This window comes from Microbacterium sp. GXS0129, from assembly GCF_044769785.1.
Taxonomy (GTDB): Bacteria; Actinomycetota; Actinomycetes; order Actinomycetales; family Microbacteriaceae; genus Microbacterium; species Microbacterium nymphoidis.
Window position 1 is genome coordinate 1 of sequence record NZ_JBIZVZ010000002.1, and the last position, 112,860, is coordinate 112,860.

The 112,860-nt window shown below is 68.4% G+C and carries 105 protein-coding genes, 2 tRNA genes and 2 pseudogenes (1 of these 109 only partly in view); 73 read left to right on the forward strand and 36 right to left on the reverse strand.

Annotated features, from left to right (window positions below):
• Positions 1–768: 768 nt before the first annotated feature.
• A complete protein-coding gene (locus ACIQJ5_RS06365) occupies positions 769–1,938 on the reverse strand; it encodes a DUF4349 domain-containing protein (protein WP_402842095.1) in 1,170 nt (389 codons plus the stop codon).
• The gene (locus ACIQJ5_RS06370) at positions 1,938–2,492 is read right to left on the reverse strand and encodes an RNA polymerase sigma factor (protein ID WP_231089841.1); all 555 of its coding nucleotides are present in this window, start codon (positions 2,490–2,492) and stop codon (positions 1,938–1,940) included. Before ACIQJ5_RS06370 ends, ACIQJ5_RS06365 begins: the two co-directional genes overlap by 1 nt.
• A gap of 243 nt (positions 2,493–2,735) precedes the next feature.
• Here ACIQJ5_RS06370 and ACIQJ5_RS06375 point away from each other — a divergent pair, with 243 nt between their 5' ends.
• The 5 genes from ACIQJ5_RS06375 (at position 2,736) to ACIQJ5_RS06395 (ending at position 7,052) form a co-directional block, all read left to right on the forward strand.
• Positions 2,736–3,779, forward strand: coding sequence for a TerC family protein (locus ACIQJ5_RS06375; protein WP_231089842.1), 1,044 nt, complete (start codon positions 2,736–2,738; stop codon positions 3,777–3,779).
• A gap of 79 nt (positions 3,780–3,858) precedes the next feature.
• Positions 3,859–4,695 carry an ABC transporter ATP-binding protein gene (locus ACIQJ5_RS06380; RefSeq protein WP_231089843.1) on the forward strand — a complete coding sequence of 279 codons (837 nt, stop codon included), beginning with the start codon at positions 3,859–3,861 and terminating at the stop codon, positions 4,693–4,695.
• Entirely contained in the window at positions 4,692–5,366 is a 675-nt protein-coding gene (locus ACIQJ5_RS06385) for an ABC transporter permease (RefSeq protein ID WP_231089844.1), read from the forward strand. The genes ACIQJ5_RS06380 and ACIQJ5_RS06385 overlap by 4 nt, the downstream gene beginning before the upstream one ends.
• Positions 5,363–6,073, forward strand: coding sequence for an ABC transporter permease (locus tag ACIQJ5_RS06390; protein WP_269142871.1), 711 nt, complete (start codon positions 5,363–5,365; stop codon positions 6,071–6,073). Before ACIQJ5_RS06385 ends, ACIQJ5_RS06390 begins: the two co-directional genes overlap by 4 nt.
• 55 nt (positions 6,074–6,128) lie before the next feature.
• Positions 6,129–7,052, forward strand: a complete 924-nt coding sequence (locus ACIQJ5_RS06395; protein WP_402842100.1) for an ABC transporter substrate-binding protein — start codon at positions 6,129–6,131, stop codon at positions 7,050–7,052.
• A gap of 149 nt (positions 7,053–7,201) precedes the next feature.
• Here ACIQJ5_RS06395 and ACIQJ5_RS06400 read toward each other — a convergent pair whose 3' ends face one another.
• Positions 7,202–8,479, reverse strand: a complete 1,278-nt coding sequence (locus ACIQJ5_RS06400) for a PLP-dependent transferase (RefSeq protein WP_402842103.1) — start codon at positions 8,477–8,479, stop codon at positions 7,202–7,204.
• Positions 8,480–8,781: 302 nt separating this feature from the next.
• Between ACIQJ5_RS06400 and leuC the strand changes: the two genes are divergently transcribed.
• The 10 genes from leuC to ACIQJ5_RS06450 all read left to right on the forward strand — a co-directional run bounded on the left by leuC (position 8,782) and on the right by ACIQJ5_RS06450 (position 17,720).
• Positions 8,782–10,224 (forward strand): 3-isopropylmalate dehydratase large subunit, encoded by a 1,443-nt coding sequence (leuC, locus tag ACIQJ5_RS06405; protein WP_231089848.1) that lies wholly within the window; start codon positions 8,782–8,784, stop codon positions 10,222–10,224.
• Between the two features lies 1 nt (position 10,225).
• Complete coding sequence (gene leuD, locus ACIQJ5_RS06410; protein WP_231089849.1) at positions 10,226–10,837, forward strand: 3-isopropylmalate dehydratase small subunit; 612 nt, start codon at positions 10,226–10,228, stop codon at positions 10,835–10,837.
• Positions 10,838–10,846: 9 nt separating this feature from the next.
• Positions 10,847–12,217: a UDP-N-acetylglucosamine 1-carboxyvinyltransferase gene (gene murA, locus ACIQJ5_RS06415; protein WP_231089850.1), complete on the forward strand. Its 1,371-nt coding sequence runs from the start codon at positions 10,847–10,849 to the stop codon at positions 12,215–12,217.
• Between the two features lie 4 nt (positions 12,218–12,221).
• Positions 12,222–12,971, forward strand: a complete 750-nt coding sequence (locus tag ACIQJ5_RS06420; RefSeq protein WP_231089851.1) for a 1-acyl-sn-glycerol-3-phosphate acyltransferase — start codon at positions 12,222–12,224, stop codon at positions 12,969–12,971.
• Positions 12,961–14,091, forward strand: a complete 1,131-nt coding sequence (locus ACIQJ5_RS06425; protein ID WP_231089852.1) for an NAD(P)H-dependent glycerol-3-phosphate dehydrogenase — start codon at positions 12,961–12,963, stop codon at positions 14,089–14,091. The genes ACIQJ5_RS06420 and ACIQJ5_RS06425 overlap by 11 nt, the downstream gene beginning before the upstream one ends.
• Positions 13,997–15,082, forward strand: coding sequence for a D-alanine--D-alanine ligase family protein (locus ACIQJ5_RS06430; RefSeq protein ID WP_231089853.1), 1,086 nt, complete (start codon positions 13,997–13,999; stop codon positions 15,080–15,082). The genes ACIQJ5_RS06425 and ACIQJ5_RS06430 overlap by 95 nt, the downstream gene beginning before the upstream one ends.
• A gap of 95 nt (positions 15,083–15,177) precedes the next feature.
• A complete protein-coding gene (locus tag ACIQJ5_RS06435) occupies positions 15,178–15,456 on the forward strand; it encodes a DUF4190 domain-containing protein (protein ID WP_402842112.1) in 279 nt (92 codons plus the stop codon).
• A gap of 38 nt (positions 15,457–15,494) precedes the next feature.
• On the forward strand, positions 15,495–16,076 hold the full coding sequence (locus ACIQJ5_RS06440) for a hypothetical protein (RefSeq protein WP_402842115.1): 582 nt from the start codon (positions 15,495–15,497) through the stop codon (positions 16,074–16,076).
• A 46-nt stretch (positions 16,077–16,122) separates the two neighbouring features.
• Positions 16,123–16,833, forward strand: coding sequence for a response regulator transcription factor (locus ACIQJ5_RS06445; protein ID WP_231089856.1), 711 nt, complete (start codon positions 16,123–16,125; stop codon positions 16,831–16,833).
• A complete protein-coding gene (locus ACIQJ5_RS06450) occupies positions 16,830–17,720 on the forward strand; it encodes a sensor histidine kinase (RefSeq protein WP_402842118.1) in 891 nt (296 codons plus the stop codon). Before ACIQJ5_RS06445 ends, ACIQJ5_RS06450 begins: the two co-directional genes overlap by 4 nt.
• Positions 17,721–17,998: 278 nt before the next feature.
• Here ACIQJ5_RS06450 and ACIQJ5_RS06455 read toward each other — a convergent pair whose 3' ends face one another.
• Positions 17,999–18,499, reverse strand: a complete 501-nt coding sequence (locus ACIQJ5_RS06455) for a DUF3515 family protein (protein ID WP_402842121.1) — start codon at positions 18,497–18,499, stop codon at positions 17,999–18,001.
• A 70-nt stretch (positions 18,500–18,569) separates the two neighbouring features.
• On the opposite strand from ACIQJ5_RS06455, the gene thiL reads away from it, so the two are divergent.
• The gene (gene thiL / locus ACIQJ5_RS06460; protein ID WP_231089859.1) at positions 18,570–19,586 is read left to right on the forward strand and encodes a thiamine-phosphate kinase; all 1,017 of its coding nucleotides are present in this window, start codon (positions 18,570–18,572) and stop codon (positions 19,584–19,586) included.
• A 78-nt stretch (positions 19,587–19,664) separates the two neighbouring features.
• Here the strand turns inward: thiL and rsmD are convergent, their stop codons facing one another.
• On the reverse strand, positions 19,665–20,228 hold the full coding sequence (gene rsmD, locus ACIQJ5_RS06465; protein WP_402842125.1) for a 16S rRNA (guanine(966)-N(2))-methyltransferase RsmD: 564 nt from the start codon (positions 20,226–20,228) through the stop codon (positions 19,665–19,667).
• 70 nt (positions 20,229–20,298) lie between these two features.
• On the opposite strand from rsmD, the gene ACIQJ5_RS06470 reads away from it, so the two are divergent.
• From ACIQJ5_RS06470 to mutM, 6 genes are all read left to right on the forward strand, one after another.
• A complete protein-coding gene (locus ACIQJ5_RS06470; protein ID WP_402842128.1) occupies positions 20,299–22,443 on the forward strand; it encodes an ATP-dependent DNA helicase RecG in 2,145 nt (714 codons plus the stop codon).
• Between the two features lie 76 nt (positions 22,444–22,519).
• Positions 22,520–23,017, forward strand: coding sequence for a pantetheine-phosphate adenylyltransferase (gene coaD, locus ACIQJ5_RS06475; protein WP_231089862.1), 498 nt, complete (start codon positions 22,520–22,522; stop codon positions 23,015–23,017).
• A 95-nt stretch (positions 23,018–23,112) separates the two neighbouring features.
• On the forward strand, positions 23,113–23,610 hold the full coding sequence (locus ACIQJ5_RS06480; RefSeq protein WP_231089863.1) for a DUF177 domain-containing protein: 498 nt from the start codon (positions 23,113–23,115) through the stop codon (positions 23,608–23,610).
• Between the two features lie 2 nt (positions 23,611–23,612).
• Positions 23,613–23,822, forward strand: coding sequence for a 50S ribosomal protein L32 (gene rpmF, locus ACIQJ5_RS06485; protein WP_018188062.1), 210 nt, complete (start codon positions 23,613–23,615; stop codon positions 23,820–23,822).
• 44 nt (positions 23,823–23,866) lie between these two features.
• Positions 23,867–24,526: a ribonuclease III gene (rnc, locus tag ACIQJ5_RS06490; protein ID WP_231091352.1), complete on the forward strand. Its 660-nt coding sequence runs from the start codon at positions 23,867–23,869 to the stop codon at positions 24,524–24,526.
• Positions 24,519–25,409: a bifunctional DNA-formamidopyrimidine glycosylase/DNA-(apurinic or apyrimidinic site) lyase gene (mutM, locus tag ACIQJ5_RS06495; RefSeq protein ID WP_231089864.1), complete on the forward strand. Its 891-nt coding sequence runs from the start codon at positions 24,519–24,521 to the stop codon at positions 25,407–25,409. The genes rnc and mutM overlap by 8 nt, the downstream gene beginning before the upstream one ends.
• 65 nt (positions 25,410–25,474) lie before the next feature.
• Here the strand turns inward: mutM and ACIQJ5_RS06500 are convergent, their stop codons facing one another.
• The 4 genes from ACIQJ5_RS06500 to ACIQJ5_RS06515 all read right to left on the reverse strand — a co-directional run bounded on the left by ACIQJ5_RS06500 (position 25,475) and on the right by ACIQJ5_RS06515 (position 28,754).
• Positions 25,475–26,524 carry an NAD(P)-dependent alcohol dehydrogenase gene (locus tag ACIQJ5_RS06500; RefSeq protein ID WP_231089865.1) on the reverse strand — a complete coding sequence of 350 codons (1,050 nt, stop codon included), beginning with the start codon at positions 26,522–26,524 and terminating at the stop codon, positions 25,475–25,477.
• Between the two features lie 161 nt (positions 26,525–26,685).
• A complete protein-coding gene (locus ACIQJ5_RS06505) occupies positions 26,686–27,951 on the reverse strand; it encodes a hypothetical protein (RefSeq protein WP_402842135.1) in 1,266 nt (421 codons plus the stop codon).
• 19 nt (positions 27,952–27,970) lie between these two features.
• Positions 27,971–28,240 carry a hypothetical protein gene (locus tag ACIQJ5_RS06510; protein ID WP_231089867.1) on the reverse strand — a complete coding sequence of 90 codons (270 nt, stop codon included), beginning with the start codon at positions 28,238–28,240 and terminating at the stop codon, positions 27,971–27,973.
• Positions 28,241–28,292: 52 nt separating this feature from the next.
• Positions 28,293–28,754 (reverse strand): hypothetical protein, encoded by a 462-nt coding sequence (locus ACIQJ5_RS06515; RefSeq protein ID WP_231089868.1) that lies wholly within the window; start codon positions 28,752–28,754, stop codon positions 28,293–28,295.
• Positions 28,755–28,808: 54 nt separating this feature from the next.
• Between ACIQJ5_RS06515 and ACIQJ5_RS06520 the strand changes: the two genes are divergently transcribed.
• The gene (locus ACIQJ5_RS06520; RefSeq protein WP_402842139.1) at positions 28,809–29,972 is read left to right on the forward strand and encodes a hypothetical protein; all 1,164 of its coding nucleotides are present in this window, start codon (positions 28,809–28,811) and stop codon (positions 29,970–29,972) included.
• 118 nt (positions 29,973–30,090) lie between these two features.
• Here the strand turns inward: ACIQJ5_RS06520 and ACIQJ5_RS06525 are convergent, their stop codons facing one another.
• Genes ACIQJ5_RS06525 through ACIQJ5_RS06535 form a run of 3 tightly spaced genes read right to left on the reverse strand, consistent with a single transcriptional unit; the run spans position 30,091 to position 32,486 of the window.
• Positions 30,091–31,170, reverse strand: coding sequence for a GNAT family N-acetyltransferase (locus ACIQJ5_RS06525; protein WP_402842142.1), 1,080 nt, complete (start codon positions 31,168–31,170; stop codon positions 30,091–30,093).
• The gene (locus tag ACIQJ5_RS06530) at positions 31,167–32,234 is read right to left on the reverse strand and encodes a GNAT family N-acetyltransferase (protein WP_231089871.1); all 1,068 of its coding nucleotides are present in this window, start codon (positions 32,232–32,234) and stop codon (positions 31,167–31,169) included. Before ACIQJ5_RS06530 ends, ACIQJ5_RS06525 begins: the two co-directional genes overlap by 4 nt.
• Before the next feature lie 9 nt (positions 32,235–32,243).
• Complete coding sequence (locus tag ACIQJ5_RS06535; RefSeq protein WP_231089872.1) at positions 32,244–32,486, reverse strand: hypothetical protein; 243 nt, start codon at positions 32,484–32,486, stop codon at positions 32,244–32,246.
• Positions 32,487–32,956: 470 nt separating this feature from the next.
• Here ACIQJ5_RS06535 and smc point away from each other — a divergent pair, with 470 nt between their 5' ends.
• The 3 genes from smc to ACIQJ5_RS06550 all read left to right on the forward strand — a co-directional run bounded on the left by smc (position 32,957) and on the right by ACIQJ5_RS06550 (position 37,996).
• Complete coding sequence (gene smc, locus ACIQJ5_RS06540; protein ID WP_231089873.1) at positions 32,957–36,463, forward strand: chromosome segregation protein SMC; 3,507 nt, start codon at positions 32,957–32,959, stop codon at positions 36,461–36,463.
• Positions 36,464–36,500: 37 nt separating this feature from the next.
• Positions 36,501–37,370: a signal recognition particle-docking protein FtsY gene (gene ftsY / locus ACIQJ5_RS06545; protein ID WP_231089874.1), complete on the forward strand. Its 870-nt coding sequence runs from the start codon at positions 36,501–36,503 to the stop codon at positions 37,368–37,370.
• Between the two features lie 125 nt (positions 37,371–37,495).
• Positions 37,496–37,996: a DUF2004 domain-containing protein gene (locus tag ACIQJ5_RS06550; RefSeq protein ID WP_231089875.1), complete on the forward strand. Its 501-nt coding sequence runs from the start codon at positions 37,496–37,498 to the stop codon at positions 37,994–37,996.
• Between the two features lie 54 nt (positions 37,997–38,050).
• Here the strand turns inward: ACIQJ5_RS06550 and lipA are convergent, their stop codons facing one another.
• Both lipA and lipB read right to left on the reverse strand, forming a co-directional pair.
• Complete coding sequence (gene lipA, locus ACIQJ5_RS06555) at positions 38,051–39,037, reverse strand: lipoyl synthase (protein WP_402842149.1); 987 nt, start codon at positions 39,035–39,037, stop codon at positions 38,051–38,053.
• Positions 39,034–39,687 (reverse strand): lipoyl(octanoyl) transferase LipB, encoded by a 654-nt coding sequence (gene lipB / locus ACIQJ5_RS06560; protein ID WP_231089877.1) that lies wholly within the window; start codon positions 39,685–39,687, stop codon positions 39,034–39,036. The genes lipA and lipB overlap by 4 nt, the downstream gene beginning before the upstream one ends.
• 92 nt (positions 39,688–39,779) lie before the next feature.
• Here lipB and ACIQJ5_RS06565 point away from each other — a divergent pair, with 92 nt between their 5' ends.
• The 7 genes from ACIQJ5_RS06565 to trmD all read left to right on the forward strand — a co-directional run bounded on the left by ACIQJ5_RS06565 (position 39,780) and on the right by trmD (position 46,312).
• Complete coding sequence (locus ACIQJ5_RS06565) at positions 39,780–40,361, forward strand: TetR/AcrR family transcriptional regulator (RefSeq protein WP_402842153.1); 582 nt, start codon at positions 39,780–39,782, stop codon at positions 40,359–40,361.
• A 24-nt stretch (positions 40,362–40,385) separates the two neighbouring features.
• The gene (ffh, locus tag ACIQJ5_RS06570) at positions 40,386–41,942 is read left to right on the forward strand and encodes a signal recognition particle protein (RefSeq protein WP_402842156.1); all 1,557 of its coding nucleotides are present in this window, start codon (positions 40,386–40,388) and stop codon (positions 41,940–41,942) included.
• 13 nt (positions 41,943–41,955) lie between these two features.
• Positions 41,956–44,148 carry a hypothetical protein gene (locus tag ACIQJ5_RS06575; RefSeq protein ID WP_402842159.1) on the forward strand — a complete coding sequence of 731 codons (2,193 nt, stop codon included), beginning with the start codon at positions 41,956–41,958 and terminating at the stop codon, positions 44,146–44,148.
• A 196-nt stretch (positions 44,149–44,344) separates the two neighbouring features.
• Positions 44,345–44,782, forward strand: a complete 438-nt coding sequence (gene rpsP, locus ACIQJ5_RS06580) for a 30S ribosomal protein S16 (RefSeq protein WP_231089881.1) — start codon at positions 44,345–44,347, stop codon at positions 44,780–44,782.
• Between the two features lie 5 nt (positions 44,783–44,787).
• On the forward strand, positions 44,788–45,018 hold the full coding sequence (locus tag ACIQJ5_RS06585) for an RNA-binding protein (RefSeq protein WP_231089882.1): 231 nt from the start codon (positions 44,788–44,790) through the stop codon (positions 45,016–45,018).
• On the forward strand, positions 45,018–45,617 hold the full coding sequence (gene rimM, locus ACIQJ5_RS06590) for a ribosome maturation factor RimM (RefSeq protein WP_402842163.1): 600 nt from the start codon (positions 45,018–45,020) through the stop codon (positions 45,615–45,617). Before ACIQJ5_RS06585 ends, rimM begins: the two co-directional genes overlap by 1 nt.
• Before the next feature lie 2 nt (positions 45,618–45,619).
• Entirely contained in the window at positions 45,620–46,312 is a 693-nt protein-coding gene (gene trmD / locus ACIQJ5_RS06595; protein WP_231089884.1) for a tRNA (guanosine(37)-N1)-methyltransferase TrmD, read from the forward strand.
• A 25-nt stretch (positions 46,313–46,337) separates the two neighbouring features.
• Here the strand turns inward: trmD and ACIQJ5_RS06600 are convergent, their stop codons facing one another.
• Entirely contained in the window at positions 46,338–47,936 is a 1,599-nt protein-coding gene (locus ACIQJ5_RS06600; protein WP_402842166.1) for a hypothetical protein, read from the reverse strand.
• A gap of 16 nt (positions 47,937–47,952) precedes the next feature.
• Positions 47,953–48,735 carry a type I methionyl aminopeptidase gene (map, locus tag ACIQJ5_RS06605; protein WP_231089886.1) on the reverse strand — a complete coding sequence of 261 codons (783 nt, stop codon included), beginning with the start codon at positions 48,733–48,735 and terminating at the stop codon, positions 47,953–47,955.
• 108 nt (positions 48,736–48,843) lie between these two features.
• Here map and ACIQJ5_RS06610 point away from each other — a divergent pair, with 108 nt between their 5' ends.
• The 5 genes from ACIQJ5_RS06610 (at position 48,844) to ACIQJ5_RS06630 (ending at position 51,906) form a co-directional block, all read left to right on the forward strand.
• A complete protein-coding gene (locus ACIQJ5_RS06610) occupies positions 48,844–49,341 on the forward strand; it encodes an MFS transporter permease (RefSeq protein ID WP_231089887.1) in 498 nt (165 codons plus the stop codon).
• A 187-nt stretch (positions 49,342–49,528) separates the two neighbouring features.
• Positions 49,529–49,876, forward strand: a complete 348-nt coding sequence (gene rplS, locus ACIQJ5_RS06615; RefSeq protein ID WP_231089888.1) for a 50S ribosomal protein L19 — start codon at positions 49,529–49,531, stop codon at positions 49,874–49,876.
• 177 nt (positions 49,877–50,053) lie between these two features.
• Entirely contained in the window at positions 50,054–50,869 is an 816-nt protein-coding gene (gene lepB, locus ACIQJ5_RS06620; protein ID WP_402842170.1) for a signal peptidase I, read from the forward strand.
• A complete protein-coding gene (locus ACIQJ5_RS06625) occupies positions 50,866–51,522 on the forward strand; it encodes a ribonuclease HII (protein ID WP_231089890.1) in 657 nt (218 codons plus the stop codon). The genes lepB and ACIQJ5_RS06625 overlap by 4 nt, the downstream gene beginning before the upstream one ends.
• 54 nt (positions 51,523–51,576) lie before the next feature.
• Positions 51,577–51,906: a DUF2469 domain-containing protein gene (locus ACIQJ5_RS06630; RefSeq protein ID WP_231089891.1), complete on the forward strand. Its 330-nt coding sequence runs from the start codon at positions 51,577–51,579 to the stop codon at positions 51,904–51,906.
• 42 nt (positions 51,907–51,948) lie between these two features.
• On the opposite strand, the gene ACIQJ5_RS06635 is transcribed toward ACIQJ5_RS06630, so the two are convergent.
• A complete protein-coding gene (locus ACIQJ5_RS06635) occupies positions 51,949–52,554 on the reverse strand; it encodes a TetR/AcrR family transcriptional regulator (RefSeq protein WP_231089892.1) in 606 nt (201 codons plus the stop codon).
• Between the two features lie 129 nt (positions 52,555–52,683).
• Between ACIQJ5_RS06635 and ACIQJ5_RS06640 the strand changes: the two genes are divergently transcribed.
• The 7 genes from ACIQJ5_RS06640 to ACIQJ5_RS06670 all read left to right on the forward strand — a co-directional run bounded on the left by ACIQJ5_RS06640 (position 52,684) and on the right by ACIQJ5_RS06670 (position 64,327).
• A complete protein-coding gene (locus ACIQJ5_RS06640) occupies positions 52,684–54,114 on the forward strand; it encodes an MFS transporter (RefSeq protein WP_231089893.1) in 1,431 nt (476 codons plus the stop codon).
• Positions 54,111–55,055, forward strand: a complete 945-nt coding sequence (locus ACIQJ5_RS06645; protein ID WP_402842174.1) for an alpha/beta hydrolase — start codon at positions 54,111–54,113, stop codon at positions 55,053–55,055. The genes ACIQJ5_RS06640 and ACIQJ5_RS06645 overlap by 4 nt, the downstream gene beginning before the upstream one ends.
• A 259-nt stretch (positions 55,056–55,314) precedes the next feature.
• Positions 55,315–59,835, forward strand: a complete 4,521-nt coding sequence (locus tag ACIQJ5_RS06650) for a family 78 glycoside hydrolase catalytic domain (protein WP_402842177.1) — start codon at positions 55,315–55,317, stop codon at positions 59,833–59,835.
• Between the two features lie 266 nt (positions 59,836–60,101).
• Positions 60,102–60,464, forward strand: a complete 363-nt coding sequence (locus tag ACIQJ5_RS06655; protein ID WP_402842180.1) for a YraN family protein — start codon at positions 60,102–60,104, stop codon at positions 60,462–60,464.
• Positions 60,461–61,981 (forward strand): YifB family Mg chelatase-like AAA ATPase, encoded by a 1,521-nt coding sequence (locus tag ACIQJ5_RS06660; protein ID WP_402842183.1) that lies wholly within the window; start codon positions 60,461–60,463, stop codon positions 61,979–61,981. Before ACIQJ5_RS06655 ends, ACIQJ5_RS06660 begins: the two co-directional genes overlap by 4 nt.
• 44 nt (positions 61,982–62,025) lie before the next feature.
• Positions 62,026–63,216, forward strand: a complete 1,191-nt coding sequence (gene dprA, locus ACIQJ5_RS06665) for a DNA-processing protein DprA (RefSeq protein WP_402842186.1) — start codon at positions 62,026–62,028, stop codon at positions 63,214–63,216.
• Positions 63,217–63,427: 211 nt separating this feature from the next.
• On the forward strand, positions 63,428–64,327 hold the full coding sequence (locus ACIQJ5_RS06670; RefSeq protein ID WP_402842189.1) for a tyrosine recombinase: 900 nt from the start codon (positions 63,428–63,430) through the stop codon (positions 64,325–64,327).
• Between the two features lie 49 nt (positions 64,328–64,376).
• Here the strand turns inward: ACIQJ5_RS06670 and ACIQJ5_RS06675 are convergent, their stop codons facing one another.
• Complete coding sequence (locus ACIQJ5_RS06675) at positions 64,377–64,874, reverse strand: murein hydrolase activator EnvC (protein ID WP_231089900.1); 498 nt, start codon at positions 64,872–64,874, stop codon at positions 64,377–64,379.
• A 649-nt stretch (positions 64,875–65,523) separates the two neighbouring features.
• Here ACIQJ5_RS06675 and rpsB point away from each other — a divergent pair.
• The 9 genes from rpsB to ACIQJ5_RS06720 all read left to right on the forward strand — a co-directional run bounded on the left by rpsB (position 65,524) and on the right by ACIQJ5_RS06720 (position 72,140).
• Entirely contained in the window at positions 65,524–66,387 is an 864-nt protein-coding gene (gene rpsB / locus ACIQJ5_RS06680; protein ID WP_231089901.1) for a 30S ribosomal protein S2, read from the forward strand.
• A gap of 79 nt (positions 66,388–66,466) precedes the next feature.
• Positions 66,467–67,294 (forward strand): translation elongation factor Ts, encoded by an 828-nt coding sequence (tsf, locus tag ACIQJ5_RS06685; RefSeq protein ID WP_231089902.1) that lies wholly within the window; start codon positions 66,467–66,469, stop codon positions 67,292–67,294.
• A gap of 94 nt (positions 67,295–67,388) precedes the next feature.
• Positions 67,389–68,111, forward strand: coding sequence for a UMP kinase (pyrH, locus tag ACIQJ5_RS06690; protein ID WP_231089903.1), 723 nt, complete (start codon positions 67,389–67,391; stop codon positions 68,109–68,111).
• An 80-nt stretch (positions 68,112–68,191) separates the two neighbouring features.
• Positions 68,192–68,749, forward strand: coding sequence for a ribosome recycling factor (frr, locus tag ACIQJ5_RS06695; RefSeq protein WP_231089904.1), 558 nt, complete (start codon positions 68,192–68,194; stop codon positions 68,747–68,749).
• A 6-nt stretch (positions 68,750–68,755) separates the two neighbouring features.
• Entirely contained in the window at positions 68,756–69,802 is a 1,047-nt protein-coding gene (locus ACIQJ5_RS06700; protein WP_402842196.1) for a phosphatidate cytidylyltransferase, read from the forward strand.
• Positions 69,799–70,359 carry a DivIVA domain-containing protein gene (locus ACIQJ5_RS06705; RefSeq protein WP_231089906.1) on the forward strand — a complete coding sequence of 187 codons (561 nt, stop codon included), beginning with the start codon at positions 69,799–69,801 and terminating at the stop codon, positions 70,357–70,359. The genes ACIQJ5_RS06700 and ACIQJ5_RS06705 overlap by 4 nt, the downstream gene beginning before the upstream one ends.
• Positions 70,360–70,407: 48 nt before the next feature.
• The gene (locus ACIQJ5_RS06710) at positions 70,408–71,130 is read left to right on the forward strand and encodes a transglycosylase SLT domain-containing protein (RefSeq protein ID WP_231089907.1); all 723 of its coding nucleotides are present in this window, start codon (positions 70,408–70,410) and stop codon (positions 71,128–71,130) included.
• Between the two features lie 12 nt (positions 71,131–71,142).
• Complete coding sequence (locus ACIQJ5_RS06715) at positions 71,143–71,430, forward strand: hypothetical protein (RefSeq protein WP_231089908.1); 288 nt, start codon at positions 71,143–71,145, stop codon at positions 71,428–71,430.
• Positions 71,430–72,140 carry an alpha/beta hydrolase gene (locus ACIQJ5_RS06720; RefSeq protein ID WP_402842202.1) on the forward strand — a complete coding sequence of 237 codons (711 nt, stop codon included), beginning with the start codon at positions 71,430–71,432 and terminating at the stop codon, positions 72,138–72,140. The genes ACIQJ5_RS06715 and ACIQJ5_RS06720 overlap by 1 nt, the downstream gene beginning before the upstream one ends.
• 15 nt (positions 72,141–72,155) lie before the next feature.
• Here ACIQJ5_RS06720 and ACIQJ5_RS06725 read toward each other — a convergent pair whose 3' ends face one another.
• Positions 72,156–73,208: an AI-2E family transporter gene (locus ACIQJ5_RS06725; protein ID WP_231089910.1), complete on the reverse strand. Its 1,053-nt coding sequence runs from the start codon at positions 73,206–73,208 to the stop codon at positions 72,156–72,158.
• A gap of 163 nt (positions 73,209–73,371) precedes the next feature.
• Between ACIQJ5_RS06725 and ACIQJ5_RS06730 the strand changes: the two genes are divergently transcribed.
• A complete protein-coding gene (locus ACIQJ5_RS06730; RefSeq protein WP_402842206.1) occupies positions 73,372–75,222 on the forward strand; it encodes a glycosyl transferase in 1,851 nt (616 codons plus the stop codon).
• A complete protein-coding gene (locus tag ACIQJ5_RS06735) occupies positions 75,219–76,139 on the forward strand; it encodes a co-chaperone YbbN (protein WP_402842209.1) in 921 nt (306 codons plus the stop codon). The genes ACIQJ5_RS06730 and ACIQJ5_RS06735 overlap by 4 nt, the downstream gene beginning before the upstream one ends.
• Positions 76,140–76,196: 57 nt before the next feature.
• Here the strand turns inward: ACIQJ5_RS06735 and glgB are convergent, their stop codons facing one another.
• From glgB to glgX, 3 genes are read right to left on the reverse strand one after another with little or no spacing between them, the layout of a single operon-like run.
• The gene (glgB, locus tag ACIQJ5_RS06740; protein ID WP_402842212.1) at positions 76,197–78,332 is read right to left on the reverse strand and encodes a 1,4-alpha-glucan branching protein GlgB; all 2,136 of its coding nucleotides are present in this window, start codon (positions 78,330–78,332) and stop codon (positions 76,197–76,199) included.
• Position 78,333: 1 nt separating this feature from the next.
• A complete protein-coding gene (locus tag ACIQJ5_RS06745; RefSeq protein WP_402842215.1) occupies positions 78,334–80,415 on the reverse strand; it encodes an alpha-1,4-glucan--maltose-1-phosphate maltosyltransferase in 2,082 nt (693 codons plus the stop codon).
• Positions 80,416–80,450: 35 nt separating this feature from the next.
• Positions 80,451–82,655 carry a glycogen debranching protein GlgX gene (glgX, locus tag ACIQJ5_RS06750; protein ID WP_402842218.1) on the reverse strand — a complete coding sequence of 735 codons (2,205 nt, stop codon included), beginning with the start codon at positions 82,653–82,655 and terminating at the stop codon, positions 80,451–80,453.
• Between the two features lie 137 nt (positions 82,656–82,792).
• Between glgX and ACIQJ5_RS06755 the strand changes: the two genes are divergently transcribed.
• From ACIQJ5_RS06755 to ligA, 3 genes are read left to right on the forward strand one after another with little or no spacing between them, the layout of a single operon-like run.
• Positions 82,793–83,959 (forward strand): cysteine desulfurase family protein, encoded by a 1,167-nt coding sequence (locus tag ACIQJ5_RS06755; RefSeq protein WP_402842221.1) that lies wholly within the window; start codon positions 82,793–82,795, stop codon positions 83,957–83,959.
• Between the two features lie 9 nt (positions 83,960–83,968).
• Positions 83,969–85,063 (forward strand): tRNA 2-thiouridine(34) synthase MnmA, encoded by a 1,095-nt coding sequence (gene mnmA, locus ACIQJ5_RS06760; RefSeq protein WP_402842224.1) that lies wholly within the window; start codon positions 83,969–83,971, stop codon positions 85,061–85,063.
• A gap of 60 nt (positions 85,064–85,123) precedes the next feature.
• Entirely contained in the window at positions 85,124–87,478 is a 2,355-nt protein-coding gene (ligA, locus tag ACIQJ5_RS06765) for an NAD-dependent DNA ligase LigA (RefSeq protein WP_402842226.1), read from the forward strand.
• 70 nt (positions 87,479–87,548) lie between these two features.
• On the opposite strand, the gene ACIQJ5_RS06770 is transcribed toward ligA, so the two are convergent.
• A complete protein-coding gene (locus ACIQJ5_RS06770) occupies positions 87,549–89,249 on the reverse strand; it encodes a long-chain-fatty-acid--CoA ligase (RefSeq protein ID WP_402842229.1) in 1,701 nt (566 codons plus the stop codon).
• A gap of 149 nt (positions 89,250–89,398) precedes the next feature.
• Between ACIQJ5_RS06770 and gatC the strand changes: the two genes are divergently transcribed.
• The 6 genes from gatC to ACIQJ5_RS06800 all read left to right on the forward strand — a co-directional run bounded on the left by gatC (position 89,399) and on the right by ACIQJ5_RS06800 (position 95,052).
• A complete protein-coding gene (gene gatC / locus ACIQJ5_RS06775) occupies positions 89,399–89,698 on the forward strand; it encodes an Asp-tRNA(Asn)/Glu-tRNA(Gln) amidotransferase subunit GatC (RefSeq protein ID WP_231089919.1) in 300 nt (99 codons plus the stop codon).
• Positions 89,695–91,230 carry an Asp-tRNA(Asn)/Glu-tRNA(Gln) amidotransferase subunit GatA gene (gene gatA / locus ACIQJ5_RS06780; protein ID WP_231089920.1) on the forward strand — a complete coding sequence of 512 codons (1,536 nt, stop codon included), beginning with the start codon at positions 89,695–89,697 and terminating at the stop codon, positions 91,228–91,230. The genes gatC and gatA overlap by 4 nt, the downstream gene beginning before the upstream one ends.
• Positions 91,230–92,744, forward strand: a complete 1,515-nt coding sequence (gene gatB / locus ACIQJ5_RS06785) for an Asp-tRNA(Asn)/Glu-tRNA(Gln) amidotransferase subunit GatB (RefSeq protein WP_372459769.1) — start codon at positions 91,230–91,232, stop codon at positions 92,742–92,744. Before gatA ends, gatB begins: the two co-directional genes overlap by 1 nt.
• Positions 92,745–92,839: 95 nt before the next feature.
• Positions 92,840–94,093: a DNA polymerase IV gene (gene dinB / locus ACIQJ5_RS06790; RefSeq protein WP_231089921.1), complete on the forward strand. Its 1,254-nt coding sequence runs from the start codon at positions 92,840–92,842 to the stop codon at positions 94,091–94,093.
• A 64-nt stretch (positions 94,094–94,157) separates the two neighbouring features.
• On the forward strand, positions 94,158–94,478 hold the full coding sequence (locus ACIQJ5_RS06795) for a hypothetical protein (RefSeq protein ID WP_231089922.1): 321 nt from the start codon (positions 94,158–94,160) through the stop codon (positions 94,476–94,478).
• Between the two features lie 61 nt (positions 94,479–94,539).
• Positions 94,540–95,052 (forward strand): hypothetical protein, encoded by a 513-nt coding sequence (locus ACIQJ5_RS06800; protein WP_402842236.1) that lies wholly within the window; start codon positions 94,540–94,542, stop codon positions 95,050–95,052.
• A 35-nt stretch (positions 95,053–95,087) separates the two neighbouring features.
• On the opposite strand, the gene ACIQJ5_RS06805 is transcribed toward ACIQJ5_RS06800, so the two are convergent.
• Genes ACIQJ5_RS06805 through ACIQJ5_RS06815 form a run of 3 tightly spaced genes read right to left on the reverse strand, consistent with a single transcriptional unit; the run spans position 95,088 to position 96,216 of the window.
• Positions 95,088–95,567, reverse strand: coding sequence for a DUF2017 family protein (locus tag ACIQJ5_RS06805; protein ID WP_402842239.1), 480 nt, complete (start codon positions 95,565–95,567; stop codon positions 95,088–95,090).
• A complete protein-coding gene (clpS, locus tag ACIQJ5_RS06810) occupies positions 95,564–95,869 on the reverse strand; it encodes an ATP-dependent Clp protease adapter ClpS (protein ID WP_231089925.1) in 306 nt (101 codons plus the stop codon). The genes ACIQJ5_RS06805 and clpS overlap by 4 nt, the downstream gene beginning before the upstream one ends.
• Positions 95,866–96,216, reverse strand: a complete 351-nt coding sequence (locus ACIQJ5_RS06815; RefSeq protein WP_231089926.1) for a metallopeptidase family protein — start codon at positions 96,214–96,216, stop codon at positions 95,866–95,868. The genes clpS and ACIQJ5_RS06815 overlap by 4 nt, the downstream gene beginning before the upstream one ends.
• A gap of 89 nt (positions 96,217–96,305) precedes the next feature.
• On the opposite strand from ACIQJ5_RS06815, the pseudogene ACIQJ5_RS06820 reads away from it, so the two are divergent.
• Positions 96,306–97,880: pseudogene (locus ACIQJ5_RS06820) on the forward strand (SDR family oxidoreductase).
• 86 nt (positions 97,881–97,966) lie between these two features.
• Here ACIQJ5_RS06820 and ACIQJ5_RS06825 read toward each other — a convergent pair.
• The 4 genes from ACIQJ5_RS06825 to ACIQJ5_RS06840 all read right to left on the reverse strand — a co-directional run bounded on the left by ACIQJ5_RS06825 (position 97,967) and on the right by ACIQJ5_RS06840 (position 99,216).
• Positions 97,967–98,039, reverse strand: a tRNA-His gene (locus tag ACIQJ5_RS06825).
• A 37-nt stretch (positions 98,040–98,076) separates the two neighbouring features.
• Positions 98,077–98,703, reverse strand: a complete 627-nt coding sequence (gene orn, locus ACIQJ5_RS06830) for an oligoribonuclease (RefSeq protein WP_231089928.1) — start codon at positions 98,701–98,703, stop codon at positions 98,077–98,079.
• A gap of 73 nt (positions 98,704–98,776) precedes the next feature.
• A tRNA-Arg gene (locus ACIQJ5_RS06835) sits at positions 98,777–98,852 on the reverse strand.
• 106 nt (positions 98,853–98,958) lie between these two features.
• The gene (locus ACIQJ5_RS06840; RefSeq protein WP_231089929.1) at positions 98,959–99,216 is read right to left on the reverse strand and encodes a hypothetical protein; all 258 of its coding nucleotides are present in this window, start codon (positions 99,214–99,216) and stop codon (positions 98,959–98,961) included.
• Positions 99,217–99,438: 222 nt separating this feature from the next.
• Here ACIQJ5_RS06840 and ssb point away from each other — a divergent pair, with 222 nt between their 5' ends.
• From ssb to ACIQJ5_RS06860, 4 genes are all read left to right on the forward strand, one after another.
• A complete protein-coding gene (ssb, locus tag ACIQJ5_RS06845) occupies positions 99,439–99,948 on the forward strand; it encodes a single-stranded DNA-binding protein (protein WP_231089930.1) in 510 nt (169 codons plus the stop codon).
• A gap of 153 nt (positions 99,949–100,101) precedes the next feature.
• Positions 100,102–100,641: a DUF6993 domain-containing protein gene (locus ACIQJ5_RS06850; protein ID WP_231089931.1), complete on the forward strand. Its 540-nt coding sequence runs from the start codon at positions 100,102–100,104 to the stop codon at positions 100,639–100,641.
• A gap of 192 nt (positions 100,642–100,833) precedes the next feature.
• Entirely contained in the window at positions 100,834–102,513 is a 1,680-nt protein-coding gene (gene ettA, locus ACIQJ5_RS06855) for an energy-dependent translational throttle protein EttA (protein ID WP_231089932.1), read from the forward strand.
• Positions 102,506–102,988 carry an acyl-CoA thioesterase gene (locus ACIQJ5_RS06860; RefSeq protein WP_402842246.1) on the forward strand — a complete coding sequence of 161 codons (483 nt, stop codon included), beginning with the start codon at positions 102,506–102,508 and terminating at the stop codon, positions 102,986–102,988. Before ettA ends, ACIQJ5_RS06860 begins: the two co-directional genes overlap by 8 nt.
• A gap of 514 nt (positions 102,989–103,502) precedes the next feature.
• Here ACIQJ5_RS06860 and ACIQJ5_RS06865 read toward each other — a convergent pair.
• Positions 103,503–104,363 (reverse strand): acyl-CoA thioesterase, encoded by an 861-nt coding sequence (locus ACIQJ5_RS06865; protein ID WP_402843414.1) that lies wholly within the window; start codon positions 104,361–104,363, stop codon positions 103,503–103,505.
• Positions 104,364–104,447: 84 nt separating this feature from the next.
• Between ACIQJ5_RS06865 and ACIQJ5_RS06870 the strand changes: the two genes are divergently transcribed.
• Positions 104,448–105,131 carry a hypothetical protein gene (locus tag ACIQJ5_RS06870; RefSeq protein ID WP_231089934.1) on the forward strand — a complete coding sequence of 228 codons (684 nt, stop codon included), beginning with the start codon at positions 104,448–104,450 and terminating at the stop codon, positions 105,129–105,131.
• 383 nt (positions 105,132–105,514) lie between these two features.
• Here ACIQJ5_RS06870 and ACIQJ5_RS06875 read toward each other — a convergent pair.
• Positions 105,515–107,185, reverse strand: a pseudogene (locus tag ACIQJ5_RS06875) (FAD-binding dehydrogenase); the annotation flags it as partial.
• Positions 107,186–107,341: 156 nt separating this feature from the next.
• Between ACIQJ5_RS06875 and tdh the strand changes: the two are divergent.
• Complete coding sequence (tdh, locus tag ACIQJ5_RS06880; RefSeq protein WP_231089936.1) at positions 107,342–108,385, forward strand: L-threonine 3-dehydrogenase; 1,044 nt, start codon at positions 107,342–107,344, stop codon at positions 108,383–108,385.
• Position 108,386: 1 nt separating this feature from the next.
• Entirely contained in the window at positions 108,387–109,571 is a 1,185-nt protein-coding gene (locus tag ACIQJ5_RS06885; RefSeq protein ID WP_231089937.1) for a glycine C-acetyltransferase, read from the forward strand.
• 39 nt (positions 109,572–109,610) lie between these two features.
• Here the strand turns inward: ACIQJ5_RS06885 and ACIQJ5_RS06890 are convergent, their stop codons facing one another.
• The 4 genes from ACIQJ5_RS06890 to ACIQJ5_RS06905 all read right to left on the reverse strand — a co-directional run.
• Positions 109,611–110,051 carry a globin gene (locus ACIQJ5_RS06890; RefSeq protein WP_402842251.1) on the reverse strand — a complete coding sequence of 147 codons (441 nt, stop codon included), beginning with the start codon at positions 110,049–110,051 and terminating at the stop codon, positions 109,611–109,613.
• Positions 110,048–111,133, reverse strand: coding sequence for a mechanosensitive ion channel family protein (locus ACIQJ5_RS06895; RefSeq protein ID WP_402843417.1), 1,086 nt, complete (start codon positions 111,131–111,133; stop codon positions 110,048–110,050). The genes ACIQJ5_RS06890 and ACIQJ5_RS06895 overlap by 4 nt, the downstream gene beginning before the upstream one ends.
• A 94-nt stretch (positions 111,134–111,227) precedes the next feature.
• Positions 111,228–112,070 (reverse strand): ABC transporter permease, encoded by an 843-nt coding sequence (locus ACIQJ5_RS06900; protein WP_402842254.1) that lies wholly within the window; start codon positions 112,068–112,070, stop codon positions 111,228–111,230.
• A protein-coding gene (locus ACIQJ5_RS06905) for an ABC transporter ATP-binding protein (protein ID WP_231089940.1) crosses the window boundary here: on the reverse strand, positions 112,067–112,860 show its 3' portion. Its footprint extends 118 nt past the window's final position; 794 of the gene's 912 nt are visible here — the last part of the coding sequence; the start codon falls outside the window, past its right edge; it ends in the stop codon at positions 112,067–112,069. The genes ACIQJ5_RS06900 and ACIQJ5_RS06905 overlap by 4 nt, the downstream gene beginning before the upstream one ends.

Consider the following 112,860-nt stretch of genomic DNA (forward strand, 5'->3'; position numbering starts at 1 on the left):
TCGTAACTAGTGGTTCAAGGGGCTGGCGGTGTGACCGACAACCCCTGACCTGTCTGATTCGGGACTCGACATGCCCCCAACTCTACATGCCTTCAATGGTGAGCGGTCTGGACAGATGCTTCTTGAATCAGCACGGTGTCATTGCGCGCGGGGGCCAGAACAACGTCCCTGGACATCACATCTAGGACTGGGACTGGCTCTAGTCTGGCTAGTTGTAGTCGAGCTTCGTCACCGGTGCACCGCGCGATATCGTCGCCGACGTTGCAGCCGGGCTGGTCACCCGCTGCCGCTGTTTCTCGTGACACTCGCCAGGCGCTCGGAGACACGAGGAATACCCGCCTCCGTGGGGGCGTAAACGTGGCAACATCCTGGCAACAAACGCTGGCGACGAGACCTTCTGCGTCGCACTCCACGCACGCGGAACCCCTGTAAACACAGGCCAAAACGGGGTTGACTACGCCGTTCCGGGGAAGCCGATTCCCCTCTCACGGCGGTAACGCGGGTTCGAATCCCGCTGGGGTCACCGAGTGACGAAGCCCCCGGACAAACGTCCGGGGGCATCGTCGTTTTCCTGGTTATGCACGGCCCGGGTGGGCTCCGGACGGAAGATCCAGAATGCTCCCGACATCGAGTCCGGCGGTGCGTTTTCCCGCTCCCACCCCGGGTGAGAGCTCCCACCCCCGTCCTCGGCCGGCGGAACCCGGCCGGCGACAGACGTGATCCCGGCCGCCAGGAGGCGAACCGGGATCACCGGAGTGGTGATTGTCGTCAGCCCTTCAGCGCCTCGTCGAGGGCCGCGTCGTCGGCTTCCGCCTCTGCCTCACCGCTGGCCTCTCGTCGGGCACGGCGCCGGTTCTGCACCGCACGGATGATCGGCAGGACGATGAGCAGGACCACTCCGATCACCACGAGCCACGGAACCGCGAACCCGAGGGCGATCAACAGCGCGTTGCCTGCCGCGATGAGACCGTTCCAGCCGCTCCAGAAACCGTCCCCGAAGCCGGCGGGATCCGCCGCCACGGACGTGGACTTCAGGCTCAGGTTCACGGAGAGAGTGGACATCGCGACCTGATCCTGCAGGCTCGCGAGCTGCTGCTGCAGCGACTCGAGCTCCGCCTGACGCTCCGCCAGTGCGCTCTCCGCCGCGACCAGATCGGCGACCGATCCCGAGGCCTTCATCAGATCCTGTAGCCGTGCAACCGAGGTGGACAGCGAGTCCACGCGTGCTTGCAGATCCACGGACTGCGCCGTGACATCGGTGCGGTTGACCGATTGCGAGACGACAGTACCGAGATCGGCGAGATCCGCGATGGCTGCATCGATATCGGACTCCGGAATGCGCAGCGAGATGTATCCGTAGTCCACCCGCACGTCGGCCGCCAGGGGCTCGGTCATTCCGCCACCGCTGCCCACGCTCTGGGAGGCCACATAGCCGTCGTGATTCTGGGCGAAGATCGTGAGCTGCGCGGTGGCTGCGGTGATGTCCTCGACCTGCAGGCCCACGTCCGCCGTGGTGATGATCTGAGGTTCGACGGGAGTGACGGCGGCGTTCGCGCCCCCTGCGGCACTGGCGTCGCTGCGCAGCGAGGACGCCTCCGGCGCGCCCTCGAACGCCTTGCCCGCGTCGACCGCGGCGAGGTCCGGGACGGCGTTTCCGGCCGGCTCGCTCCACGCGGACGAGCCCGCCGAACTGTCCTGCGCCACCGTCGAGGCGATCAGTTGAGGACCGACGACAGCGCCGGCGGCGACAACCGCGACGGTGGCCGCGGCGGTCGTCCATCCTGCCGTCAGCCGACGGCGATGGCGACGTGCGGCGGCGGCGCGCTCCTTCTGCGTCTGCGTCGCGATGCGGGCGAAGACGGCGTCCTCCATCCGGTCGATGGTGGATGCGTCGAGCTCGGGAAGTTCGGGCTTCGCGAGCGGCGGTGTGGCCTTCATCAGCTCTCCGATTCGGTCAGGGTGGTCCGCAGGCGGGTGCGAATGCGGGAGAGACGGTTTCGGACGACGCCATGGCCGACCGACAGCGAGTCGGCCGCAGCCTGGTAGCCGTAGCCCTCGACGACGCAGAGGCGGAAGATCGCACGGTCGATCTCGCTCATCGAGGCGATCTCCTCGGTGATGCGCTCCGCCAGGTCGGCGCCGATCACCTGGTCCTCCACGTCCACGGTGTCGGGCACCGCCTCGTCGATCAGCTCGGAGCGGTTCGCGAGGTCCCGCCGACGGGAGCGGAGGCGGTTCGCGGACTGGAAGCGGCAGATGGTCGCCAGCCACGGCAGCAGGGACGAACCCTGCAGTTCCAGGCCGGCGAGCTTCCGCCACGCCACCACGAACGTCTCCTGGGTGACGTCTTCCGCGTCAGCCGCGTTGGACAGCAGCCCGTAGGCGATCCAGTAGACCGGCCTGACGTACTGCCGGTACAGCCGCTGAAAGGCGTGTTCGCTGCCTCCCGCGGCCGCAGCCACGAGGTCGGCATCGTCGAGTACTGCCTCCACGCGCCCTCCTTCTGTTGTCTCTCACCTGACAGTGTGCCGGTGGCAGATATCGTCTCAGACTCCGCTGTCCCGATCCGTGCACTGCGTCGCGGCGGCACGCGGATCACACGCTAGAATCGACGAAGCGAGGGGGAGTATCCCGTAAACGCGCCATCGTCATCACGAGCTCCGGCTCCGGTTGCGCACCGCTCATCGAGCGGGGGAGAGACTTTCGGTCATTTCGTCAACCTCCGAAAGGCCTCCGTGATCTCCACGACCTTCCTTCCCCTGCAGAATGTTCTGCTCGAACTGCCGCCGCTCTTCGAGATCGGATCACTCGTCGTCCTGGTGCTGATCCTCGTGGCGGATCTCCTGCTGGTCCTCAAGCGCCCGCACATCCCCTCGACGAAGGAGTCGACCCTGTGGGTCGTCTTCTATGTGACCTTGGCGCTGATCTTCGCGGTGCTGATCTGGATCTTCGCCGACGGCGAGCACGCGGGTCAGTTCATCGCCGGCTGGCTCACCGAGTACAGCCTCTCGATCGACAACCTCTTCGTCTTCGTGCTCATCATGACGCAGTTCAAGGTGCCGCGCCGCTATCAGCAGGAGGTGCTGATGGTGGGCATCATCATCGCGCTGATCCTGCGCGCAGCCTTCATCCTGCTCGGCTCCGCCGTGATCGAGCGCTGGTCGTGGATCTTCTACATCTTCGGCGCCTTCCTCCTCTACACGGCCATCAAGCAGGCGCTGGAGAACTCCTCCGACGACGAGGAGGAAAAGGAGAGCTTCGTGGTGCGCCTCGTGCGCCGGGTCATCCCCGTCACCGACGAGTTCGACGGTGCGAAGATCACCACCCGCATCGACGGCCGTCGGTACTTCACGCCGATGATCATCGTCTTCATCGCGATCGGCGTGACGGACCTGCTGTTCGCGATCGACTCCATCCCCGCGATCTTCGGTATCACCACGAGCCCGTTCATCGTCTTCACGGCCAACCTGTTCGCGCTCATGGGCCTGCGCCAGCTCTACTTCCTGCTGGGCGATCTCCTCGAGCGCCTGCGTTACCTGCACTACGGCATCGCGGCCATCCTGGCGTTCATCGGCGTGAAGCTCGTCTTCCACGCGATGCACGAGAACACGGTTCCGTTCCTCAATGGCGGACAGCCCTTCGAATGGGCGCCGGAGATCAGCACGTGGACGTCGCTCATCGTGATCGTCGCATCGATGGCCATCGCCACGATCGCCAGCCTGATCGCGTCGGGCCGTGAGCGTCGTGTCGCGGCGCGTAACGTCGAATCGCTGGACTGACCCGCGGTTCTTTCGCACCAGGGCACTCGCCGCGGCGAGTGCCCTGGTGCGTGTCGGTGGTCCGTGATTGGCTTTAGCGGTGATCGAATACCGCGCAGTCCACAAGGAGTATCCCGACGGCACCGTGGCAGTCGTCGACTTCTCTCTGGTGATCCCGGCACGTCGCACCACCGTCTTCGTGGGCTCGTCCGGGTGCGGCAAGACCACTCTGCTGCGCATGATCAACCGGATGGTGGATCCTGAATCGGGCACCATCCTCATCGACGGCGAGGACGTCCGGCAGACCGATCCGGTGCGCCTGCGCCGCAGCATCGGGTACGTCATGCAGAACGGCGGGCTGATGCCGCACCTCACCGTGCGAGACAACGTGGCCACCGTGCCGATCCTGAACGGGACGTCCCGCGCGCAGGCGCGGCTTCGGGCGGGCGAGCTGCTGGAACTGGTCGGGCTCGACCCGGATCTCGGTTCCCGTTACCCGGCCCAGCTCTCCGGAGGGCAGCAGCAGCGCGTCGGGGTGGCGCGCGCCCTGGCCTCGGATCCCAACATCCTGCTGATGGACGAGCCGTTCGCCGCCGTCGACCCGATCGTGCGCGCCGACCTGCAACGCGAGACCATGCGCCTGCAGCAGGAACTGGACAAGACCGTGGTGTTCGTCACTCATGACATCGACGAGGCGTTCCTCCTGGGTGACCAGGTCGTGATCCTGCGTCAGGGCGCCGACGTGGCACAGCTGGGGTCGCCGAGCGAGATCATCGAGGCGCCCGCCGATGACTTCGTCCGTCAGTTCGTCGGCCTCGACGGCGGACGCCGGAGCCTGCGCGCCAAACACACCCCCGACGGCACCGTGCTGGTGGATGAAGCGGGACGCGCTCACGCCCGCCTCATCGATGACGAGGCGGGCCGGGTGACACCATGACATGGGTTCTCGACAATCTCGGTCTCATCTGGTCTCTCACGCTCAAGCACGTTGCCCAGTGTGCGCCACCGATCATCCTGGGCTTCCTGCTCGCCCTTCCCGTTGGCTGGGTGGCGCACCGGTACACGCGAATCCGCGGCGTCGTGCTCAGCGTGGTCGGCGTCCTCTACGCGATCCCGTCCTTCGGGCTCTTCGCCGTTCTCGCCAGCCTGTTCGGGATCGAGTACCTGTCGCCCACCAACCTGGTGGTCGCGCTGACCATCTACGCCGTCGCGCTCATGACACGGTCGGTGGCCGACGCGTTCGACTCGGTCGACGATGACGCGCGCCAGGCGGCCACGGCCATCGGCTATAGCCGCGTTCGCCGCTTCTTCACCGTCGAGCTGCCACTGGCCGGCCCGGTCCTCCTCGCCGGGCTCCGCGTCGCCACGGTCTCCACCGTTGCCCTTGCCACCGTGGGGATCCTGATCGGCGTGGAGAATCTCGGGTATCTGTTCACCAACGGATCCCAGCGCCGCATCATCGCCGAAGTACTCGCCGGCGTGGTGGCGGTGGGGGTGATGGCCTGGGTGTTCGACCTCCTCCTCGTCGCCCTCGGCCGCCTCCTGCTGCCGTGGAACAGGCCCGCGCCACGGACGGCGCGTACCCGGCGGGTGGTGGCAGCGGCATGAACCTGTTCCTGGAGGCCTTCGCCTGGATCTTCTCGCCGGATCGCCTGGACGGCGGGGCGCTGTCGCTGCCCGCCAACATCGGGCTGCACCTCTGGTACACGCTGGTGAGCGTGGTGATCGCCGCGATCATCGCCGTCCCGCTGGGCTGGTGGATCGGCCATACCGGGCGTGGACGCAATGTCGCCGTCGTCATCTCGGGGATGGCGCGGGCGATCCCGTCCCTCGGACTGGTGATCCTGCTCGTCATGCTGATGGGTGTCGCACTGAAGGGGCCCGCCGCCATCGTCGCCTTCGTTGTTCTCGCGATACCGTCGATCCTGGCGGGCGCGTACTCCGGAATCGACGCGATCGACCGTCGCACCCTCGATGCGGCACGCGCCGTGGGAATGAACACCTGGCAGGTGCTGTTCCGAGTCGAAGTGCCCCTCAGCCTTCCCCTGTTGATCGGCGGCCTGCGCGCCGCTGCACTGCAGGTCGTCGCCACGGTCGCCATCGCCGCCTACGTGGGTCTCGGGGGCGTGGGCTTCTTCATCCTGCAGGGAATCCAGACCCGCCGGTTCGATCAGATCCTGGGTGCGTCCATCGTCGTGGTCGTGCTCGCCCTTGCCATCGACGCGCTGCTGGCCCTGCTGCAGCGTGTCGTCACCCCCGCGGGTGTTCGCATCCGCCTGACCCAGGCACGCGCCGCAGCCGTGGCCACCGCCTGACGCACGTCCCGTCCACCAGTAGTTTCGAGAAATCGTCCAACAGATCGGAGCGATCATGAACCTCACACGACGATTCGCCCTCGCCGCCCTCACCGCGGCAGCTCTCGCCCTCGCGGGCTGCGCCTCCTCAGACCCGCTCGGCGGGTCATCGTCCACGGCGGGAAGCGACCCCTCGGGTTCTGCCGCACCGTCCGGCGCGATCGTGGTCGGCTCGCAGGCCTACTATTCGAACGAGATCATCGCGGAGATCTACGCGCAGGCGCTGGAAGGCGCAGGCAATACCGTGGAGCGCAAGTTCAACATCGGCCAGCGCGACGCCTACATGCCGGCTCTGGAAAGCGGAGAGGTGACACTCTTCCCCGAGTACACCGGAAACCTGCTCCAGTGGCTCGACAAGGACACGACGGCCACCGGTGACGACGACGTGTATGCCGCTCTCCAGGCCGCCATGCCGGATTCGCTGACCGTGCTGGATCAGGCGCCGGCCACCGACCAGGACTCCTACACGGTGACGGCCGCGTTCGCTGCTGAGCACGGGCTCAGCAGCATCGAGGATCTCGCGAAGGTGCCGAACCTCACCCTCGGCGGCCCGCCGGAGCTGCAGGAGCGTCCTTACGGCCCGACCGGTCTCAAGTCGATCTACGGTGTGGACGTCACGTTCTCGCCGACCGCCGACACCACGGTCGACGAGCTCGTCGCCGGCGGTATCCAGGTGGGCAACGTCTACACCGCCGACCCGCGGATCGCGACCGACGACCTCGTGGTGCTGAAGGACACGAAGAACATCTTCCTCGCGTCTCATGTCGTTCCCGTCGTGAACAAGGACGTGGCTGACAAGGTCGCCGACACCATCAACGCCGTGAGCGCGAAGCTGACGGCGGACGCTCTGCGCGAGCTGAACAAGGAGAGCACGGTGGACCAGAAGTCCGCTCCGGACATCGCGAAGGCGTGGCTCACCGACCAGGGTCTCGCTGGCTGAGTTCGCGTGTGGGCTCAACGGCAGCACGGTGGACCTGATGTCTGCGGTCTGTCGTCGTCCCGGCATGGCTCGCCGCTGACGCCATGACCGATAACGAACCGCCCCGGTGCCTGGCACCGGGGCGGTTCGTGTTCTCTCGGTGCGAGAGGTCAGAGGCCGGCGAGCGCCTGCTCGAGGTCGGCGATGATGTCCCCGACCTCCTCGAGCCCGATCGAGAGGCGGAGGGTACCGTCGAACACGCCCACGGCCGCGCGTTCCTCGGCGGTGCTGTGCACGTGGCTGGTGGTCGCGGGGTGAAGCACGAGGGTCCGGACATCTCCGAGGTGGGTCATGTGCGTGATCACTCCGACGGAGTTGACGACGTGCTCTGCCGCTGAGCGACCGCCGTGCAGCGTGATCGTGAACACGGAACCGGCGCCACGGGGGAGGATGCGCTGTCCGAGTTCGTAGTCGGGGTGGGAGGGAAGGCCCACGTAGTCGACGCGCTCCACGGCGGGGTGGGCGTCGAGCCATGCGGCCACTTCTGCCGCCGCCGCACTGTGGGCGCGGACGCGCACCGAGAGCGTCTCGGCGCCCTGGCCGATGAGGAACGCGTTGAGGGGGGAGATCGTGGGGCCGAGTCGAGACGAGACGACCTCGCGGGCATACGTGATCCGGGCGCTGCCGCCGGCGCGCTCCGCGATGCTCGGCGCGCCATGACGGCCCGCGGCGACGAGGTGCGGGGAGCGTGCACCGTCGCGTGCGGCGTCGAAGTGCCCGCCATCGACCACCACGCCGCCGAGCACCGAGCCCTGTCCGGAGAGGAACTTGCTCGCGGAGTGGATCACGAGGTCGGCGCCTTCTTCCAGCGGCCGCGACAGGTACGGGGTGGAGAAGGTGCTGTCCACGATGAGAGCGATGCCGTATTCGCGGGCGACCGAGGAGACCAGTGGGACATCGAGCAGGAGGTTCGCCGCGTTGGAGATGCTCTCGCCGATGAACGCCACCGTGTTGGGCTGCACGGCATCGCGCCAGGTCTGTGCGTCACGGATGTCGGAGACGAACGTGGTGGAGATTCCGAGGCGGGCCAGGAAGTCGAGGAACAGGCCGCGCGATCCCTCGTAGATGTGATCCGAACAGACCACGTGATCGCCGGCGCCGGCCACCGAGAGCACCGCGGTGGACATCGCCGCCTGTCCGGAGGAGACCAGCAGCGCCTGGGTGCCCCCGTCGAGAGCGGCGAGCTTGCGTTCCACCGCGTCGATGGTCGGGTTGCCGATGCGCGTGTATCCGAACCCCGCGCCCGTGGAGAAGTGGTGCTCGGCCTGCGCGAAGGAGTCGAAGGGGAAGCCGGCGGTGAGATGGATCGGTACGGCGCGCGGCGTGGCCGTGGCGACGTCGGATCCGGCGTGTACCTGGCGGGTCGAGAACCCGTGCTGATCGCTCACTGGCGCTCCTTCTCATCGATCGTGTCTCATCGCACGCACGCCCAGGATTCCAGGTGGGACGCGCAAACCGATCATCGTGTGACAGCGCGTGACAGGAAGTGACGGCCAGACGTCATCTGGGCAGCCCGGTTCTGCGTTACGCACGGAGCACGGGCGCGGTCCGTGGTGCTTCACGGCGGTGGTAGCCTCAAAAGATGCGCGCGGGACTGCTTCTCCTTCTCCGCCGCGACGAGCCCTCGTTCTAGGCCTGCTCGTCGCGGAGCCGTTTCGTTGGGCCATCCGCCGATTCTGGAGAGACTGCAATGACCACCACTGACACCGCCCGTCCGCGGACCCTGGCCGAGAAGGTCTGGGACAACCACCTCGTCGTCGAGGGGGAGGGCGACGAGCCGGACCTCATCTACATCGACCTGCATCTGGTGCACGAGGTGACGAGCCCGCAGGCCTTCGACGGCCTCCGCTCGGAGGGCCGCCCGTTGCGCCGGCTGGATCTCACGATCGCGACCGAGGATCACAACACCCCGACGCTGGACATCGACAAGCCGATCGCCGACCTCACCAGCCGCACGCAGATCGAGACGCTGCGCCGCAACGCGGCCGAGTTCGGCGTTCGCATCCACTCGCTCGGAGACGCGGAGCAGGGCATCGTGCACGTCGTCGGCCCGCAGCTGGGCCTGACCATGCCCGGCATCACGGTGGTGTGCGGAGATTCCCACACCTCGACCCACGGTGCATTCGGCGCCATGGCCTTCGGCATCGGCACCAGCGAGGTCGAGCACGTCATGGCGACGCAGACGCTGCCGCTCAAGCCGTTCAAGACCATGGCGATCAACGTGGACGGCGCGCTGAAGCCGGGGGTCACCGCCAAGGACATCATCCTCGCCGTGATCGCCAAGATCGGCACCGGCGGCGGCCAGGGCTACGTGCTGGAATACCGTGGCTCCGCGATTCGCTCCCTCTCCATGGAGGGACGCATGACGATCTGCAACATGTCCATCGAGGCCGGTGCCCGCGCCGGCATGGTGGCACCCGATGAGACGACGTTCGCGTACCTCGAAGGGCGCCCGCACGCCCCGAAGGGCCAGGACTGGGAGGACGCGGTCGCATACTGGCGCACGCTCCCCACGGATGAGGGCGCGACCTTCGACGCGGAGGTCTTCATCGACGCCGACACGCTCGAGCCTTTCGTCACCTGGGGCACCAACCCCGGTCAGGGCGTATCGCTGTCCGATGTGGTGCCCTCGCCGGAGGACTACACCGACCCGAACGAGCGCGCCGCCGCCGAGCGCGCGCTGGAGTACATGGACCTGGTCCCGGGCACGAAGCTGAAGGACGTCCCCGTGGACGCCGTGTTCATGGGCTCCTGCACCAACAGCCGCATCGAGGATCTGCGCGCGTTCGCCTCCATCATCCAGGGGCAGAAGAAGGCGGACGGCGTCCGCGTCATGGTGGTTCCCGGGTCCGCGCGGGTGCGCCTGGAGGCCGAGGCCGAGGGCATCGACAAGATCGTGACAGACTTCGGCGCCGAGTGGCGATTCGCGGGCTGCTCGATGTGCCTGGGGATGAACCCGGATCAGCTGGCACCGGGGGAGCGCTGTGCGTCGACCTCGAACCGCAACTTCGAGGGCCGTCAGGGCAAGGGCGGTCGCACCCACCTGGTGTCGCCGCTCGTCGCCGCAGCCACCGCGATCCGCGGCACGCTGTCCAGCCCGAGCGATCTGCAGACCGCAGGAGAGGTGGCCTGACATGGAGAAGTTCACGACCCACACCGGTATCGCCGCGCCTCTGAAGCGCTCGAACGTCGACACCGACCAGATCATCCCCGCGGTCTATCTGAAGCGCGTCACCAAGACCGGCTTCGAGGACGCGCTGTTCGCCGGCTGGCGCCAGGACCCCGATTTCGTCCTCAACCAGCCCGAGTTCCAGGGCGCATCGGTGCTGGTGGCAGGTCCGGACTTCGGCACCGGATCCAGCCGTGAACACGCCGTCTGGGCCCTGCGGGACTTCGGCTTCCGTGTCGTGCTTTCGCCGCGTTTCGCCGACATCTTCCGCGGCAACTCCGGCAAGCAGGGACTGCTCACCGGCATCATCTCCGAGGCTGACCTGGAACGGCTGTGGGCGGCCATCGACGCGGAGCCGGGTGTGTCCATCACCGTCGACCTGCCGGCGCGCACAGCGACACTGGGCGAGCTCACGGTTCCGTTCGAGATCGACGACTACACTGGTTGGCGGCTCTTGGAGGGGCTGGACGACATCGGTCTGACCCTCCGGAACGAAGACAAGATCGCCGCCTACGAGGCGCGTCGCGAATCCTGGAAGCCGCGCACCCTACCGGTGCAGACGTCCACTGCAGAGTAAGGCCACCGCATGAGCATCACCCTGAACGACATCACCGGCACCGGCGGAATCGCACCAGGGGCGGGGGAGATCCTGTCCATCCGCGGCGGTCGTCCGCTGTCCGGTCGCGTGTCCGTGAAGGGCGCCAAGAACCTGGTCACCAAGGCGATGGTGGCGGCACTGCTCGGCAACACCGCCAGCACCCTGCGCGACGTTCCCGACATCAGCGACGTGGCCGTGGTGCGCTCGCTGCTCGAGGTGCACGGCGTGCGCGTCGTCGAGGGCGACGAGCCCGGCTCGCTGCTCATGGACCCGCGCGATGTCGAGTCGGCGCACATGGAGGAGATCGACGCCTACGCCGGATCCTCTCGCATCCCGATCCTGTTCTGCGGTCCGCTGCTGCACCGCCTGGGCGAGGCCTTCATCCCCGACCTCGGCGGCTGCCGCATCGGCGACCGCCCGATCGACTTCCACCTGGACGCCCTCCGCAAGTTCGGTGCCGTGGTGGAGAAGCTGCCCAGCGGCATCCGCCTCTCCGCACCGAACGGTCTCCACGGCGCGAACATCCACCTGCCGTACCCGAGCGTGGGCGCCACCGAGCAGGTGCTGCTGACGGCGGTCCGTGCCGATGGACAGACCGAGCTGAAGAACGCGGCCATCGAGCCGGAGATCATGGACCTGATCGCCGTGCTGCAGAAGATGGGCGCGATCATCTCCTACGAGCCCAACCGCGTCATCCTCATCGAGGGGGTCGCGGAGCTCAAGGGCTACGATCACCGTGCGATCTTCGACCGCAATGAGGCCGCGAGCTGGGCGGCCGCCGCGCTCGCGACCGACGGTGAGATCTATGTCGAGGGCGCCCGCCAGCAGGAGATGCTCACGTTCCTCAACGTGGTTCGCCGTATGAACGGCGACTTCGATGTGCACGAGGACGGCATCGTCTTCCGCCGCGGCGCCGGCGCGATGCGCGGCGTGACGGTCGAGACCGACGTCCACCCCGGCTTCATGACCGACTGGCAGCAGCCGTTGATCGTGGCGCTCACGCAGGCCGAGGGACAGTCGATCGTGCACGAGACCGTGTACGAGAACCGCTTCGGCTTCACCGATGCACTGGTGAAGATGGGCGCCGACATCGTGGTGCACCCGCATGGTCTGCAGAACGGCCCGCGCCGCGTGCCGCGTCGTCAGCTGGAGCAGGCGGCGGTCATCAACGGTCCGACCCACCTCACCGGTGCCGACATCGTGGTGCCCGACCTGCGCGGCGGCTACAGCCACGTCATCGCGGCGCTCACCGCGACGGGCGAGTCCACGGTCCGTAACATCGGCATCATCCGCCGCGGATACGAGAAGCTCCTGCCGAAGCTGTCCGGCCTCGGCGCGGACTTCGACGTCATCGGCTGATCGCGTGCGCGCCACTGCGGAGAAGTCGCGTCCCAGCTGGTTCTGGCCGCTGGGGGCGATCGTCGTCCCGTTCATGAGCCTCCTCGCGAAGATCCGCTTCGTGCATCCGGAGAAGCTCCCTCGCGAGGGCGCGTACGTCATGGTCGCCAACCACTACTCCGAGATCGATCCGCTGATCGTGGCGGTGGGGGTCTGGCGTCTCGGGCGTGCACCGCGCTTCATGGCGAAGGAATCCCTCTTCCGGGTTCCCGTGCTCGGTTCCGCACTGCGCGCGACCGGCATGGTGCCAGTAGCACGCCGATCGACCTCCGCATCCGCGAAGGAGACCCTCAAGGCCTCGAACGACATCGTCGAACACGGTCGCGGTGTCATCGTCTACCCGGAAGGGACGCTGACTCGCGACCCCGATCTCTGGCCGATGCGTGGGAAGACCGGTGCCGTCCGCCTGGCTCTCGAAGCCGGGCTCCCGGTGATCCCGGCCGTGCAGTGGGGTGCGCAGGAGATCATGCCGCGCTACGGCAAGCTGCGGTTGTTCCCGTGGCGCAAGCCCGTGACCATGGCATTCGGCGACCCGATCGACCTCAGCGACTACGCCGGGCGCGAGCACTCGCAATCCGCCCTGACCGAGGCCACCACCCTGGTGATGGACCGGCTCGCCGAGATGCTCGGCGAACTGCGCGGTGAGCAGCCGCCCGCCGAGCGGTGGAATCCCGCACAGCACGACCAGAAGGAGACCGGCCGCTATGACGCCTAGACCCTCCGCACGCGCATCTCGCGTGGCAGTGGTCGGTGCGGGCAGCTGGGGAACGACCTTCGGCAAGGTGCTCGCCGACGCGGGCTCCGAGGTGGTGATGTGGGCGCGTCGGCCGGAGCAGGCCGAGGAGATCTCCCGCGCCAAGCGCAACAGCAAGTACCTTCCCGGTATCAACCTGCCGCGCACCATGACCGCCAGCTCTGAGCTGTCCACGGCCGTGGACGGCGTAGAAGCCGTCTTCCTCTCGGTGCCCAGCCAGTCCGCCCGACAGAACCTGAAGGCTCTGCGTCCGCTGATCGGCAATCTCGACGTCCCGATCGTCAGCTTGATGAAGGGCGTCGAGAAGCAGTCGGGCATGCGGATGAGTCAGGTCATCGCCCAGGAGCTGCAGTGCGACCCGGACCGGATCGCCGTGGCGAGCGGTCCGAACCTCGCCCTGGAGATCGCGCGCGAACAGCCCACTGCCGCCGTCGTGGCCTCCTCCTCGCTGGAGACGGCGGAGGCCGTCGCCCGGCTGGCGTCCAACCGGTATTTCCGGACGTTCACGAACACCGACGTCATCGGCACAGAGTTCGGCGGCGTGCTGAAGAACCTGATCGCCGTGGCCATCGGCATCGTCGACGGCGTGGGCTATGGCGAGAACACCAAGGCGTCGATCATCACGCGCGGTCTCGTCGAGATGACGGATTTTGCCGTGGCATACGGCGCACAGGCCGGCACGCTGCAGGGCCTGGCAGGGCTCGGAGATCTCATCGCCACCTGCCAGTCTCCGCTGAGCCGGAACAACACGGCCGGACGTCTGCTCGGGCAGGGGTACGGCTTCCAGGATGTCGTCACGCAGATGCAGCAGACCGCCGAGGGGCTCGCGTCCGTCGGTCCGGTGCTGCAGCTGGCGGCCGAGGTCGGCGTGGAGATGCCGATCGTGCAACAGGTCAAGATGGTGCTGGATGGCACGATGCACCCCCGGGACATCGCCCCTCACCTGACCACCGACGACGACACCCCGCAGGGGGAGAGGACGGACAATGGGCAAGCAGCGGGTGGTGGTGCTCTTCGGCGGGCGCTCCAGCGAGCATTCGATCAGTTCCGCCACGGCGGGCGGGGTTCTGCACGCGATTGACCGCGATCGGTTCGATGTGATTCCGGTCGGGATCACGCGAGACGGCGCTTTCGTGCTCGAGGAGGACCGCCCGGAGAAGTTCGCGATGGTCGCGGACGCCATGCCCGAGGTGCGCGACAACGGCACACGTGTGCTGTGGCCCGAGGCCGGCGGCGAGCGTGTGCTGCACGTCCGCCGGACGGACGGATCGGTGTCGGAGCCGATGCCGATCGATGTCGTCCTGCCGATCCTGCACGGGCCGCACGGCGAGGACGGCACCATGCAGGGCTTCCTCGACATTCTCGGCCTGCCGTATGCGGGATGCGGCGTGCTGGATTCGGCTGTCTGCATGGACAAGCACTTCATGAAGGTCGTGCTGCAGGCGGCGGGCATCCCGGTCTCGCCGGGATTCACGGTGACCTCCGCAGACTGGGCCTCCTCGCCTGAGCACGTCCGCACGTCGGCCGCTCAGTATCCGCTGCCGTGGTTCGTGAAGCCGGCGCGCGCGGGCTCCAGCGTGGGCGTCTCCAAGGTGCACACGGCCGACGAGCTCGACGCCGCGCTTCGGGTGGCCTTCGATGAGGACGACAAGGTGCTCATCGAACAGGGCATGGCCGGGCGTGAGATCGAGGTCGCCGTCCTGAAGGGGATGCCCGGCGAGTCCTCGCGCGCCTCGCTTCCGGGGGAGATCGTCCTCACCCGCGACTTCTACGACTTCGAGGGCAAGTACCTCGGCGGCGAGGGCGTGGATCTGGTGTGCCCGGCCGAGCTGGACGACGCAACCACCGCCCAGCTGCGTGAGCTGGCGGTTCGCGCCTTCGATGCGGTCGACGGACAGGGCCTTGCACGCGTGGACTTCTTCGTGACGGCTGACGGCCCGATCGTGAACGAGCTCAACACCATGCCGGGCTTCACACCCATCTCGATGTTCCCGCAGTGCTGGATCGCCACGGGACTCAGCTACACCGACCTGCTCACCTACCTGGTCGACAACGCACTCGCTCGCGCCTGAGCCTGCCGACGTCGGCGCAGTGCTGTCGCAGATCTGCGACAGCACTGCGACGGCCCCGCCACCATGTGCGGCGGGGCCGTTTCTAGTCTGTGGGTATGAACCAGCCGATGACCCAGATCCGCCCCGTTCCCGCTGCCGCGCCGGCACCCGTGAACTCCCTGGCGGTGGTCGCCTTCGTCCTCTCGCTGCTCGGCTTCTCGCTCATCCCGGTCATCCTCGGGCACATCGCGCTCGGACAGATCCGTCGGCGCGGTGAGAGCGGCACGGCCTTCGCAGTCATCGGCCTCGTGCTCGGATATCTCGAACTCATCGCGATCATCGTCCTGCTGGTCGTGCTGGCCGGCGGCATCGTCTACGCGGTGACGACGGCATGAGCGGGGCGGCAGTGGCCGGGTCGGATACGGTGAAGGACATGAGCGCGTTTCGGGGGAGGCCACTGCTGATGGTCGCCGCGGCGACGGTGATGCTGCTGGTCAGTGGCTGCAGCGCCACGATCGCACCGGACCCGAACGCCGCGGCGCCGGGGGAGGCGCCCCGCGCGGGTGAGAGCACGCCCCCGGCCACGGCGTCAGACAAGGGTTCGGCGGGCGCAGCGACGGGCGAAGACCCCGCCGGATCCGGTGCGGAGACCACCACGTCCGCAACGGGCTCGGTCACGGCTGAGGAACATCGTGCCGCACTGGCGAAGACGGTGGACCAGCAGCTCACCTGCGGCGGGGGGAGTCTGGAGATCACGGAGTTCGCGGTGCGGGTCGAGGTGACGGACGACTGCGACACCATCGTGGTGACCGGCAGCTCCGTGATGGTGCTCGCACAGAACGTGAAGACCCTCGTCGTCGACGGCTTCTCCACCGACGCCCTCGTCGCAGCGGTCGACGCCGTCCGCGTCACCAGCAACGGCAGCTCCACCACGGTTCGCTGGGAGAGCGGTACGCCGTCCGTCGAGGACGCCGGATTCGCCTCGGACCTCCGCCTCAGCGAGTTCGCTCGATGACCGGGCACCGCAACCCGGGACAGCTCGGCCGCGAGGAGGGGAGACGATGACGGAGCCCACGGTCCTGCTCGTGGACGACGAAGAGCCCATCCGCGCCACGCTCGCACCGTACCTGGAGCGCAGCGGGTTCCGGGTACGGACCGCCGCCGACGGTGAAGAGGCGCTGGCTGCGCTGGCGGCCGAGCGCACCGACATCATCGTGAGCGACGTGATCATGCCGCGACGCGACGGCCGCTCGCTGCTGCGTGAACTGCGGGGGCGCGAAGACTGGACGCCCTTCATCCTCCTGACGCGTGTGGACCAGGCATTCGAGCGATCCGCCGCTCTGGACGAGGGGGCGGACGACTACCTGGGGAAGCCGTTCGATCCGCCCGAGCTGGTCAGCCGCATCCGGGCCGTGCTGCGCAGAGCACGTCCGGGGGAGCGGTCGCTCGCCTCCGCCCAGGTGCTGCGTGCGGGCGAGCTGGAATTCGATCGCACCGCGCGCCGGGTCCGGTTGCGGGGCCGCGACGTCGTCCTCACGCCGCGCGCCACCACGCTGCTGGAGTACCTGATGAGCCATCCGGACGAACTGCACACGCGGGATCGGCTCCTGGCGACGCTCTGGGGCTACGAGTTCGCCGTGACCACACGGGCCATCGACCATCGCATCGCGGAGATCCGCCGTGTTCTGGGCGATGATCCGCAGGAGCCGCGCTACATCGAGACGGTTCAGGCATCGGGATACCGGTTCGTCGGGGCGGTGAGCGGATCATGACGCATCGGCCGTCACGCGCACGGCTGTGGTGGGCACTGCTTCCCCTGGGAATCGGGGTGCTCGCGGCCCTCGTGCTCATCGCGACACGCACGAATGCGGTCCTCGTGCTGTCGCTGCCGTTTGCAACGCTCGCCCTCGCGCTGTCGGTGGTGGCGTCGATCGTCTGGGCGGCCGCGGTCATGGCCCGCGGCGCGCGGAAGGCGATCGTGGCACGGGCGGTATCCGAGGCGGAGGCGGCCTCGAGAGCCGAACGAGCACGATTTCTCCGTCGCCTCGATCACGAGGTGAAGAACCCCGTCACGGCGATCCGCACCGGACTCGCCACCGGGGATGCGGCGGCTCTCACCGTCGCTCGCGTGCAGTCGGAACGCCTCAGCTCCCTGGTCGCCGACCTGGCGAAGCTCGCCGAGCTGGAGACCCGCCCCCTGGAGCGGGAGAGCGTGGACCTGGAGGCGCTGGCTCGTGATGCGGTGGAGGCCGTGGCGGGTCGTCATCCCCAGCGCAGCTATCGTGTCGAGTTCGCTCGCGTCCCGTGGCCGGTGCCCGCGGTGTCGGGTGACCCCGATCTGCTGGCCGTCGCGGTCTACAACCTCGTCGGCAACGCCGCGAAGTACTCCGATCCCGGTGCCACGGTCGAGGTGCGTGGTACCGAGCACGACGGGATCGTCACGGTGGAGGTGGCCGACACCGGGTGGGGCATCCCCGCGGAGGAGGTCGATGGCGTCTGGGACGATCTGGCGCGCGGCTCCAACGCCCGGGCTGTGGAGGGGACGGGCCTCGGGCTCGCGGTGGTGCGGGTGATCGCGCGACGGCACGGTGGAGACGTGTCCTTGCGATCCCAGCAGGGTCAGGGGACTCGGGTGGTGCTCACCGTTCCGGTGCGGTGAGTCGGGTTCGGTGCGGTGAGTCGGGTTCGGTGCGGTGAGTCGGGTTCGGTGGGGTGAGTCGGGTTCGGTGGGGTGAGTCGGGTTCGGTGGGGTGAGTCGGGTTCGGTGCGGTGAGTCGGGTTCGGTGCGGTGAGTCGGGTTCGGTGGGGTGAGTCGGGTTCGGTGCGGTGAGTCGGGTTCGGCGCGGTGAGTCGGGTTCCGGCGTCGGCGCGGTGCTGGGCGGCGATGTGCCCCGGCAAGGAATGTCGCGGTCGCGTCCCGGGTGGCGTTCCCGGAGGTCAGCTCGTCGGGCGCTCGGTGCAGGTGGCGAGCACGCGGGAGCCGAGCATCGGCTTCGCGAACCGGTCCAGCACCTCCGTGGGAGAGAGCCCGTCCGTGCGGGACGAGATGAATAGCTGCACCGCGGGCTGGCGGCCGAACGTTGTGACTCGGTAGTGGTTTTCGTCTGTGGAATCCACGAGCCAGTCGATTCCGGCGATCGTCTGGCACGGGGTGGTCGACGCCATCGGGACCTCGACGCCGCAGGCCATCAGGATCTCCGCCTTCGAGCCCCAGGCCGCCGTCGACTGCGCGTCGGTCCACACGCGCGGCAGGCCGGCGATCGTGTCGTACGAGCCGGTCTTGTTCAGCTGCGCCATCATCGCCGCGCACTGGGGATCATCGGCGTTCGGGGCCGCCTGCATGGAGATCGTCTGCGAGCATCCCGTCAGTGAGAGCACGAGGGCTGCGGATGCGAGGGACGCGCCGACGAGGGCGCCGATACGACGGAGGAGACTCACCCCTCCAGGCTAACCCGCCCGCCTCCGCGTCAGCCGCGTGCCGCCCCTGGTGCTCGGGTAGCGTGGAGGGATGTCTCAGGCGCCCCTCCGTCCCGATGCCGCGACGCCGATCTCCCAGGTCTCGGAAGGGGAGCTGCTGGCCTGGATCACCGCGCGGGTCCCGGATGTGCGGCACGACGGCGCGACGATCCTCGGAATCGGAGACGATGCCGCCGTGCTTCGCTTCGGCGGAGACGCCGTGGTGACCACCGACACCCTCGTGCACGGACCCGACTTCCGCATGGCCTGGTCGGACGCTTCCTCACTCGGCTGGAAAGCCGCGGCGGTGAACCTCGCCGACGTGGCCGCGATGGGGGCGCGACCCACGGCGCTCCTGATCGCCCTCACGCTTCCCGCGGACCTGCCCCTCGGCTGGGTGGGGGACTTCTACGACGGGCTCGTGAGCGCCTGCCGCTGGTTCGGAGACGACATCCAGGTGGTCGGTGGCGACGTGACCGTCTCGCCCACGCTGACGATCGCTGTGACGGCATTGGGAGATCTGCGAGGAGCAGGCCCGGTGCTGCGCAGTGGGGCTCGCGCGGGCGACGTGCTCGCGCTCGCCGGCGAACAGGGCCCCGCAGCCCGTGGGCTGCAGGTGCTGTTTGCACGCTTCCGCGACGCGGAGGGCAGGCCCGTGGCGGTGGACGATGCGCTCCTCACCGAGGCCGAGCGGTTCGACGTCGGGCGTCAGCTGCGCCCGGAACCTCCGGTGAGGCTCGGTGAGCAGGCCGCTGCCGGCGGAGCCCACGCGCTGATGGACGTCTCCGACGGACTGGTGATGGACGCGCGACGGATGGCACGCGCGTCGGGGGTACGCATCGATATCGACGCGGCGGCGCTGGGCGCAGACCCGGCGGCGGCGCTGGCGGGGGGAGAGGACCACACCCTCCTGGCCGCCTTCCCCGCCGGCCGCGAGCTTCCCGCAGGGTTCCGCAGGATCGGCCGGGTTCTCGCCTCGCCCGTCGGTGACGTGACCGTCGACGGCGCCGTGTACGACGCACGCGGCGGGTGGGACCCGTATCAGGACTGGGACGCGGCGCAGGGCTGAGCGATCTCGCTGAGTCGTGGACGCGCATCAGGATGCGCAAGCGCAGCAGGCGCGCTCCATCCCGTCGAGGCGATGGCGTCAGGCGGAGGCGAGCTCGCCCCACCACACGGTGGTGTCGCCGTAGGTCTTGTCGCGCATCGCGGACATCCCCGCAGCCGACCAGTCCGGCGCTGGGGAGCGCTTCGCCCGCTCGACGATGACCACAGCGTCGGGGGACAGCCGCGGAGTGAGGGCGGCGAGCACCTCCGCGATCTCCCCTTCGGCGACATCGTAGGGAGGGTCGATGAAGACGAGATCCCAGACCAGCGACGTCGACCGCAGGAACGGCAGCACCCCGCTCTGGTGGACCCGAGCGCCCACGCCGGTCGCCTTGGCGACACCCGCCGCGTTCCGGCTCGCGACCGCGGCCGCCGCCCGGGCCTTCTCGACGAGATCCACCGCGCTTGCACCCCGGCTGGCGGACTCCAGCCCCAAAGCTCCGGATCCGGCGTAGAGGTCGAGCACGCGCGCACCGTCGATGAGTCCGTGCGTCTCGAGACTGCCGAACAACGATTCGCGGACGCGATCACTGGTCGGCCGGGTTCCTGCATCGGGAACGGCCAGTCCGAGGCCCCGGGCCGCACCCGCGATGATCCGTGTCACCGCTCCAGCCTATCCGCGCTCGCGCGGCTCACGCGGCGGGGGTGTCCGACGGCGACAGTAGGCTGGAGCGGTGCAGTTCGGTGTGGACACCAGCCTCGACAGCGCGATCGGCGCCAAGACCGCCGGCGTGCTCGCGAAAGCGTTCGAAATGCGCACTGTGGGTGACCTCATCGGTCACTATCCGCGTCGCTACGCCAGTCACGGCGAGCTGACTCCCATCCGGTCGCTCCCCATCGGCGAGCAGGTGACCATCGTCGCGGAGGTGCGAAAGGTCTCCGAGCGTCGGATGCAGGCCCGGCGCGGGTCGCTTCTGGAAGTCGTGATCAGCGACGGCAACGGCGAGATGGCGCTCACGTTCTTCAACCAGGCGTGGCGCCAGGGCGAGTTGCGTCCCGGCAGGCGCGGGATCTTCGCCGGCAAGGTGGGCCTCTACAAGGGCGGTCTGCAATTCGCGCACCCCGAGTACGAGCTGTTCGATGACGCGGCCTCGGTCGACGCGGCCCGCTGGGCGAACACTCCCATCCCGATCTATCCGGCAACGGCCGCGCTTCCCAGCTGGCAGATCCGTAAGACCATCGAGACCGTGCTCGATGGGCTCGGGCCGATACCCGATCCGCTCCCGCCGGAGTTCGCCGCGGCGCACAAGTGCATCCCCGCCCGCGACGCGATCGAGGCCGTGCACCGGCCCGAGACCGTGTCGCAGGCGCACGTCGCGCGCCACACGCTGCGGATGCAGGAGGCGCTCCTGCTGCAGACCGCTCTTCTGCAGCAGCGCGCCGAGGTCCGCCGGCTGCACGCCGTGTCTCGGCCCGCGGGGTCGCTGCTGGAGCGGTTCGACGCCGCGCTCCCGTATACGCTCACCCCCGATCAGCAGGCGGTGGGCGCCGTCATCGCCGAGGACCTCGTGGGCGAGTGGCCCATGAACCGGCTCGTGCAGGGCGAGGTCGGCTCCGGAAAGACGCTCGTCGCGCTGCGAGCCATGCTGCAGGTGGCACAGACCGGCGGGCAATCCGCCCTGATCGCGCCCACGGAGGTGCTGGCCGCCCAGCATCTCCGCTCCATCGCGAAGATGCTCGGGCCACAGCTCGCGCCCGAGCTGATCCCCACGCTCCTCACCGGTCAGATGCCGGCTGCCGAACGCCGCAAGGCCGCGTTGCGGGTGGCGGCGGGCCAGGCGCGCATCGTGGTGGGAACGCACGCGCTGCTCAGCGAGAGCACGACGTTCGCCGAGCTCGGACTCGTGGTGGTCGACGAACAGCACCGCTTCGGCGTCGAGCAGCGCGAGACCCTGCGGGCGAAAGGCACCGCGCCGCATGCGCTGGTGCTCACCGCCACGCCGATCCCGCGCACCGTCGCGATGACCGTGTTCGGCGACCTCGACGTCTCGACGATCCGCACGATGCCCGCGGGCCGCGCGGGCATCACCACCCACGTCGCCCCGCTCGCCGACAAACCGAGCTGGTTCGGCCGGGTGTGGGAGCGTGCCGCCGAGGAGGTGGCACAGGGGCGCCAGGTTTTCGTCGTGTGCGCCGCGATCGACGCCCAGAAGGAGCTGGTGGACGGCGAACTGCCGCCTCCGGTGGAGGGCGAAGCCAGCGGACCGCGGTGGGGCGTGGTGCAGGTCGCCGAGATGCTCGCCGTGCATCCGTCGTTCGCCGACATCCGCGTGGCGGTGCTGCACGGCAAGATGCACTCCGAGGAGAAGGACGCGATCATGCGGGCCTATGCCGCCGGCGAGATCGACGTGCTGGTTGCCACCACCGTCATCGAGGTGGGCGTGGACGTGCCCAACGCCTCCACCATGATCATCCTGGAGGCGGACCGGTTCGGCGTCTCCCAGTTGCACCAGTTGCGCGGACGGGTCGGACGAGGGGGAGTTCCGGGGTTGTGCCTGCTCGTCACGGAGGCGGAGGACGGTACGCCCGCTCGCACGCGCGTGGAGGCGGTTGCGGCGACGCTCGACGGCTTCGAGCTCGCCGAGGTCGACCTGGAGCTGCGCGGGGAGGGCGACGTGCTCGGTGACGCACAATCCGGGGCCCGATCATCGCTGAAGCTGCTGCGCGTGGTGAAGGACGCCGACACCATCGCCATCGCCCGTGCAGAAGCAGAGCGGCTGCTGGAGGCGGATCCGACGCTTGCCGCTCATCCGGCCCTCGCCGATGCGGTCGCGCGCCGGGTCACTCAGGCGGAGCGCGCGGCGCTCGGCAAGAGCTGACGTCGCGGTCCGCTCGGGGGGAAACTGGCGTTCGCATCCTGACCGCCACGCGGCGCTGACCCCATAGGCTGTGAGCATGAACAGCAGGATCGCCGTCGTCCCCGGATCCTTCGACCCGCCCACGCTCGGTCATCTCGATGTGATCACCCGTGCCGCAGAGCTGTACGACGAGCTTCACGTGCTCGTCGTCCACAACCCTGAGAAGCACGCCATGCTGCCGATCGCACAGCGTCTGAGTCTGCTGGAGCAGTCGATTCGCGACGCGGGGCTTGCGGGCAACATCGTGGTGGCTTCGTGGAGCATGGGGCTGCTGGTGGACTACTGCGTCGAGGTCGATGCGGGAGTGCTGGTGAAGGGAATCCGCTCGCAGGTCGACGTCGCGTACGAGACGCCCATGGCGATCGTGAACCGCGGACTCGCGGGCGTCGAAACGGTGTTCCTCCTCCCGGACCCCGCGCATGCCCTGGTGTCCAGCTCGCTGGTGCGCCAGGTGGCAGGACTCGGCGGCGACGTGTCCGCGTATGTGCCGCCGGCCGTCGCTGCGTTCCTCGACACCGGCGCACGCGACCTCTGAGGCCTGCCCGCACGGTAGACTGGTCGGTTGTGAAGACCACCCGACCCGGACCGTTCTCCCTTCCCGTGCGCGATATCGTGCACCAGCCGGGAGAGATGCGCGAGTTCACGCTCACCATTCCCGCCCCTGAGAAGTGGGGGGAGGGACTCATCGCCGTCCCCGCGGGTGAAGAGCTGGACCTGGACGTGCGTCTGGAGTCCGTCCACGAGGGCATCCTCGTGACCGCGGAGATCCGCACGAGCGTGGAAGGGGAGTGCAGCCGGTGCCTCACCGAGTTCACTCAGGGTGTCGAAGTCGAGTTCCAGGAGCTTTTCGCGTACTCTGGAGATGAAGAGACTGACTTCGAGGTTCAAGACAACCACGTGGATCTTGAAACTCCGGTCAGGGATGCGATTGTTCTGTCGCTTCCATTTCAGCCGGTGTGTCAGCCGGATTGCCCCGGTCTTGATCCGGCCACGGGCGAGCGGCTGACGACTGCGTCGGCGGAAGACTCCTCAGCCCCCATCGATCCCCGATGGGCTGCGCTTCAAGGACTCACAGACCAGGCAGCCGGAACGACCGGTTCCGAGCTGCGCAACACGGAAGAGAGCTAGTCATGGCAGGTAACCCCCCGAAGCGGAAGGTCTCCCGCTCCAACACCCGTTCGCGTCGCGCGCAGTGGAAGGCCGAGGCCCCCACGCTCGTCAAGACCATCGAGAACGGCAAGGTCGTTTACAGCCGTCCGCACCAGGCGAAGGTCGTCACCGACTCGCAGGGCACCGAGCTGTTCCTGGAGTACAAGGGCCGCAAGGTCGCTGACATCTGAGACACCTCACCGCGGGAAGCACAGTGACTGAACTGACCGCATTGATGCAGAAGCTCGGCGTCGTCCTCGACGCCGAGCTTCTGTCGCTTGCGCTGACACATCGCTCGTATGCATACGAGAGCGGGGGCATCCCGCACAACGAACGTCTGGAGTTCCTCGGAGACTCCGTGCTGGGTCAGGCGACGACCGTACTCCTGTACACGCGCCACCCCGACCTCGACGAGGGCTCCCTCGCGAAGCGACGCGCGAGCGTCGTCTCGACGGTGGCTCTCGCGGAGGCCGCACGCACGCTGGGCATCGGCGAGTTCCTGAAGCTCGGCCGCGGCGAGGAGCAGACCGGCGGGCGCGACAAGGACTCGATCCTCGCCGACACCACCGAGGCCATCATCGGCGCCACGTACCTGTCCGCAGGTCCCGACGAGGCGACCGCACTGGTTCACCGCATCATCGAGCCGCTGCTGGCTGACCCCGAGCGCTACGGCGCGGCGGTGGATCCGAAGACGGCCCTGCAGGAGGTCGCCGCGAAGCTCGGCATGACGGCGCCGGTGTACAGCATCGAGGCCGAAGGCCCCGATCACGACCGCCGGTTCACCGCGACGGTGTGCGTCGATGACATCTGCACCACCGGCACCGGAACCAGCAAGAAGACGGCCGAGATGGCGGCGGCACTCGCCGCCTGGCACGTCCTCAGCGAGCGTGCCTGAGCTCCCCGAGGTCGAGGTCGTCCGCGCCGGACTGTCGCCGGCGCTCACGGGCGCGACGATCACCGGGGTGTCGGTGCTGGATGACCGTGCGCTCACTCGTCACCTCGGCGACGCTGCCTCCTTCGAAGCGGAGCTGCGGGGTGCCACCGTGCTGAGTGCCGCGCGGCGGGGCAAGTTCCTGTGGTTCCCGCTGGCGACCGGTCGGGCTGTCGTCGGTCATCTCGGGATGAGCGGGCAGATGCTGTTGCGCGAACCCGATGCTCACCCGGAACGCCACGAGCGGGTCCGCCTCATCGTGGATCACCCGCAGCACGGCGAACTCGCCGTGGTGTTCGCCGATCAGCGGACGTTCGGCTCGCTGGCCATCGATGACCTCGTGGCGACGACCGACGCGCTTCCTGCCGGCTGGGGCGCACACGACGCCCTGATTCCCACGCAGGTCTCGCATATCGCGCGGGATCCGATGGACGAGGCATTCTCGCTCACCCCGGTGCGGGCGCGTCTGGCCCGTACCGATTCGGCCATCAAGCGGGTTCTCCTGGACCAGGGCGTGGTCAGCGGAATCGGCAACATCTATGCGGACGAGTCGCTCTGGGCCGCCCGTATCCACCCGGAGACTCCCGCGAGTGCTCTGTCGACCCGCGCCGTGAACCGCCTGTTCGCCGAGGTCCGCGCCGTGCTGGAGAAGGCTCTCGCCGAGGGCGGCACCAGCTTCGATGCCCAGTACGTCAACGTGAACGGGCAGGCGGGCTATTTCGCGCACTCGCTGCACGCATACGGGCGCGACGGCAAGCCGTGCGATCGCTGTGGCACATCGCTCGTGCGGGTGTCGTTCACCAATCGCTCCAGCCACTTCTGCCCCCGCTGCCAGCGCAAGCGCTGAATACCGGAGAGCCGGGAACGCCGCCCGGAACGAATCCGAGCGGCGTCCCCGTCTTCCACGGCTGCTTACAGCGTCTTGGCGTCGATGACGAAGCGGTAGCGCACGTCGGCGGAGAGCACCCGCTCCCAGGCGTCGTTGATCTGATCGGCGGAGACCAGCTCGGTCTCGGGGTGGATGCTGTGCTCGGCGCAGAACTCCAGCATCTCCTGGATCTCGGTGATGCTTCCCGTCGTGGATCCGGCGATGGAACGCCGCGCGGGGATCAGCGAGAATGCCGGAACGCTGAACGGCTCGGCCGGCGCGCCGACGACCACCAGGGTGCCGTCGACGTCGAGGAGGCTGAGGTACACCCGGATGTCGATGCCTGCCGAGACCGTGTTGATGATGAGGTCGAGGCCGCCGCGCAGCTCCCGCATGGCCTCGCGATCCGTCGTGTCGACGTATCGGTGCGCGCCGAAGGCCAGGGCATCCTCGCGCTTGGCGGTGCCGCGGGAGAGGACCGTGACGTCCGCACCGAGCGCGGCGGCGAACTTGACACCCATGTGCCCGAGCCCGCCCATGCCCACGACTCCGACCCGGGTGCCGGGGCCAACGTTCCAGTGGCGCAGCGGAGAGTAGGTCGTGATCCCCGCGCACAGCAGCGGGGCGGTCTTCGCCGGGTCGAGGCCGGCGGGGATCGCGAGCACGTAGTCCTCGTTGGTGACGACGGCCTGCGAGTAGCCGCCCTGGGTGATCGTGCCGTCGGCCGGGTCGATGCTGTTGTAGGTCTGGGTGTTGCCGGCCAGGCAGTACTGGTCGTGGCCCTGCACGCACTGCGCGCATTCGCCACACGAGTTGGACTGGCATCCGACGCCGACGAGGTCACCGATGCGGTGGCGAGTGACAGCGCTGCCGATCGCGGCGACGCGCCCGACGATCTCGTGGCCCACCACCTGTGGATACGTGATCGGCCCCCAGTCCCCGCGGATCGTATGGATGTCGGAGTGACAGATACCGGCGTACTCGATGTCGATGAGCACGTCGTGCGGGCCGACTTCGCGCCGCTCGATCGTCAGTGCAACGAGGGGGCCGGTGGCATCCACCGCACCGTAGGCCTTCACTGTGGTTGTGGTCATGACTCCATTCTTCTGCCGTCACGTCTCATTGGGCGCCGTCGCGGCCGGACATGCACGCGGGACCGCCGGTGAAAGATGGAAATCACATGCGGGAGAGCCGTCCACGGTGCGATATCGATCTTCCATCGCTCGCGGTCGTCCGGTGTGAGACTGGCGGGCGACTAACCGCGGGGGAGCGGCGAGGTGAGGGCCGCGAACCAGTCGCGAATCGCCTGGCGCTCGCCGTCACCACAGACATAGCCGTATCCGACGTACGAGTTGTCGTACCACAGCGACCATCCGCCGTAGTAGTCCAGCGCGTAGCAGTCGGCCATCTTCTCGCGGCTACCCTCGAAGTAGCCCTCGGAGAGAAGGCGATCGGTCTCTCCCACGTAGTCCTCGTACCGGTAGACGTCGGCGCCCTGATAGACGTGCGCCAGTTCGTGCACGGTGATCATCCGGAGCGACCACTCATTGGCGAACTGATCGCCCGGCATGAGGTGGACCGTCAGCAGGTCATCGCCGTTCACGCACCCGAGCGTGCGCCATTCGCCGTTGTCGGTAATGGGACAGACATCGCCGGCATCCCACCGGATGTCGATGAAGCCGTTGCCGGCATTGTCGACGATGTCCTCGGCGATCGTGCCGCTGTCGTTATTGCGCCGGGCTGCGGCCGCATCGATGCGCTGCTGCAGATTCTGCCGCTGTTGCACGGCCTGCTGAACGAGCGATGCAGCATCGGTGCTGGTGAGCAGGGGGTCGGCCGCCCGCTGTTCCAGGAAGCGGAAGTCGTTCGGGCGAGCAACGAGCGCGGCGACCGGATTGCCGTCAACGGCCCCGTACAGCGCGTAGTAGGCGTCACGCTCCGCGGCGAACGCGGCGAGCTGTTCGGCCAGTGCATCCGCTTCGGGATCCGCCGTCGGGGTGGGAGACGGGGCCGGCGGAGGAAGCGGTGTCGTCGTGATTGCGGGAGCAGCGGTGGGGCGTGATCCGCCGGCCGAGATCGCGCCGCCCAATCCGCTGACCACAAGCGCCAGCGCGATCACGAAGCCGGCGACGCCGAGACAGCCGCAGCCGGCGAACCAGCATCCGCGTCGGCGGCGCGGCGGCGGTGCGGGGTATCCCGCCGCAGCTGCAGGGGGCGGATACGGCCCGGGCTGCGCGGGACGCGATACCGGCGCGGGCGATGGCTGGCGCGCATACGGCGGCATCTGCGGCGCTCGGCGCGGTTCGGGCCGTCGTGGGCTGTCCGCAGGCCTCGGCTGGGTTCCCGGTGATGAGAGCGCCGCCGGATTCACCGACGCGATCCACTGCCGCAGCTGCGGATACGCCGCAGGATTGCGCATGATGACCGCGTGCAGATCCCGGCGCCGTGTGGCGATGTCTGCGAGCTGTTGTGGTGGCGTCCGCGGATCTCCCGCGGCGCGCCGATCGTGATCAGCCGTCATTCTTCCCCCTGTGGCCATGCTAGCCCGAAGCGGCGGTCTCACCCTTCGGTGCCGGATCGGAAGGACCACCGCGCGAGCCCGTGTGCGCTTCGCGGAAGACGCGCCGGCGGCGGATCGTCACCGTGTCCACGAGAAGGAGGCCCAGGTGACGGTGCACGAAGTACTCGGTGAGCTCCGCGTCATCGATGTCCTCTCCCGCGATATCGAGTCGGAACCCCTGCGTCTGCAGACCACCGCCGTTCGCGAAGGTGACGTCGGCATCGAACTCGACGCGCCACTGCTCATCCATCCGGTGAGCGTAGCGCGCGCTGGAACCGGTACGGGTATCGAGACTCGGGATCTCAGTTCGTGAACCAGGGCACGGCGTCGTGCACGATGGCTTCCCCGTGATGCGGTCGGATGGTGAGGGCGTACTCACCGTCACCGGTCTCCGCCAGCGCGACCAGGTAGGTGCCGGGGTCCACGTCGAGGCGATGCGCGTACGAGGCGAGCGGACCCTCGTCCGCGAACTGCGCGGCCATCGTGAGCTGCGTGTAGTCGGTGAGCCACAGTCCGCCGTCGCCGACGCGCACGACGCCGTATGCGCGACGGATCACGTTCTCCGCCTCCTCGGCGTCGACGGTGAGCGCAGCATCCGCAGCCTCGTCGCCCGGGTAGGCCACGAACAGTGAACCGGCGTTCATCTGCTCGGCGAACTTCGTCAGCAGATCTGGCAGCGTCCAGTCCTCGTCCACGAATCCGCTGTAGCCATCGGGCGCAACGACGCAGACGAATCCGTCGGCGTCGACCTCGTACTCGTCCATACCCACACCCTAGGGCCCGTCTGCGGGAACACGACGTCTCGTTATGCTGAGTGCATGAAGAGTTGGGGGCGACGCGTTCTGCTCGTGCTGTTCTGGGGCAGCGTGGGCGCCCTGCTCGCAGGCGGGATCTCGCTGATCCTGGGAGCGGGCGAAGCGAGCGTGCTGCCGTTCGTCGCCGGCACGATCGGCGCCAGCGTGATCGGCCCGATCGCTGCGGTGATGGGGGCGAAGACCGTCACCGGCCAATCGATCGCCCAGCTGGCGAAGGCGAAGCCCGGTGAACCACTTCCCGCGGATGCTCCGCGGCTGATCGCCCGGATCGAATCGCTGCGTGAAGCCGGCGTGACGGTGCAGAACTTCCGCCACCTCTTCGAGATCGAGATCACGGTGTTCCCGCGCACAGGGCAGCCGCACCGGGAGACCATCTCGCAGTTCATCACGCTGGGGGACCTGCCGAATCTCGCGACCGGCGCTTTCGTCGTCGCGGCCACGACCGATGCCGGGACGAAGATCGATCTGCGTCCGGCGCCCCAGTGGGCCGAGTCGCTCCGCACCGCGCCGGAGCTGTACGGGCGGATCACCGCCCTGGCTGCGACGCATACCCCTCCGGCAGACACCCGCGAGGAGGTCGTGCTGGGCGCGGGCCGCGCGATGCATCCGGCCCGCCGGGCCGTGAACCTTGTCCTCGTGGCGGTGTGCGTTGCGGGAGGCGCGTATGGATCGCTGCTGTACGTCTTCAACGGAGCGGACCGTCTCACCGTCGCCGTCGTCGAGACGCCGCAGCGCTGGTCGGGACAAGTGCACGGTCTCTGGGACTCGGCACGACTGCCGCTCGAACTGGCCGACATCCAGGCGCAGCTGGGCGATCGTGAGCTCCAGCACATCGTCGTCTTCTCCGACTTCATCTCCCTCGGCGTCCACAGCGACACCGACCCGATCGGCTTGGACACCTATGCGGTGCGCAACGGGCGGCTGGATGAGCCGTGGGCGTCGACGCGGAGTGACGACGGAGGATTCTCCGCGGCCGACATCGACACGGATCTCATCCGCGAGGTCACTCAGCGGATCTACCGCGAGACCCCGGACGCGGAGATCAGCGACGTGCAGGTGCGCAGGAGCGCCGGCGCGCTTGAACTCAACGTGTCCATCACCGGGAAGTACCAGTCCACCTACCGCGTGTTCGACGCAGTCACCGGGGAAGAGATCCCGCAGGGCTGATCACGCTGCGGGTGCGCAGCAGGTGGGCCTGGCGTGACATCCACGGCCGCTGGTGATTCGACGATGTCACTCGGGACGCGTGCCCACCGAGCTGACGGGCGCGAGAGAGCGTCGGCGGTCAGTTCAGCGTGAGGTCCCAGGCCGCGCTGAGCTTCACCGGTGTGAACCCCAGCACGTCGTTGATCGCGAGCATCGGGACGTTCTCGGCGGCGTTCTCAGTGGTGATGATGACAGCGTGCGGGGCCCGCTCATGCAGACCCATCACCCCTGCAGCCTTCACGAGCGTGCCGAGACGATGACCGCGGTGCTCCGCGAGCACGAGGGTGTCGCCCTGGCTCACCTCGGTCGAGTCCTCGCGGTAGCCCAGTTCGTTGATCGCAACCGCGCGATCGGAGGATTCGTCGATCGCCATCGTGATCAGCGTCTGCCAGCCGTCGCCGTGATGGATGCTCTCCCAGACGGCCACGCGCTGCTCGTCCCAGACCTGTTCGCCGACCGCGAGGTTCCCGTACGGCGCATCGGTGCTCATGCGCTCGCGCATCAGAGCAAAATCTGCGACCCGCTCGCGGGGAAGCGGCAGGGTGAACTGCTCGACGCGATATCCGTCTGTGTGCCGCTCGGCCTCGGCGCGGATCGCCGACATCGCGGCGACGCACTCCGGCAGGTTCAGTTCGGAGCGCACGTACACCTGCTGAAGAGTGAACCCCTGCGCGAGGATGAAGCGCGCTGTGTCGTCGCACGGGATGGACCCGTGCCCCGAGGCCGCATCGACGCCCGATCCGGCTTCGTGCTCGCTCCAGACCCGGAGGGTCCCGGCGCCTTCGCGGGTCGCAGCGTCGCGGATGATCCGCGCCATCTCCGTCCCCGCACCGCGACCGCGATACGCGGAGGAGATCTCGATGACGACGGGCGAAACGCGTTCGGCCGTGTCGAGCTCAATGGCGAGCCCGGCACGACCGATCAGCTCCGCGCCCTCACGGATCACCCAGGTGAAGGAGGCGACCCGGCCGGCGTCCGCCAGGAACCAGCCGAGCACCTCCGCGGGAGTGCGGGAGATCGCCCGCTCGCCGGCCTCCTCGACACGCTGCCGCATACGGATGTCGCAGTAGTCGAGGAAGCCGGCGGCGTCGGGTGCATCCACCGATTCCGGGATGGTGATGAGCTCGTACTCGAAAGACGGGCCGGAGGGCTTCCTCACGGTGTGAGCCGCTTCTGCCACGCGCCGATGTAGCCGGCCGGCACGAAGCCGAGCTCTTCGTTGATCGAGAGCATCGGCCGGTTCTCCTCTGCGTTCCACGTGAGGATGCGCGTGGAGTGCGGGTTCTGTTCGCGCCAGCGGAGGATGCCTGCCGTCTTCACGAGCATGCCGAGCCGGTGTCCGCGGTGATCGCCATGTACCAGGGTGTCGCCCTGGAATGTCGTGCTCGCCGGGTCGGACGCCTCACGGGAGAGCACGTTGAACGCGACGAGCTCGCCGGAGGCGATGTGCCGCGCCACGGTCGTTTGCGTGCGCTCGCCCGACGCCGCGCGCCGTTCATCCTTCTGGATGATCCGCTCGGAACTCCACTTCTCGGGGACCAGCTCGAGCGCTGCTGTCGGGATGTCGGTAGACATCCGCTCGTGCAGCCGGGCCATCGGCTCGCGGAACTCCGCCGGGGTGGCGTCGTCCCACGCGAGAACCTCATAGCCCTCGGCGGCCGTCGCAGCCCGCGCCTGGTGCTCGCGCACGGGGGCGAGGTCCGCCGTGAGGTCGAACGAGCTCTTGCGCTCGACCTGCTCGAAACTCCAGCCGCGCCCAGCGAGGAACCTCGCGATGTGGTCCTCCGGGATCGATCCGAAACCGGTCGGGGGCGTGAGCCGTGGCAGTGTCGGATCAGGGAGGTGCTCGGCCTCGCCGATCAGGGTGAGACGGCCCATGCTGCGAGCCTCGTCCTCGATCACGCGGAGCGCGAGGGTCCCGATTCCCTGGCTTTCGAACTCGGGTAGCAGCAGGATCTCGGTGTACACCGATGTCGCTCCCGCCTCGACCGGAGCGTGCATCCGCGCGAGGCCCACCGGGCGGCCACCCAGCTCGCACAGCCAGAGGCGGTGCAGCTGGGTGGTGCCGGTGAACTCCTGGAGGAAGGCCGCGGGCGTGGTGTCTTCCTCATCGGTGCCGGACGGGATCGCGTACACCGCATTGCGAAGCGCGGTGGCGGTTTCGATGTCGCCGGTGACGGCGGTCTCGTCCGGTGCGATGGGGATCTGGCGAATGGTGGTCATGTCGGCTCCTTATCGGATGATCGGCCCGAAGGCGGTAGCACGCAGCAGGCGCAGTTCGTGCTCCTGGCGGATGGCGTCGATGCGGTCACCCGGACGGCTGGTGGGCTTGGGTGTCTCGGCGCGCAGGATCAGCCAGAGGCCGATGCGCAACGCGAGCCGGTCGGCCAGCCCCAGACGAGCCAGGCGCTGCGGCGTCGGCAGTTGTTGAGGAGGGTGGGTCAGGCCGTCGGGCCTGGTGAGGAGTGTGTTCACGGTAGTGACCTTCGTTGAGTGCGCTCGGCAGGCGCCGGTGCGCGGTGCATGAGTAGCGGACGAGTCGATGACTCGTCGGGCGGCGGAGAAGCCAGACGTCGCGAACGCGTGCGGATGGGCGTCCTGAGGGACAGCTCACCCGCGCTGATGCGTGGGTCGATGCGATGTCGGAAGAGGCGATCGGAGGAGCGGGGCTCTACTCCGGGCTGACGCTGCTACGCCCCGACGTGACCGGGATCACGACGAAGGGATGCGTTGAAGCCTGCGGCGCGGCCAGCGATGTAGCCTGCGGTTGCGAGACGGTTGTTCATGAACATGGCATCCTCCTTTCGTCGTTCGGGTTGCGACGCTAGCGCGGAAACGGCGATCGAGTCAACATTCCGGGCGTGTCGCGGCGTGTCGCGCCTCTCGGGCGGGAGAGGGGGCATCCGGTAACGTGGGCAGGTAAGTCAACGGCCAGGAGGGCACGGATGCACCTGAAGAGCCTCACGCTCAAGGGGTTCAAGTCGTTCGCGCAACCGACCACCTTCGCCCTCGAACCCGGAGTCACTGCCATCGTCGGCCCCAACGGCTCGGGCAAGTCCAACGTCGTCGACGCCCTCGCGTGGGTGATGGGGGAGCAGGGCGCGAAGACCCTTCGCGGCGGGAAGATGGAGGACGTCATCTTCGCCGGGACCTCGACCCGTGGCCCCCTGGGGCGAGCGGAGGTCGCGCTCACGATCGACAACGCCGACGGTGCCCTGCCCATCGAGTACAGCGAGGTCACCATCTCCCGCACGCTGTTTCGCAACGGCAGCAGCGAGTACGCGATCAACGGGGAGTCCGTACGTCTGCTGGACGTTCAGGAGCTGCTGAGCGATTCCGGCCTCGGCCGGGAGATGCACGTCATCGTCGGGCAAGGCCGGCTGGACACGGTGCTGCAGGCGACGCCGGAGGACCGGCGCGGCTTCATCGAGGAGGCGGCAGGTATCCTCAAGCACCGCCGCCGCAAGGAGAAGACCCTTCGCAAGCTGGACGCGATGGAAGCCAACCTCACCCGCCTCAGCGATCTGGCCGGAGAGATCCGTCGCCAGCTGAAGCCGCTCGGCAAGCAGGCCGAGATCGCCCGCGAGGCCGCGACGATCGCCGCGGTGGTGCGTGATGCGAAGGCCCGGCTGTTCGCGGACGATCTGGTGGGGCTGCGGACGGCGCTCGCGGATGCCGCGCGGAACGAGCAGGAACGCCACGCCGAGCGAGCGCTGTTGCAGGACCAGGCCGCCGGGCTTCGCGCCCGGATGGAGGTGCTGGAGAAACAGCAGAGCACCACGGAGGTGGATGCCGCGCGCAGCGTGCTGTTCGGCCTCGAGCAAGCCCAGGAACGACTGCGGAGCCTGTTCACCCTGGCGAACCAGCGACTGGCGCTGCTCGGATCAGACGATGATGTTCAGCCCGGTGTGAGCGTGACCCAGGCCGACATCGATGAGGCGCGGTCCCAGATCGACGAGATCGCCGCCGGCCTCGGCGACGCCCGCGAAGCCGCGGCCGCGGCTGCGGCGGACGTCGTGCGGGCGCGCGGGGAGCTGGATGCCCTGGACGCGGAGATCGCCGAGCAGAGCGCCCTCGTCAGCGAACACGATATGAGGATTACTAAGCTGCGTGGCCAGGCCGAGGCTGCCGCGTCGGCGCTGGCTGCCGTTCGAGGTGCGGTGCTTCGCCAGCAGAACGCCTGGGATGCGGCCGACGCCCGCCGCATCGAGGCAGCCGAGGCGGCGGAGCTGCTCGCCGATCAGGAGGCGCCAGAGGGGACCACGGCGTCCCACACCGAGGCGTACGAACACGCGCAACGTGCCGTCACCGCCGCTGAGAGCGAGGTGGAGGGCATCCGGGAGCGCCTGCACGCCGCCGAGCGCGAGGCCGAGGCCCTGACGGCGAAGGCGTCCGCGCTGAGTTCCGCGCTCGCCGTGCGCAACGCCGCCGGGGCGCTCGCCGAGTCCGCGGGCGACGGTGTGCGCGGACTGGTCTCCGACGCCATCGGCGTGACGGCCGGGTACGAGTCGGCGATCGCTGCGGTTCTCGGGCCGCTGGCCGAGGGACTGCTGGTGGAGTCGCGCTCCCACGCGCTCCGCATGGCGGACGCGGTGCGCGGCGAGGACCTCGGCGTCGTCGACATCGCGATCGCGGACGCCGCGGCGCCGGCTCTCGAGCTTCCGCAGCTGCCGGGAACGGTGCCGGCTGTGACGGTCGTCACCGCGCCGCCGGGAATCGTGGGGCTGCTGCGCAGCGTTCTGATCGCCGATGACCTGGACGCCGCTGCCGCCGCCGCACCGGCGCTGGCCGACATCGACATCCCGGTGACGATCGTCACCCGCGCCGGAGAGGTGTGGACACCGTTCACACTGCGCGCGGGGTCGGGGCAGACCAGCCGCCTGGAGCTGGCCGCCGAGCGCGACGCGGCGGTGGAACGCCTGGCGGAGGTCCGCGTGATCGTCGACAGTCTCAGCGATGCACGCGAGGACGCCCTGGACGTGCTGGAACGAGCGCGTCGTGCCTCCCGCGACGCACTCCAGACGCTGCGGGAGTTCGATGCGGCCGTTGCGGCTCACGCCGAACGGATCAGCAAGGTCACTTCCCGCCTGGAGGCCGCTGCTGCCGAGACGGAGCGCCTGGCGGCGGGGCTCGCGCAGGCGCAGGCCGCCGTCGCGGACGCCGAGTCGAAGTCGGAGACGGCCAGCGCCGAGCTCACCCGCGCCCTGGAGGCACCCCGTCCGATCCTCGACGCCTCGGCGCGCGACGGCCTGCTGGCCGCCCTGGATGCCGCCCGGGAGAACGAGGTGCGCACGCGACTGGAGATCGAGACCCTCCGGGAGCGCGTCCGCTCGGCCGAAACGCGAGCGGTCAGCCTGGAGCGTCAACGCGAGAAGGAGCGCGAAGCGGCGGCAGAAGCCGCGCGGCGCGCCGTGATCCGGCGCGCACAGCGTGAGGCCGCGCAGGGGGTGATCGACGAACTTCCCGACGTGCTGTCCTCCGTCGACCGCTCGGTCTCCGAAGCGCGGGTCGCGCTCGCCGAGGCGGAGGCGGCGCGCGCGGCGCAGTCACAGGAGCTCATCGAGATCCGTGCGCAGGACAAGAGCGTTCGCGATCGACTGGCTGCGCTGACGGAGAGCGTCCACTCCCTGGAACTGCAGATGCACGAGAAGCGTCTGCACGTCACGAGCCTCCTGGAACGAGTGCAGAGCGAGCTGGGATTGGACGAGGACGTCCTGATCGCCGAGTACGGGCCGGACCAGCCGATTCCCGACGAGGCAGACGACGAGGCAGAACCCGTGCCGTTCGAGCGACGTGCTCAGCAGAAGCGGCTGCAGGAGGCGGAGCGCAAGCTCGCACAGCTCGGCCGGGTGAACCCCTTGGCGCTGGAGGAGTTCGCCGCGCTCGAACAACGGCACAAGTTCCTCACCGAGCAGCTCCACGACCTGACCCAGACGCGTGCCGACCTGATGACGATCATCGCGGAACTCGACGAACGCATGCAGACCATCTTCGCGAGCGCCTTCGAGGACACCCGTGTGGCCTTCGACGAGGTGTTCCCGATCCTCTTCCCGGGCGGCTCCGGCTCCATCACGCTCACCAACCCGAGTGACATGCTGACCACTGGCATTGAGGTGTCGGTGCGCCCGGTGGGCAAGAAGATCGAGCGGCTGTCCCTGCTGTCCGGCGGTGAGCGATCGCTGGCAGCCGTGGCGCTGCTCACCGCGATTTTCATGGCGCGCCCGAGCCCCTTCTACATCCTCGACGAGGTCGAGGCGGCCCTGGATGACGCGAACCTGGGAAGGCTCCTCGGCGTTTTCGAGCGGTTGCGCGAGTCCAGCCAGCTGATCGTGATCACGCACCAGAAGCGGACGATGGAGATCGCGGACGCGCTGTACGGCGTCTCCATGCGCCAGGACGGCGTCTCCGCCGTGGTGGGGCAGCGTGTCGGCGACCGCGCGGCGCGCGTGTAGCGGCGGCGGCGCGCCGGCCGGTCGGTAGGCTGGACCCATGGCTGAAAAGTGGTCCCTGGGTCGTGCACTGCGCGGCATCTTCGTCAAGCCGACGATCGACGAGACGACGTGGGAGGACATGGAGACGGCGCTCATCACCGCCGACTTCGGTCCAGACATCACCGAGCGCATCATCGACGAACTGCGTGAGAAGGTCGACCGATTCCGCACCACGGATCCGAAGGATCTGCAGCGCATGCTGGTGGAGACGCTGGAAGAGCACTTCGCGAAGTTCGACACCACGCTGAAGCTCACCGAGCGTCCGGCGATCGTTCTCGTCGTGGGCGTGAACGGGGTGGGCAAGACCACCACCATCGGCAAATTCGCCAACTTCCTGCGCCGCTACGGGCGCTCGATCGTGGTCGGAGCGGCGGACACCTTCCGCGCGGCCGCCGTCGAGCAGCTGGCCACCTGGGCGGAGCGCGGGGGAGCGGCCATCGTGCGTCCCCAGCAGGAAGGACAGGATCCCGCTTCGGTCGCGTTCCAGACCATCCAGTACGCGCAGCAGACCGGCACGGAGATCGTGCTGATCGACACCGCCGGGCGCCTGCACACCAAGGGTGGCCTGATGGACGAGCTGGGCAAGATCAAGCGTGTCGTCGAGAAGCTGGCACCCATCAGCGAGGTGCTCCTGGTGCTGGACGCCACCACCGGGCAGAACGGCGTGATGCAGGCGGAGGCCTTCCTCCAGCATGCGGGCGTCACCGGTCTGGTGCTCACGAAGCTCGACGGCTCCGCGAAGGGCGGGTTCGTGCTCGCGGTGCAGGAGCGCACTGGAATCCCGGTCAAGCTGCTCGGACAGGGGGAGGGCATCGGCGACCTCACCGGCTTCACGCCGCACGTCTTCGCCGAGCAACTGGTCTCCTGAGGAGCGGGCCGCCGTGGCACAGGGTGCGTTCGCGTCGGGCCCGAGCTTCGCCTTCGCACGGCGCAGGACGACGATCGTGCCCGTGGCGACTTCCCTCGCCCCGCGGAGACTGATTACATAGCCCTATGGCGATCGAACACGACTTCTTCGGATTGCTCGAATCGGGCCCAGACGGCTCGATCTTCTGGTCGGAGACGGTGGAATTCGGCGACCAGTCCGTCACCGTCGACCTCACCGCTCCGGACGAGAACGACGTCGCGCCCGACGCGCTCAACATCGCCGCCGCGATGATCACGGGGCTCGAGCACCTTGACCTCCGCTGCCGTGAGGCAATGGTGGGGCAGCTGGGGGATCGCACCAGTGAGGTCACCGAGTACGTGGTGTCGCAGGAGGAAGCGCTCGGCGACGATCTGGAGGACTACCTCACCGATGTGTCGGGAGACACCGCCATCGACATCATCAAGGCGCTGCGGTTGATGAGCGTCACGATCCTCGCCGACGAGCACGGCGGCACCGATCCGTTCGCGGTGCTCGAGTATGCCCTGGATGCCGACTCGACGGACGACGTGCTGCTGGTCAACCTCGCCTCCGACGCGTCGGTTCTCTCGGTGACCTCCGCGGACTGAGCGGCGGAACCCGCGACGAGGGGCCACCCGATCGCTCGGGCGGCCCCTCGTGCGTCAGACGGCCTGCGCGAACTCGTCCGCGTCGGCCAGATGGCGCAGCTGCTCGGGGATGTCGCGCCCCTTCGAGATCATGGAACGCGCCCACAGCCGGCCGGCGCGATACGACGAACGCACGAGCGGACCGGCGAGCACGCCGAGGAACCCGATCTGCTCGGCCTCCTCGCGAAACGCCACGAAGCGCTCCGGCTTCACCCATCGATCCACCGGGAAGTGGCGTGGGGAGGGGCGCAGATACTGGGTGATGGTCAGGATGTCGCAGCCGGCATCGTGCAGATTCCGCATCGCCTGGCTGACCTCGTCGTCCGTCTCGCCCATGCCCAGGATGAGGTTGGACTTGGTGATCAGCCCCGCCGCTCGCGCACGGGTCAGGACGCCGAGCGAGCGCTCATAGCGGAACGCGGGCCGGATGCGCTTGAACACGCGGGGTACCGTCTCCACGTTGTGCGCGAACACCTCGGGGCGGGACTCGAACACCTCGTCGAGCAGCTCCGGACGCCCGGAGAAGTCGGTGGCGAGGAGCTCGACGCCCGTACCCGGGTTGTCCTGGTGGATGCGACGCACGGTCTCGGCGTTGAGCCAGGCGCCCTCGTCCGGGAGGTCGTCTCGGGCGACGGAGGTGACGGTGGCGTAACGCAGCTGCATCTTCGCGACGCTCTCGGCCACGCGGCGTGGTTCATCCGTGTCGTACTCGGCCGGCTTCCCGGTGGAGATCTGACAGAAGTCGCACCGACGCGTGCAGTCGGAGCCGCCGATGAGGAAGGTCGCCTCCCGGTCCTCCCAGCACTCGTAGATGTTGGGGCAGCCCGCTTCCTGGCAGACCGTGTGCAGGCCCTCGTCCTTCACCAGCGATCGCAGCCCGAGATACTCCGGGCCGGTCCTGGCCTTCGTACGGATCCACTCCGGCTTGCGCTCGATCGGCGTCTCGGCGTTGCGGATCTCCAAGCGGAGGAGCTTGCGTCCCTCGGGGGCTGCCGCGCTCATGCCGCCACCTCCGTCTTCAGCAGCTCCGGTGTGACGTCCACGTCGAAGGAGGCCAGGACGGGCGCGACGAGGTCGCGGACGCCGACGCGCCCACCGGTGATCCGGCTGACGCTGGTCACGCCGGCATCCGTGATTCCGCACGGGACGATGTGGGCGAACCCCTCCAGGTCGCAGTCGGCATTGATCGCGAACCCGTGCATGGTCACGCCTCGCTCCACGCGCACTCCGATCGCCGCGACCTTCGCGTCATGACCGCCTTCGCTCACCCAGACTCCGCTGCGTCCCTCGATCTGGCGGCCGTCGACGCCGAACACGCGCAGCGCCGCGATGAGGCGCCGCTCGAGCCCGCGCACGTGCTCCACCACGTCCACGGGGTCGGGGAGGCGCACGATCGGGTATCCCACCAGCTGGCCCGGCCCGTGCCAGGTGATCTTGCCGCCCCGGTCCACGTCGATGACCGGCGTGCCGTCGTCCGGGCGCTCATGCGCCTCGGTGCGCTTGCCGGCGGTGTACACCGCCTCGTGCTCCAGGAGGATCAGTGTGTCCGGACGCCGGGCGTCGACCACCTCCGCGTGAATCATCCGCTGCAGCGCCCACCCCTGTGCGTACGGAACAGCGTCGGGGGCGAATCCCGCCACATGCACGTCCATCTGATCCTCCTCGCGGTCAGTTATTGAACTGCGTCCAATAATGCCACAGGGCGACGTGGGTGCGATCGGGCGCGTCTCGGTACAGTGAGGTGATGAGTGTGGAGAGCAGACAGGGACGACCACGCGTGTCGTCGCGGGAGACGCTCGCCGAGGCGGCGTGCGAGCTGTTTCTCGAACGCGGCTACGAGGCGACGAATGTGGCCGACATCACCGCTCGTGCGGGCGTGAGCCGGTCCAGCTTCTTCAACTACTTCTCTTCCAAGCACGACGTGCTGTGGGCGGGCGTGGACGACGCGATCGCGGCTCTCGAGGACCGGTTGCAGCGGACCCCCGCCGAGGTGGTCGCCACGCTCTCGGCCTTCTCCGACGGGCTGGCGCCCGATTCCCTCGCGCTCGCGATCGCGAACGATGAGGCCATGGGCGCCGTCGCCGATCTCCAGCGGGAAGGCACGGCCCGCGCAGCCCGGATCGGCGCGGCGGTCACGGCCGCACTCCGTGCCGTTGGCTGGGCCCCCCTGCGAGCGCAGGTGATCGGCTCCGCGTACGGTTCCGCGGTGCTCGCGGCCGTGGAGCGGTGGGCGCGGGACGGCTCCGGACGCACGGCGCTGGCCGATCGGCTGGATGAGGCGCTGGCGATCGTGGCCGCGATGCCCGGCGCGGCCACGATCCGCTGAGTCCTCGCGTAAACTCATAGCATCATGGCTACTTTCGGCACGCTCTCAGATCGTCTCACCGAGACCTTCCGCAATCTGCGCACCAAGGGCAAGCTCACGCCCGCTGACGTGGACGGTACCGTTCGCGAGATCCGGCGTGCCCTGCTCGACGCGGACGTCGCCCTGGAGGTCGTGAAGGAGTTCACCGCCAAGGTGCGCGAGCGCGCGCTCGGCGACGAGGTCAACCGCGCCCTCAATCCGGCGCAGCAGGTCGTGCAGATCGTCAACGAGGAGCTCATCGGCATCCTCGGCGGCGAGCAGCGTCGCCTGCAGTTCGCCAAGACCGCGCCCACCGTGATCATGCTCGCGGGTCTGCAGGGTTCCGGAAAGACGACTTTCGCCGGAAAGCTCGCGAAGATGCTGGAGAAGGACGGCCACACGCCGCTCCTCGTGGCAGCCGACCTCCAGCGTCCCAACGCCGTGAACCAGCTCCAGGTCGTCGCCGAGCGCGCCGGGGCCACCATCTTCGCGCCGGAGCCGGGCAACGGCATCGGCGACCCGGTGAAGGTCTCCCGTGACGGCGTCGAGTTCGCCCGTCGCCACCAGCACGACGTGGTGATCGTCGACACGGCCGGACGTCTCGGCGTCGATGCCGAGCTGATGAAGCAGGCGGCCGACATCCGCCGCGAGATCCAGCCCGATGAGGTGCTGTTCGTCATCGACGCGATGATCGGTCAGGACGCCGTCAACACGGCGAAGGCCTTCCAGGAAGGCGTGGACTTCACGGGTGTCGTGCTCTCCAAGCTCGACGGTGACGCGCGTGGTGGCGCGGCGCTGTCCGTGGCGTCGGTCACTGGCCGGCCCATCATCTTCGCCTCCACCGGCGAAGGCCTCGATGACGTCGAGCCGTTCCACCCGGATCGTATGGCCAGCCGCATCCTCGATCTCGGTGACATCCTCACGCTGATCGAGCAGGCACAGGCCGCGTTCGACGAAGCCGAGGCGCTCAAGGTCGCCGAGAAGCTGGCCACCGAGCAGTTCACCCTCGAGGACTTCCTCGAGCAGATGCAGCAGCTCAAGAAGATGGGCTCGATGAAGAAGATGCTCGGGATGCTCCCGGGCATGGGCTCGATGAAGCAGCAGCTCGAGGATTTCGACGAGAGCGAGATCGGACGCACCGAGGCGATCATCCGCTCGATGACGCCTGCTGAGCGCCGAAACACCAAGCTGCTGAACGGCTCGCGTCGCCTGCGCATCGCTCGTGGTTCCGGCATGACCGTCACCGATGTGAACCAGCTCGTGCAGCGCTTCGAGCAGGCGGCCAAGATGATGAAGACGGTTGCCCGCGGCGGTGTGCCCAACATCCCCGGCATGGGCCCGATCCCCGGCGGTAAGCCGGGTGCGTCGGCCAAGCGCGGCGGCAAGAAGGGCAAGGGCGGTGGCGTTCCGCGCTCCGGTAACCCGGCAAAGCGCGCCGCGCAGCAGGCCGAGATCGCCGCGTCTCCTGCGGCCCCCACGGGTTCCGGCTTCGGGCTGGGCGGCGGAAAGACGCCGACCGCGGAGGATCTGGCCGAGCTGCAGAAGATGCTCGGCAACGGCTGATCTTCGCGCCGGCATGATCGACGACCCCCGCTTCGCCGCCGACTCCGCGCCGCGCCTGGTCCCGGACAGTTATCCGGGGGCCTGGCCGGAGAGTTCCGTGCTCGTCACAGCCGAGGGGCTCTGGGAGCTGCGTGATCGCGACGGCGTCGCCCTGCAGGCGGGCCAGACCTCACCGACCCGGCTCGGGCTGTGTCGCGTCGCCGTCGATGAGGAGACACGCGCTCGGGTGACCGATGGCGCGCGGTCGGCTCCCCAGCTGTCGCGCGTTCTCGAGGGATTCCATGTCGTCGGCATGGATTCCCGGGTGCCGGTGCTCGCCATCGGATCGAACGCGGCGCCGTCGCAGCTTCGCCATAAGTTCCGCGAGATTCCCGACGCGCTCGTCCTGCCATCGGTGCGGGCACGCGTTCAGGGCGTTGCGCTCGCGTACGCGGGGTTCTTTGCGGGCTACGGAGCGCTGCCCGCCACCATCGTCCCCTCGAACGCGGTCCCGTCGGACGTGGTCCCGTCGAACGCGGTCCCGTCGGTCTCGTCGGGCGCGGTCTCGTCGAACGCGGTCTCGTCGAACGCGGTCTCGTCGGTCTCGTCGGGCGCGGTCTCGTCGAACGCGGTCTCGTCGGTCTCGTCGGGCGCGGTCTCGTCGAACGCGGTCTCGTCGGTCTCGTCGGGCGCGGTCTCGTCGAACGCGGTCTCGTCGGTCTCGTCGGGCGCGGTCTCGTCGAACGCGGTCTCGTCGGTCTCGTCGGGCGCGGTCTCGTCGAACGTCGGCTCGTCGAACGGCGTCTCGTCGAGCGCCGCCGAGCTCGAACTCCACGTGCAGTTCACCGATCCGGGCCAGCTCGCCGGGCTCGACCGCACGGAGGCTCCCCACTACCGCCGCGTCTGGCTCGACGCGTCATCCGGAGTGCGCGTGGTGCTGGAGACCGGGGAGGAGCTCCCCGGTGTCTACGCCTACGTGGCTCGCGGGGGAGCGCTGTGCGATGAGACGGGGGCCGTGATCCCCGCGGCGATGCGCCCCACCGATGCCGGCTCGTCTCAGATCGCCGTGGTCGAGCGTCTCGCCGCTGTCAGCGCCCTCGCCGAGGCGTGGGGCTCCGATGTCACGGCGTTGCGCGCCCGCGCGGGCGCCCTGGCCGACGGTGGCGCCGCCGTCCTCGCTGACGCAGGCCTGCTCGCGCCTCCGTCGCCGTTCACCCGGCTCGCCGATGAGAGCGGCACCCCCAGCACGCGCACCTACGGGGGGATGCTTCCACCGGCGTCGAACATCCCCGCCGCCCAGCCGGGAAGCGTCACCCTCGTCACGACGGTCACCCCTGCCGGAATCGAGCGCGGAGGCAAGTCCGTGGTGTCGATCTCCCGCCGGGTGCACGAGTCGCTAGGAGGTCCCGACGTCGTGGAGCTCCGCTCCCATGCCCTCATGGCCGGGCACGGGGCAGCGGCGCCGTCCGCCCTGGCCGCCGTGGTGATCCGCGAGGAATCGCCCGATGCCGCCCCCGACCACGTCGTGGAAGTCGACCATGTCCTGCGCATGGCGTGCGGCCTGGAGAACGGCGAGATCGCCGACCTTCGCCCGGTGCGGCTGGAGCGGGGCACCGCCGGTGATCGCGTGGTCGGCAAGCCCACCTACCTCACGATGCGCACGACGCTCGCTGACCCCGCCTCCGCGGAGCGCGACGTCGTGCTCATGAGCCGGCTGGCGCTGGACATCCTCGGTGTCGGTCCCGGCGATTACGTCGTCGTGGAGGGGGCGGGCACAGGAGCCGGTGACGCGCCGGCCGGGGAGATCCCGACGGTGATGCTCAAGGCGTTCGAGGCGCCGGGGTCGGTCGAGGACACGCGTCAGCGCATCACCGGTGGAACCTGGGGTGCGCGCTTCCCTGCCGCGGAGGAGACCCTGGGGGTGCGTCCCGATCTTCCGCTCGCGTTCCTGGACTTGGAGCTGCGCACCCGCCTGGGCATTGCCGGGCAGACCCTCGCCACGGTTCGCGTGCGCCCCGCCCGCCTCCCGCAGTTCTGGTCGGAGCTGCGCGAGATGCTCCTCATCCTCGCCGTCGCCTTCCTCGGGGTTGTGGTCGTCGCTCCGTGGCCCTGGCTGCAGATGCTGCTCATCGTGGCGCTGGTCGTGATGTCGCTGTGGCTCATCGTCCAGCGGCTGCGTCGCCGGCTCACACATGTCCTCCGCCGCGGTCAGCGGCGCGGTCGCTGACGCATCCGCGTATCGCCTGCCGCGACACGGTTGGTGCACGTTTCGCGCACAGCGGCGGAATCTGGCAGAATAGAGCTTCGGATTGCGTGCTCGACCCTCTATCCAGCCCGCATCCACCCCAGAGCTTCCGCCGGGTGTGCACCCCACGCTCCAGGCGATCGGTTCGTTATTCCTCTTCTACATTTCTTGGAGAATTGTGGCTGTCAAGATTCGCCTCAAGCGCCTGGGCAAGATCCGGGCTCCCTACTACCGCATCGTCGTCGCCGACTCGCGCACCAAGCGCGATGGTCGTGTGATCGAGGAGATCGGCAAGTACCACCCCACCGAGGAGCCCTCGATCATCGAGGTCGACTCCGAGCGTGCTCAGTACTGGCTGTCGGTCGGCGCTCAGCCCACCGAGCAGGTCACCGCGCTGCTGAAGCTCACCGGTGACTGGGGCAAGTTCAAGGGCGACAAGGACGCGAAGTCCACCGTCAAGGTCAAGGGCGAGGCCGAGGCTTTCGTGGCGGACGCCGCGAAGAAGTCGGTCATCAAGCCGAAGGCGGAGAAGAAGGTGGAGGCTCCCGCTGAGGACGCCGCTGCTGAGGCTCCCGCCGCGGACGAGGCCGACGCGGCCCCGGCCGACGCCGAGTAATCGCTGTGCTGTCCGCCGCGCTCACCCACATCGTCTCGGGGATCGTCGATCACCCGGAGGACGTGAAGATCACATCGTCCACCTCATCGCGAGGTGAGGTCCTGGAGGTGCACGTGCATCCCGAGGACCGCGGACGCGTGATCGGGCGCGGCGGACGGACCGCGAAGGCATTGCGGACGCTGATCTCGGCCCTCGCCGATGGCGCCCGTGTCCGCGTCGACGTCGCGGACGACTGATGTCCGGGCGTCAGGACAAGACGCAGCTCCGAGTCGGCCGCCTGGTCAAGGCGCACGGACTCAAGGGCGCGTTCAAGCTCGAGCTCTACACCGATGACCCGGACGGTCGTTTCGTCCCGGGCGCGGAATTCACTCTGCAGGTTCCCGAGTCCTCTCCGTGGCACGGGAAGACCATCACAGTTCGCGAGTTCCGCTGGATGAACAGTCACGCCGTCGTCTTCTTCGAGGGAGTGGACGACCGCAACACCGCCGACGAACTCGTGCGTGCGATTCTCTGGATCGATCAGGACGCCGACGCGGGGTCCGACGAAGACGACGCCTGGTACGACCACCAGCTCGTGGGCCTCGACGTCGTGCGTGACGGCGCCGTGGTGGGCCGTCTGGCCCGCGTCGAGCACCTGCCGGCCCAGGACCTGCTGATCGTGAAGACCACAGCGGGTGACGAGGTCATGGTGCCTTTCGTGTCCGCCATCGTCCCTGAGGTGGACATCCGGGGCGGTCGCGTGACGATCACCCCGCCTCCGGGACTCTTCGAGGAGCTCGAAGCGGCGGACGAGGCGGACTCCGCACCGACGCAGGAAGTGGACGGCGAGGACTGATCGTGCGCATCGACGCGATCTCGATCTTCCCGCAGTTCTTTGACGTCCTGGAAGTCTCCCTGCTGGGCAAGGCCCGGCAGAGCGGCATTCTCGACGTGCGCGTACACGATCTCCGCGACTGGACGCATGACCGCCACCGCACGGTGGACGACACTCCCTACGGCGGCGGCGCGGGCATGGTCATGAAGCCCGAGCCCTGGGGTGAGGCGCTGGACGCCATCGCCCAGGACAGCGACGCCCGCCCGATCTTCATTTTCCCCTCGCCTGCCGGGGAGGTCTTCACACAGGCCAAGGCTCGCGAGCTGGCCACCGCGGACCACCTCGTCTTCGGCTGCGGCCGCTACGAGGGCATCGATGAGCGCGTCTTCGACTACGCACGCGAGCTCGGCGACGTCCGCCTGATGAGCATCGGCGACTACGTCCTCAACGGGGGAGAGGTCGCGGTGATGGCCATGGTCGAGGCGATCGGCCGCCTGATCCCGGGTGTCGTCGGCAACCCGGAGAGCCTGGTCGAGGAATCGCACGAGGACGGACTCCTGGAGTATCCCTCCTACACCAAGCCCTCTGTCTGGCGCGGGCGCGAGGTGCCGCCGGTGCTGCTCAGCGGCAATCATGGCGCGGTCGATCGCTGGCGCCACGAACAGCAGGTGGAGCGCACCCGTCAGCGCCGTCCTGATCTTCTGGCCGGGGACTGAGCTCAGCTCGGGAGTGTGACGAGGGTCAGCTCGGGAGTATGACCTGCTCGGCGAGGTGGGGCGGCAGGAGGTCCCGGACACGTCGCAACACCGGGACGGGCGCCGGTGAGTACTCCGGGTACCGGTGAAAGCTGCGCACGAGGGGAACGAATCGATCCTCGAACCGGCCAGCGAGCGCGACCGCCAGGAGGCACGCCGCCGTTCGAACGCCGGGCGGCTCCGGGCTGGCGAGCGCGTCGTCGAGGGCGGTCACCGCAGTCCCGAGATCGGTGCGGGAGAGCGCTTCGCCGAGCAGCAGGACGAGCGTCACCAGCATCGGGTCGTCCGCGACCGAGCGCGGCAGACGCGGGTCGAGCGTCGTGTGCTCGCTCACCGTGGTGCTGCCGGAGAGCACCGCTTCCAGAACGGGCCACGCACCCGCCGCGACGATGGCGTCGAGCGTGACAGGACGTGCGACGCCAGCGCGGAGGTCCGACTCGATGAGTTCAGCGAGAGTACTCGCGCCCGGGGCCTCTGACAGAACGTCATTGCGAAGCCCGGCGAGGCGTTCGACCGCGTGACGGGTCGCGGGCAGTCCCCGGCTGATCAGATCGGGCGAGCCGCCGGCGAACAGGTCGGGTGATGCAGTGACGGCGTGGGCGAGGATCGCCCGGAGCTCGGAGGACACCGCACGGGCGGGGATCGGAGAATCCTCGTCGTAGCCGGCGGGCAAGGCGCGGCGGAGGCGTTCCTCGACGCCAGCGACGCGCAGTGATGGCGGCACATCGGCCCGCGTGAGTTCGTCGTCTCCAGCGGAGAACAGCCACGCCGCTTCGGCGAACGGGCCGACGGCGGTGATCCAGGTCGTCGAAACGTACTCCTCCGAGTCCGCGAGATGTGCCAGCACGTGTCGCGCGTGGTCATCGTGCGCGCCGGCAAAGGCCAGCGTGCCGGCTGCAGCCAAGCGCACGAGCAGCGATGCAGATGTCCGGACGAGGTCGCGGGCACGATCGGTCTCTGCCCGACGGTCGGAGCTGTCGTCCGATGCGGCCAGGAATCCAGCCAGCACCAGCCGGTCGGCGAGCAGCGCCGGATCATTCGTGTCCAGGTCAATGGCGACATCGCCCGGCAGCACGCCCAGCAACGCGAGCAAGCGCCAGGCCTCCGGGTCGTCCGTGCGGTCGGCATAGGCCCGAATGGCCCCCTCATGCGCTGCCACGGCTCCGGCGTACTCCGTACGCGCATCGATGTCCCGCGGCGACCTGACGAAGTGGGTCTCACCGACGGCGATGCGGGCGAGGAACGCCATCGCGGTGGCGTTGTCGCGTTCGACCAGCTCGACGAGGAAGGGAATCGCCGCCTCCGACGCGGAGAAGACCGACCCCTGGTGCGTCGTCGCCGCATACAGACCGTGCGCGCCGTAGGCGACATCGCCGGGATCGTCGCTGGTGATCGCCTCCAGATACAGCGGCGTCTCCGTCGCGGCACCGTAGGCGTCTTCCAGCGAGGTCCAGTCGATGTCTCTCAGGCCCTGCGGCGGCGATGTCCGCCCGCGCAGGGGCGGCCGGGCCAGGCTGTCGTGCTCGATCTCTTCGTTGTCCTGCTCCTCGAATTCCGGCAGCAGAGCGGGGTCGAAGGCCTCCATGGTGGAGCGTGGCGGGTCAGTCGACGCCGAGGAAGGTGCGGTCCGTCAGGACGATCGGGCCGTCCGCGGTGATCGCGACGGTGTGCTCACTGTGCGCACCGCGTGAACCGTCGGCCGACTTGAGGGTCCAGCCGTCGGCATCGGTGACGAGCTCGTCGGTGGTGGCCAGCAGCCAGGGCTCGATGGCGACGACCAGTCCATCGCGCAGCGGGTAGCCGCGACCGGCCTTGCCGTTGTTGGCGATGTGCGGGTCGCCGTGCATCGTGCGGCCCACGCCGTGTCCACCGAAGTCGGTGTTGATCGAGTAGCCCTCCGCGTGGCAGATCTCCGCGATGGCGGCCGAGATGTCGCCGATCCGCTTGTCGGTGGTCGCGGTGGCGATCGCGGCGGCGAGCGCGCGCTGCGTGGTGTCGATCAGCCGGAGGTCCTCATCGCGCGCGGTCCCCACCACGAACGAGACGGCCGAGTCGGCGACCCAGCCGTCGACGGAGGCCGCGAAGTCGAGCGAGACGAGGTCGCCGTCGCGCAGCGTGTAGTCGAAGGGGACACCGTGGAGGACGGCGTCGTTGATAGACGTGCAGATCACCTTGCCGAACGGGCCGGAGCCGAAAGACGGGGCGTAATCGATGTAGCAGGACTCGGCGCCGGCCTTGCGGATCATGTCGTGGGCGTGACGGTCGAGGGTGAGCAGATTGGTGCCCACCTTCGTCTCGTCGCGCAGCGTCGCCAGCACCTCCGCCACGAAGCGTCCTGCCGGACGCATCTGCTCGATCTCGGTGGGCGTGCGCAGCTCGATCATGATTTCCCTTCGATGTTGCTCTCATTCTTCCGCATATCGGCAGGGGGAGTGCTGAACGCCGTTCGGATTCCAGCCCCACACCGGAGGGAACGGGGCTAGCATGACCAGATGGTGATCCGTCGCGCGATGTACAGCTGGTTGCTTCCGGCGGCCTTCGTCCTGCCCGTCTGGCTGCTGATCGGCTGGGCCATCTTCAACCAGAACGGTTTCGCGCTGCTGCCGGTGCTCCTGATCTTCGCGCCGGCCGTTTTCGTCAGCGAGCTCGTCCTCATGCTGCTGGTACGCTCGCGTCCCGGTGTGCGTGCCCAGCGGGCGCTGTCATGGTGGGACGTCGCGGGCTTCGGTATCTGGCATTTGCTCACCATCGGCGTGGGCTTCTACGCCGAGCCCTTGTTTGCCCTCAACCTGGTGCTGGCGATCCTCGCCGCGGTCGGCGTGCTGTGGCTGTGCCTCTGGCAGTTGTGGACCACCACGAAGACGGCGCGCGCCCCTCTGCTCATCCGGGAGACGTTCGATCGGGTACGTCCCGGCGGTGCCGGCTCGGTTGGTGTTGAGGACATCGTGATCGTCGAGGAGTCGCGTCCGGGGCATCCCGCACACTCCTGACAGCGCAGCATTTGGCGTCGCGTTCGGCGACATGCGATAATTGACGCTTGTGCCGTGATCACGCGCGCTTCGGTGCGCCCACGCGAACACTCCGCCACAGGGGAGTACCGGCTGCAAGGCGCACGAAAAAGCAATTGCTACCCATTCTTATGCGGCTGACCTGTGGCGGGCGCAGGAAGTGAAGATCATGCAGATCCTCGACTCCGTCGACGCAGCCTCTCTGCGCTCCGACATTCCGGCTTTCTTCCCCGGTGACACCGTCAAGGTGCACGTGAACATCGTCGAGGGCTCGCGCTCTCGTATCCAGGTGTTCCAGGGCGTCGTCCTGGGTCGCCAGGGCGATGGCGTTCGCGAGACCTTCACGGTCCGCAAGATCAGCTTCCAGGTGGGCGTCGAGCGCACCTTCCCGGTGCACTCGCCGGTGATCGACCACATCGAGGTCGTCACCCGTGGTGACGTGCGTCGCGCGAAGCTGTACTACCTGCGCAACCTGCGTGGCAAGAAGGCGAAGATCAAGGAGAAGCGCGAGAGCTGAATCGCGCCACTCCGACGGCACCCCGCGACTCCGGTCCGGGGTGCCGTTCTTTGTGTCGCATGCACCGGCATCAGGGCCTTCACAGGCGCGCCGCCACGCGAATCGCCGGGACCACACCGCGGAGTGTGGAACGATTGATCCGGTGCGCGGATTCTTGCTCGCGCCACGAAGGATGTCATGTCAACTGCCGAGCCGTCAGCCCCGCTCACCCGCCGAGACGCTCGGCGTGCCCGTCGCGATGACGCTGAGAGCCGCTCGCGTGGCTGGGGGGTGTTCCTCCGCGACGTCGTCGTGATAGTGCTCATCGCCCTGCTGGTGTCGTTCCTCGTGAAGACCTTCGTGGTGCGCTCCTTCTACATCCCCTCGGGCTCGATGGAGAACACCCTGCAGGTGCAGGACCGGATTCTCGTGGACGAGCTGACCCCGCGTTTCACGGACTATCAGCGCGGTGACATCATCGTCTTCCGCGACCCGGGCGGGTGGCTCGAGGGGCAGTCACCGGCGCCGTCCAAGGGTACTTTCGTCGACGGTGTCGAGTGGGTGCTGTCGCTGGTGGGCCTGGCCGCCCCCGACAGCTCGGATCACCTCATCAAGCGCATCATCGGGCTGCCGGGCGACCACGTGGTGTGCTGCAACGCGCTGGATCAGATCGAGGTCAACGGCGTGCCTCTCGAGGAGTCCGCCTACGTGAAGCTGGCGCCGGGCCAGAAGATGCCCAGTGTCGTGCCGTTCGACGTCACCGTTCCCGCCGACTCGTTCTGGGTCATGGGTGACAACCGGGATCGCTCGCGGGACTCCCGGTACAACCAGGACCAGCCGGCCAAGGGCTTCGTGCCCAGCGAGGACGTCGTCGGCCGCGCCTTCCTGCGAACCTGGCCGTTCGATCGCTTCGGCGGGCTGGGGACGACGGGTGACTCGTTCGCCGGGGTGCCCGACAGCGACTCCGGTGATGAGCCGGTGATCGACCCGAGCCCGGCGGCTACGGCGGGATGAGTCCGATCCTGCCCACGCTCGATCTTGAGCGCGAACTGCTTCGCGATCATCGCTGGGTCATCGCGTGCGATGAAGTGGGGCGCGGCGCGCTTGCCGGTCCCGTGACGGTCGGTGCCGCCTTCTTTGATGCGTCTCGGCTGTCCGAGCCCATCCCCGAGGGGCTGCGGGACTCGAAGCTGATCGTGGAGAAGAAGCGCGCCGACGTCGCCGAGCGCGCAGCGTCCTGGGTCGGCGCGAGCGCGCTCGGCTGGGCATCGGCGCAGGAGATCGACCAGGTGGGCATCATGCGTGCGTTGGGGCTCGCCGCCATCCGCGCGATCGACGGGCTTGCCGCGCTGGATCTCGACCCTGCCGAGGGGATCGTGATCCTCGACGGCAACCACGACTACATCTCGCCAGCCGGAGGCTGGGGCTATCGCGTCCGGCCGGTGATCAAGGGGGACCGCGACTGTGCGTCGGCATCGGCGGCATCGGTGATCGCCAAGGTTGAGCGGGATGCGCTGATGGAGCGTCTTCACATCGACACCCCGGTGTACGGGTGGGACCACAACAAGGGTTATGCGAGCCAGGCCCACCGCGAGGCGATCGAGGCGCACGGCATCTCCGTGCACCACCGTGCATCATGGTCGTTCAGCGGGAACACGCTGTTCTGATCGTGCCCGGCGCCGCACTCACCGCCCGCTGTCCCGGCATAGGATGGAGGCAATATGGATGAGGATGCTTTCGACGACTACGACCGCGAGCTCGAACTGGCGCTCTTCCGCGAGTACCGCGACGTGGTGCGCCAGTTCACGTACGTGATCGAGACCGAGCGTCGCTTCTACCTCGCCAACGACGTCCAGCTGGAGCGACGCGACTCCGAGCATGATTTCTACTTCGAGCTCACGATGAAAGACGTCTGGGTGTGGGACATCTACCGCGCAGATCGCTTCGTCAAGTCGGTGCGGGTGCTCACCTTCAAGGATGTGAACATCGAGGAGCTGTCCAGCAGCGACTTCCAGCTCCCGGCAGATCTCTCGCTCGACGGGGACCAGTGACGCGAGCCGCGGGCGGGGAGTGAACGCCGCGGCGATCCGGGGTCAGATCTCGACCGTCACGAGACGCTGGATACCGGAGCTCACCAGTGCCACCATGTCGACGTGGTCGCGATCGAGGAGCCACTGCGTCTGTACTCCGTCGGTGAGCGCGATCAGGCCTCGGGCTGCGGATTCGGGGTCAACATCGTCGGCGAGCTCACCGCGAGCGGCAAGGGCTGCGAACGTGCCGCTCAGGAACCCGACCGCGAACTCGTACCGCTCGCGCAGGTAGTCGTGCAGCGGATGTTCAGCTGACGTCGCCTCCGCGGCGAGGGCCACCTGGAGTTCCACCATTCGCGGGGCGCTCTGGTTGTATCGCGCGGCGTCGATCCATTGCCGCAGTACCCCGATGGGGTCATCGAGCGAGGACATCCGGCGGATCGCCTCCTCGTCGCGCCAGCCGAGCACCGCGTGCAGCAGTTCGAGCTTGGTGGGGAAGTAGTGGCGAACGCCGGCGTGCGTCAGCCCCGCTTTCGCGGCGACCTCGCGCAGTCCGCCGTTGCGATAGCCCGCGGTCGCGAACACCTCGAGCGCGGCCTCCAGGATCGCCGTCCGGCGGGCTTCGCCCTTCGCATAGCGCCGCGGCGCGGGAGCCGGATCAGTGGTCACGCATCGAGGCTACCCCAGCCGCCGATGCCCGACGCGGACGGGACAACAGAAAACCACCCAAGTGGGTGGTTTTCTGTTACTGTCGTCTCAGCCGAGCCGCAGGAGCTCGCACGACGCCCTGGAGACACCATGGTCAATGCCGACCCGACGCTCGTCCCCGACAGCCCGCCCGCCGATGGGCCCGGCACCTCGGTCCGCTATGTGCGGGGACCGGCGTTTCGTCGTTACCGCCTGAGCTACGTACTGGCGGGGCTGTCGATCGCTGCCATCTGGGGTGCCGTCGGCGGCATCCTGCTGCCACTGCACGTGCAGCAGATCGAGTTCGCACAGTTCTTCACGGGGGCAGACTCGGGAATCGATCTGCAGGCGCTCACCGAACTCAAGTATGCGGTCGACGCCGGCAGCACCACGCCCACCGAAGATCAGGAACGTCAGCTCGCGCTGCTGGCCGAGTTCGAGGCCGCGCGCGCTCTCAGCCTGTCCGCGATCGCCGTCGTGTCCTCGATACTCACGATGCTGATCCAGCCGATCGCCGGGATCCTCTCCGATCGCACCCGCTCGCGGTGGGGCCGTCGGGCCCCGTGGATCGTGGCCGGTGCCGTGATCGGTGCGGCGCTTCTCATCGCGATGCGATTCTCGCCGACGATCGGAATCCTGCTGCTCACGTACTCGCTGGCGCAGCTGGGACTCAACCTCGCGTCCGGGCCCCTGAACGCGACCGTGGCCGATCGCGTGCCCGCCGGCCGGCTCGGCACCATGTCTGCGCTATCGGGCTTCGCGACTCTCATCGGCGGCGCGATCGGCTCCATCGTGGCGGGCGCCTTGTTCGCGGTGATGGGCCTCGACGTCTACTTCCCCTTCGCCCTCGCGGTGATCGTCTTCACCGTGCTGTTCGTCCTGATGGCTCGGGACCGTTCTTCTCGCGATCTGCAGCGCGCGCCCATGTCCGTCACGGCCTTCCTCGCCTCGTTCACGGTCGCACTGCGCGATCGGGACTTCCGCTGGCTCTGGATCGCCAAGGTCGCGTTGCTGTTCGGCGGTGGTGTGTCCGGTGCGTTTGGGGTGTACATGCTCCAGAGCTACATCCGTCCGGGGCTCTCAGCGCAAGAAGCGGCCCAAATCGCGCCCGTTCTTGCGCTCGTGGGTATCCCCGGAACTGTGATCGCTCTGCTGGTCGCGGGCTGGTGGTCCGACAAGGTGGGTCGCCGCAAGCCTTTCGTGATCGGCTCCACGTTCCTCATCGCCGGCTCCATGTTCATCCCTCTGCTGAGCCCCACGCTTCCGGCGCTGATCATCCAGGGGGTGGTGGCCGGCCTCGGCGTCGGCACGTTCCTGACTGTCGATCAGGCGATGTTCATCGACCTGCTGCCGGAGAAGGACGCCGCCGCTCGGGATCTCGGCGTGAGCACGCTCGGCGGCAACCTGGGCCAGGCGCTCGGGCCCCTGCTCGCGGGTGTCGTCGTCGCGGTCACCGGCGGCTACGCAGCCCTGTGGATCGTGGCGATCGTCATCGTCGTGATCGCCGCGCTCCTCGTCTTCCCGATCCGGAGGGTGAAATGAGTCAGATGCGCGCGCCATACCGGCCGACCGCGCTGAATGCGCTCCGTGCGCGGGCACTTCTGCGCAGCGCGGCGCGACTCGTGCGAGAGGATCGGACGTGCACCGCCGAGATCGTGGCGCGCGAGCCCGAACTCGGCTCCGTGAGCGTCGAGGATGTCTCCCTGCCCGGGCCGCACGGGCCGGTACCGGTGCGTCTGTATTGTCGCGAGGGACAGACACCGAGCGCCGGCTTCGTCTGGGTGCACGGCGGCGCATGGATGTTCGGGACGCTCGACTCCCCGGAGGCGCACTGGGTCGCGATGTCCATCGCGGCACGGGGGATCGCCGTCGCGTCGGTCGACTATCGCAAGGTGCGCGGGCGAGTCTCCTTCCCTGTGCTCTCGGACGACGTTCTCACCGCGTGGCGCTGGGTGCGCGCGAACGCGTCGTCCAGGCTCGGAACCGCGCCGGAGCACCTGCACCTCGGCGGTGCCAGTGCCGGGGCGAACCTCGCTGCCGGAGTCGCGAAGCGACTGATCGCCGCAGGTGAGGACCTGCCCGCGACCCTGGTGGTGGCCTACCCGCTCGTGCACTTCCAGCTGCCGCCGCTGCCGGACGATGTGCGTGCCGCGCTGGAGCGAACCCCGCCGCCGTTTCGGTTCACGCCGCGCATGGTGAGCATGCTCAACCTCAACTGGGCGGGCGTTCGCCATCACGACGATCCCGTGGCCTTTCCTGGGCTCGGCCCGCTCGACCGCATGCCACCGACCTTCATCGTGGACGCGGAGGCGGACGAACTGCGGGCCTCGTCAACGGTGTTCGCTGCCGCTCTGGCGGACGCCGGAGTCGACGTCCGCCACGAGACCGTGCCGGGCACGTTCCATGGCTACCTCGCCCAGCCGGAGACCCCGGGAGCGCGCGACGGCGTTCACCGGATCGTCTCGTGGATCGGTCAGCACTGATGCGCTGGGCGACACAGGGTGACGGTGACGGAGAAGCCCGGATCGATCGTCTCGTGGATCGGTCAGCACTGATGCGCTGGTCGATACAGGGTGACGGTGAGGGAGAAGGCCTGATCGATCGTCTCGTGGATCGGTCAGCACTGATGCGCTGGGCGATACAGGGTGACGGTGAGGGAGAAGGCCGGATCGATCGTCTCGTGGATCGGTCAGCACTCACGTGTCCGTCCGCGACCTGCCGGCGGCGATGAAGAAGGACAGCATGACCACACCACTCACTGCCCAGATGATCACCCCGGACCACCCGGTCGACGGTGCACCGGCGCTGCGCAGGGTCTTCGGTCTCGACGAGAACCATGGCCCGATCGCGCACGCGGAGGTGCATGCCACGGCGCTCGGTGTGTGCGAGGTCCGGGTGAACGGCATCCTCGTGTCCGCCGATCTCCTCACGCCCGGATGGACGAGCTACGAATGGCGACTGCGCTACGCCACCTGGGATGCGACAGAGGCGCTGACGGCATCGCGCGGATCTCGTGCGGTCATCGAGGCCGTCATCGGGGCCGGCTGGTACTCGGGTCATCTCGGGTGGGAGGGCAACAGCGCGGTGTACGGCTCCGAGCGTGCCGCGCTCCTGGAACTGAGGATCACCTTCGCCGACGGGCACGTCCAGACGGTGGGAACCGATGAGCGCTGGACGTCCGTGGCCACCTCGACGGTCGCGGATGATCTCTACGACGGTCAGCGGATCGACCGCAGGATCGACGACGAGGCCAGGTTCGTGCCGGCGCCGGTCGACGGCGAGGCCGCTGTGCGCGTGATCCCGTTCGATCACACCCGTCTCACTCCGTATCAGTCCCCGCCGGTGCGCCGCCAGGAGGAGCTCGAACCGGTCCGGGTCTGGCGTTCTCCGTCGGGCGCGCTGCTCGTGGACTTCGGGCAGAACCTCGTCGGGTGGACGCGGCTCACCACGCGTGGAGATGCGGGTCGGGTGATCACGGTGCGTCACGCCGAAGTACTCGACGAGGCCGAGCTCGGCACACGGCCACTGCGGCGCGCACGCGCGACCGACGAGTTCGTGCTCTCCGGGGGAGACGACGTCTTCGAGCCGACCCTGACCTTCCATGGGTTCCGCTACGTCGAGGTCGCGGGGTGGCCGGGCGAGGATGAGGAGCTCGCCGGCGCCGTGCGCGCCGTCGTGATCGGATCGGACCTCACGCGTACGGGCACGTTCCGCAGCTCTCATCCGCTGCTCAACCGTCTGCACGAGAACGTCGTGTGGGGCATGCGCGGCAACTTCGTCGACGTGCCGACGGACTGCCCGCAGCGCGACGAGCGTCTGGGGTGGACCGGGGATCTCGCCGCGTTCGCCGAGACCGCGGTGTATCTCTACGATGCTGAGGCCTTCCTCGCCGACTGGCTGCGTGACCTCGCCGCCGAGCAGCGAGCAGCGGACGGGCGCATCCCGGTCGTCGTGCCGGACAACCTCAAATACGAGAACACCGGTGCGCTGGCCGCTGTGATGGGGTCCAGTCTGGTGATCGCGCTCTGGAATGACGCCGCCTGCTGGGTTCCCTGGGCCATGTACGAGGCCTATGGCGACCTCCGTGTGCTGTCGGAGCAGTACTCGTCGATGACCGCTCATGTGCGTCGTACCGAGGTGGCCCTGTCTGAACGAAACCTGCTGGAGGGCGGCTTCCAGCTGGGTGACTGGCTGGATCCCACCGCGCCCCCGGACGCGCCGCACCAGGCGAAGGCCGACCCTGCCGTGGTCGCCACGGCGTGCGTCTACCGGTCGATCGTGATCGCCCGCGATGCTGCCCGTGTGCTCGGTCACGATGCCGACGCCGCGGAATTCGACGCCCTGGCTGCGCGGATCCGAGGCGGCTTCACCACTCACTGGGTGCGCAGCGGGCGGATCCACAGTGACGCTCCCACCGTCTACGCGCTCGCCATCGTGTTCGGGCTCCTCGACGATGCCGAGCGGGCCGCCGCCGGTGCCAGGCTCGCGGCGCTCGTCGCCGATGCCGGCTACGTGATCACCACCGGCTTCGCAGGCACGCCCTTCATCCTCACCGCATTGTCCGACACGGGGCAGCTGGAGACGGCGTACCGGCTGTTGCTGCAGGAACGGTGCCCCTCCTGGCTGTATCCCGTCACGATGGGCGCGACCACGATGTGGGAGCGGTGGGATTCGATGCTCCCCGACGGCACGATCAACCCGGGCGAGATGACGAGCTTCAACCACTATGCCTTCGGCGCCGTCGCGACATGGTTGCATCGGGTCGTGGCGGGTCTCGCACCGGCAGCTCCCGGGTACGCCCGGGTGCGTATCGCTCCCCGGCCCCCGGCCACCGGGGTGGTGTCGGCGGAGACGGCATTCGAGTCCCGCCACGGGCGCATCGCCGTGGGCTGGAGCGTGGAAGACGGGACGCTGCAGGTCGTGGCCAGCATTCCCGAAGGCGTGACAGCCTCGGTCTCCCTGCCGTCGGGTTTCACGTCCGAGGTAGGAAGCGGTGAGCACCGCTGGAGCGAGCCCTTCTCGCAGGCGGCGGAGGACGAGCTGACCGGCGTGGCGCTGGACGGTCTCCGCGCCGAGCGCGAGCGCGACGAGCGGGTGCTGGCCAAGGCCCGACTGCTCGGTGGCGCCAGCTTCTGGCGGACGGCCGAGGGAGAGGGCGTGCGCGCGCTGACGCTTGTCGACGGCCCGCACGGCCTGCGCTACCAGGACGGTGCGACCGATCACCTCGGGGTGAACGACAGCCGACCCGCCACCTGCTTCCCGCCCTCAGTCGCGCTCGGGTCGAGCTGGAATGCGGAGCTGGCGCACGAGATCGGCGAGGCCATCGGCCGGGAAGCGCGGGAGGTCGGTGTCGACGTCGTGCTGGGTCCTGGAGTGAACATCAAGCGCTCGCCGCTCGGCGGACGAGGTTTCGAGTATTTCTCCGAAGACCCGCTGCTCACCGGCGTGCTCGGCAGCGCCTGGGTGCAGGGGCTTCAGAGCACGGGCGTCGGGGCATCCCTTAAGCACTTCGCCGTGAACAGCCAGGAAACCGACCGTATGCGCGTGGACGCGCGCGTGGATGCGCGGGCGCTGCGTGAGATCTATCTCCCAGCCTTCGAGCGCATCGTTCGGGAGGCGCAGCCGGCGACGGTGATGAGTGCCTACAACGCGGTGAACGGGGTGTTCGCATCGGAGAACCGCTGGCTGCTGACGGAACTGCTGCGCGACGAGTGGGGCTTCACCGGTCTGGTCGTCTCCGACTGGGGCGCAGTGAAGGATCGCGTCGATGCGCTCCGCGCCGGGCTGGATCTGGAGATGCCGGCCTCGGGCGACACCGGCGCGCAGGCGCTGCTCGACGCGGTGCGCATCGGGCAGCTGGATGAGGCCGCGCTCGACCGTTCGGTCTCCCGGCTGGCGGCGCTCGCGGATCGCACCGCACCGACTGCCGTCACGGGCGTCGACCACGCGGCGCACCATGCGCTGGCTCGCCGCGCCGCCGGAGAGTCGGTCGTGCTGCTGCGCAACGAACATGCCGTGCTCCCGCTCGCCGCGACGTCGCGGATCGCCGTGTTCGGGCACCTCGCCGTCGCGCCGCAGTTCCAGGGCGGAGGTAGCTCCCACGTCACTCCCACGTGCGTGGACGATCCGCTCCAGCAGCTCCGCAGCGTCTTCGAGGGTGTGGACTTCGCGATCGGGTACGGTCCTGGCGGTGATGCGCTTGCGCACCGCGAGGAGGCCGCTGCGTTGGCCGGGACCGCGGACGTCGCGGTCGTGTTTGCCGGTCTCTACGAGTCCGATCAGACCGAGGGACGAGATCGCACGGATCTCAGCCTGCCCGCTGACCAGGTGGCGCTCATCCGTGCCGTCGCCGCGATCGCTCCGAGAACCGTCGTCGTCCTGATGAACGGGGGCGTGGTCGATCTCGAGCCCTGGCACGACGATGTGGACGCGATCGTCGAGGCCTGGGCGGGGGGTCAGGCGGTCGGGGGCGCGGTCGCCGACGTGCTCTCGGGCACCGTGAACCCTTCGGGACGGCTGGCCGAGACGATCCCGCTGGACCTGCGCGATACCCCGAGCGCGCTGTCCTTCCCTGGAGAGTCAGGCACCGCGCTGTACGGTGAGAGTATCTTCGTGGGCTATCGGCATCACGTCTCCACCGGACGCGTCGTCCGCTATCCGTTCGGGCACGGTCTGTCGTACACCCGCTTCGCCAGCGCGCTGGTGCAGTCGCGGTCGGTGGGCACGGACGCCGTCCGGGCGCGGGTACGGGTCACGAACACAGGCGCCTGCCGGGGCGCCGAGGTCGTCCAGCTCTACGCCGGTCAGATCGAACCGCGCGTCCGTCGGCCGCTGCGCGCGCTCGCGGGCTTCGCCAAGGTCGAGCTCGATCCGGGCGAGACGATCGAGATCGAGATCGAGGTGGAGCGGCGCACGCTCGCGTACTGGGACGAGGCGGCGAGTGAGTACCGGGTCGACCCCGGGAGATACCGGATCGAGCTCGGTCGCTCGTCGATGGACATCGTGGATTCGGTGGAGGTCTTGCTGGAGGGCGATGCACCGGTGGTTCTGCCCCTGACGCTTGCATCGACAGTGGGCGAGTGGTTCACGCATCCGGTCGTCGGTCCGGCACTGCGCGGTGCCATGGGAGCGGATCCGGCGGCCGAGCCGCCCGCCGACCTCGCGCTCGTCGCGTCGATGCCGATGGGGCAGTTCGCCCGGTTCATCGCCACCGGCATCCCGGAGGCAGTGCTGCACCATTTCATGGCGCTGAGCGCCCCCTGACCGACGAGCCATCCGCCCGCAATTGATTCATCGACGATGGGGGGCAGGGAGCTCCCGCGTGTCCGCCCACTCGGCGAGGCTGGGCCGAGCGTGATCGATCGGCCGATCCCGGGCCCCGATGCGCGCGCGGGACGACGTCTCTGTGAGCTCGTCGGTGGCGACGAGGACCGAGCTTTCGTTCCTCCCCAAACCTGTCGGCGGTGTGATCGATTCGGCGTCACGGGACCGCCGGTCCGGCACGTCCGCTCTGCCCCCATGCTCGGGGGATGGCAGCGAAGGATGAACGAGGACGAGCAGGCGAGGATCGCGCGTGCGCGCACCTGATGGCGCAAGGATTCGAGATCGTCGACCGCAACTGGCGGACCGCGTCCGGGGAGCTCGACATCGTTGCGGTGCGCGGAAGAGCCCTCGTCGTCGTCGAGGTGAAGGCACGGCGCACCACCGACTACGGTGATCCGCTGGCGGCCGTCGATGCGCGCAAACTCCGACAGGTGTGGCGACTCGCGTTCGACTGGATGCGACGACATCCAGACCATGCCCGCGGCCGGACGCTGCGTGTGGACGTGATCGGTATCACGGGGGAGGACCCGGCCACAGCGGCGCTCGCCCACCTGGAGGATGTCCGATGAGTGTGGCGCGGACCTGGGCGGTGGCGTTGAACGGCATCGACGGCGCGATGGTGGAGGTGGAGGCGGATCTGTCGGCTCACACGCCGGGGTTCGATCTCATCGGACTGCCGGACAAAGCGCTGGGCGAGGCGGCGCGGCGGGTGCAGAACGCCTGTGCGAACCAGGGACTTCCCCTTCCCCGCCGGAGAATCACCGTGAACCTCTCGCCGGCCAGCCTGCCCAAGCGAGGTGCGGGCTTCGACGTCGCGGTGGCGATCACCGCGCTGGCGACCGAGCTTCCGCTGGATGCCGGCTCGCTGGCGCGTACGGCGCATGTGGGGGAACTCGGGCTGGACGGTCGCCTGCGACCGTTGCCCGGGGTGTTGCCTGCCGTGCACGCAGCGGTACGCGCCGGAAAGCAGCGGGTCGTCGTGCCCGCGGCCTGCCGGGCAGAAGCCGAGCTGGTCTCGGGAGCTGACGTTGTCGCCGCGGTGAACCTGACCGATGTCGCGCGCGCCCATGGCGCTCTGATCGATCCGCGGGAGGAAGAGCCGCTGCCCACACCTTCGGTCGTCGCGGTCGAGCCGGCCGACCGGCTCGACCTGGCTGACGTTGTGGGACAGCGCAGCGCGGTCGATGCTCTGATCGTGGCGGCGGCCGGCGGTCACCACATGCTCCTCAGCGGTCCACCCGGCGCCGGAAAGACGATGCTCGCGGCGCGCCTGCCCGGGTTGCTGCCGGACCTGGACGAAGACCGGGCGCTCGACGTGGCATCCGTGCGATCGCTGTGCGGAGAGTCGGTTCTGCACCTGCCGCGCCGCGCCCCTTTCGAGGCGCCGCATCATTCGGCGACCATCCCGTCACTGGTCGGCGGAGGCTCTGGGGTGATCCGTCCCGGAGCCATCGCCCGGGCCGCGCATGGCGTGCTCTTCCTGGACGAGGCGGCAGAGTTCGCATCGTCTGCGCTGGACGCCCTGCGCCAGCCCCTGGAGTCGGGGACGATCACGATCCACCGGACGGGAACCACCGCGTCCTACCCGGCGCGGTTCCAGCTGATCCTCGCCACCAATCCGTGCCCCTGCGGCAACTACGGTGTGCGCGGCGCGGAGTGCACTTGCCCGCCGGTTGCGGTTCGCCGGTACCTGACCCGGCTGTCCGGCCCACTGCTGGATCGGGTCGACATCGAACTGCCTGTCACGCGCGTGACGGTGGCCTCGGGGGGAGAGCGGGTGACAACCGCGCAGGCCCGAGACAGAGTTCTGGAAGCTCGCGAGCGGGCACGGCGGCGATTGTCCGACACGCCGTGGCAGACCAACGCGGAGGTGGCGGGGCCCTGGCTGCGCACCGGTCCCCGGCGTCTTGGCTCCGCAGTCTCCGCTCCGCTGGATCAGGCGCTGCGGCGCGGCGCCCTCACTCTGCGCGGGTATGACCGCGTGCTGCGGCTGGCCTGGACGCTCGTCGATCTCCGTGGCGCGCATGAACCCGAACTGGAAGACGTGGGTCGTGCGCTTGCGTTGAAGAGGGGAGTGGGCCTGTGACGCAGCGGAAGGCGGCTGATTCAGGGGATTCGAGGGGCTCGGCCATGTCGGCCGCCCCAGCGATGAACGAAGGTCCCGCGACGACGAAGAACCAGACCCGGCAGCACCCGCCGGACGAGGCTCACGCCCGGATCTCCTGGAGCCAGATCATCGAACCCGGGGACGCTGATGCCGGCGTGCTCATCGACCGGCACGGTGCGCGGGAAGCATGGTCGCTGGTGAGACGGGGAGCTGCGGCGCTGACAGCGGAGGCTCCCGCGGGCGAAGCGGCACGATGGCGGAAGGCCGCTGCCCGATGGTCCCCGCGGCTCACCGGCGTCGACGTCGATCGTCAATGGGTGCGCGCGCGCCGGTGCGGAGCGACGCTCCTTCTTCCCGGGGACCCCGAGTGGCCGGTCGGTCTTGACGACCTTCAGGAGTCGCGACCGGTGCTGCTCTGGGTGCGCGGTGACACCGACGCACTCGCCACCGCGCCTCTGGTCGCCATCGTGGGGGCACGCGCCGCGACGGGCTACGGCGAGCACATCACGGCGGAGATCGCGGGCGAGCTCGCGGCTCGGGGGATCGCGATCGTCTCCGGAGCCGCCTACGGTATCGATGGCGCGGCGCACCGCGCCACTCTCGCCTGTGACGGAACGACGGTCGCGGTGCTCGCCGGGGGAGCGGATCGCGTGTATCCGGCCGGTCACGCCGCCTTGATTGCGGACATCTCCCGCGCAGGAGCCGTTGTGAGCGAGGTCCCCCTCGGCAGCGAGCCCACGAAGTGGCGATTTCTCGCGCGCAACCGCCTCATCGCCGCGATGACGGATGCGACCCTGGTGGTCGAGGCCGGGTGGCGTAGCGGCTCGCTCAACACCGCCGGTCACGCGGCCGCCCTGGGCAGACCCCTGGGCGCTGTTCCCGGTCCGGTCACCTCCGCCGCGTCCTCCGGCTGTCATCGACTGCTCCGCGAGTACGACGCCGTCTGCATCACGGGTGCCGACGATGTGGTCGAACTACTCCCCGGCGCAGCCGCGTCGCCGCCCCTCGATCACCTGTCGGTTGAGCTGCCCGAAGCCGCCCGCCTGGAAGCGGTGCTGTCCACGCGCGTTGCGCGAAGCACGGAGGAGTTGGCCGCCCGCGCCGCGATCTCCGTTGCCGACGCGGAGGCGCTTCTCGGGCTCTGGACGCTCACGGGCCGCGTCGAGCGAGACACGGCGGGATGGCGCGCCTCACGGAAGTCTGCGGGCCGCTGAGGCCCAGGGAGACGGAGGGCCGCGGGAAGATGCGCGGAGGCCCAGAGGCGAACGGATGCGGGGGGAAGCACAGAGATCGCGACAAGCAGGCTCCGGGAGGTCGAGCTGATGTGGGCGATTCGGCGTGCGGGTGGGGCGGGCGTATGGCCAACCGCGGTGCTCTTCGGCATGGCATCTCGGCATGCGCTGACAGGGCCGCGAGGATCGTCGTGTGGAACTGAGTGCCGCAGCCGAGAGCTTCGTCGAGCACCTTGCGCGGGTGCGGCGGTTGTCGGCTGCGACGGTGCGCGCATACCGCAGCGACCTGGCCGATCTCCACGCGGCGACCGGGGACACTGATCTGCGGAACGTCGGTCTCGAGGAACTGCGGGACTGGCTCTGGCGTGCCAGCCAGCGCGGCGACGCGCGCAGCACCATCGCGCGGCGAACGGCCGCTGTTCGCACCTTCTTCGCATGGGCTCTGGAGGAAGGGCTTGTTCCGCACAATCCCACGCTACGTCTGGTGACACCGAAGAAGCCGCAGACGCTGCCGGCTGTCGCGACCGCGGACGGAGTTCGCGACATGCTCGATGCGCTGGGCGCGCGTGCGGCTGAGGGGGACGTGACCGCCCTGCGAGATCACGCCATGCTGGAAATGCTGTACGGGGCGGGGATCCGGGTGTCCGAGCTGTGCGGACTCGACGTCGTCGACGTCGATCGAGACCGAGCCACGGTGCGGGTTCTCGGCAAAGGTTCGAAGGAGCGGGTGGTGCCCTTCGGTGCGCCTGCGTTGCGCGCGCTCGACGGCTATCTCGTGCGCTCACGGCCCGCGTTGCAGGCCCGTGCCGAGCCGAGCCCTGCCCTCTTCCTCGGCACTCGCGGCGCCCGTATCGGATCGCGGACGGTGTACGGCATCGTGGCGCGCGAGCTCGGGCCGGTCCTGGGAGAGCGCACGGTCGGGCCACACGCACTGCGCCACTCCGCGGCGACGCATCTGATCGACGGCGGTGCCGACTTGCGGGCAGTCCAGGAACTACTCGGCCACGCAAGTCTGGGCACGACCCAGATTTACACCCATGTCTCCTCCGAGCGCCTATCCGCGGTGTACCGCACCGCGCACCCACGCGCATGAGGCCTATCTTCTCGACGGGCCGATGTCGTAAACGGGATCTCGGTCACGGCTATCCGATCTCCGAACAACAGGGGAGAAGGATCGCCCTCGGCACGCCGCCGAGCATGAGCAGCGGGTTGATGTACTCGCCGTTGAGGCGAACGCCGAAGTGCAGCTGTCCGGCAGGTGCATGACCTCCCGTCGCGAGGGTCCCGATGGGGTCGCCGCCGCGCACCGACGTTCCGGCGGCGAGCTCGGAGCGGACGGGCTCCAGGGTGGTGATCAGACCGTTGCCGTGATCGATGGTCAGGAGCGGGCGATCCACCACCGTCCCGACGAAGGCGATCACGCCCTCGGCCGGTGCCCGTATCCCGGTGCCCCCGCCGAGCGGCAGGAGGTCGATGCCGCGATGTCCCGCGCCGTAAGCGTGCGGGGGAGCGAGAAAGGGTGCGACGACGCGGACACCGCCGTCGAACGGCCAGGACCACCCTTCACCACGCGGGATCGTGACCCGGGAGGCACCTGCGAGCCGTGATGACGCCGCCGTGGATTCGGTCGCGCGCGCCACAGTCGACCGGGGCGCCGAAATCTGCTCGTGTCCCGGAAGCAGCCCGTGTCCCGGAAGCAGCCCGTGTCCCGGAGGTAACTCGTGTCCCGGAACATGCCCGGAGCCCTGGCCCGGTGTGGGTGGGAAGTGTGTCACTGGCGCGCGGGTCGGTGCTGCAACGGACGGGTCCGGCCAGCCAGCGAGCCCGAGGAACAGGAGCACTACCGCTCCCGCCAGCAGAGCAGGACGTCGTCGGTGACGAGCGGACCGAGCGGCCCGCCGGCGGCGCCAGAGCCGTGCGAACGAGCATGACAGGTCGATGCCGAGGTGGTTCATCCGCTCATGTTCGCCATCCGGTCCGCACGGCGGGCGCCATCGAGCAGGACGACGAGGAGATCCCGCAGCATACGGACCTGGGGAGGACGAACAGGATCATGTCGGCTACGTGCAGACACACGATGGCCGCACATCTCTCGGGCCCCGCGCACTGCTACACTGAAAGGGCACTTCGCATGTCGGAGTGACTTCGCGTGCCTTGCACGACCACGGTCGTGGCACACATCCCCAACGGTCCTTTCGAGGCGGGGCTGTGTCTGGCACCAGGTAGTGGGCATCCACGAATTCAACCGCAACAACGGCGCGCCGCGCGCCCAGAAACAGGAGAACGACCATGGCAGTCGTCACCATCCGCCAGCTGCTCGACGCTGGTGTGCACTTCGGACACCAGACCCGCCGGTGGAACCCGAAGGTGAAGCGCTTCATCCTCACCGAGCGCTCGGGCATTCACATCATCGACCTGCAGCAGTCGCTGGCCTACATCGACCGCGCGTACGACTTCGTCAAGGAGACGGTCGCTCACGGTGGCACCATCCTCTTCGTCGGCACGAAGAAGCAGGCACAGGAAGTCGTCGCCGAGCAGGCGACCCGCGTCAACCAGCCCTACGTGAACCAGCGCTGGCTGGGTGGTCTGCTGACCAACTTCACCACGGTCTCCAAGCGTCTTGCGCGCATGAAGGAGCTCGAGGAGCTCGACTTCGAGAACCCGTCCGCTTCGGGCTTCACCAAGAAGGAGCTCCTCCTCAAGAAGCGCGAACTCGACAAGCTGCACAAGTCGCTCGGCGGTATCCGCCACCTCACCAAGACGCCGTCGGCCATGTGGGTCATCGACGCCAAGCGTGAGCACCTCGCCATCGACGAGGCCAAGAAGCTCGGTATCCCCGTGATCGGTATCCTCGACACGAACGCCGACCCGGACGACCTGCAGTACCCGATCCCGGGCAACGACGACGCGATCCGTTCCGTCGCGCTGCTGACGCGTGTGATCGCCGACGCCGCCGCCGAGGGCCTGATCGCCAAGCACCAGCCGGCCGACGAGCAGGCCGCTGAGCCGCTGGCCGAGTGGGAGCGCGAGCTCCTCGAGCAGGGCGCACCGGTCGTCGAGGGCTCTGAGGTCGAGGTTGTCGCCGACGAGACCGCTGCGGACGAGGCCGGCGCCGAGGCTCAGGCCGCCGCCGTGGAGACCGAGGCCAAGTAAGCCATCAGCGGGTGGCGCGTGAGCGCCACCCGCTGCCCATCCATTACAGCTGCCACTTACATCACAGAGGAGCCACACAATGGCAAACTTCAGCATCGCCGACATCAAGGCTCTCCGCGAGCAGCTCGGCACGGGCATGGTCGACACCAAGAAGGCGCTGGAGGAGGCTGACGGCGACGTCGCGAAGGCCACCGAGATCCTGCGCCTCAAGGGTGCCAAGGGCAACGCGAAGCGTGCCGACCGCTCCACCAGCGAGGGTCTGATCGCCGCGTCCGAGCAGGACGGCAAGGTCACCATGATCGAGCTCGCCTGCGAGACCGACTTCGTCGCGAAGAACGAGCGTTTCATCGCCCTCGCCGACAAGGTCCTGGCTGCCACCGCGGCGGCCGCTGCCGACTCGGTCGAGGCCGCTCTCGCCGCTCCGGCCGGAGACCAGACGGTCGCCGAGCTGATCAGCGACGAGGCCGCCATCATCGGCGAGAAGGTCGAGCTGCGTCAGGTGCGCACCGTCTCGGGCGAGAAGTTCGAGGTCTACATGCACCGCACCAACAAGGACCTGCCGCCGCAGGTCGGCGTGGTCGTTGCGTACACCGGTGACGACGCCGAGGCCGCTCGCGCCATCGCGCAGCACATCTCGTTCGCGAACCCCTCGTTCCTGAGCCGTGACGACGTCCCGGCCGAGGACATCGAGAAGGAGCGCGAGATCGTCACGAAGATCTCCCTCGAGGAGGGCAAGCCCGAGGCTGCCCTGCCGAAGATCGTGGAGGGTCGCGTCAACGCGTTCATCAAGCAGGTCGCCCTGCTCGACCAGGACTACGCCCGTGACAACAAGCTCACGGTCGCCCAGGTGGCGAAGGACGCCGGCATCACGGTGACCGCTTTCGCCCGCTTCAAGGTCGGCGCGTAAGACCTTTTTCAGGGCCCGGATCGTGTGACGATCCGGGCCCTTCTTCACGCACACACACCAGCGCGCTACGGTTGAGCGCGACGAGAGGAACAACGTGACCACGACAGAGAAGACCGGACGCCGTCGCGTCCTACTGAAGCTTTCCGGTGAGGCCTTCGGCGGTGGCCAGCTGGGTGTGAACCCGGATGTCGTCAGCGCCATCGCCCGCGAGATCGCCGAGGTCGTCGACACCGTCGAGGTTGCAATCGTGGTGGGCGGAGGGAACTTCTTCCGCGGCGCGGAACTGAGCCAGCGTGGCATGGAGCGCGGTCGCGCTGACTACATGGGCATGCTCGGCACCGTGATGAATGCACTCGCGCTGCAGGACTTCCTGGAGCAGGCCGGCGCAGCCACGCGCGTGCAGTCCGCCATCCAGATGACTCAGGTCGCCGAACCGTACATCCCGCTGAAGGCCGAGCGGCACATGGAGAAGGGCCGCGTCGTGATCTTCGGCGCCGGTGCGGGTCTGCCGTACTTCTCCACGGACACGGTCGCCGCGCAGCGCGCGCTGGAGATCGGCGCCACCGAGGTTCTCGTTGCCAAGAACGGCGTCGACGGCGTCTACTCGGCCGACCCGCGTACCGATCCGGATGCGGTCAAGCTCGACCACGTGACTTACAGCGACGCACTGCAGCAGGGCCTCAAGGTGGTCGATTCCACCGCCTTCAGCCTGTGCATGGACAACGGCATGAACATGCGTGTGTTCGGCATGGAGCCCGCCGGCAACGTCACGCGTGCGCTGCTCGGCGAGGAGATCGGCACTCTCGTCACAGCCTGACGCTGCGCGGGCACCCTCACAGGGACGAAGAAGCCGTCCCACTAGACTGACATCAGCTGTACTCAATGAATGGAGCAGGCATGACCGCCGCCGCTGTGATCGCCGACACCAAGGCCAAGATGGAGCGCGCCGTTGAGGCCGCCAAGGAGGATTTCTCGACCGTTCGCACCGGACGGGCCAACCCCCAGCTGTTCCAGAAGGTCATGGTCAACTACTACGGCACCATGACGCCGCTGGCCCAGCTGGCCTCGATCAACTCCTCTGAAGCTCGCACTCTTCTCGTCACGCCCTACGACAAGGGAGCGCTGCGCGACATCGAGAACGCGATTCGCGACATGCCGAACCTCGGCGCGAACCCCTCGAACGACGGCAACGTCATCCGGGTCACCCTTCCCGAGCTCACCGAGGACCGCCGCAAGGAGTTCGTGAAGCTCGTCAAGACCAAGGGCGAGGACGCGAAGGTTCAGGTGCGTGGCATCCGCCGTAAGGCGAAGGACGAGCTGGACGCGCTCAAGAGCGAGGTCGGCGAGGACGAGGTCGCCCGCGGCGAGAAGGAGCTCGACGCCCTGACCCGCGCGCACACCGACCTCATCGACGAGGCGCTCAAGCGCAAAGAGGCCGAACTGCTCGAGGTCTGACACGGCATGACGTCCGATCCCCACGGGAACTCCGAGCCCGAGCAGCCGGTGACCGACGTCTCGTCGGGCACCGGCGCTCGCGCGTTCCCCGCGCACCTCAAGGCGCGGCGCGAGGAACTGGAATCGCAGGTCGCCCACGCTCGGGAGAACTTCGACAAGCAGGTCGCGCACGCTCGGGAGAATTTCGATGAGGCCCAGGAACGCATCAAGGCCCGGACCGGGCGCGACCTGATCGGAGCGATTCTCATCGGGCTCGCGCTCGGCGCGGTCGTGCTGGGCTCACTGCTCTTCCTGAAGTGGATCTTCGTGATCCTCGCGGTCGTGGCCGCCGGCGCCGCCGTGTACGAACTGGCGCGTGCCTTCCAGACCGCGGGCCGGCGCATCGATCTGATCCCGCAGCTGGTGACGGCGGTCGCGCTGGTCGGCTCGGCCTATGTCGCCGAGACGTGGGCACTGTGGGTGCTGCTGTTCGCGGGCGTCAGCCTTATCATCGTGTGGCGTCTGATCGGACAGATGAGCGCCCAGGACGGACGGGTCCGCCGGGAGGTGCTCGGGGACATCCTCGCGAGCGTCCTCATCCCGGTGTACATCCCGTTCCTCACGACCCTTGCCCTTCTCGTCCTTCGCGAGGAGAACGGGCAGAACTGGATCATCCTCTTCCTCACCGTCGTGGTGTCGGCAGACACCGGCGCATATGCGATCGGCCTCTGGCTCGGTAAGCACCCGATGGCACCGCGCGTCAGCCCGAAGAAGACGTGGGAGGGCCTGGGGGGAGCCGCCGTTTTCGCGGTGGTGACCGCAACGCTCGTCTGCATCTTCCTGCTGGGGCTGCCCTGGTGGACCGGCCTCGTCTGTGGGCTCGCGCTGTTGCTGACGGCCACGCTGGGGGATCTCGGTGAGTCGATGATCAAACGCGATCTCGGCATCAAGGATATGAGTTCCTGGATTCCCGGCCACGGCGGAATCCTCGATCGCCTCGACAGCATTCTGCCCTCGGCCGTGGCGGTGCTCGCTCTTCATCATTTCCTCTCACCTCTGGCGGTTCTCTCGTGAGTTCGACTCCTTTCCCGCGCACCACTGGTCGCACCAAGGGCTATGAGCGACGTTCTGTCGACAGCTTCCTCGCTCATGCACGCTCGGCGTTCGAGCGTCGTTCCGATGCTGTCGCCCTCACCGCGGACGACATCCGCCAGGCCGCGTTCCCGCTCGTGCGGGACGGGTATGAGATCGCACCCGTCGATGCGGCACTCGGGCGCATCGAAGACGCGTTCGCGGCCCGGGAGCGCGATGCCCGCATTCGCGCGGTCGGAGTCGACGGCTGGGTGGAGCAGGCGCGCGCGACCGCCCAGATCGTTCTCGAACGGATCTCCCGCCCTCGTACCCAGCGCTTCCGTCGCGCCGGCCTGCTGCGATACGGCTATCGCATCGACGAGGTCGACCTGGTCACTGACAAGCTCGTCGGATACTTCGAACACGGCGATCGGGTCACACCGGAGCAGGTGCGTGCGGCGGCTTTCCGCATGCAGCGCAACGGATATGCCGAGGAGCAGGTCGATGCCGTCCTCGACGCCGTGGTCGAGGTCATGCTCGCCGTCACGCCCACCCGCTGAGCGCCACCTGATGCCTTCCGGGGATCCTGCAGGTATAGTTATCCCATTGTGACTTCTGCTAACGAGACGAATCCCGTGGAGCTGCGCGGTGGCAAGCGCGCAGCGCAGCGTCAGACGAACGCTTCGCAGCCCGTTGTGAAGAAGGCTCGTCGGCGCAGTGCGATGGCGGTGTTCTCCGCTCTGGCCGCCGTTGGCTTCGTCGGCGCCACGGTGGCGCCGGTCGCCCTCGCCAGCACCGGTCCGGTGGCGGCACCCGCCCCGACCTCGACCTCCTCCACCGCGTACCAGCTGTCGGCAAGTGGAGCGCAGGCATTCACGGCCGCCGACGCCGTCGTCAGCGGTGAGGTCTCCCGCGACTCCTACATGTCGTATCAGACGCCCACGCCGACACCCACGCCGACGCCCGAGCCCGCGTCGGTGGACGAGGGCAGCAGCGGTGACAGCGGTGGCACGAAGAAGAGCGGCGGCGGCGGATCACCCAAGTACTCCGGCGGCGGTTCACCGGCAGAGTGGATGGCGGCAGCCGGGATCGCGGAGAGCGACTGGGGCTACGTCGACTACATCGTGAGCAAGGAGAGCGGCTGGAACCCGAACGCCACGAACTCGAGTTCCGGTGCGTGCGGCCTCGTCCAGGCGCTGCCCTGCTCCAAGGTTCCCGGTGGCGGGTACGACCCGGTGGCCAACCTCACCTGGGGTAACGGCTATGCCGTTGGACGCTATGGCTCGTGGGCCGAGGCGTACAACTTCTGGGTCAACAACCACTGGTGGTGACGCTGTCTCACCATGCCCCGATCGAATCGACGTCGACCGGAGGATCCTCGCGCTGAGGACTCCCTTGCCCGCATGATCGCGGGGTTCAAACGCACCGAGGTGCGCCGTGGCCAGGAGTGGTACGTACAGCCCGTTTCCGAGCATCAGGCTCAGAAGGAGTACACCTGCCCCGGCTGCGGGCGCATCGTCGGCGTCGGTGTCTCCCACCTCGTGGCCTGGCGCGCTGACGGCGTGCTCGGTGACACCGCTGACCTGGGCGCCCGGCGCCATTGGCACACGCACTGCTGGAGGATCAGCTGATGGAGATCCGTGGCGCGGTCGAGCTTCCGGCTCGCCGCGAGGACATTACCCTGCGCACGCAGGACGCACTGACACTGGTGGGTGAGCTGGCCGTCCCGCTCGACGCGGCACCCGTCGCCACACTCGTGACGTTGCATCCGCTGCCCACGGCCGGCGGCTTCATGGATTCCCACATCCTCCGCAAGGCAGCCGCACGCCTTCCCGCACTGGCGAACCTCGCCGTGCTCCGCTTCAACACGCGCGGCACGTCGTCGCCACGCGGAACGAGCGAGGGCACCTTCGAGGAGGGCATCGGCGAAGAAGCGGACGTCGCGGCCGCCATGGCGTTCGTGACCGAGCGCGGCCTTCCGCGTCCCTGGCTGGTGGGCTGGTCCTTCGGCACCGAGCTGGCGCTGAAGTACGGGCGCGACCACGACATCGAGGGCATCATCCTGCTCTCGCCCCCGCTGCACCGGGCCACCACCGACGAGGTCGCCGCGTGGGCGGACGAGGACTGCCACGTCGTCATCCTCGTTCCGGAGCTGGACGACTACCTTCGGCCCGAGGAGGCGCGGGAGAGGTTCTCGAGCATTCCCGACGCGCGGCTGATCGCCGTCGAGGGCGGACGCCACCTGTGGGTGGGGGAGAACCAGACCTATCGGGTGCTCACCGAAATCGTCCGTGCCGTAAATCCGGCCGCGCTGCCGCTCCCGACCGAGTGGAACGACTGAGCGCGTCGAGCAGGCTCAGCGCTCGTTCTGTCGCGGGATGATCACCTGGCGGTAGATGATGAGCAGGCTCGCCGCCACGGGGATCGCCACGAGCGCCCCGAGCAGGCCGCCGAGAGCGCCACCGGCCAGGGCTGCGATCACAACCACGGCGCCCGGCACGGAGACCGCGCGGTTCATGATGCGCGGCGAGATCACGTACGCCTCGATCTGCATGTAGATGAGGTAGTAGACCGCGGCGATGATGGCGGTGGTGACGGATCCGCCGTCCGGGATCAGCCAGCACGCGACGACGATGACCGCCGAGCTCGTCAGCGTTCCCACCAGCGGGATCAGCGATCCGCAGAATGCGATGACCGCCAGCACCGCGCTGAACGGCGCGTTGATGATCGACAGGAAGAAGAAGCTCAGCACGCCGTTGATGACGCCGAGCGTCACCTGACCCATGACGTAGTAGCCGACGGAGTCGATGATCTGCTCGGCGAGATCGATGAACCGCGCCCGTCGAGACGCCGGCACCAGCTGGTACACGGACGCCTTCAGCGCCGGGGTGGAGGCGGTGAGGTAGATCGTGAGGATCAGCACGATGAACGCGCCGAACAGGCCCTGGATCGCCCCGAGGCTCAGGTTGACCACCTGCGTTCCGAAATCGCCGATGCTCGACAAGGCCCACTCCTGTGCCTGATCGAGCACGTCCTGCACGCGGAGGTTGGGGAACAGGGCGGTGAGCCACTTCTCCAGCTCCCCGATCAGATCCGGCATCGTGATGATGCGGATGACCTGATTGACCAGGAGAGTCACCTGGTTGATGATCAGCGGCAGCACGATCGCAACGATCCCGGCGAACACCCCCAGCACGACCACGACGGTGATCAGTACCGCAGCCCAACGCGGAACGCGCCTGCGCTCCAGGAACGAGATGACCGGATCCAGCCCGAGGCTGAGGAAGAGCGCGGTGCCGACGTACAGGAGCACGGCACCCAGGCTCTGGACTCCGGTGATGAGGGCGATGCCGACGCCCACGCCCAGTGTCGCGACCAGCGCGGTTCGGAACGGGTATTGCAGCTTCATGTTTCCTTCGGCGGTCGGAGTGCTCCCGATCAACATAGTGCGCTGAGGCCCGCGAACCCGGTAACCCGCCACTGTCAGGACAACTTTCAGTCAGGTTCGGTAGTCTGTTTGGTCGAGTGTCTATCCGCTCCGCGCCCCGTGCGGAGATGTGAGGAGAAATTTCGTGCGTTTTGTCTGGGCTGTCGCATCCTTCGTGATCGCCGCCGTTCTCATCGCTGGCGGTATTGCCCAGCGCACCGTGTTCCTCGGTCCCAACACCGAGCGCGCTGAGCTCGGTGTCTCCGCCGACCAGCCGTACACGATGATCGACGGCGAGGTCTTCAACAAGCTGCCGGGTGTGCAAACGCTCCAGATCGTCGGCAACGGGCAGATCTTCGGTGCGATCGCGGCGAAGGACGACGTTGCCGCCTGGCTCGCTGACCGCTCGTACAATCACGTCACCCTCGCCGACGACGGCACGATCACCTCGACGGTGGTCGCACCGGCCCAAGAGGCTCCGGCGGTGGATGAGAGCGTCCAGAAGGGCATCGACGCAGCGACGACGGCCGGCCTCATCACGCCGAACGCGGCGACGCCCGTGGGCTCCGACCTCTGGACGGACGAGTTCACCAGCGACGACTCGATGATCCGCAAGCTCCGGCTTCCCGACACCATGGCGGTTCTGGTCGCCGCAGACGGTCAGAATCCGGCGCCGAGCGACATCGCGCTCTCCTGGGCGATCGACAACTCGACGCCGTGGGCGGGTCCGCTGGTCGTGCTCGGCGGCATCGCGCTGATCGTCGGCATCCTGCTGTATGTACTGGGCATCCGTCACATGCGTCGATCGCGCGGTCCGCGTCGACGCGGAGTTCCGCCGCTGCCGGAGACCCAGCCGATCAGCGTTGGCGAGCTGGACGCGGATGACGCCGCGGGCAAGGGCGTGATCAGCTCGGGCACGAAGAAGCGCGGCGGCCGCCGGACTTTCATCGCGATCCCGGCGCTCGTCGTCTCGGGCGCGCTGCTCAGCGGCTGCACGGCGGATGCCTGGCCGAAGTTCGACGAACCCACGGCTACTCCGTCTCCCACGCCCACGGTGATCGTCCCCGAGGACCAGGAGACGCCCTCGGTCACCGAGCAGCAGGCGGAGAAGATCCTCGATCGCATCGCGACCACTGCGGCTGCCGCCGACAGCTCGCTCAGCATCGACGTCGCGTCCACGCGCCTTTCCGACGCCGTCCTCGCGGCCCGTGCCACCAACTACACGCTGCGCACCACTCTGCCCGACGTTCCCGCCCTCACCGCTGTTCCGTCCAAGCCGTACCAGATCATCGTTCCTGAGGCGAAGTCGGGGTGGCCGCGCACGATCCTCGCGGTGTGGCAGGACGAGGCGGACACGACCGTGGCGCCGCGCATCCTCATCGCCACGCAGAACGACGCCTGGAGCCCGTACAAGGTGTCCTATCTCGCGCAGTTGGAGGCGTCGGCTCAGACGCCCAACCTGGCACCGGCCGAGCTCGGCGCCAATCTCGTGCGTCCCGATTCGTCTCTCCTGGTGATGGCGCCCGATCAGGTCGCGGCCGCATACTCCGATGTGCTCGACAAGGGCACCGCCAGCGAGTTCGCACCGAGCTTCAACCTGGACGTTGACACCTTCCTGCCGAAGATCACGGCGGGCCGCCAGGAACAGCTCAACACCTTCAACGCGACGGCGGAGGGCCAGACCGGAACGCTGGAGTTCGCCGCGCGCGCGGGTGCATCCGCACCGGTGGCGTTGATGACGGTGGACAACGGCGCCATCGTGGCCGTCAACGTGGAGGAGACGGAGACCTCCAAGCCCACGGTCGCCGACGCGGTGATCAAGCTCGATGGCAACCCGAAGGTGACCGCCCTCACGGGCGTGACCCAGTCGCAGACCGGTTTCCAGACCACGTACTCCGACCAATTGTTCTTCTTCGTCCCCGGCCAGTCCTCGGGGGAGAAGATCCGACTGCTGGGATTCTCCAGCGACATCCTGAAGGCTGAGGTTCTCCCGTGAGCGATGCCCCCGGCGCCGTGCTGCGTGGTGCTGTTGACCTGTCCTCCCTCCGCAACCGTCCGAGCCCGGAGCAGACGGCCGCGGCACAAGGGGCGGCTGAGCTGATTTCAACCGTCACCGAGGCCGAGTTCCCGCAGCTCCTGGAGCTCTCACGGTCAGTGCCGGTAGTCGTGAACCTCTGGTCCGCACGCAGTGAGGCGAGCCAGCAGCTCGGGGCGACGCTCGAGGCCGTGGTGCGCGCTCTCGCGGGCCGTGTGGTTCTCGGTAACGTCGATGCCGACGCCAGCCCCGGGATCGTCCGTGCCTTTGGCGCTCAGTCGGTGCCTTTCGTCGTCGCCGTGATCGCCGGGCAGCCGCTCCCGATGTTCAACGGTGCCGCCGATGACCAGCAGGTGCGCGAGGTGTTCGCACAGCTGCTGCAGGTGGCCGCTCAGAATGGCGTCACCGGGACAGTGGAGGCGGGCGCCGGGGAAGCGGAGTCCGCTGCGCCCGCCGAGAAGCCCCTCCCGCCGCTGCATGCCGAGGCCTATGACGCCATCGAGGCCGGCGACTACGCTCGGGCCGTCACCGCCTACGAGGCGGCACTCGCCGAGAACCCGCGCGATGAGGAAGCGCGTGCCGGTCTGGGGCAGGTGAAGCTGCTGCAGCGTGTTCAGAATGCCGACCTGCAGGCCGTGCGAGCCGCGGCGGCCGCGGATCCGGCCGACGTCGACGCGCAACTCTCGGTGGCGGACCTGGATCTTGCGGGCGGACACGTCGAGGACGCCTTCGATCGGCTTCTCGAGCTGTTCGCCGTGCTGCCCGCCGACGAGCGCACCCCGGTTCGCGAGCGTCTGCTGGAGCTGTTCGGGCTGGTCGGCGATAGCGATGCGCGAGTGACCCGCGCCCGAGCCCGCCTGTCGTCGATGCTGTTCTGACGCGCACCACACGACCACGAAGAAGGAGCACCCGAAACCGGGTGCTCCTTCTTCGTGTCACTCCTGCGTGAGCCAGATCGTGCCGAGGGACGGGACGGTCACGCTGGTGAGCCCCGAGTCGTCCGCGGTCACGCTGCCGAAGTTGCCGACGCCACTGCCTCCGAACTCCGCGGCGTCTGAGTTCAGCACCTCACGCCAGAGCCCGGGCCGGGGGAGAATGAACGGCAGGTTGGCGATCACGGAGCCGGAGAAGTTGGTCACGGACACGACGTGCCGACCCTGCGCATCGACGCGATCGAAAGCGACGATGTTGGTGTTCCAGGCCGGCGCCCCGAGCAGCGAGAAGGCCGCTCCGTCACGGTCGCGCTCCCACAGAGCGGGCTGGTCGCGGTAGGTGCGGTTCAACGCGCCGACGAAGGACTGCAACTGCCGATGGCTGGGCTGATCCAGCATCCACCAATCCAGACCGCGCCCTTCGCTCCACTCGGACAGCTGACCGAACTCCTGCCCCATGAACAGCAGTTGCTTTCCGGGGTGCGCCCACATGTAGCCGAGGAATGCACGCGCGCCGGCCAGCTTCGTGGCGTGGTCTCCGGGCATCCGGCTCAGCAGCGTGCCCTTGCCGTGAACCACTTCGTCGTGGCTGATGGGCAGCACGTACTGCTCACTGAATGCGTAGTGGAAGGAGAAGGTGATCTCGCCGTGGTGGTGGCCGCGATAGAGCGGGTCGCGGGACACGTACTGCAGGGAGTCGTTCATCCACCCCATGTTCCACTTGAAACCGAACCCCAGGCCGCCGGAGTCCGTGCTGGCGGTGACACCGGGATAGCTCGTGGACTCCTCCGCGATCATCGCGATGCCCGCATTGCGCTTGTAGGCGGTGGCGTTTACCTCCTGCAGGAAAGCGATCGCCTCGAGGTTCTCTCTCCCGCCGTGGACATTAGGCTCCCATTCGCCGTCCTGACGCGAGTAGTCCAGGTAGAGCATCGACGCCACCGCATCCACCCGGAGTCCGTCGACGTGGAACTCTTCCAGCCAGTACAGCGCATTCGCCACGAGGAAGCCGCGCACCTCATTGCGGCCGTAGTCGAAGATGTAGGTGCCCCAGTCCTTGTGCTCGCCACGGCGCGGATCGGCGTGCTCGTACACCGCCCGCCCGTCGAAGCGGCCGAGAGCGAACGCATCCTTGGGGAAATGACCGGGCACCCAGTCCATGATCACGCCGATGCCCGCACCGTGCAGGCGGTCGATCAGGTATCGCAGGTCGTCGGGAGTGCCGAACCGGCTCGTCGGCGCGTAGTAGCCGGAGACCTGATAACCCCACGACCCCCCGAACGGGTGTTCCGCGAGCGGCATGAACTCCACATGGGTGAACCCGAGTCCGAGCACATGCTCGATGAGCGGGTCGGCGGCGTCGCGGTACGACAGGCCGGGCTGCCACGATCCCAGGTGGAGCTCGTAGATCGACATCGGGCGCACCGAGGGATCGGTCGCCCCACGACGCGCCATCCACTCGGCATCGTTCCAGACGTAGTGGGAACGGGTCACGCGTGATGCGGTCGCCGGAGGCGTCTCCGCCGCCTGTGCCATGGGATCCGCCTTCAGGATCCAGTCACCCCGCTCGGTGCGGATCTCGTACTTGTAGATCGTTCCCTCACCGAGCGCAGGGACGAACAGCTCCCAGACACCGCTACCGCCCATGGAGCGCATCGCATGACTGCGGCCATCCCAGTCGTTGAAGGGGCCCACCACACGCACGCTCCGGGCGTTCGGCGCCCAGACGCTGAACGCGACGCCCTCGACGGCATCGTGTGTTCGCACGTGCGCGCCGAGCACTCGCCACAGCTCCTCATGCCGGCCCTCGCCGATCAGGTGCAGGTCGAGCTCTCCCAGGGTGGGGGTGTGGCGGTAGGGGTCATCCGCGACCCAGGCCGTCCCGTCGCGGTACGTGGTCTCCACGGTGTAGGCGCGGGGCTCACCTGCGGTGAAGCCCTCCCACACGCCGTCGATGCGGTGCGTGAGGGGGAGGGAGGTGCCGTCGGCGAACTGTGCGGCCACGGTGACTGCCAGAGGGCGGCGCGCGCGCACCACGACGCCGTCGGTGCAGGGGTGGATGCCCAGCACGTCGTGCGGAGCGTGATAGGTGCCCTCGGCGACCGCGCGCAGGGTCTCGGTGGGAATCGTCTCGCTCATGTCAGCCCTTCACCCAGAGGATGTGTGCAGCGCGCGTGAAGGCGTCGAGGCGGACGTACGCGTGGTCGGTCCACTCCCACTCCTCGCCGGAGAGCAGGTCCTCCACCGTGAACGCCTCGCCACGCGGCACGCCCCACGCGGTCGTGTCCAGATGGACAGTGGTCTCCCGCACCGAATGCGGATCGACGTTGACCACCACGATGATGGTGTCGGCGGTTCCGTCCGGGGAGAGCTCCGCAGGCAGATGCTTGCTGAAGACGAGGATCGCATCGTCATCGCTGCCGTGGAGGCGGAGATTGCGCAGCTGCCGGAGCGCGGGGTGGGCGGCGCGGATCTCGTTCAGGCGGGTAATGAGTGGCGCGAGAGTGCGGCCGGTGGCATCGGCTTCGGCCCAGTCGCGCGTCTTGATCTCGTACTTCTCGTTGTCGATGTTCTCCTCGGCGCCGGGGCGGGCCACGTTCTCGAACAGCTCGAAGCCCGCGTACACGCCCCACAGCGGGGCTGCGGTCGCCGCGACGATGGCCCGGATGGCGAAGGCCGCTCTGCCTCCGAACTGGAGGTACTCCGTCAGGATGTCGGGAGTGTTGACGAAGAGGTTGGGGCGCAGGAAATCAGCGGTCTCGTGCGATACCGAGGTGAGGAACTCCTCCAGCTCAGCGCGGGTGTTCCGCCAGGTGAAGTACGAGTAGCTCTGCTGGAACCCCGCGGCGGCCAGCGAGCGCATCATCGCCGGCCGGGTGAACGCCTCCGCAAGGAAGACCACGTCCGGATGCTTCGCGTTCACGGTACGGATCAGCCACTCCCAGAAGGCCAGCGGCTTCGTGTGCGGGTTGTCGACGCGGAAGATCTGCACGCCCTGCGCGATCCAGTGCTCCACGATGCGCAGCACCTCGGTGCGGATACCCAGCGGATCGTTGTCGAAGTTGACGGGATAGATGTCCTGGTACTTCTTCGGGGGGTTCTCCGCGTACGCGATGGTGCCATCCGGGAGCGTGGTGAACCACTCCGGATGGGAGGTGACCCAGGGGTGATCGGGGCTCGCCTGCAACGCCAGGTCGAGTGCCACCTCGATTCCCCGGTCGCGAGCAGCCGCAACGAACGCGCGGAAGTCGGCGAGGGTTCCGAGATCCGGGTGGACCGTGTCGTGTCCGCCTTCGGCGGCGCCGATCGCCCAGGGCGATCCGGGGTCGTCCGGTCCGGCATCGAGGGTGTTGTTCGGGCCCTTCCGGTTCGTGCGCCCGATGGGATGGATCGGTGGCAGGTACAGCACCTGGAAGCCCATCGCCGCGACGGCGGGGAGGCGATCGAGCGCGGTGACGAAGCTTCCGGACGACACCGAGCCGTCCGCGTGGCGGACTGCGCCTTCCGAACGGGGGAAGAACTCATACCAGGCGCCGTACCCGGCACGTTCGCGCTCGACGAGAAGGGTGCGCTCCGCGGAGACGGTGATGAACGACTGCACGGGGAAGTCGGCGAAGAACGACGCGAGCGCGGCATCTTCGACCACGGCGAGGACGTCCTCCGCGGATGCGCTCGCAGCGCGCAGGGTCTTGGCCGCGGCCTGAAGCCGCGCCTTCGCACCGGCCGGGAGCTTCTTCTCCGAACGAGCGCGGTCGAACAGGGCTGCACCCAGCTCGCGCATCACCGCGACGTCGACTCCGGCGGGGATCTTCAGTGCTGCTGCGTGGTGCCAGCTCGCCCACTCGTCCGCATAGGACTCCACGCGGAATCGCCAGATCCCCTGCTCCAGCGGCACCACCTGGACCTCCCAGTGGTCCAGACCGTCGCCGGTGGAGGTCAGCCGGTGCAGTGACTCCTCGCCGCTGGGGGACCAGAGCCGCAGCTGGACTCCGATCAGGTCGTGCCCCTCCCGGAAGGCCGTCGCCCGGAACGGAACGGCCTCACCGGCGTAGGCCGAGGGGCCAAAGCCTCCCGGAGCGCTGGGATGCACGTCCTGCACCGGGATGCGTCCCGAGATGGTGTCGGCATCCGCTCCCACGGACGCGGTGATCGGAAGCGAGCGGACCGGCACGGGCCGGGTGCTTCGCCACGGGCGGGTCAGAGAGCGGTTCTTGGCAGCCACATGAGCAACCTACCGCGCACCCCGCCCTCGCCACATCACTGTTGCGTTGCGGCGTCTTCCTGCCCCGCGACGGCGGGGTCCGTGGCATCGGCGGCCGGCGTGTCGGCGGCCGCGACGGCGTGCGCTGCGGCGTCGATGGCCTCATCCGTCACCCGCTCATCGTCAGAGTCGACGCCGAAGAGGTGCATCGCCGTGCTCGTCAGCGTGACGGTGTCACCCGGGGCGTATGTCAGCCGCTCGGGCTGCGGGCTCTCCTCCTCGCTGGACCACAGTGAGCGATATCGCGTGACCCCGGGAATCCGCGGCAGTCGCACCACGATGGGCGACTCGTTTCCGTGAATCATGAGCAGGATCTTGTTGCGCGGCTCGCCGTCATGCAGGTTCTCCGCCGCGAAATACTGCAGGGTGCGGTGGCCGGCGTTCTGCCAGCGATCCGCCGACATCGTCTCGCCGTTCTCGTCGAACCACTCCATCTCGCTCGCGCCCTCGACGTGCTCTCCGAGCACGGCATAGCGGCTCGGGCGGAGAGCGGGGTTCTCCCGCCGGATACGGGTGAGCGCCGACACATGCGCACGGAGCTCCTCCTGCCAGGGCTCGTGCTGCCAGCTGAGCCAGGTCATGGGGGAGTCCTGGCAGTAGGCGTTGTTATTGCCGTGCTGGGTGCGTCCGGTCTCGTCGCCCGCGGTGATCATCGGCGTGCCGGCCGACAGCAGCAGCGTGCCGAACAGGTTGCGGATCGCCTTGCGCCGTGTCGCGCGGATCGCGGCGTCGTCTGTGGGACCCTCCGCACCGTGGTTGAAGGACCGGTTCTGATCGGCGCCATCGCGATTGTGCTCGCCGTTGGCGAGGTTGTGCTTGGTGCCGTAGGAGACCAGGTCGCGCATCGTGAACCCGTCGTGTGCGGTGACGAAGTTGACGCTCGCGAGCGGTCCGCGTTCGTTGGAGAACGTGTTCGACGAGCCCGCGAGGCGGGTGGCGAACCCGCCGATGCCGGTGGGGGCGATGCCCGCGCGGCGCGCGTAGTCGATGTCGCTCAGCCAGAAGTTGCGCACCCGGTCGCGGTAGCGGTCGTTCCACTCCTGCCAGCCCGGTCCGAAGTTGCCCGTCTGCCAGCCGCCCATGCCGACGTCCCACGGCTCGGCGATGATCTTCACACCCGCGAGTGCGGGATCGGTGCGGATCGCCTGTAGCAGCGGGTGGTCCGGGGTGAACTCGTGCCCGGCATCGCGGCCGAGCGAGGTCGCCAGGTCGAAGCGGAACCCGTCGATGCCGACCTCCTGCGCCCAGTACCGCAGAGAGTCGAGCACGAGTCGCGCAGCGGCCGGTGCGGACGTGTTGAGCGTGTTGCCGCAACCGGTGGTGTCGATGTAGGAGCCGTCGTCGCCCTGCCGGTAGTACGTGGCATCGTCCAGACCGCGCAGGCTCGTCGTCGGGCCGCCGGGGCCCTCTTCGGAGGTGTGGTTGTAGACGACGTCGAGGATGACCTCGATCCCCGCCTGGTGTAGGAGCTTCACCATTCCCTTGAACTCGCGTAGCACCGCCGCCGGGCCAGCACGACGTGCATCGGCCGTGGCGTACGCGGCATGCGGAGTGAAGAAGGAGACGGTGTTGTACCCCCAGTAGTTCGACAGACCGAGATTCAGCAGGCGCGGCTCCGAGCTGAACGCGTGGACGGGCAGCAGCTCCACCGCGGTGATGCCGAGCGATCGGAAGTGCTCGATCATCGCCGGGTGGGCGAGTCCGGCATAGGTGCCGTGCAGCGCCGGCGGCACGTCGGGGTGCCGCTTGCTCAGACCCTTGAGGTGGCCTTCGTAGATGATCGTCTCGTCCAGCGGGATGGCGGGCTTGGCGACGCCGCCCCAGTCGAAGGTCTCGTCGATGACGACGCTGCGGAAGTCCTCGTAGCCGTCACCGGGGATCAGACCGCGCGAGTACGGGTCGATCAGCATGCGGTCGCTGTCGAAGCGCGACCCGGCCGGGCCCGATGCGCGCAGCATGTACGGGCTGCCGACATGCAGGAGGTCGGTGGTCGCGCTCCACACTCCGGCGGGACCGCGGGTGAGGGTGACCGTGTCGGTCACCCAGTCCAGATCGTCGTCGTTGAAGACGAGCAGTTCGACGGCGGTGGCGTCGTGGGAGTGCACGCGAATCGTGGCGATGCCGTTCGCCAGGCGGACGCCGAGCCCATCCAGGGCGGCGTCGAGGAACGCGGGCGGCTGCGTCGGGTCGGAGCTGTCCATCCCCCCAGAGTACGGCGAGAATGCCGCCGTGCGCGTTCATTCATCCACCGTTCCCCCGGCGTCCCGGCGCCGGATCGGAGTGTGTGCCATACACGGTCGCCGACCTGCGTCCTTCCCCCGCGTGGGAGAGTGGAGGGGTGAGCGCATACCTGGATCACGCCGCCGCGACCCCCATGCGGCCCGAGGCCCGCGACGCCTGGGTCGCCGCTGTCGGTGAGCTGGCGAACCCCTCATCCATACACGGCGCGGGACAGCATGCCCGCCGGGTGCTGGAGGACGCGCGCGAGGTCATCGCGCGCGTCGTGGACGCGGACCCCATCGAGGTGGTCTTCACCTCCGGCGGCACCGAGTCCATCAACCTCGCGCTGAAGGGCGCGTGGTGGTCGCGCCCGGCGGATCGCGATGTCATCGTGCTCCCGGACGGCGAGCATCACGCCACCATGGACAGCGTGGAGTGGCTGCGCAGCGAGCAGGGGGCTCGGGTCCGGCCGGTGCCCCTGAACTCGGAGGGGCGTATCGAGCCTGCCGCCTTGGGGGCCGCCCTCGGCCCCGACGTCGTGATCTCCACGGCGCTGCTCGCCAACAACGAGGTGGGAACGCTGAACCCCGTCACGGAGCTCGGCGCAGTGGCGCAGGATGCGGGAGTGCCCCTTCACATTGACGCTGTCGCCGGCTTCGGGCATCTCCCGCTGTCGTTCGCGCAGCTGCGCGGCGAGGGCGGCGCAGGCATCGTCGCGATGAGCGTGTCCGCGCACAAGATCGGGGGACCGCCGGCGACCGGGGCCCTCGTGGTGTCGCGGTCGGCTCGTCTGGCGGCTCTTCATCACGGGGGTGCAGCACAGCGTGACCTCCGCGCGGGCACGCAGGACGTCGCGGGCGCTGTGGCGTTCGCCGCTGCAGCCGAGGCGATGGCCGCCGGCCGCGAGGCTGAGGCAGCCCACGACGCCGCGCTCCGGGAGCGGCTGCGACGCGGCATCCTTGCGGCGGTGCCCGAAGCCCAGGTGCTCGGTGCACAGGAACGACTGCCCGGGAACCTGCACCTGCTCTTCCCCGGCGCATCGGGGGAGTCGCTGCTGTACCTGCTGGATCGGGCCGGTATCGCGGTGTCCACCGGGTCGGCGTGTACGGCCGGAATTGCCGAGCCCTCGCACGTAGTGCGCGCCATGGGCCGCGACGAGCGGGATGCGCGCAGCGTGCTGCGCTTTAGCGTGGGCCGCACGAGCACGGCGGAGGACGTCGACGCGGTGATCGCGAACATCGGGTCCGCCTACGCGGCAGCGACCGGGGCCGCGCGGCGCTCGTAGACTGGTGACATGCGAGTTCTGGCGGCGATGAGCGGTGGCGTGGACTCGGCTGTGGCCGCGGCGCGAGCGGTCGATGCCGGGCACGAGGTGGTGGGCGTGCACCTGGCGCTCTCCCGCGCGGGGGGCACCTTGCGCACCGGCAGTCGCGGATGCTGCACCATCGAGGACGCCATGGACGCGCGGCGGGTGGCCGACAAGCTGGGCATCCCCTTCTACGTCTGGGACTTCTCGGAGCGCTTCCGCGATGACGTCATCGCCGACTTCATCTCGGAGTACCAGGCAGGCCGCACGCCCAATCCGTGCATGCGCTGCAACGAGAAGATCAAGTTCGCCGCGCTGCTGGAGCGGGCGATCGAGCTGGGATTCGACGCCGTGTGCACCGGGCACTACGCGAGCCTTCGCGACGGCGAACGTGGGCTGGAGCTGCACCGCGCCGCAGATGACGCGAAGGATCAGTCGTACGTCCTGGGCGTGCTGACTGCCGAGCAGCTCGCGCACACCTACTTCCCGCTGGGGGACACCCCGTCTAAGGCCGTCGTTCGTGCGGAGGCCGCCGAACGCGGGCTGCTCGTAGCCTCCAAGCCCGACAGCCACGACATCTGCTTCATCCCGGATGGCGACACCCGCGGATGGCTTGCGGAGAAGGTCGGAACGGCTACGGGCGACATCGTCGATCGCGAGGGGCACGTGGTCGGCTCGCACGAGGGCGCGCACGCCTACACCGTCGGACAGCGACGCGGGCTCCACCTGGGCGTCCCCGCTGCCGACGGCAAGCCGCGATTCGTGCTTGAGGTCCGCCCGGTGTCGAACACGGTCGTGGTGGGGCCGAAGGAAGCGCTCGCGATCGGACGCATCGCCGGGGCGCGGTTGAGCTGGGCGGGTGCGGAGCCGCTGACCGACGAGTTCGCATGCGACGTGCAGATCCGTGCGCACGCCGATCCCGTGCCCGCTCATGCCGTGCGGGGCGAGGACGGTCTCATCGTCACACCGGTCGCGCCGCTGGACGGCGTCGCTCCGGGCCAGACCGCCGTCCTCTATGACGGCACGCGCGTGATCGGGCAGTTCACGATCGACCGCACCGAGTCGGCGGTTCCCGTCGGCTGATCGGCACGCGCGGCGAACGGCTCCCGTGCCGATGTCCGAGGCACCGAATACGCTGGATGCGTGACCGGCACTGCAGATGTGACACCCCGTACCCTCGACGAGGCTCGGGCAGAGGCGGAGCGCCTCACCACCCTCATCATCGATGCGCGTGATGCGTACTACGGGGCGGACTCCTCGCCCGTGGACGACGCGACCTACGACTCCTGGATGCACGCCCTGGAGGCGATCGAGGCCGCGTTCCCCGAGGTTCAGGGACAGGACTCTCCCACGCTCAGTGTCGGCGCGGCCGAGGGCAGCATGCTCGCCCCGGTCACCCATGCCGAGCGCATGCTGAGCCTCGACAACGTCTTCTCACCGGAGGAACTGCGCGACTGGTGCGTGAAGACGGCGGCGTCCGCCGGCACAACCGTGCGCTGGCTCACCGAGCTCAAGATCGATGGACTCGCCATCTCCTTGCGCTACGAGAACGGGGTGCTCACATCGGCCGCCACACGCGGCGACGGGCGTGTCGGCGAGGATGTCACCGTCAACGCCCTTCGTGTGGCAGGGATTCCGTCGCGGCTCGCCGGCTCCGGGCACCCCGCCCTGGTCGAGGTGCGCGGAGAGGTGTTCATCCCCGTCGCCGAGTTCGAGGAGCTGAACGCACTCCAGGCCCGCATGCGTGATCAGGTGATCACCGACATGACACCGCGCTCGGGCAGGGAGAAGGCGGAGAAGAGCGCACAACGGCGTTTCCCCGCTTTTGCCAACCCGCGAAACGCCGCCAGCGGTGGGCTTCGTCAGCAACTCGACAAGAAGGACGGCCTGGAGCTGGCCGCGGGTGAGGCGCGGTTGGCCTCTCTGCGGTTGTTCGTGCACGGCATCGGGGCCTGGCAGAACCCGCCGGTCGCGTCTCAGAGCGAGGTCTACGAGTTGCTGAAGACGTGGGGACTGCCCACGAGTCCCTACCCCCGGGTGCTGGACGACATCGATGCCGTTCTGGAGTTCGTCGCGTACTACGGCGAGCACCGTCACGATGTCGCCCATGAACTGGACGGCATCGTCGTCAAGGTCGACGACCTCGCCCTCCATGACGAGCTCGGCGCCACTTCGCGCGCGCCGCGGTGGGCCATCGCGTACAAGTACCCGCCGGAGGAGGTGCGTACCCGGCTCCTCAACATCGCGATCGGGGTCGGCCGTACCGGTCGGGCCACGCCCTATGCGGTCATGGAGCCCGTCTTCGTCGCCGGATCCACCGTGAGCTTCGCCACCCTGCACAACCAGGACGTTGTCAAGGCGAAGGGTGTGCTCATCGGGGACACCGTGGTTCTCCGCAAGGCTGGGGATGTCATCCCCGAGGTGCTGGGTCCCGTGGTGGAGCTGCGTGACGGGACCGAGCGGGAGTTCGTCATGCCCAGCTCCTGCCCGGAGTGCGGCGCCCCGCTGCTGCCCGCGAAGGAAGGCGACATCGATCTGCGCTGCGTGAACACCCGTTCGTGCCCCGCGCAGGTTCGCGGCCGCGTGGAGCACATCGGCTCGCGTGGCGGTCTCGACATCGAGGTGCTGGGGGAGGTCACCGCCGCCGCGCTCACGCAGCCACGTCATCCGCAGCGTCCGGTGCTCGACACCGAGGCCGGGCTGTTCGACCTGACGCTCCAGGAGCTCGTGCCCATCGTGGTCGACGTACGTGACGCGGAGACCGGGGAGCTCAAGACCGACGAGAACGGCGAGCCCGTGGTCCGCGCGCCGTTCCAGAAGGTCACCCGCGTCTACCCGCCCGGCTTCGAGAACGCGACCGCGGCCGAGCGGCGGGCCGCCGGGGTGACCAAGAACTACCCGCTCGTCGAGCCTGGCGCACAGGCCGTCAAGCTGCTCGCCGAGCTGGAGAAGGCCAAAACGAAGGACTTCTGGCGATTCCTCGTGGCACTGAACATCCGCCACGTCGGTCCGGTCGCCGCCCGCGCGCTGGCGCAATGGTTCGGATCCCTCGACGCGATCCGGGCCGCTTCGCGGGAGGAGCTTGCAGCGGTCGAGGGAGTCGGCGGGATCATCGCCGATTCGCTGCTCGACTGGTTCGAGGTGGACTGGCACCAGGAGATCGTCGCCCGCTGGGAGGCCGCCGGAGCGCAGCTGTTCATCCCCGGTCACCCCGGACCCGGCGCCGCTACCGCCGAGGGCGGCGTGCTGGACGGACTCATCGTGGTCGCGACCGGGTCGCTCGAGGGGTACACCCGTGAGGGAGCTCAGGAGGCCATCCTCCGCGCCGGGGGGAAGGCGGCCTCCAGCGTGTCGAAGAAGACGGACTTCGTTGCAGCCGGTCCCGGTGCCGGATCGAAGCTGGCGAAGGCCGAAGAACTAGGAATCCGCATCCTCGACGCGGCGCAGTTCCACATTCTCGTCACCGAGGGGCCGGACGCGCTGCCGCCGCTCGACTGATCCGTTCACGGTTGCCCGCCGTTCTTCGCGGGAGACTCGCTGAGACTCCCGCGAAGATCGGCGAGCCCGCTCAGTCGCCCGTCGTCAGACCGAGGATCTGCTGCTTCACCTGACGACGCAGGACCTTGCCGATCATGGACTTCGGGAGCTCGTCGACCACGAACACGCGACGCGGCACCTTGTACGGCGTCAGCAGGCCGCGGGCGTACTCGCGGATCGCCTCGACGTCCACGGATGCCCCAGGGCGAAGGACGATGGCTGCGACGACCTCTTCGCCGGAGTGGTCGCTCGGCAGCCCGACGACCGCCGCATCTTCGACGCCCTCATGCTGACGGAGCGCGTTCTCGACCTCGGTCGGGGCGACATTGAAGCCGCCGGTGATGATGAGCTCCTTGATGCGATCGACGATGCGGACGAAACCGCCCTCGTCGATGGTGACGATGTCGCCGGTGCGGTACCAGCCGTCCACGAACGCGGCCTCGGTTTCCTCGGGTTTGCCGTAGTAGCCGGAGAACACCTGAGGACCACGTACCACCAGCTCGCCTTCGGCGCCGGCGGGCACGTCCTGGGCCGGGTTGTCCGGGTCGACCACGCGGCACTCGGTGCCCGGCAGAGGCAGCCCGACGGTCCCGGCGACACGGTTGTCCGCCACCGGATTAGCCATCAAAACCGGGGAGCACTCGCTGAGCCCGTAGCCCTCCACGAGGAATCCGCCGGACGCCGCCTCGAACGGCACGACCAGTTCGTGGCGCAGCGCCATGGCGCCCGAGATGGCGACCTCGGTGCCCCGGATTGAGATTCCCTTCTCGATGGATCGGGCCAGCAGCCGCTCCGCGATCGGCGGCACGAGGGGCAGGAAGGTGGCGGGGTGCTTCTTCATGACGTCGAGCACCATGTCCGGATCGAACTTCGGGAACAGCACCAGGCGAGCGCCCATCGACATCGCGAACGTGAGGCAGAGCGTCAGACCGTACGCGTGGAACATCGGCAGCACGGCGTAGACGACGCATCCGTCGCCACGTGTGATCGAGGGCACCCACGCTCGGGCCTGGGCTGCGTTCGAGAGCAGGTTGCGGTGGGTGAGCGCCGCTCCCTTGGGTGTTCCCGTCGTGCCGCTGGTGTACTGGATGATCGCGAGGTCGTCGGTGGCGGGCTGTGCCCAGCTTCCCGGAAGTCGCCCGGCCGACACGATCTTCTCCCAGGGCACGGTGCCGCGCACCGGCGCATAGAGCGCTTCGCGCGATTCGCGAGCACGTGCGACGGGGAGCCGGAGCGCCAGACGCATGGTGGCAGGCATCGCCCGGGTCACATCCACCGAGATCAAGGTGGAGACGGCAAGGTCCTGCGGGAAGTCCTGGACGTCGGCCACCACCTTGTTCCACACGATGGCGTGTTTGGCTCCGTGATCCTCGAACTGCTTGCGCAACTCGCGCGGCGTGTAGAGCGGATTGTGCTCCACCGCCACGGCGCCCAGGCGGAGCACCGCATAGAACGCGATGATGTGCTGCGGGCAGTTCGGCAGGATGATCGCCACGGTGTCACCGGAGCGCACGCCGTGATCGCGAAGCCCCTGCGCGGCGCGTTCGATCTGCTCGAGCAGCTGCGCGTATGTGGTCTCGCGTCCGAAGAACTCCAGCGCTGGAGCCTCCGGGTAGTCACGAGCTGACGCGATGACGATGTCGACGAGCGAGCCGGAAACGGGCTCGAGGTCCGCGGGGACACCGGCGGCGTAGCTGGCGATCCAGGGACGAGGGGGGTCGTAAGTGCTCACCCGCTCAGCCTACGACCGCGATGTGACGCGCCCGGTGCGAACCGCGCGGTGGGAGGACCCTCGTGTGGGGAGTGTGGGGAGTGTGGGGAGTGTGACCCGGCCGTGACCTGCCAGCAGAGAGAGCCGATCGATGGAACTAGACTGATCGGGTGTCTGAAATCACCCCCGAACTCGTCCGTCATCTCGGCGTGCTCGCGCGGATCCAGCTCTCCGACGAGGAGGTCGAGCGACTGACCGGTCAGCTCGGCGCCATCGTCGACAACATCGCCAAGGTGTCGGAGGTCGCAACCCCCGACGTTCCCGCGACGAGCCACCCGATCCCGCTCGCCAACGTCTTCCGTCCCGACGAGCCGCAGCAGCCGCTGACGGTCGCGGAGGTCCTGCAGAATGCGCCCGACTCCGACGACGACCGCTTCCGCGTGACCGCGATCCTGGGAGAAGAGCAGTGAGCGACATCATTCGCCTGTCCGCCGCCGATCTGGCGGCGCAGCTGCGCGCCGGTGCGGTGTCAGCGGTGGAGGCCACCCGTGCCCACCTCGACCGCATCGCCGCCGTCGACACCGACGTGCACGCCTTCCTGCACGTCAACGAGCACGCCGAGCGCTACGCGGCGGACATCGACCAGCGCCGGGCCGCCGGTGAGGAGCTTCCCGAGCTCGCCGGTGTACCCCTCGCCGTCAAGGACGTGCTGGTCACCACCGACATGCCCTCCACGTCGGGATCGAAGATCCTCGAGGGCTACATGTCGCCCTACGATGCGACGGTCGTCGCGCGTGCTCGTGCGGCCGGTCTGATCGCCATCGGCAAGACCAACATGGACGAGTTCGCCATGGGCTCCTCCACGGAGCACTCCGCGTACGGGCCCACCCACAACCCGTGGGATCTCGAGCGGATCCCGGGTGGATCGGGTGGCGGATCGGCCGCTGCCGTGGCCGCGTTCGAGGCGCCGCTGGCGCTCGGATCCGACACTGGCGGCTCGATCCGTCAGCCGGCGCACGTCACCGGAACGGTGGGCATGAAGCCGACCTACGGGGCGGTCAGCCGCTACGGCGCGATCGCGCTGGCGTCCAGCCTCGACCAGGTCGGCCCGGTCACCCGCACGGTGCTCGACTCTGCTCTGCTGCAGGACATCATCGGCGGGCACGACGCGAACGATGCCACCTCGCTGGCCGAGCAGTGGCCCTCCTTTGCCGCGGCTGCTCGCGAGGGCGCCCGCGGGGACGTGCTGAAGGGGCTCAAGGTCGGTGTGATCACGGAGCTGCCGGACAGCGGCTTCCAGCCGGGCGTGGCCGAGTCGTTCCGCTCGGCGCTGGCCGCCATGGAGGCTCAGGGTGCAGAGATCGTCGAGATCAGCGCGCCCCACTTCGAGTACGGTGTCGCCGCCTACTACCTGATCCTTCCGGCAGAAGCCTCCAGCAACCTCGCCAAGTTCGACTCGGTGCGCTTCGGTCTCCGGGTGACCCCCGACGGTGGCGCCACGGTGGAGGACGTCATGGCGGCCACCCGCGAGGCCGGATTCGGCGAGGAGGTTAAGCGCCGCATCATCCTGGGCACGTACGCGCTGTCCGCCGGCTATTACGACGCCTACTACGGCAGCGCCCAGAAGGTGCGCACGCTCATCCAGCGCGACTTCGACAACGCATTCGAGAAGGTCGACGTGATCGCGACCCCGGCTGCTCCCACCACCGCGTTCAAGCTGGGCGAGCGCATCGGCGACCCGCTGCAGATGTACCTCAACGACGTCACCACGATTCCGGCGAACCTGGCGGGTGTACCGGGTATCACCCTGCCGTCCGGACTCGCGTCCGACGACGGCCTCCCGGTCGGCATCCAGTTCCTGGCCCCGGCCCGTGAGGATGCCCGTCTCTACCGCGTCGGCGCAGCACTCGAGACCCTGCTCGTGGACCAGTGGGGCGGCCCGCTCCTGGAGCGCGCCCCGCGGCTGCCGGGCGAGATCACTCACGAAGGCGAGGCACGCTGATGGCCGACAAGCTGATGGACTTCGACAAAGCCCTCGAACTGTTCGAGCCGGTGCTCGGCTTCGAGGTGCACGTCGAGCTCAACACGCGCACGAAGATGTTCTCCTCGGCGCCGAATCCCGCACATCCGGACAACCACGACGCCGGACCCAACACGCTGGTCGCCCCGGTGGACATGGGGCTGCCGGGATCCATGCCCGTGGTGAACGCACAGGCGATCGAGTCCTCGATCAGCCTGGGCCTCGCCCTCGGCTGCTCGATCGCACCGTCGAGCCGGTTCGCGCGGAAGAACTACTTCTATCCGGACCTCGGCAAGAACTACCAGATCTCGCAGTACGACGAGCCGATCGCCTTCGAGGGTTCCGTGGAGATCGAGCTGGAGGACGGCACGCTGGTGACCATCCCCATCGAGCGCGCCCACATGGAGGAGGACGCGGGCAAGCTCACCCACATGGGTGGTTCGACCGGCCGCATCCAGGGCGCTGAGTACTCCCTCGTCGACTACAACCGTGCGGGTGTGCCCCTGGTGGAGATCGTCACCAAGCCGATCTTCGGTGCCGAGCACCGTGCGCCCGAGTACGCGAAGGCCTATGTCGCCACGATCCGCGACATCGCGAAGGCCCTCGGAATCTCTGAGGCGCGTATGGAGCGCGGGAATCTGCGGTGCGACGCGAACGTCTCGCTGCGTCCGCGCGGCCAGGAGAAGCTGGGAACGCGCACCGAGACGAAGAACGTCAACTCGATGCGCTCCGTCGAGCGTGCCGTACGCTACGAGATCCAGCGTCAGGCCGCGATTCTCGCCGACGGCGGGATCATCACCCAGGAGACGCGACACTGGCACGAGGACACCGGTCAGACCTCGGCGGGGCGCCCCAAGTCCGACGCCGATGACTACCGCTACTTCCCGGAGCCCGACCTGGTCCCCGTGCAGCCGTCTGCTGAGCTGATCGAGCGCCTCCGCGCCGCGCTACCTGAGGCCCCGGTGGCCCGTCGTCGCCGGCTCAAGGCGGAGTGGGGCTTCACCGACCTCGAGTTCCAGGACGTCAGCAACGGTGGTCTGCTCGACCAGGTCGCGGCCACGATCGCCGCGGGCGCCGCTCCGGCATCAGCCCGCAAGTGGTGGACGGGTGAGATCACCCGCATCGCCAACGCGTCGGAGCGCGACGCGGCGGATCTGGTGTCGCCGGAGCACGTCGCCGCGCTCCAGCAGCTGGTCGATGAGGGTACGCTCACCGACAAGCTGGCGCGCCAGGTTCTGGAAGGCGTCATCGCCGGCGAGGGCGACCCGCAGACGGTCGTCGACGCACGCGGCCTTGCTGTCGTCTCGGACGACGGCGCACTCATCGCCGCGATCGATGAGGCACTGGCCGCGCAGCCGGACGTCCTGGAGAAGATCCGCGACGGCAAGGTGCAAGCAGCGGGCGCCGTGATCGGCGCTGTCATGAAGGCCATGAAGGGCCAGGCGGACGCCGCACGCGTGCGCGAACTCGTGCTGGAGCGCGCGGGCCAGGCCTGACCCGTCACCCACGATGCGGGGTCCGCCTGAGGGCGGGCCCCGCATCGTCTCTCCAACCGCCGCCCGATGTCGGTGGCCCGAGGGAGGATGGAGATATGGGACGAGGTGATGGCAGTGGTCGCATGGTCTCAGGACCACGTGCCGACGACACCGGCACGGGCATCCTCCATGTCGACATGGATGCGTTCTACGCATCGGTGGCGGTGCTCGATGATCCCTCGCTCGCGGGCAAGCCCCTGATCATCGGTGCGCCGGAGGGACGGTCGGTGGTCTCCAGCGCCTCCTACGAGGCCCGACGATTCGGCGTTCGCGCGGCGATGCCGGTGAGCCAGGCGTTGCGTCTCTGCCCGTCCGCCATCGTCGTGTCGCCGGACTTCCACCGCTTCGTGGAGGTCTCCCGTCAGGTCATGGCGATGTTCCGCGACGTCACGCCGCTGGTCGAGCCCCTCTCCATCGACGAGGCCTTTCTCGATGTGCGCGGAGCTCGGCGGTTGTGGGGCTCACCGCGCGAGATCGCTCAGAACCTCCGGGCGCGTGTTGCACGCGAAGCCGGCATCACATGCAGCATCGGCGTCGCCGCGACGAAGCACGTGGCCAAGATGGCCTCGACGGTGGCCAAGCCCGACGGCCTACTGGTCGTGCCGGACTGGGCCACGGATCAGTTCCTCGCACCCCGTCCCGTCAGCGCCATCTGGGGAGTCGGGCCGAAGGCGGCTGAGACGCTGTCCTCCCGCGGCATCCGTACGGTGGCCGACATCCGTGCGGGCACGGAGCACCAGCTCGTGCGCGCGCTGGGCCAGGCCATGGGGGAGCAGGTGTGGCGTCTGGCGCACGGGATCGATCCGCGGCCGGTCTCCACGGAGCGCGTGGAGAAGAGCATCGGTCATGAGGAGACCTTCGAGCAGGATGTCACCGATCACGCTCTGCTGCGCAGTGAGTTCCGGCGCCTGGCGGATCGTGTCGCGGCGCGACTGCGCTCGGCGTCTCTTGAGGCGCGAACGGTCGCCGTGAAGGTGCGCTTCGATGACTTCACCACCCTCAGCCGGTCGCAGACGCTCGCAGAGCCCACCGACGTCGGGCGCAGAATCGGGGAAGCGGCGTGCGAGCTGTTCGGCTCGATCGATGTGCAGGCCCCTGTCCGCCTGATCGGCGTCCGCGCGGAGAGGCTGCAGAAGGCCGGCGGCGGAGGCCTCGGCCTCTGGGACGATGACGCGGACTGGCGCGCTGTGGACACGGCACTGGATGGAGCGACGGCACGCTTCGGAAACGGCGCCTTGACACGGGCTTCTGCGCTGGGACGCCGTGATCGGTACGCCCAGCCGCAGGCACGCAGCCTCGACGAGGGGTAGATCCGCGGCCCGCGTCGCCGCGATCACGGATGCGGCGACGGCGTGTGCGGGGTACGGTGGAGGCATGCCCAACCTCGCACTGGAACTCGGCAAGCTCACGGCCTCCTCGGGCGTCGCCAGCGTCTACGGAGAGCAGCAGGACGTCGACGGAGTCCGCGTCATCCCCGTCGCCGCCACCTGGAGCGGCTTCGGGGCGGGCGAGGACGAGGAGAGGGGCTCCGGCGGCGGTGGGGGCGGCGTGTCCCTTCCCGTCGGCGCCTACATCCGCCGTGGCGACGACATCCGCTTCGAGGCGAATCTGATCTCGCTGCTGGTGGTGGGCATTCCGTTCGTCTGGGTCGCTGGTCGCGCCCTCGCACGCATCATCCGTGCCCTCAAGCGCTGACACTTCCGCGTCGCAACCGGATCCACTGGATCACGCGCTCCGCAGAGCCGTGGCCAGCGTGATGGCGCTCGTGGGAGATCGGTCGCGAGCAAGTGTTCTGATCGATGGCCGCAGCGGTGCGGGCAAGAGCAGCTTGTCTCGCCGGCTGGCAGATGCCTGGCCGCGGCCACGGCCTACCGTGCTGCCTCTTGACGCGGTCTACCCGGGCTGGGACGGTCTCGACGCAGGAGCCGAGGCCGTGATCCGCGACATCCTTGTGCCGCGCTCTCTCGGCGAGGATGGCCGAGTGAGCGGCTGGGACTGGGCACAGGATCGGCCCGCGGGGTTCTCCGCCGCGCCGCACGACCGGGGCCTCATCGTCGAGGGGTGCGGGATCCTGCGCGCCGAGTCCGCGCCGCTCGCCGACGTGACCGTCTGGCTGGAAGCCCCCGCAGCGACGCGGCGCGAGCGTGCGCTCGATCGGGACGGCGATGCGTACCGACCCCATTGGGACCGGTGGGCGGCGCAGGAGGATGAGCACATCCACCGTCACGATCCGCAGGCGCTGGCCGATCTCGTCCTCACGCTCCCCTGAGACACCCTGCCGCGCGCCGACCGTAGCGAGAGTCGTCAGGAGCTTGCGACCACGACCTGCTCGAGCTGGTAGCCGAGCCATTCGTAGATGCCGACAATGGGGCTGTCCGGATCCAGCACGGCAGGCGCGGGATCCGACCCGGGACCACCTGCAGCGATCCCGAGCCGTGAGGCCAGCACGAGCCGCAGGGCGGACAGAGTGCGCATCCATGCGGGCGCAGTGTGCGCATCGAGGAGGATCGCGGCAGGATCCTGCGTTGAGGCTCGATCGGCCTCGGCCAGAGCATCGGCGACGACGGTGGCGTCGTGCTGCCGCCGGGTCACGCTGTCGGCCTCGGTGAGCCGCCGGAACTCCCTGCTGGCTTCATCGTCGTCCGGGTAGACGCTCGGGGCGAGCCGCGCCAGAGCGGGATCGTCTGCCGCTGACCCCTGCTGCAAGACATCGGTGAACTGAGCCACGAGGTCGGAGAGCACCGCTCGCTCCTGCGCGGACAGGGTGAACTGGCCGGGGGTCACTGCGGTGCCTGCCGAACTGTCGCCCAGAGCCCATAGTCGTGCATCGCCTGCGCGTGCAGCTCCATCTGTTCCCGTGCCCCTTCAGCCACCACGGCATGACCGTCGTTGTGCACGCGTAGCATCAGCGTGTTCGCCTTCTCGGCGCTGAAGCCGAAGTAGTCGCGGAAGACCTTCACGACGTAACTCATCAGGTTCACCGGGTCATCCCACACCACTGTCTGCCAGGGGCGTCCCGGTGATGCGGTCTCCTCCGTGCGCTCGTCCTGCTGCTGGGCGACGTCCGGGAATGCGAGTGCGGTCATGCCCACCCCAGTTCATGCAGCCGTTCGTCGTCTATGCCATAGAAGTGGGCGATCTCATGGACGAGCGTTGTGTGGACCTCGTCGCGCAGCTCCGCGAGTGAATCGACGGCCTGCAGATGCGGTTCACGGTAGACGATGATCCGGTCTGGCAGATCCCCCAGGCCGTATCGCTCGCGCTCGGTCAGCGCCAGGCCGTCATAGAGGCCGAGCAGGTCGAGAGACCCGTCCTCGGGGCGGTCCTCGACCACGAACACCACGTTATCGAGTCCGTCGACCATGTCGTCGGGTAGAAGGTCGAGTTCTTCGATGACGAGCGCTTCGAACGCCGTCGCGTCGAGGTCAATCATCCTTCGAGCGTACCCATATCCGGCGGTCGGCGTCGTCGCTCGCGCGGCTGCGGCCCCACACTGTCGGCGACGTTGCCTACGATGGCTGGATGAGGGCGCGGGATGAGGACACAGAGACGGCAGCGACACTGAGCACGCCCAGCGGTGCGGAGGAGACGTACCGCGCGCGCACCGGGGCGGACGGCTCCGCACCGCGCGTGCTGGTGCTCGGTGCGACGGGATATCTCGGCGGGCGCCTCGTGCCACGACTGCTGGCTGCCGGCTATCGCGTGCGAGCACTCACTCGGGGGGCCACGCGCCTCGAAGGCGCCCCCTGGCGCGACGACGTCGATGTCGTCGACGGCGACGCCACCGATCCGGGCGCCCTGGCGCGCGCCCTCGATGGCGTCGACATCATCTACTACCTGATTCACTCCATGTCGGCCGGCCGGGATTTCGCGGAGCTCGATCGGCGCATCGCTCGTGCGGTGGGGGCAGCGGCGGAGCGAGCCGGGGTGAAGCAGATCATCTACCTCGGCGGACTGCACCCGCGCGATGTGCCGCTCTCGCCGCATCTGAACTCGCGTCGCGAAGTGGGGGAGATCCTCCTCGCAGCCGAGACGCCGACGCTGGTGCTGCAAGCGGGCGTGGTGATCGGTTCCGGCTCCGCCTCCTTCGAAATGATCCGCCATCTCACCGAAGTCCTTCCGGTGATGCCGGCGCCGCGGTGGGTTCGAAACCGCATACAGCCGATCGCGGTGCGTGACGTGCTGCACTACCTGCTGGCTGCGGCGAAGCTCCCGGAACCGGTCAATCGTGCCGTCGACATCGGCGGTCCGGATGTGCTCCGCTACGGGCAGATGATGAACGCCTATGCGGTGGTGGCGGGCCTTCCGCAACGGCGGATCATCGCATTGCCGGTACTCACGCCGCGCCTGGCGTCTCTCTGGGTTGGACTGGTGACACCGGTGCCGCAGCGCATCGCCCGACCGCTCGTGGAGTCGCTGCAGCAGGAGTGCATCATGCAGGATGACGTGATCGACACGCTGATCCCGCCGCCGGCGGCCGGTCTGACCACCTATCGAGACGCTGTTCGGCTGGCGCTGTGACGCATCGAGATGGATGCCGTGGAGACCAGTTGGGTGGATGGGCGCGTGCCGCGTGCACCGAGTGACCCCATGCCCAGTGACCCGGACTGGTCCGGTCGCACGGTCTTCGTCGACGCTCGCGAACGAACGACGCAGGCGTCACCCTCGGCGGTCTGGCGCGTGATCAGTCAGATCGGTGGTGCGCGCGGCTGGTACTCAGCATCGATCCTGTGGGCGCTGCGCGGTGTCATGGACCGGCTGCTCGGGGGAGTGGGACTCCAACGAGGGCGACGGTCGCGATTGACGGTCCGGGTGGGCGATGCGATCGACTTCTGGCGGGTCGAGGCCGTGGAACCGGGGCGGCTCCTGCGACTGCGTGCGGAGATGCGGGTGCCGGGCGATGCCTGGCTGGAGCTGTCGGTCGACCCGACGCCGGACGGCGGCGCCACCTACCGTCAGCGTGCGGTGTTCTTCCCTCGCGGCCTGTCGGGCCGGCTCTACTGGCTCTCGATGCTGCCGTTCCACGGCTTGATCTTCGCCGGTATGGTCAACGAGATCATCGCGGACTCGGAGGGGACTCAGAGTGGGTCTCGCTGACCGGAGACGTGCCGCACGGGCCTGGGAAGGGAGACTCCTCTGAAACGGAGAATCCCCGGAGCCGAACGGCTCCGGGGATTCATCTGGGTGAGTAACGGGGCTTGAACCCGCGACCTCCTGGACCACAACCAGGCGCTCTACCAACTGAGCTATACCCACCGTGTCCCCGCCTCAGCGGGGCAACTCGTCTATTCTGTCACAGGTTCGGACCGAACGATGACACGACGGCTTCCGACACGGCCTTCGCCTGGTCCGAAGTTGGCCCCGGATCAGGCACGAATACGGCGCGACGATAATATTCGAGTTCTCGAATGGACTCGAGGATGTCGGCGAGTGCGCGGTGACCACCATCCTTTTCGGGGGCCTGGAAGTACGCGCGTGGGTACCACCGTCGAGAGAGCTCCTTGATGCTGGAGACGTCTACGTTGCGGTAGTGCAGGTGACGGTCGACGCGGGGCATGTACTTGGCGATGAACATACGATCGGTGCCGATGGTGTTCCCGGCCAGCGGGGCCTTGCCCTCCATCGGGACGAAGCGGCGGATGTACTCGAGCGACAGGTACTCGGCCTCGGCCACGCTCACGCCATCGGGGATCTCCTCGATCAGCCCGGATGTGGTGTGCATGTTGGTGACGAACTCGTTCATGTTGGCCAGCGCCGAGTCGTTCGGCTTGATGACCACGCGGAACCCGGGATCGATGAGATTGAGCTCGAAGTCGGTGATGACGATCGCGATCTCGACGAGTTCGTCGACGGCGAGGTCGAGTCCCGTCATCTCGCAGTCGATCCAGACGAGCCGGTCATTCTCGGCAGCAGAAACCATGCTCACATCCTAGTCGCGGCATATTCGGGCAGCCGAGAGACGGCCGCCCTGGAACGCGCTTCTGGCGGGGATGTGGTCCCCCAGAGGTGATTCGAACACCTGACCGGCGGATTAGAAGGCCGCTGCTCTATCCACTGAGCTACTGGGGGTCGTGCCACCAGAGTATCGGTTCCGGCGACGAGCCGGTGAACGGCTGCCGGCGTCGTGGTGTGCGCCCCCGGAACCGCAGACGCGAGTGTGTCGATGAGGGCCACTTCACATCCAGCGCAGGCAGTCGCAGGCTTCATCTGCGCTCCAGAACTCGCCCACCTCGCGGAAGCCGCCGACGGCGGCGTCGAAGCGGCGAGCCTGGAAACGGGTGCCCGCAGCACGGGCAACGGCCCGGATCTGCCCGAGCACCCGACCGTCTGCCGCGATCACACGCCAGGCGTTCTCGGCCACGGGAAGCAAGCGCTCCCGGACGGTGGTATGCAGGCGCGGCGCGAACCGGGCGGAACTGATGGTGGCGGACATGTGCGTCTCCCTTCTGAGGGCAACGTTAGGCGGGGCCTCGGACATTGCCGCGGGCCGACGTCGTCCCTCCTCCACAGGCGGGCCGATGCGGCGATCGATCCCGCTTTCCCCGATCACTGGCGGTTCGCTTCGCCGGGGCGCGCAGCATGGAACCGATCCGGCGCCGACTCGGGCACGACGGCGCCGGATCACCGGCGGAAGGTCCGCCCTGAAGGGAGAGAAATGACGGAGAACATCACCGTGGTCGGCAACGTTGCGTCCGAGCCGCGACAGGCGGTCAGCGGAGCCGGGGCGACGTACACCTCGTTCCGGCTCGCAACAGACAACCGCAGGTATGACCGGGCGACCGGAGAGTGGATCGACGGCACGCCGAACTGGTTCACGATCTACGTCTGGAGAGCCCTCGGCGAGAACGCCCTCGCCTCCGTCCGGACGGGCGATCGTGTGCTGATCTCGGGCAGGTTGCGTCTACGCGCGTGGACGGATGGGGATCGCCGGGGGACGGCCGCCGAGATCGACGCGGACGCGATGGGTCCCGACCTGCGCTGGGGAACGACGACCTTTCATCGTGCACGGCGTCTGGCGGCGACGGATCCGGACGAAGGCATCGACGTGCCACCCGCTTCGATGGCGCTGACGGACATCGAGGCTCCGCCGGTCGACGCCCAGGATGAGCCGGCAGCTTCGGGGGCGCAGGCGGAACAGTGGGCGGCGACGGCAACCCCGTTCTGAGCGGGCGCGCGGCCGGGCGGGGGAGACGTGGCCCGGTACGAGTACGAGCTGGTGCCGGGCGAAGGAACACGGGTTGCGGCGCTCGGCGATGTGCGAAGGGACACGGGTAGCGGCGCTCAGCAGGTTGACGGGTGGGAACCATAGACTCGCGGGGTGACTCGTCTCCCGCGCCGAACGCTGACCGCCACCGCTCTCCCCGCCGTGATCGCGATCACGGGGATGCTGCTGCTTGCCGGCTGCACTCCCACGGAGAGTGCCGATCCCGCGCCTGCATCGTCCGATACCGTCGCACCGGAAGCCGCCGCAACCGCGCAGCCGAGCGAGGCTGCGTCCGAGGAGCCGGCTGCCCCTGCTGCTCCCGCCGCATTCGTGCCCGATGGGAACGCCGCGGCGAACCTTCCCATCTTCACCCAGACGGTTGCAGCAGTCTGGGCATCGGATGCGAAGGACCAGGGGCGGGCATACATCGACGCTCTCGTGGCTGTGGGATTCGACAAGGCGGCGATGCAGGTGACTGCTGACCGCACCACGATCGGCGACCCGGCGGAGAGTATCCAGTTCTCGGTGGTCTTCGCCGGCGAGTGTCTGGTCGGCCAGGTCGGGCCGGCCACGGGCGAGCCCCACACCGTGATCGCCCCCGTGCTGAGCACGGGCGCCTGCCTCGTCGGCGGAACGCGACCCATCGACTGGTGACCGCGCCCGTCCCGCTGCGGCGGTGCAGCCGGGTCGTGATCGACGGCGCGGACGCGCGGCCGGCTCGCCGGGCCTTTCCCTGGCTGCGCCGGTAGACTCGGATCCGGTGCGCGGTTGGTCGCGCACCGGCAGACTTCGCCGCGACAGTGCGGCGCGATCAACACCCATCACACAAAGGGACGTGAACCAGGTTTGGCTGAATACATCTACCAGATGGTGCGAGCTCGCAAGGCCGTCGGTGAGAAGCTCATCCTCGACGACGTAACGATGGCGTTCCTCCCGGGCGCCAAGATCGGCATGGTCGGCCCGAACGGTGCCGGTAAGTCGACGATCCTCAAGATCATGGCCGGGCTGGACACGCCGTCCAACGGTGACGCGACGCTCACCCCGGGCTTCTCGGTGGGCATCCTCATGCAGGAGCCCGAGCTGGACGAGGACAAGACGGTGCTGGAGAACATCCAGTCCGGCGTCGCCATCAAGGCCAAGCTCGACCGCTTCAACGAGATCTCCGCGCTCATGGCGGATCCCGACGCCGACTTCGATGCGCTGCTGGCCGAGATGGGACAGCTGCAGGAGGAGATCGACGCCGCCGACGCATGGGACCTCGACGCGCAGCTCGAGCAGGCCATGGATGCGCTTCGCACCCCGCCCGGGGACGCTGACATCAAGAACCTCTCGGGTGGTGAGAAGCGCCGCGTCGCCCTGGCCAAGCTGCTCCTGCAGAAGCCCGATCTGCTGCTCCTGGACGAGCCCACCAACCACCTGGACGCGGAGAGCGTGCTGTGGCTGGAGCAGCACCTGCAGAAGTACCCCGGCGCTGTCATCGCCATCACCCACGACCGCTACTTCCTCGACCACGTGGCCGAATGGATCGCCGAGGTCGACCGTGGCCGTCTGATCGGCTACGAGGGCAACTACTCCACCTACCTGGAGAAGAAGCAGGAGCGTCTGGCCATCCAGGGCAAGAAGGACGCCAAGCTCGCCAAGCGCCTCTCCGAGGAGCTCGAGTGGGTGCGCTCGAACGCCAAGGGCCGTCAGGTCAAGTCGAAGGCGCGTCTGGCCCGCTACGAGGAAATGGCGGCCGAGGCGGAGCGGACGAAGAAGCTCGACTTCGAGGAGATCCAGATCCCCGCGGGTCCGCGTCTCGGCAACATCGTGATCGAGGCGAAGAACCTGAAGAAGGGCTTCGACGGCCGCTCGCTGATCGACGGACTCAGCTTCTCGCTGCCGCCGAACGGCATCGTCGGCGTCATCGGCCCGAACGGTGTGGGTAAGACCACGCTGTTCAAGACGATCGTCGGTCTTGAGCCCCTGGACGGCGGTGACCTGAAGATCGGTGAGACGGTCAAGATCAGCTACGTCGACCAGTCCCGGGCGAACATCGATCCGGAGAAGACGCTGTGGGAGGTCGTCTCTGACGGCCTGGACATCATCACCGTCGGCAAGACCGAGATTCCCTCGCGTGCCTACGTTTCCAAGTTCGGCTTCAAGGGACCGGACCAGCAGAAGAAGGCTGGTGTGCTCTCCGGTGGTGAGCGCAACCGCCTGAACCTGGCGCTGACGCTGAAGGAGGGTGGCAACCTGCTGCTCCTCGACGAGCCCACCAACGACCTGGATGTCGAGACACTCTCGAGCCTGGAGAACGCGCTGCTCGAGTTCCCGGGCTGCGCCGTGGTCATCACCCACGACCGCTGGTTCCTGGACCGCATCGCGACGCACATCCTGGCCTACGAGGGCACCGACGAGAAGCCCGACCAGTGGTACTGGTTCGAGGGCAACTTCGAGTCGTACGAGGAGAACAAGATCGCCCGCCTCGGTGCCGACGCGGCCAAGCCGCACCGCTCGACGCACCGGAAGCTCACGCGTGACTGACAGCGTGCGTCTGCACGTTCCCATCCACCTCCGGTGGGGTGATCTCGACGCGTTCAACCATGTGAACAACACGTCGATGCTGAAGCTCCTGGAGGAGGTCCGGGTCCGGGCGTTCTGGCGCCCGGGTCCCGGTGAGGAGGCGCCGGATACGGCGGTGCTGGACTCGGGGATCTCCGCCGGACTGCTCACGCTGATCGCGCGGCAGGAGATCGAGTACCTCGCTCCGGTGCCGTATCAGCGCAATCCGCTCGACGTGCAGATGTGGTTCTCGAAGCTGGGCGGATCCAGCATGGAGATCTGCTACGAGGTCTACTCGCCCGCCGACGGTGCGGATCAGACGCTCTATGCGCGGGCAACGTCTGTCGTTGTGATGGTCGACGCCGAGTCGGGCCGGCCGGTCCGCTTGGACGATGAGCAGCGCGCCGCGTGGAGTCCCTACCTCGGCGAGCCGATCACATACACGCATCGACGGTGAACATGCACGAACCCCCGGGTAGAGATCATCCCCGGGGGTTCGTCCGTTACCGTGCGGTCGATGCCGGCTTAGCGCGTGTCAATGTCGGGGACGCGCACCATCAGTTCCTGCGCCACCGTGGCGACGAGCAGTAGTTGTGCCGTGGGTAGATGTCGTGTGCTCCTATGCGGTTGATGCCGGCTTAGGGCGTGTCAGTGTGGGGGACGCGCGCCACCAGTTTCTGGGTCACCGAGGCGACGAGCAGTGCCGTGGGTGGATGCCGTGTGCCGCTGTGCGGTCGGTGCCGGCTTAGGGCGTGTCGGTGTGGGGGACGCGTACCGTCAGTTCCTGGGTCATCGAGGCGACGAGCGGAAGTTGTGCCATGGGTGGATGTCGTGTGTCCCTGTGCGGTCGGTGCCCGCTTAGGGCGTGTCAGTGTGGGGGACGCGCACCGTCGGTTCCTGGGTCATCGAGGCGACAAGCAGAAGTGGTGCCATGGGTGGATGCCGTGTGCCGCTGTGCGGTCGGTGCCCGCTTAGGGCGTGTCAGTGTCGGGGACGCGCACCATCAGTTCCTGCGCCACCGTGGCGACGAGCAGTCCGTCACGCGTGTAGATGCGCCCGGTGGACAGGCCCCGTCCGCCCCGCGCGCTCGGGGACTCCTGGGCGTAGAGCAGCCAGTCGTCCACTCGGGCGTCACGGTGCCACCACATCGCGTGGTCCAGGCTCGCCACTTTCAATCCGGGAGTGGCCCACGGAACACCGTGGGCACGCAGGACCGAATCCTGGATGGTGAGGTCGCTCATGAACGCCAGCGTGGCCCGGTGCAGCCAGGCGTCGTCGGGCATCGTGGCTCGTACACGGAACCACAGCGCCTGATGGGCGACGTGAGCGCCGTCGACGCGCAGGTGGATCGGTGCATCGACGTAGCGGGTCTCGATCGGGTGCTCGGTGAAGAAGCGGTGACGTCCATCTCCGGGATCCAGGTCTCGCACGAGGGCGAGTGCATCGGGCAGATCCTCCGGCTGCGCGATGCCGGACGGCATCTCTTCCTGGTGTTCGAGGCCCGGCCCCGGATCCTGGAACGACGCGATCATGGAGAAGATCGGACGCCCGTCCTGATACGCCTGCGCGCGACGGGTCGAGAACGAGCGACCGTCGTGGATCCGATCCACGGCCAGGGTGAGCCCCTGCGCGGCATCGCCCGGTCGCAGGAAGTAGCCGTGCATGGAGTGGACGACGCGGCCCGGATCCAGCGTGCGCTGCGCCGCCACCACCGACTGCGCGAGCACCTGCCCGCCGAAGATGCGGCCGTGCGGCATCGGCAACGAATGCCCGGTGAAGATGTCCTCCGTGGTCCGCGCGTCGGAACCCGCCAGATCCAGCACGTCGATCATCGCGGCGACGGATGCCGCCGGGTCGTAATCGCTCACTCGTCCTCCTCCGGAGCCCGTCTCAGGCACCGTTGTTAGTGTAGACAAGTGCCCCACAGCCTCCTTCTCGCCGACACTCAGACGGCCGCCGATTTCCTCACGTTCGCGGGCCGCGCGGCGCGGATCGCGGACGAAGGGATCCGGCTGCAAGCAGCAGGTGGCGTGCTGCGCATGTCGGCGGCGACCCTCGCACCGCAAGGGCTCCTGGATGCGACACCCACGGTGATCGGCATGCGCATCCTCGCGGCGGATCCCGAGCTCGTGTGCGACATCACGGTGCCCGCGCAGTCCTTGCAGCGCGACCCGGTCAACGAAGCGGCGATCGCACTGCCGGAGACAGCCCTGAACCCGGCGTGGACGGGCGTCGCACCGCCGCAGGCCGGGTGGGAGCTCATCGGAACGATCTCGGCGGAGCATCTGTCGGCTCTGGCCTCGCACGGCATCTCCATCGTGGCCGGACGGGTACCCTCCGGCACCGGCGAGGAGATCGTCCGCTCGGTTCGCGCCTCTGTCTGGGGGCCGCTGGATGACACGCTGTTCGACGCGCCGCGCGGGGTGGCTTTCACCGCGGATGCGCTGGGCTTCATCTCCTCCCGGAGGCCAGGGGAGGAAGCCGCTGTTTTCCGCGCGGGACGCTGGACCCGTTTCTCCACGCCGGGAGGCCACGTGCTCTCGCGGGGGCCCGCGCGGGTCGGCCTCACCGATGTTCGCCGGACGGGTGCCGCCGTCTGACGTCTCCCGGGCCGGAGGTCCCGGCGCTGGCCCGCACCACACGGCGGCGAGTGCCGGCACATGCGCGCGGAACAGCCACCTGGTCTCGTCGGGAGCGGTGTCGGCGTCGGGCGGTGTTGAATCGGACCGCTCTCGCAGGGGGAGACGGTTGTATGAGCGGGGCGGTGTCGGCGTCGGGTGGGGTGTCAAATTGGGCCGCTCTCGCAGGGGGAGCCGCTCGTGTGAGCGGAGTGGTGTCGGCGTCGGGCGGTGTTGAATCGGGCCGGCCTTGAAGGAGAGACGCTCGTGTAAGCGGGACAGCCCAAAGCCATCGCGGAAGCGGTGGCGGCAACACGACGATGGCGGAGATCGGGGAGCGGACCGCGGATCTCTCCGGCCTGGCGCTAGTGCTGGGCGAGCGCGCGCCCAACCTGGCGCCCCGAGAACAGGCAACCGCCGACGAACGTGCCCTCCAGAGCCCGATAGCCGTGCACGCCGCCCCCGCCGAAGCCGCTCGCCTCGCCCGCCGCGAACAGACCGCGGATCGGCTCACCGGCGCCGTCCAGTACACGCCCGTTGAGATCGGTTTCGAAGCCGCCGAGCGACTTCCGGGTCAGCACGTGGAGCTTGACGGCGATCAACGGTCCCGAGGCCGGATCCGTCAGCCGGTGCGGCGCTGCCGTGCGTATGAGCCGGTCGCCGCGGTATGCGCGTGCGGAGCGGAGCATCGCGATCTGCGCGTCCTTCGTGAAGTCGTTCGCCATCTCGCGATCGCGAGCCTCTACCTCGCGCACCACCTGGTCGCGCTCGAGCGCCTCGCCTCCGGGAAGCTCCTGCATGCGATCGATCAGCCGATCGAGGGAGGACTCCACGACGAAGTCCTCGCCGCGGTCCAGGAACGCCTGCACGGGACCCGGCGCGCCGCCGGAGAGGCGCGTGGTGGCCAGAAGTCTGAGGTCCTTTCCCGTGAGGTCGGGGTTCTGCTCGCTGCCGGAGAGCGCGAACTCCTTCTCCACGATCTTCTGGGTCAGGATGAACCAGGAGTGATCGTGGCCGGTGCGCCGCAGGTGCTCAAGAGTGCCCAGTGTGTCGAAACCGGGAAACAACGGAACCGGCAGGCGGTGTCCCGTGGCATCCAGCCAGAGCGAGGACGGCCCGGGGAGGATTCTGATGCCGTGCCCGGGCCAGACCGGATCCCAGTTGCGGATTCCCTCGACGTAGTGCCACATCCGATCGCCGTTGATGAGGTTCCCGCCGGCCGCGGCACCGACGGCCTGCATCGACCCGTCCACATACGCGGGCACTCCGGTGAGCATTTCGACCGGCGGAGTTCCGAGGCGCTGCGGCCAGGCGGCACGCACGAGGTCGTGGTTTCCTCCGATGCCACCGGAGGCGATCACGACGGCATCGGCCACGATGTCGAACGCGCCGACCACTTCGCGGGATGTCGCGATTCCGCGCGCGGCGCCACTGGGGGAGAGGATGTCCCCCGACGCTCCCGTGACGGCACCGTCGGTCACGGCCAGGGTCGTCACCCGGTGGCGGGGCAGGACGGTCACGGAGCCCCCGATCTCGGCCTCGTCCACGTAGTCCGTGAACGGCTGGACGATGCCGGCTCCGGTGCCCCAGGTGATGTGGAATCGGGGTACCGAGTTTCCCGGCCCGAGTGCCGTGTAGCCGCCCCGCTCCGCCCACCCGACGATGGGGAAGAACCCTACGCCCAGGGAACGCAGCCAGGAGCGTTTCTCGCCCGCGGCGAACTGCAGGTACGCCTCGGCCCAGGCACGTGGCCAATGATCCTCCGGGCGGTCGAATCCGGCGGTGGCGAACCAGTCCTGCCGTGCCAGCTCCAGGCTGTCGTGGACCCCCATGCGTCGCTGTTCCGGGGAGTCGATGAAGAAGAGCCCGCCGAAGGACCACCATGCCTGACCGCCCAGGTTGGTTCGTGGTTCCTGATCGACGATCGTGACGCGCTTGCCGGCACGAGCGGCCTCCCGAGCGGCGACGAGGCCGGCAAGACCCCAGCCGATGATCAGGACGTCAGTGCGGTGAACGCTCACAGATTCTCCTTCGGCCGCGGCTTTCCCCTGACGCTATCGGGTGTGGGGCACTCAGTGGAACAGGCCCGCGCGATACGATCGACCTCGTTCCTCTCGTCGTATGCGCCCACCACGCGCTCGCGCCCGTGCGCACGACGGACTGTTCACGAGACATGGGAGATGGATGCGGCGATGAAGGCGCTCATCAAGAACGAACCCGGACCGGGGCTGGCGCTGACCGATGTGCCGGAACCGGTGACCGGAGCATCGGATGTGAAGATCCGGGTGCTGCGCACCGGCATCTGCGGCACCGATCTCCACATCGAGAAATGGGATGACTGGGCGGCGAGCACGCTGCGGCCGCCGATCATCCCGGGCCACGAGTTCAGCGGCGAGGTGGTGGAGGTCGGCTCCCTCGTCCACGATGTCGCCGTGGGTGATCTGGTCTCGGGTGAAGGCCACGTCGTATGCGGGATGTGCCGGAACTGCCGTGCCGGACGGGCCCACATGTGCATCCGGACGAAGGGGGTGGGCGTCAACCGTGATGGCGCCTTCGCGGAGTACGTCGTCATCCCCGGGAAGAACGTCTGGGTCCACCAGCCCGGCACCGATCCGGATGTCGCCGCGATCTTCGATCCGTTCGGCAACGCCGTCCACACCGCGCTGAAGTTCGGCGTCGTGGGTGAGGATGTGCTCGTCACCGGCTGCGGCCCGATCGGCCTCATGGCGATCGCCGTCGCCCGCCATGTGGGCGCACGCTTCGTCGTGGCCACGGACATCTCGCAGCCGCGTCTGGAGATGGCGCTGCGCATGGGCGCGGATGCCGCCGTGGACGTGTCCCACGAGCGGGTCGCCGACGTGCAGCACACGCTCGGGATGAAGGAGGGCTTCGACGTCGGCTTCGAGATGTCGGGATCGCCTGCGGCGCTCGGCGAGATGATCGAGAACATGAACCACGGCGGGCGGATCGCCATGCTGGGCTTGCCGGCTGAGCCGTTCCCGATCGACTGGAGCAAGGTCGTCACCCACATGCTGACCCTCTCGGGCATCTACGGCCGGGAGATGTTCGAGACGTGGAACTCGATGAGTGCGATGCTGCAGTCGAGTCCTCAGCTGCGCGAACGGCTCTCGTCGATCATCTCGGACCGCTATCCGGCCTCACGCTGGCGTGAGGCGTTCGACGTGGCGGCCTCGGGCGGCGTCGGCAAGGTCATCATCGATTGGACGGAGATCTGACATGTACACGACCATGCGAGAGCAGCTCCAGCAGGAGCTGGACGGCATCGAGCAGGCCGGACTCACAAAGCGGGAGCGCGGCATCCGCGGACCGCAGGGTGCCCTGGTGGAGGTCGGAGGTTCGGAGGTACTGAACTTCTGCGCGAACAATTATCTGGGTCTCGCCGATGACCCGCGGATCGTGGCCGCTGCCAAGGCGGGGCTCGACGAATGGGGATACGGCCTGGCGAGCGTGCGATTCATCTGTGGCACGCAGGAGCAGCATCTGCAGCTGGAGCGCGCGCTGTCGGACTTCCTCGGGTACGACGATACGATCCTGTTTTCCTCCTGCTTCGACGCGAACGGCGGAGTGTTCGAGGTGCTGTTCGGCGCTGAGGACGCCATCATCTCCGATGAGCTGAATCACGCCTCGATCATTGACGGCATCCGCCTCTCCAAGGCCGCGCGCCTGCGTTACCGCAACCGCGACATGGCCGATCTGGAGGCGAAGCTGCAGGAGACCGCGGGTGCGCGGCGCCGCGTGATCGTCACCGACGGCGTGTTCTCCATGGACGGCTACATCGCCCCGCTGCAGGAGATCTGCGATCTGGCGGAGCGGTACGACGCTCTCGTCTTCGTGGACGACTCCCACGCTGTCGGCTTCGTCGGGGACAAGGGCCGCGGCACGCCGGAGCTGTGCGGTGTCGAGGGTCGTGTGGACATCACCACCGGCACGTTCGGCAAGGCGCTCGGCGGTGCGTCCGGGGGATACGTGAGCGGACACGCGGAGATCATCGCGCTGCTGCGTCAGCGGGCGCGGCCGTACCTGTTCTCCAACACCCTGGCCCCCTCGATCGTGGCGGGAACGCTGCGCACACTCGAACTCCTCACGGAGTCGGACGACCTTCGCGTGACGCTGCGCCGCAATGCCGCTCTCTTCCGGGAACTGATGACCGCGGCGGGTTTCGATCTGCTGCCCGGCGAGCACGCCATCGTCCCGGTGATGTTCGGGGATGCTCGGCTCACCGCCGACATGGCCGATGAACTGCAGCGGCAGGGCGTCTACGTGACGGCGTTCAGCTTCCCCGTCGTGCCGCGCGAGCAGGCGCGCATCCGGGTACAGCTCTCCGCGGCGCACACCGAGGAGGAGATCCATCGCTGCGTCGCGGCCTTCGTGGCGGCGCGGGACGTGGTGCGCTCCGCATGAGGTGACGGAGGGCGTCGCGTGACGCGGCGCCCTCCGCCGTCAGTGGGTCAGGCCGAGATCGGGGCGCCCTTGGGACGCGGGCCCGACACCGGTGGGTTCGAAGGTGTTGACCATTGCGTGGGCCGCGCGCTCCAGATAGTCCCAGAGCGCGACCTCGTGAATGGGCGCGAGTTCGAGGGCATCGACGGCGGTGCGCATGTGCTTCAGCCAGCGATCGCGAGCATCGGGATTGACGTGGAACGGCACGTGGCGCATGCGCAGTCGCGGGTGGCCCCGCCGCTCCGAATAGGTGGTGGGGCCGCCCCAGTACTGCTCGAGGAACATGGTCAGACGCTCGGCCGCCGGCCCGAGATCCTCCTCGGGATACATCGGCTTGAGGACCTCATCCTGCGCGACGCCCTCGTAGAAGACGTCGACCAGCTTCACGAACGTCTCGTGGCCGCCGATCTCCTCGTAGAAGCTCAGGGGTGCATCGGTCACGACTTCTCCTCGGGGGTGCTCTGGGGCCTCTTGCGCGGCTTCCAGGACGGGCGGCTCGGCTCGGTGGCCTGAACCGGCTGGGGTTTGGTCTTCGGTGGGTTCGCGCCGCGGACACGGAACGCTCCCTCGCTGCCGGTGAGCACCACCGAGGCGAGCGCCGGACGGACCGCGCCGTCCTCGGCTTCGGGCAGCTCGACGCCGTCGGCGGCAGCGAGGAGACGGGCACGGAGCTCCTGGGCGACGTCGTCGCGCGATGCGGAACGCGTGCGCATCACGACGCGGATGATCAGAGAATCGGCGGTGGCGGCCTCCAGACCCCAGGTCTCGGGCTTGCCGACGATGCGAGAGCGCCAGCGCGGCTCCTTGGCGAGGGCGGTCGCGGCCTCGTGAAGCGCGTCCTCCGCCGCCTCCAGCTCCGCCCCGCGGGGCACGGACACGTCCACGATCACGCGAGACCAGCCCTGCGACATGTTGCCGATGCGGGTGATCTCGCCGTTTCGGACGTACCAGAGGGTGCCGTTGACGTCTCGGACGTGGGTGACGCGCACGCTGACGTACTCGACGATGCCGATCGCGAGCCCCAGGTCGACGACATCGCCGATTCCCACCTGATCCTCCACGACGATGAAGATGCCGTTGAGCACGTCCTTGACGATGTTCTGTGCGCCGAAACCGAGTCCGGCACCGATGGCCGCGGTGAGCAGGGTGAGCGAGCCGAGAATGTCCGGAGCGAGGATCTGCACGGTCAGCACGATCGCGATGATCACCAGGGTGATGTTGACGATGTTCTGCAGGATGGAGCCGAGCGTACGAGTCCGCTGGACGAGACGCACCGCCGCGAGCGGCGACCGGTCGAGAGCCTGGGTGTCGTCGACGTTCGCCTTGCTCTTGGCGCCGTTGACGATGCGGGAGACCACGCGACGGATGACGAACTTGAGCAGGTACCCGATCACCGCGCACACGATGATCGTTACGACGACCCGCACGATGTTCCACCCGGCCGCGCCGAGGAACGTCAGCACCTTGTCCCAGGTGGGGATCCAGTCCGCCCAGTCCGGCGGGGTCGTCTCGGCGAGGAACATCACCCTCTGATCCTACGAGCCGAACCTCGGCGCAGCATGAGGACGCGATCGGCCCCTGCCGTGTGGCGGGGCCGATCGCGTCGGACAGGGTCGATCAGGCGTCGCGGTTCTTCAGCGCGATCGCACCGAGACCGAGCACGGCGATGACCCAGACCGCGAGGGTGAGAGCGCCCTGCCAGACGTCATCACCGCTGCCCTGCACGAGGGCGTTGCCCGCATTGCTCGGCAGGTAGCGCGCCGCCTCGGCGACCCATTCCATGCCCGGTGCCATCGCGAGCACCTGCGGGACGATGGGCAGGATGAACAGAATGCCGACCGCCACGGCGATCGCTCCGGCTCCGCTGCGCAGCAGGTAGCCGAAGCCGAGGCCGAGGAGCGCCGCGGCCACCAGGTACACGGCCGAGTACGCATAAGGCAGCACGGCGCCGGCCAGATCGCCGAAGTCCAGCGCGATGTCCGTTCCGGCGAACAGCGCGCTCACGAGAGTGACGCCCAGCACGCTGGTGACCAGGGAGACGAGGACGGTGTAGCCGATGAGCACGATCGCCTTGGCGAACAGGCTGCGGAGGCGGTCGGGTGCTGCGGTCAGGGTGGAGCGGATCATGCCCGTGGAGTACTCGCCGGTGATGAGCATGGAACCGGTGATGGTCACCAGCAGAGCGGTGAAGGCGAGTGGCATGGTGACCGCCTGCGCGATCATCGCATTGCCGCCGCCTGTGACCGGCATCTCGCTCAGGTAGTTGCGCATCGAGATGGCCATGAGCGTGGTGATGCCGAGCGAGATGACGATCGTCAGTGCCGCGGAGATCCAGGGGGAGCGCAGCGAGACGAGCTTGATTCCCTCGCTGCGGATCACTCGTCCGAGGCTCAGACGGAACGCGGAAGACGGAACGGCGGGCGCAGCGGCCGGTGCCTGCTGCGGGGCGGTGATGGTCATGCGAGCTCCTTGGTCTTGTACTCGACGGCATCGCCGGTGAGGGCCATGTATGCCTCTTCGAGCGAGCCGGTGCGCGTGGTGAGCTGGTGGATGGCGATGCCGGCGGCCGCCGCACGGTCCCCGATCCAGGCGGCGGGAGCGCCACTGACGGCCAGAGCGTTCGCGCCGGTGCGCTGGACGGTGACGGTGTCGCTGGCGAGCGCAGAGGCCAGCGCGTCGGCATGGGGAGTCTCGACCGCCACGTCCTCCTTCGTCCACGCCGCTACGAGCTGAGCGACGGAGGCATCCGCGAGCACCCGTCCCCGGCCGAGCACGATGAGGTGGTCGGCGGTCAGCGCCATCTCGCTCATGAGGTGGCTGGACAGGAGCACTGTACGCCCGGCCGCCGCGTAGCTGCGCACGAAGTCCCGCACCCAGCGCACGCCTTCGGGGTCGAGACCGTTGACGGGCTCGTCGAGGATCAGAGTGGTGGGATCGCCGAGGATGGCGCTGGCGATGCCCAGGCGCTGTCCCATGCCCAGGGAGAAGCCGCCGGCACGCTTGCGGGCCACGCTGGCGATGCCCGTGATCTCCAGCACCTCGTCGACGCGGGACACCGGGATACCGTGCGTGGCGGCCATGGCGCGCAGGTGATTGCGCGCCGAGCGGCCGGTGTGGACGGCCTTGGCGTCCAGCAGGGTCCCGACCTCGGTGAGAGGCGAGGGCGAGGTGGCGTATGCGCGGCCGTTCACCGTGGCGCGGCCCGACGTGGGGCGGTCCAGACCCACGATCATGCGCATGGTGGTGGACT

Excerpts from the sequence above, each read along its gene's own strand:
- ACIQJ5_RS06800 (WP_402842236.1), top strand. The coding sequence starts at position 94,540 with ATGGCGCTCGTGGGAGATCGGTCGCGAGCAAGTGTTCTGATCGATGGC.
- dprA (WP_402842186.1), top strand. The coding sequence starts at position 62,026 with ATGTCGGCCGCCCCAGCGATGAACGAAGGTCCCGCGACGACGAAGAAC.
- ftsY (WP_231089874.1), top strand. The coding sequence starts at position 36,501 with ATGGCTGAAAAGTGGTCCCTGGGTCGTGCACTGCGCGGCATCTTCGTC.
- ACIQJ5_RS06715 (WP_231089908.1), top strand. The coding sequence starts at position 71,143 with ATGCCCCGATCGAATCGACGTCGACCGGAGGATCCTCGCGCTGAGGAC.
- ACIQJ5_RS06650 (WP_402842177.1), top strand. The coding sequence starts at position 55,315 with ATGACCACACCACTCACTGCCCAGATGATCACCCCGGACCACCCGGTC.
- ACIQJ5_RS06725 (WP_231089910.1), bottom strand. The coding sequence starts at position 73,208 with ATGAAGCTGCAATACCCGTTCCGAACCGCGCTGGTCGCGACACTGGGC.
- glgX (WP_402842218.1), bottom strand. The coding sequence starts at position 82,655 with ATGGACAGCTCCGACCCGACGCAGCCGCCCGCGTTCCTCGACGCCGCC.
- rplS (WP_231089888.1), top strand. The coding sequence starts at position 49,529 with ATGCAGATCCTCGACTCCGTCGACGCAGCCTCTCTGCGCTCCGACATT.
- ACIQJ5_RS06815 (WP_231089926.1), bottom strand. The coding sequence starts at position 96,216 with ATGATTGACCTCGACGCGACGGCGTTCGAAGCGCTCGTCATCGAAGAA.
- ACIQJ5_RS06505 (WP_402842135.1), bottom strand. The coding sequence starts at position 27,951 with ATGACGGCTGATCACGATCGGCGCGCCGCGGGAGATCCGCGGACGCCA.
- ACIQJ5_RS06865 (WP_402843414.1), bottom strand. The coding sequence starts at position 104,363 with ATGATCGACGTGCTGGATCTGGCGGGTTCCGACGCGCGGACCACGGAG.
- ACIQJ5_RS06885 (WP_231089937.1), top strand. The coding sequence starts at position 108,387 with ATGTACACGACCATGCGAGAGCAGCTCCAGCAGGAGCTGGACGGCATC.
- ACIQJ5_RS06655 (WP_402842180.1), top strand. The coding sequence starts at position 60,102 with ATGGCAGCGAAGGATGAACGAGGACGAGCAGGCGAGGATCGCGCGTGC.
- murA (WP_231089850.1), top strand. The coding sequence starts at position 10,847 with ATGAGCATCACCCTGAACGACATCACCGGCACCGGCGGAATCGCACCA.
- clpS (WP_231089925.1), bottom strand. The coding sequence starts at position 95,869 with ATGACCGCACTCGCATTCCCGGACGTCGCCCAGCAGCAGGACGAGCGC.
- coaD (WP_231089862.1), top strand. The coding sequence starts at position 22,520 with ATGAACAGCAGGATCGCCGTCGTCCCCGGATCCTTCGACCCGCCCACG.
- ssb (WP_231089930.1), top strand. The coding sequence starts at position 99,439 with ATGACGGAGAACATCACCGTGGTCGGCAACGTTGCGTCCGAGCCGCGA.
- ACIQJ5_RS06630 (WP_231089891.1), top strand. The coding sequence starts at position 51,577 with ATGGATGAGGATGCTTTCGACGACTACGACCGCGAGCTCGAACTGGCG.
- ACIQJ5_RS06530 (WP_231089871.1), bottom strand. The coding sequence starts at position 32,234 with ATGACCACCATTCGCCAGATCCCCATCGCACCGGACGAGACCGCCGTC.
- lipB (WP_231089877.1), bottom strand. The coding sequence starts at position 39,687 with ATGGACGTGCATGTGGCGGGATTCGCCCCCGACGCTGTTCCGTACGCA.
- lipA (WP_402842149.1), bottom strand. The coding sequence starts at position 39,037 with ATGAGCGCGGCAGCCCCCGAGGGACGCAAGCTCCTCCGCTTGGAGATC.
- leuC (WP_231089848.1), top strand. The coding sequence starts at position 8,782 with ATGACCACCACTGACACCGCCCGTCCGCGGACCCTGGCCGAGAAGGTC.
- rpsB (WP_231089901.1), top strand. The coding sequence starts at position 65,524 with ATGGCAGTCGTCACCATCCGCCAGCTGCTCGACGCTGGTGTGCACTTC.
- rnc (WP_231091352.1), top strand. The coding sequence starts at position 23,867 with ATGCAGAAGCTCGGCGTCGTCCTCGACGCCGAGCTTCTGTCGCTTGCG.
- rimM (WP_402842163.1), top strand. The coding sequence starts at position 45,018 with ATGTCCGGGCGTCAGGACAAGACGCAGCTCCGAGTCGGCCGCCTGGTC.
- map (WP_231089886.1), bottom strand. The coding sequence starts at position 48,735 with ATGATCGAGCTGCGCACGCCCACCGAGATCGAGCAGATGCGTCCGGCA.
- tdh (WP_231089936.1), top strand. The coding sequence starts at position 107,342 with ATGAAGGCGCTCATCAAGAACGAACCCGGACCGGGGCTGGCGCTGACC.
- ACIQJ5_RS06900 (WP_402842254.1), bottom strand. The coding sequence starts at position 112,070 with ATGACCATCACCGCCCCGCAGCAGGCACCGGCCGCTGCGCCCGCCGTT.
- ACIQJ5_RS06390 (WP_269142871.1), top strand. The coding sequence starts at position 5,363 with ATGAACCTGTTCCTGGAGGCCTTCGCCTGGATCTTCTCGCCGGATCGC.
- rpmF (WP_018188062.1), top strand. The coding sequence starts at position 23,613 with ATGGCAGGTAACCCCCCGAAGCGGAAGGTCTCCCGCTCCAACACCCGT.
- ACIQJ5_RS06480 (WP_231089863.1), top strand. The coding sequence starts at position 23,113 with ATGCGCGAGTTCACGCTCACCATTCCCGCCCCTGAGAAGTGGGGGGAG.
- ACIQJ5_RS06700 (WP_402842196.1), top strand. The coding sequence starts at position 68,756 with ATGACGTCCGATCCCCACGGGAACTCCGAGCCCGAGCAGCCGGTGACC.
- ACIQJ5_RS06520 (WP_402842139.1), top strand. The coding sequence starts at position 28,809 with ATGAAGAGTTGGGGGCGACGCGTTCTGCTCGTGCTGTTCTGGGGCAGC.
- ACIQJ5_RS06645 (WP_402842174.1), top strand. The coding sequence starts at position 54,111 with ATGAGTCAGATGCGCGCGCCATACCGGCCGACCGCGCTGAATGCGCTC.
- ACIQJ5_RS06795 (WP_231089922.1), top strand. The coding sequence starts at position 94,158 with ATGCCCAACCTCGCACTGGAACTCGGCAAGCTCACGGCCTCCTCGGGC.
- gatB (WP_372459769.1), top strand. The coding sequence starts at position 91,230 with ATGGCCGACAAGCTGATGGACTTCGACAAAGCCCTCGAACTGTTCGAG.
- ACIQJ5_RS06430 (WP_231089853.1), top strand. The coding sequence starts at position 13,997 with ATGGGCAAGCAGCGGGTGGTGGTGCTCTTCGGCGGGCGCTCCAGCGAG.
- frr (WP_231089904.1), top strand. The coding sequence starts at position 68,192 with ATGACCGCCGCCGCTGTGATCGCCGACACCAAGGCCAAGATGGAGCGC.
- ACIQJ5_RS06510 (WP_231089867.1), bottom strand. The coding sequence starts at position 28,240 with ATGGATGAGCAGTGGCGCGTCGAGTTCGATGCCGACGTCACCTTCGCG.
- ACIQJ5_RS06435 (WP_402842112.1), top strand. The coding sequence starts at position 15,178 with ATGAACCAGCCGATGACCCAGATCCGCCCCGTTCCCGCTGCCGCGCCG.
- lepB (WP_402842170.1), top strand. The coding sequence starts at position 50,054 with ATGTCAACTGCCGAGCCGTCAGCCCCGCTCACCCGCCGAGACGCTCGG.
- ACIQJ5_RS06395 (WP_402842100.1), top strand. The coding sequence starts at position 6,129 with ATGAACCTCACACGACGATTCGCCCTCGCCGCCCTCACCGCGGCAGCT.
- ACIQJ5_RS06625 (WP_231089890.1), top strand. The coding sequence starts at position 50,866 with ATGAGTCCGATCCTGCCCACGCTCGATCTTGAGCGCGAACTGCTTCGC.
- tsf (WP_231089902.1), top strand. The coding sequence starts at position 66,467 with ATGGCAAACTTCAGCATCGCCGACATCAAGGCTCTCCGCGAGCAGCTC.
- ACIQJ5_RS06440 (WP_402842115.1), top strand. The coding sequence starts at position 15,495 with ATGAGCGCGTTTCGGGGGAGGCCACTGCTGATGGTCGCCGCGGCGACG.
- ACIQJ5_RS06575 (WP_402842159.1), top strand. The coding sequence starts at position 41,956 with ATGATCGACGACCCCCGCTTCGCCGCCGACTCCGCGCCGCGCCTGGTC.
- ACIQJ5_RS06610 (WP_231089887.1), top strand. The coding sequence starts at position 48,844 with ATGGTGATCCGTCGCGCGATGTACAGCTGGTTGCTTCCGGCGGCCTTC.
- ACIQJ5_RS06500 (WP_231089865.1), bottom strand. The coding sequence starts at position 26,524 with ATGACCACAACCACAGTGAAGGCCTACGGTGCGGTGGATGCCACCGGC.
- ACIQJ5_RS06385 (WP_231089844.1), top strand. The coding sequence starts at position 4,692 with ATGACATGGGTTCTCGACAATCTCGGTCTCATCTGGTCTCTCACGCTC.
- ACIQJ5_RS06425 (WP_231089852.1), top strand. The coding sequence starts at position 12,961 with ATGACGCCTAGACCCTCCGCACGCGCATCTCGCGTGGCAGTGGTCGGT.
- orn (WP_231089928.1), bottom strand. The coding sequence starts at position 98,703 with ATGGTTTCTGCTGCCGAGAATGACCGGCTCGTCTGGATCGACTGCGAG.
- ffh (WP_402842156.1), top strand. The coding sequence starts at position 40,386 with ATGGCTACTTTCGGCACGCTCTCAGATCGTCTCACCGAGACCTTCCGC.
- leuD (WP_231089849.1), top strand. The coding sequence starts at position 10,226 with ATGGAGAAGTTCACGACCCACACCGGTATCGCCGCGCCTCTGAAGCGC.
- ACIQJ5_RS06515 (WP_231089868.1), bottom strand. The coding sequence starts at position 28,754 with ATGGACGAGTACGAGGTCGACGCCGACGGATTCGTCTGCGTCGTTGCG.
- ACIQJ5_RS06450 (WP_402842118.1), top strand. The coding sequence starts at position 16,830 with ATGACGCATCGGCCGTCACGCGCACGGCTGTGGTGGGCACTGCTTCCC.
- mnmA (WP_402842224.1), top strand. The coding sequence starts at position 83,969 with ATGCGAGTTCTGGCGGCGATGAGCGGTGGCGTGGACTCGGCTGTGGCC.
- ACIQJ5_RS06445 (WP_231089856.1), top strand. The coding sequence starts at position 16,123 with ATGACGGAGCCCACGGTCCTGCTCGTGGACGACGAAGAGCCCATCCGC.
- ACIQJ5_RS06640 (WP_231089893.1), top strand. The coding sequence starts at position 52,684 with ATGGTCAATGCCGACCCGACGCTCGTCCCCGACAGCCCGCCCGCCGAT.
- ACIQJ5_RS06550 (WP_231089875.1), top strand. The coding sequence starts at position 37,496 with ATGGCGATCGAACACGACTTCTTCGGATTGCTCGAATCGGGCCCAGAC.
- smc (WP_231089873.1), top strand. The coding sequence starts at position 32,957 with ATGCACCTGAAGAGCCTCACGCTCAAGGGGTTCAAGTCGTTCGCGCAA.
- ACIQJ5_RS06720 (WP_402842202.1), top strand. The coding sequence starts at position 71,430 with ATGGAGATCCGTGGCGCGGTCGAGCTTCCGGCTCGCCGCGAGGACATT.
- dinB (WP_231089921.1), top strand. The coding sequence starts at position 92,840 with ATGGGACGAGGTGATGGCAGTGGTCGCATGGTCTCAGGACCACGTGCC.
- ACIQJ5_RS06840 (WP_231089929.1), bottom strand. The coding sequence starts at position 99,216 with ATGTCCGCCACCATCAGTTCCGCCCGGTTCGCGCCGCGCCTGCATACC.
- glgB (WP_402842212.1), bottom strand. The coding sequence starts at position 78,332 with ATGAGCGAGACGATTCCCACCGAGACCCTGCGCGCGGTCGCCGAGGGC.
- ACIQJ5_RS06365 (WP_402842095.1), bottom strand. The coding sequence starts at position 1,938 with ATGAAGGCCACACCGCCGCTCGCGAAGCCCGAACTTCCCGAGCTCGAC.
- ACIQJ5_RS06660 (WP_402842183.1), top strand. The coding sequence starts at position 60,461 with ATGAGTGTGGCGCGGACCTGGGCGGTGGCGTTGAACGGCATCGACGGC.
- ACIQJ5_RS06565 (WP_402842153.1), top strand. The coding sequence starts at position 39,780 with ATGAGTGTGGAGAGCAGACAGGGACGACCACGCGTGTCGTCGCGGGAG.
- ACIQJ5_RS06600 (WP_402842166.1), bottom strand. The coding sequence starts at position 47,936 with ATGGAGGCCTTCGACCCCGCTCTGCTGCCGGAATTCGAGGAGCAGGAC.
- thiL (WP_231089859.1), top strand. The coding sequence starts at position 18,570 with ATGTCTCAGGCGCCCCTCCGTCCCGATGCCGCGACGCCGATCTCCCAG.
- ACIQJ5_RS06895 (WP_402843417.1), bottom strand. The coding sequence starts at position 111,133 with ATGTTCCTCGCCGAGACGACCCCGCCGGACTGGGCGGACTGGATCCCC.